69 protein-coding genes, 3 tRNA genes and 1 pseudogene (1 of these 73 running past the window's edge) are annotated in these 115,343 nt (G+C 61.9%); 33 read left to right on the forward strand and 40 right to left on the reverse strand.

Features of this window, described 5'->3' with window-relative positions; translation table 11 throughout:
* Positions 1–190 precede the first annotated feature (190 nt).
* Positions 191–266, reverse strand: a tRNA-Ala gene (locus ACODR8_RS08150).
* Between the two features lie 89 nt (positions 267–355).
* Entirely contained in the window at positions 356–691 is a 336-nt protein-coding gene (locus ACODR8_RS08155; protein WP_119748216.1) for a TIGR02300 family protein, read from the reverse strand.
* Between the two features lie 181 nt (positions 692–872).
* On the opposite strand from ACODR8_RS08155, the gene aroA reads away from it, so the two are divergent.
* The 7 genes from aroA to ACODR8_RS08190 all read left to right on the forward strand — a co-directional run bounded on the left by aroA (position 873) and on the right by ACODR8_RS08190 (position 7,509).
* A complete protein-coding gene (gene aroA / locus ACODR8_RS08160; RefSeq protein ID WP_489006788.1) occupies positions 873–2,183 on the forward strand; it encodes a 3-phosphoshikimate 1-carboxyvinyltransferase in 1,311 nt (436 codons plus the stop codon).
* Positions 2,180–2,431, forward strand: a complete 252-nt coding sequence (locus ACODR8_RS08165) for a CBU_0592 family membrane protein (RefSeq protein WP_489006789.1) — start codon at positions 2,180–2,182, stop codon at positions 2,429–2,431. The genes aroA and ACODR8_RS08165 overlap by 4 nt, the downstream gene beginning before the upstream one ends.
* On the forward strand, positions 2,428–3,063 hold the full coding sequence (gene cmk / locus ACODR8_RS08170; RefSeq protein WP_489006790.1) for a (d)CMP kinase: 636 nt from the start codon (positions 2,428–2,430) through the stop codon (positions 3,061–3,063). The genes ACODR8_RS08165 and cmk overlap by 4 nt, the downstream gene beginning before the upstream one ends.
* Before the next feature lie 169 nt (positions 3,064–3,232).
* On the forward strand, positions 3,233–4,945 hold the full coding sequence (gene rpsA / locus ACODR8_RS08175) for a 30S ribosomal protein S1 (protein ID WP_119748291.1): 1,713 nt from the start codon (positions 3,233–3,235) through the stop codon (positions 4,943–4,945).
* Positions 4,946–5,110: 165 nt separating this feature from the next.
* Positions 5,111–5,401, forward strand: coding sequence for an integration host factor subunit beta (locus ACODR8_RS08180; RefSeq protein WP_006961926.1), 291 nt, complete (start codon positions 5,111–5,113; stop codon positions 5,399–5,401).
* 47 nt (positions 5,402–5,448) lie between these two features.
* Positions 5,449–5,534, forward strand: a tRNA-Leu gene (locus tag ACODR8_RS08185).
* 190 nt (positions 5,535–5,724) lie between these two features.
* Entirely contained in the window at positions 5,725–7,509 is a 1,785-nt protein-coding gene (locus tag ACODR8_RS08190; RefSeq protein WP_489006791.1) for a cation:proton antiporter domain-containing protein, read from the forward strand.
* A 174-nt stretch (positions 7,510–7,683) separates the two neighbouring features.
* Here ACODR8_RS08190 and ACODR8_RS08195 read toward each other — a convergent pair whose 3' ends face one another.
* The 16 genes from ACODR8_RS08195 to ACODR8_RS08270 all read right to left on the reverse strand — a co-directional run bounded on the left by ACODR8_RS08195 (position 7,684) and on the right by ACODR8_RS08270 (position 22,575).
* Positions 7,684–8,475 (reverse strand): LysR family transcriptional regulator, encoded by a 792-nt coding sequence (locus tag ACODR8_RS08195; RefSeq protein WP_489006792.1) that lies wholly within the window; start codon positions 8,473–8,475, stop codon positions 7,684–7,686.
* The gene (apaG, locus tag ACODR8_RS08200; RefSeq protein WP_119748228.1) at positions 8,472–8,870 is read right to left on the reverse strand and encodes a Co2+/Mg2+ efflux protein ApaG; all 399 of its coding nucleotides are present in this window, start codon (positions 8,868–8,870) and stop codon (positions 8,472–8,474) included. The genes ACODR8_RS08195 and apaG overlap by 4 nt, the downstream gene beginning before the upstream one ends.
* Before the next feature lie 32 nt (positions 8,871–8,902).
* The gene (metZ, locus tag ACODR8_RS08205) at positions 8,903–10,111 is read right to left on the reverse strand and encodes an O-succinylhomoserine sulfhydrylase (protein ID WP_489006793.1); all 1,209 of its coding nucleotides are present in this window, start codon (positions 10,109–10,111) and stop codon (positions 8,903–8,905) included.
* Positions 10,108–11,106 carry a threonine dehydratase gene (locus tag ACODR8_RS08210; RefSeq protein WP_489006794.1) on the reverse strand — a complete coding sequence of 333 codons (999 nt, stop codon included), beginning with the start codon at positions 11,104–11,106 and terminating at the stop codon, positions 10,108–10,110. Before ACODR8_RS08210 ends, metZ begins: the two co-directional genes overlap by 4 nt.
* 63 nt (positions 11,107–11,169) lie before the next feature.
* Positions 11,170–11,589, reverse strand: a complete 420-nt coding sequence (locus ACODR8_RS08215; RefSeq protein WP_489006795.1) for a hypothetical protein — start codon at positions 11,587–11,589, stop codon at positions 11,170–11,172.
* A 65-nt stretch (positions 11,590–11,654) separates the two neighbouring features.
* Positions 11,655–12,698 (reverse strand): 3-isopropylmalate dehydrogenase, encoded by a 1,044-nt coding sequence (gene leuB, locus ACODR8_RS08220; protein WP_489006796.1) that lies wholly within the window; start codon positions 12,696–12,698, stop codon positions 11,655–11,657.
* A 49-nt stretch (positions 12,699–12,747) separates the two neighbouring features.
* Entirely contained in the window at positions 12,748–13,482 is a 735-nt protein-coding gene (gene recO / locus ACODR8_RS08225; RefSeq protein ID WP_489006797.1) for a DNA repair protein RecO, read from the reverse strand.
* A 22-nt stretch (positions 13,483–13,504) separates the two neighbouring features.
* Positions 13,505–15,421: an excinuclease ABC subunit UvrC gene (uvrC, locus tag ACODR8_RS08230; protein WP_489006798.1), complete on the reverse strand. Its 1,917-nt coding sequence runs from the start codon at positions 15,419–15,421 to the stop codon at positions 13,505–13,507.
* Positions 15,422–15,775: 354 nt separating this feature from the next.
* On the reverse strand, positions 15,776–16,390 hold the full coding sequence (locus ACODR8_RS08235; protein WP_489006799.1) for a F0F1 ATP synthase subunit B family protein: 615 nt from the start codon (positions 16,388–16,390) through the stop codon (positions 15,776–15,778).
* Positions 16,383–16,877 carry a F0F1 ATP synthase subunit B family protein gene (locus ACODR8_RS08240; protein ID WP_119748243.1) on the reverse strand — a complete coding sequence of 165 codons (495 nt, stop codon included), beginning with the start codon at positions 16,875–16,877 and terminating at the stop codon, positions 16,383–16,385. The genes ACODR8_RS08235 and ACODR8_RS08240 overlap by 8 nt, the downstream gene beginning before the upstream one ends.
* Positions 16,878–16,962: 85 nt before the next feature.
* Positions 16,963–17,190: a F0F1 ATP synthase subunit C gene (locus ACODR8_RS08245; protein WP_006961951.1), complete on the reverse strand. Its 228-nt coding sequence runs from the start codon at positions 17,188–17,190 to the stop codon at positions 16,963–16,965.
* Positions 17,191–17,243: 53 nt separating this feature from the next.
* Complete coding sequence (locus ACODR8_RS08250) at positions 17,244–18,029, reverse strand: F0F1 ATP synthase subunit A (protein WP_119748244.1); 786 nt, start codon at positions 18,027–18,029, stop codon at positions 17,244–17,246.
* 134 nt (positions 18,030–18,163) lie between these two features.
* Positions 18,164–18,487 carry an AtpZ/AtpI family protein gene (locus ACODR8_RS08255; RefSeq protein WP_119748295.1) on the reverse strand — a complete coding sequence of 108 codons (324 nt, stop codon included), beginning with the start codon at positions 18,485–18,487 and terminating at the stop codon, positions 18,164–18,166.
* A gap of 274 nt (positions 18,488–18,761) precedes the next feature.
* On the reverse strand, positions 18,762–19,163 hold the full coding sequence (locus ACODR8_RS08260; RefSeq protein WP_489006800.1) for a YdbL family probable chaperone protein: 402 nt from the start codon (positions 19,161–19,163) through the stop codon (positions 18,762–18,764).
* The gene (locus ACODR8_RS08265; RefSeq protein ID WP_006961957.1) at positions 19,160–19,348 is read right to left on the reverse strand and encodes a YnbE family lipoprotein; all 189 of its coding nucleotides are present in this window, start codon (positions 19,346–19,348) and stop codon (positions 19,160–19,162) included. The genes ACODR8_RS08260 and ACODR8_RS08265 overlap by 4 nt, the downstream gene beginning before the upstream one ends.
* Positions 19,345–22,575 (reverse strand): intermembrane phospholipid transport protein YdbH family protein, encoded by a 3,231-nt coding sequence (locus tag ACODR8_RS08270; RefSeq protein ID WP_489006801.1) that lies wholly within the window; start codon positions 22,573–22,575, stop codon positions 19,345–19,347. Before ACODR8_RS08270 ends, ACODR8_RS08265 begins: the two co-directional genes overlap by 4 nt.
* Before the next feature lie 135 nt (positions 22,576–22,710).
* On the opposite strand from ACODR8_RS08270, the gene radC reads away from it, so the two are divergent.
* The gene (gene radC, locus ACODR8_RS08275) at positions 22,711–23,406 is read left to right on the forward strand and encodes a RadC family protein (protein ID WP_489006802.1); all 696 of its coding nucleotides are present in this window, start codon (positions 22,711–22,713) and stop codon (positions 23,404–23,406) included.
* Between the two features lie 157 nt (positions 23,407–23,563).
* Here the strand turns inward: radC and ACODR8_RS08280 are convergent, their stop codons facing one another.
* From ACODR8_RS08280 to ACODR8_RS08290, 3 genes are all read right to left on the reverse strand, one after another.
* Positions 23,564–23,824 carry a hypothetical protein gene (locus ACODR8_RS08280; RefSeq protein WP_489006803.1) on the reverse strand — a complete coding sequence of 87 codons (261 nt, stop codon included), beginning with the start codon at positions 23,822–23,824 and terminating at the stop codon, positions 23,564–23,566.
* Positions 23,825–24,050: 226 nt separating this feature from the next.
* Positions 24,051–25,502 (reverse strand): DEAD/DEAH box helicase, encoded by a 1,452-nt coding sequence (locus ACODR8_RS08285; protein WP_489006804.1) that lies wholly within the window; start codon positions 25,500–25,502, stop codon positions 24,051–24,053.
* Between the two features lie 136 nt (positions 25,503–25,638).
* Positions 25,639–26,073: a hypothetical protein gene (locus tag ACODR8_RS08290; protein ID WP_489006805.1), complete on the reverse strand. Its 435-nt coding sequence runs from the start codon at positions 26,071–26,073 to the stop codon at positions 25,639–25,641.
* Positions 26,074–26,150: 77 nt separating this feature from the next.
* Here ACODR8_RS08290 and ACODR8_RS08295 point away from each other — a divergent pair, with 77 nt between their 5' ends.
* The 4 genes from ACODR8_RS08295 (at position 26,151) to ACODR8_RS08310 (ending at position 29,813) form a co-directional block, all read left to right on the forward strand.
* On the forward strand, positions 26,151–27,590 hold the full coding sequence (locus tag ACODR8_RS08295; RefSeq protein WP_489006806.1) for an FAD-binding oxidoreductase: 1,440 nt from the start codon (positions 26,151–26,153) through the stop codon (positions 27,588–27,590).
* A 129-nt stretch (positions 27,591–27,719) separates the two neighbouring features.
* On the forward strand, positions 27,720–28,508 hold the full coding sequence (locus ACODR8_RS08300; RefSeq protein ID WP_489006807.1) for a SapC family protein: 789 nt from the start codon (positions 27,720–27,722) through the stop codon (positions 28,506–28,508).
* A gap of 311 nt (positions 28,509–28,819) precedes the next feature.
* A tRNA-Glu gene (locus tag ACODR8_RS08305) sits at positions 28,820–28,894 on the forward strand.
* 583 nt (positions 28,895–29,477) lie between these two features.
* Positions 29,478–29,813, forward strand: a complete 336-nt coding sequence (locus tag ACODR8_RS08310; RefSeq protein ID WP_489006808.1) for a UrcA family protein — start codon at positions 29,478–29,480, stop codon at positions 29,811–29,813.
* A gap of 3 nt (positions 29,814–29,816) precedes the next feature.
* Here the strand turns inward: ACODR8_RS08310 and ACODR8_RS08315 are convergent, their stop codons facing one another.
* Positions 29,817–32,327 (reverse strand): zinc-dependent metalloprotease, encoded by a 2,511-nt coding sequence (locus ACODR8_RS08315; protein WP_489006809.1) that lies wholly within the window; start codon positions 32,325–32,327, stop codon positions 29,817–29,819.
* A 73-nt stretch (positions 32,328–32,400) separates the two neighbouring features.
* A complete protein-coding gene (locus ACODR8_RS08320) occupies positions 32,401–32,904 on the reverse strand; it encodes an Lrp/AsnC family transcriptional regulator (RefSeq protein ID WP_489006810.1) in 504 nt (167 codons plus the stop codon).
* A gap of 286 nt (positions 32,905–33,190) precedes the next feature.
* On the opposite strand from ACODR8_RS08320, the gene ACODR8_RS08325 reads away from it, so the two are divergent.
* The 3 genes from ACODR8_RS08325 to ACODR8_RS08335 all read left to right on the forward strand — a co-directional run bounded on the left by ACODR8_RS08325 (position 33,191) and on the right by ACODR8_RS08335 (position 39,535).
* Complete coding sequence (locus tag ACODR8_RS08325; RefSeq protein WP_489006811.1) at positions 33,191–36,187, forward strand: TonB-dependent receptor plug domain-containing protein; 2,997 nt, start codon at positions 33,191–33,193, stop codon at positions 36,185–36,187.
* A gap of 76 nt (positions 36,188–36,263) precedes the next feature.
* Positions 36,264–37,880, forward strand: coding sequence for an amidohydrolase (locus ACODR8_RS08330; protein WP_489006954.1), 1,617 nt, complete (start codon positions 36,264–36,266; stop codon positions 37,878–37,880).
* A 47-nt stretch (positions 37,881–37,927) separates the two neighbouring features.
* Positions 37,928–39,535 (forward strand): amidohydrolase, encoded by a 1,608-nt coding sequence (locus ACODR8_RS08335; RefSeq protein WP_489006812.1) that lies wholly within the window; start codon positions 37,928–37,930, stop codon positions 39,533–39,535.
* 670 nt (positions 39,536–40,205) lie between these two features.
* Here ACODR8_RS08335 and ACODR8_RS08340 read toward each other — a convergent pair.
* From ACODR8_RS08340 to ACODR8_RS08350, 3 genes are read right to left on the reverse strand one after another with little or no spacing between them, the layout of a single operon-like run.
* Positions 40,206–40,511 carry a cytochrome C gene (locus ACODR8_RS08340; protein WP_489006813.1) on the reverse strand — a complete coding sequence of 102 codons (306 nt, stop codon included), beginning with the start codon at positions 40,509–40,511 and terminating at the stop codon, positions 40,206–40,208.
* Positions 40,511–41,710, reverse strand: coding sequence for a SorA family sulfite dehydrogenase catalytic subunit (gene sorA / locus ACODR8_RS08345; protein WP_489006814.1), 1,200 nt, complete (start codon positions 41,708–41,710; stop codon positions 40,511–40,513). Before sorA ends, ACODR8_RS08340 begins: the two co-directional genes overlap by 1 nt.
* Positions 41,711–41,757: 47 nt before the next feature.
* The gene (locus ACODR8_RS08350; protein WP_489006815.1) at positions 41,758–42,774 is read right to left on the reverse strand and encodes a LysR substrate-binding domain-containing protein; all 1,017 of its coding nucleotides are present in this window, start codon (positions 42,772–42,774) and stop codon (positions 41,758–41,760) included.
* 472 nt (positions 42,775–43,246) lie between these two features.
* On the opposite strand from ACODR8_RS08350, the gene ACODR8_RS08355 reads away from it, so the two are divergent.
* A complete protein-coding gene (locus ACODR8_RS08355) occupies positions 43,247–43,732 on the forward strand; it encodes a hypothetical protein (protein WP_489006816.1) in 486 nt (161 codons plus the stop codon).
* Here ACODR8_RS08355 and ACODR8_RS08360 read toward each other — a convergent pair.
* The 9 genes from ACODR8_RS08360 to ACODR8_RS08400 all read right to left on the reverse strand — a co-directional run bounded on the left by ACODR8_RS08360 (position 43,672) and on the right by ACODR8_RS08400 (position 55,073).
* Positions 43,672–45,192, reverse strand: a complete 1,521-nt coding sequence (locus tag ACODR8_RS08360) for a PepSY domain-containing protein (RefSeq protein ID WP_489006817.1) — start codon at positions 45,190–45,192, stop codon at positions 43,672–43,674. The two genes, ACODR8_RS08355 and ACODR8_RS08360, sit on opposite strands and share 61 nt — an antisense overlap.
* Positions 45,179–47,308 (reverse strand): TonB-dependent receptor, encoded by a 2,130-nt coding sequence (locus tag ACODR8_RS08365; protein ID WP_489006818.1) that lies wholly within the window; start codon positions 47,306–47,308, stop codon positions 45,179–45,181. Before ACODR8_RS08365 ends, ACODR8_RS08360 begins: the two co-directional genes overlap by 14 nt.
* 120 nt (positions 47,309–47,428) lie before the next feature.
* Positions 47,429–48,415, reverse strand: coding sequence for a hypothetical protein (locus ACODR8_RS08370; RefSeq protein ID WP_489006819.1), 987 nt, complete (start codon positions 48,413–48,415; stop codon positions 47,429–47,431).
* Positions 48,412–49,203 (reverse strand): hypothetical protein, encoded by a 792-nt coding sequence (locus ACODR8_RS08375; protein ID WP_489006820.1) that lies wholly within the window; start codon positions 49,201–49,203, stop codon positions 48,412–48,414. The genes ACODR8_RS08370 and ACODR8_RS08375 overlap by 4 nt, the downstream gene beginning before the upstream one ends.
* A gap of 1 nt (position 49,204) precedes the next feature.
* Positions 49,205–49,630 (reverse strand): DUF6152 family protein, encoded by a 426-nt coding sequence (locus ACODR8_RS08380; protein ID WP_489006821.1) that lies wholly within the window; start codon positions 49,628–49,630, stop codon positions 49,205–49,207.
* Positions 49,631–49,639: 9 nt separating this feature from the next.
* Positions 49,640–51,988 carry a TonB-dependent receptor gene (locus ACODR8_RS08385; protein ID WP_489006822.1) on the reverse strand — a complete coding sequence of 783 codons (2,349 nt, stop codon included), beginning with the start codon at positions 51,986–51,988 and terminating at the stop codon, positions 49,640–49,642.
* A gap of 131 nt (positions 51,989–52,119) precedes the next feature.
* Entirely contained in the window at positions 52,120–53,346 is a 1,227-nt protein-coding gene (locus ACODR8_RS08390) for an SMP-30/gluconolactonase/LRE family protein (RefSeq protein WP_489006823.1), read from the reverse strand.
* Between the two features lie 273 nt (positions 53,347–53,619).
* Positions 53,620–54,447, reverse strand: a complete 828-nt coding sequence (locus tag ACODR8_RS08395; protein ID WP_489006824.1) for a DUF6644 family protein — start codon at positions 54,445–54,447, stop codon at positions 53,620–53,622.
* A complete protein-coding gene (locus ACODR8_RS08400; protein WP_489006825.1) occupies positions 54,444–55,073 on the reverse strand; it encodes a DUF6644 family protein in 630 nt (209 codons plus the stop codon). The genes ACODR8_RS08395 and ACODR8_RS08400 overlap by 4 nt, the downstream gene beginning before the upstream one ends.
* A gap of 419 nt (positions 55,074–55,492) precedes the next feature.
* Here ACODR8_RS08400 and ACODR8_RS08405 point away from each other — a divergent pair, with 419 nt between their 5' ends.
* The 17 genes and pseudogenes from ACODR8_RS08405 to ACODR8_RS08485 all read left to right on the forward strand — a co-directional run bounded on the left by ACODR8_RS08405 (position 55,493) and on the right by ACODR8_RS08485 (position 73,365).
* Positions 55,493–56,197 (forward strand): GntR family transcriptional regulator, encoded by a 705-nt coding sequence (locus ACODR8_RS08405; RefSeq protein ID WP_489006826.1) that lies wholly within the window; start codon positions 55,493–55,495, stop codon positions 56,195–56,197.
* 82 nt (positions 56,198–56,279) lie between these two features.
* Positions 56,280–57,137, forward strand: coding sequence for a fumarylacetoacetate hydrolase family protein (locus ACODR8_RS08410; protein WP_489006827.1), 858 nt, complete (start codon positions 56,280–56,282; stop codon positions 57,135–57,137).
* Between the two features lie 11 nt (positions 57,138–57,148).
* Positions 57,149–57,730 carry an amino acid synthesis family protein gene (locus ACODR8_RS08415; protein WP_489006828.1) on the forward strand — a complete coding sequence of 194 codons (582 nt, stop codon included), beginning with the start codon at positions 57,149–57,151 and terminating at the stop codon, positions 57,728–57,730.
* A 183-nt stretch (positions 57,731–57,913) separates the two neighbouring features.
* Positions 57,914–58,009, forward strand: a pseudogene (locus ACODR8_RS08420) (hypothetical protein); the annotation flags it as partial.
* 68 nt (positions 58,010–58,077) lie between these two features.
* Positions 58,078–58,215, forward strand: a complete 138-nt coding sequence (locus ACODR8_RS08425) for an aldehyde dehydrogenase family protein (protein ID WP_489006829.1) — start codon at positions 58,078–58,080, stop codon at positions 58,213–58,215.
* A gap of 33 nt (positions 58,216–58,248) precedes the next feature.
* Complete coding sequence (locus tag ACODR8_RS08430) at positions 58,249–59,211, forward strand: LysR family transcriptional regulator (protein ID WP_489006830.1); 963 nt, start codon at positions 58,249–58,251, stop codon at positions 59,209–59,211.
* A 98-nt stretch (positions 59,212–59,309) separates the two neighbouring features.
* Positions 59,310–60,236 carry a hydroxymethylglutaryl-CoA lyase gene (locus ACODR8_RS08435; protein ID WP_489006831.1) on the forward strand — a complete coding sequence of 309 codons (927 nt, stop codon included), beginning with the start codon at positions 59,310–59,312 and terminating at the stop codon, positions 60,234–60,236.
* Positions 60,233–61,459, forward strand: a complete 1,227-nt coding sequence (locus tag ACODR8_RS08440; RefSeq protein WP_489006832.1) for a CaiB/BaiF CoA transferase family protein — start codon at positions 60,233–60,235, stop codon at positions 61,457–61,459. The genes ACODR8_RS08435 and ACODR8_RS08440 overlap by 4 nt, the downstream gene beginning before the upstream one ends.
* Positions 61,456–62,862, forward strand: coding sequence for an MFS transporter (locus ACODR8_RS08445; protein ID WP_489006833.1), 1,407 nt, complete (start codon positions 61,456–61,458; stop codon positions 62,860–62,862). The genes ACODR8_RS08440 and ACODR8_RS08445 overlap by 4 nt, the downstream gene beginning before the upstream one ends.
* Positions 62,862–63,854, forward strand: a complete 993-nt coding sequence (locus ACODR8_RS08450) for a 2-dehydropantoate 2-reductase (protein WP_489006834.1) — start codon at positions 62,862–62,864, stop codon at positions 63,852–63,854. Before ACODR8_RS08445 ends, ACODR8_RS08450 begins: the two co-directional genes overlap by 1 nt.
* A gap of 119 nt (positions 63,855–63,973) precedes the next feature.
* Positions 63,974–65,263, forward strand: a complete 1,290-nt coding sequence (locus ACODR8_RS08455) for an FAD-binding oxidoreductase (protein WP_489006835.1) — start codon at positions 63,974–63,976, stop codon at positions 65,261–65,263.
* Positions 65,264–65,274: 11 nt separating this feature from the next.
* A complete protein-coding gene (locus ACODR8_RS08460; RefSeq protein WP_489006836.1) occupies positions 65,275–65,814 on the forward strand; it encodes a VOC family protein in 540 nt (179 codons plus the stop codon).
* 199 nt (positions 65,815–66,013) lie between these two features.
* Entirely contained in the window at positions 66,014–68,335 is a 2,322-nt protein-coding gene (locus tag ACODR8_RS08465) for a TonB-dependent receptor (protein ID WP_489006837.1), read from the forward strand.
* 25 nt (positions 68,336–68,360) lie between these two features.
* Positions 68,361–69,887, forward strand: a complete 1,527-nt coding sequence (locus tag ACODR8_RS08470; RefSeq protein WP_489006838.1) for an amidohydrolase family protein — start codon at positions 68,361–68,363, stop codon at positions 69,885–69,887.
* Positions 69,884–70,567 carry a cytochrome b gene (locus ACODR8_RS08475; protein ID WP_489006839.1) on the forward strand — a complete coding sequence of 228 codons (684 nt, stop codon included), beginning with the start codon at positions 69,884–69,886 and terminating at the stop codon, positions 70,565–70,567. The genes ACODR8_RS08470 and ACODR8_RS08475 overlap by 4 nt, the downstream gene beginning before the upstream one ends.
* A gap of 436 nt (positions 70,568–71,003) precedes the next feature.
* A complete protein-coding gene (locus tag ACODR8_RS08480; RefSeq protein ID WP_489006840.1) occupies positions 71,004–71,975 on the forward strand; it encodes an efflux RND transporter periplasmic adaptor subunit in 972 nt (323 codons plus the stop codon).
* Positions 71,976–72,015: 40 nt separating this feature from the next.
* Positions 72,016–73,365, forward strand: coding sequence for a TolC family outer membrane protein (locus ACODR8_RS08485; protein WP_489006841.1), 1,350 nt, complete (start codon positions 72,016–72,018; stop codon positions 73,363–73,365).
* A gap of 43 nt (positions 73,366–73,408) precedes the next feature.
* On the opposite strand, the gene ACODR8_RS08490 is transcribed toward ACODR8_RS08485, so the two are convergent.
* The 5 genes from ACODR8_RS08490 to ACODR8_RS08510 form a co-directional block, all read right to left on the reverse strand.
* The gene (locus ACODR8_RS08490) at positions 73,409–75,460 is read right to left on the reverse strand and encodes a preprotein translocase subunit SecA (RefSeq protein ID WP_489006842.1); all 2,052 of its coding nucleotides are present in this window, start codon (positions 75,458–75,460) and stop codon (positions 73,409–73,411) included.
* Positions 75,453–77,606, reverse strand: coding sequence for a peptidase M50 (locus tag ACODR8_RS08495; protein WP_489006843.1), 2,154 nt, complete (start codon positions 77,604–77,606; stop codon positions 75,453–75,455). The genes ACODR8_RS08490 and ACODR8_RS08495 overlap by 8 nt, the downstream gene beginning before the upstream one ends.
* Positions 77,607–77,613: 7 nt before the next feature.
* Positions 77,614–79,443 carry a GAF domain-containing protein gene (locus ACODR8_RS08500; protein ID WP_489006844.1) on the reverse strand — a complete coding sequence of 610 codons (1,830 nt, stop codon included), beginning with the start codon at positions 79,441–79,443 and terminating at the stop codon, positions 77,614–77,616.
* Positions 79,444–79,551: 108 nt separating this feature from the next.
* Positions 79,552–79,854 (reverse strand): DUF3467 domain-containing protein, encoded by a 303-nt coding sequence (locus tag ACODR8_RS08505; protein ID WP_489006845.1) that lies wholly within the window; start codon positions 79,852–79,854, stop codon positions 79,552–79,554.
* On the reverse strand, positions 79,851–115,343 hold the 3' portion of the coding sequence (locus ACODR8_RS08510) for a putative Ig domain-containing protein (protein ID WP_489006846.1). 1,167 nt of this gene lie beyond the right edge of the window; only the last 35,493 of its 36,660 coding nucleotides appear in the window; its start codon lies off the right edge, out of view; it ends in the stop codon at positions 79,851–79,853. The genes ACODR8_RS08505 and ACODR8_RS08510 overlap by 4 nt, the downstream gene beginning before the upstream one ends.

A 115,343-nucleotide genomic window follows, 5' to 3' on the forward strand; every position in this document is an offset into this window, starting at 1 on the left:
CCGCTGACCTCCTGCATGCCATGCAGGCGCTCTCCCAGCTGAGCTAAGGCCCCATCCGGTGCGGCGATGCCGCATCCCAATGGATCATGCCATGTCCGGCAAAACCGGCGGCCGATGTCGATGCCCTCCGCTTACGCTTCGGGAGTTTCGCCGGAAGCCGTCCCCCGGACGGCTTCTGTACCGGCGAAACTGGTGGAGCCTAGCGGGATCGAACCGCTGACCTCCTGCATGCCATGCAGGCGCTCTCCCAGCTGAGCTAAGGCCCCATTTCCATCGCTAAAGCGCCGTTTGGGTCCGGCGCTTCGGAGGCGCTGCCATTAGGTCGCAGCGCCATCCTTGGCAAGAACAAAATGACTTAATTGTCGTCCGCGTCGTCGTCGCTGGCGGCTTCGACGCCCAGGTCGTCATCGCCGCCCAGATCGACGTCATTGTCGGGCGAATCGCCGTCATCATCCACGTCGATGTCGAGGTCCAGATCGTCATCAGCCGTTTCCAGCTCGCCGTCGGCGGTCTCGATCACCTTCTTGGGCGCTTCCTCATAGGGGAGCGGTTGCTTCGACTTCAGCACCGGCTCCGGTTCCCAGGCGGCGTTGCAGTTGATGCAGACGACCGGGTTGTCATTGCCCAGGTCATAGAAGCGCGTGGCGCATTTCGGGCAGGTCCGCTTCGTGCCCCATTCAGCCTTCACCATGTCCGGCCTAATCCTTTTTTGATGCTCAAATAACAACTACGCGGCGCAACGGTGAAGTTGCCCGCGAAACGTCGCGCGCCTTGCCATAGCGGGACGGCGCTGTCAAAAGCCGGGCGCATTTTTTCGCCCCCGACATGATCGGAACGCTTTAGTGACTGCCTCTTCCCCATCACCGACCCCCATGACCTTCGCCGCCGCCCCTGCCCTGTCGGGCAGCGTGACCGTGCCGGGGGACAAGAGCATTTCCCACCGGTCGCTGATGCTGTCGGCGCTGGCGGTGGGGGAAAGCCGGGTCGAAGGGCTGCTGGAGGGCGAGGATGTGCTGGCCACAGCGGCAGCGATGCGTGCGATGGGCGCTGACATAGAGCGCGACGCGGACGGCATCTGGCATATTCACGGCGTGGGTGTGGGCGGACTGCTCCAGCCGGAGCAGGCGCTGGACATGGGCAATAGCGGCACGTCGACGCGGCTTTTGATGGGATTGCTGGCGAGTCATGACCTGACCGCGACCTTCATTGGCGACGCGTCCTTGAGCAAGCGACCGATGGCGCGGGTGACCGAGCCGCTGGCGCGGATGGGGGCGAGCTTCACGACCAGTCCGGGCGATCGCCTGCCGCTGACGATGCGCGGCGCCTGCCCCGCTGTGCCGCTGGACTATCGGCTGCCGGTGGCATCGGCCCAGGTGAAATCGGCAATATTGCTGGCGGGGCTGAACACGCCGGGCATCACCCGCGTGGTCGAGCCGATCCCGACACGCGACCATAGCGAGCGGATGCTGCGTGGATTCGGCGCAGAGCTGAATGTCGAAGTAGAAGCGGACGGGACGCGGATCATCACACTGGTGGGAGAAGCGGAACTGAAGCCGCAGCAGATCGTCGTGCCGGGCGACCCCTCCTCGGCGGCATTCCCGATGGTCGCGGCGCTGCTGGTGCCGGGATCGCAGGTGACGATCGCCAATGTCGGGCTGAACGCGACGCGGGCCGGGTTGATCGACCTGCTCCGCGAGATGGGCGGCTCCATTGAGGTCATCAATGCGCGGGAAGTTGGCGGCGAGCCGGTCGGTGATCTGGTGGTGACCGCGTCGGCGCTGAACGGAGTTGAGCCGGACCCGGCGCGCGCGCCCAGCATGATCGACGAATATCCGGTCGCCTTCATTGCCGCCGCGCTGGCGCAGGGGCGCAGCGTGTTTCGCGGGCTGGAGGAGTTGCGGGTCAAGGAATCGGACCGGATCGCGACCATGGCGGCGGGGCTGCGCGCGATCGGCGTTACCGTCGAGGAACTGGAGGATGGCATCATCATCGAAGGTAGCGGTGGCGCATTGCTGGCAGGCGGCGGGCCGATCGCGACCAAGCTGGACCATCGGATCGCGATGAGCTTTGCGGTAGCCGGGCTGGTGTCGCGCGATGGCGTAACCATAGACGATATGGCGCCGGTGGCGACGAGCTTTCCGACCTTCGTGCCGCTGCTGCGGACGCTGGGAGCGGTGGCGTGACGCTGGACTGGGCCAATATCGTCGGATTGCTGGGCAGCGGGCTGATGGTGGTCGCTTATGCTTACAGTAATATCGCGAAGGAAATGAACTTCCTCTGGTTCAACCTGCTCAATCTGGTGGGGTCGCTGTTGCTGATCGCGTCGCTCACCATTCATTTCAATCTGGCGTCGATGGCGCTGGAGATTGTCTGGGCGGCGATCGCCGTGATCGGCCTCGCCAACACGATCCGCAAAGGCAAGGCCCGATGATCATAGCTGTCGATGGTCCCGCAGCGTCGGGCAAGGGGACGATCGCCAAGGCATTGGCGCGCCATTATGGCCTGCCCTGCCTTGATACCGGGCTGCTTTATCGCGCGGTTGGCCTGTCAGTGCTGAAACGCGGCGGCGACCCGGATATCAAGGCCGATGCACTGGCCGCGTGCGATTTTGGCGACGAGATACTAGCCGATCCGGCGCTACGCAGCGAAGCGGTGGGCAGCCTCGCCTCCCGCGTGTCGGTGCATCAGGCTGTGCGCGATGCGCTGATCGCACGGCAGCGGGATTTTGCAACCCAGCCGGGTGGCGCGATACTGGACGGGCGCGACATCGGCACGGTGATCGCGCCGGACGCCGACGCCAAGATTTTCGTCACCGCCAGCGTCCATGTGCGGGCCGAGCGTCGCTACAAGGATGGCATCGCGCAGGGCGGGCATCCCGATATGGACAGCCTGATCGCCGACATTCAGGCGCGCGATACGCGCGACATGAGCCGCGACCATGCGCCGCTGAAAATCGCCGATGGTGCGGACTTGCTAGATACGAGCGATTTGACTATAGACGCGGCCGTCCAGCGGGCGATTGCGCTTGTGGACGCCCAGCTTGAAGGTCGCTCAAAAGGCTGACCCGTCAAGGCGCGCGGTTTTACCACGCGCCCTTTTCGCTTTTCACGGCCGCGCGTTCCCAAGCCCCTAACCGGCTGGATACGCGCCGGATATTCGGTCCTGCGCGTGTTTTGGCCAAAGACCATCGGATACAACCGGTTGGCCAGCAATGATGTATGAAGGACTAACCATGGCCTCTACGGCATTCCCCACGCGCGACGATTTCGCCGCGCTTCTCAATGATTCCCTCGGTGGCGAGGACGGCGGCTTTGAAGGCCGCGTCGTCAAGGGCACCGTTACCGCCATCGAAAACGACCTGGCCGTCATCGACGTAGGTCTGAAGTCCGAAGGCCGCGTGCCGCTGCGCGAATTCGCGATGCCGGGCCAGAAGGCCGACATCAAGGTCGGCGACGAAGTCGAAGTCTATGTCGACCGCGTCGAAAACGCCCATGGCGAAGCGATGCTGTCGCGTGACCGCGCCCGCCGCGAAGCCGCCTGGGACAAGCTGGAAGCCGAGTTCACCGAGAGCGCGCGCGTTGAAGGCGTCATCTTCGGTCGCGTCAAGGGCGGCTTCACCGTCGACCTGGACGGCGCCGTGGCCTTCCTGCCCGGTTCGCAGGTGGATATCCGCCCCGTGCGCGACGTCACCCCGCTGATGGACATTCCGCAGCCCTTCCAGATCCTGAAAATGGATCGCCGCCGCGGCAACATCGTCGTGTCGCGTCGCGCCATTCTGGAAGAAACCCGCGCCGAACAGCGCAGCGGCCTCATCCAGACGCTGGCCGAAGGTCAGATCATCGAAGGCGTGGTCAAGAACATCACCGACTATGGTGCGTTCGTTGATCTGGGCGGCATCGATGGCCTGCTGCACGTCACCGACCTCAGCTACAAGCGCATCAACCACCCCAACGAAATGATCAACATCGGCGATACCGTCCGCGTGCAGATCATCCGCATCAACCGCGACACGCAGCGCATCAGCCTTGGCATGAAGCAGCTGGAAAGCGATCCTTGGGAAGGCGCAAGCGCCAAGTACCCGATCGGCGCCAAGCTGTCGGGCCGCGTCACGAACATCACCGAATATGGTGCGTTCGTCGAGCTGGAAGCGGGCATCGAAGGCCTGGTTCACGTTTCGGAAATGTCCTGGACCAAGAAGAACGTTCACCCCGGCAAGATCGTTTCGACCAGCCAGGAAGTCGAAGTTCTGGTTCTGGAAGTCGATCCCGAAAAGCGCCGCATCTCGCTGGGCCTCAAGCAGGCACAGTCGAACCCGTGGGACAGCTTTGCCGAGCGTCACCCGATCGGTTCGACCGTCGAGGGCGAAGTCAAGAATGCGACCGAATTCGGCCTGTTCATCGGCCTGGACGGCGACGTCGACGGCATGGTCCACATGTCCGACATCGCATGGGGCATTTCGGGCGAGGACGCGCTGGCGTTGCATCGCAAGGGCGAGGCCGTGCAGGCAGTCGTTCTGGACATCGACGTCGAGAAGGAGCGCATCAGCCTTGGCATGAAGCAGCTTGAGCGTGGCGGTCCGGCTGCGGGCGGCACCACTGCTGCTGCCGCTGGCCTGAACAAGAACGCGATCGTAACCGTGACCGTTCTGGAAGTCCGCGACGGCGGCCTGGAAGTCCAGGCTGGCGAAGATGGCGCCACCGGCTTTATCAAGCGCAGCGACCTGGGCCGTGACCGTGACGAACAGCGTTCGGAACGCTTCCAGATCGGCCAGAAGTTCGACGCGATGATCACCGGTTTCGACCGTGCGAAGAAGCCGACCTTCTCGATCAAGGCGATGCAGATCGCCGAAGAGAAGCAGGCCGTGGCGCAGTACGGCTCGTCCGACAGCGGCGCGTCGCTGGGCGACATTCTGGGCGAAGCGCTGAAAGCCAAGACCGAAGGCTAAGCCCTTCGCGCCTTGCAGCGAACAAAAAGCCCGCCGGAACCCAGGTTCCGGCGGGCTTTTGCATATGTTTCTGGAAACGAAACGAACTTCTTGTTCCATCATTGTCAACGCCTTGCCGAATCTCTATGCATGACGGGGGCACAGCAGAGGGGCGCTGGAGAACCAATGATCCGTTCGGAATTGATCCAGAAATTGGCCGACGAAAATCCGGGGTTGAACCTTGCGGAGGTGGAGAAGATCGTTGATCTTTTTTTCCGCGAGATTGTCGACCGGCTGGCATCGGGCGGCCGTGTCGAACTGCGCGGCTTTGGCGCATTCACCACCCGCGCGCGCGACGCACGGACCGGGCGCAATCCGCGCACCGGAGAGCAGGTGCCGGTATCGGCCAAGCGCGTCCCCTATTTCAAGCCGGGCAAGGAAATGCGCGAACGGTTGAACGTCAAGGGCGAAAGCTGATTACAGCCGCTTGACCTGATCCGCGCCAGCCGTCAGGGAAGCGGCACGCGGACGTGGCGAAATCGGTAGACGCAGCGGACTTAAAATCCGCCTTCCCCTGGAAATGCGGGTTCAAGTCCCGCCGTCCGCACCAATTTTTGAGCCTCAAGCGCCGGCGCGGGCATCCGCCCGCTTGGCTATCGTCCCCCGGACCTGATCCGGGGTCGGACGGCCGTTCGGCCTTGCGAACCCTACGGGTTCGATGCGCTCTACGACGGATTGCGATAAGACGCTTTTCTACCAAAAGACTGGATATTCCGCCCGCTTGCCGCGATGATGCGGGTATGGCCGGTGCGATTGATCCCAATAGTTTTAGTGACTCCCTCGTCATACTGGGCGCGGCGGGGCTGGTTATTCCCGGTTTTGCGCGCTTTCGGATCAGTCCGGTGATCGGGTTCATCCTGGTGGGCCTGGCGGTTGGCCCGGCGGGGCTGGGTTCGCTGGTCGGGCAATATCCCTGGCTCTATCATGTCACCATTTCCAACCGCGCGGCGATCGAGCCATTTGCCGAGCTGGGCGTCATATTATTGCTGTTTTCCATCGGGCTGGAGCTGAGCTTCAAGCGGCTGTGGACGATGCGCAATCAGGTGTTCGGGGTTGGTGCGGCGGAGTTGCTGGGCAGCGGGGCGCTGATCGCGCTGGGACTGTATGTGCTGGGGCAGCCGACGGCGGGAGCGGTCGGTCTGGGGCTGGCGCTGGCTTTATCCTCGACCGCTGTGGTGCTGCCGATGGTCGGGACGCAGAGCGCGGTCGGCAAGGCGGCTTTTTCCATGCTGCTGTTTGAGGATCTGGCGCTGGTGCCGATCATCTTCATGCTGGGTGCGCTGGCGCCATCCGTCGCGGCCAGTCCCGACGGGGCGTGGGGCGAGATGATGAACACGCTGATGCGCGGGGGCATCACCATCGCCATCATGCTGGTGTTAGGCCGCGTGTTCCTGCCCCATATTTTCAGTCAGGCGGCGCGGACCAAAAGCCCGGAGGTGTTTCTGGCCGCGAGTCTGCTGGTCGTCATCGTCTCCAGCCTGGCGACGTCGATTGCGGGCCTGTCCCCGATCGTCGGCGCGCTGCTGGCGGGGCTGATGATCGCCGAGACCGACTATCATGGCGAGGTCGAGGTGATGACCGCGCCGTTCAAGGGGCTGGCGCTGGGCGTGTTCCTGATCACGGTCGGCATGAGCCTGGACATTCGCGTCATCCTGGCCAATTGGCCCAGCCTGCTGCTGGCGGTGATGGGCGTGGTGCTGGCCAAGACGCTGGTGACCGCGGCGCTGCTCTATTTTTCCGGGGCGCGCAAGGGTGTGGCGCTGGAAGTGGGCGTGCTGATGTCCAGCCCGTCGGAGACGACGCTCATCGTGCTGTCGACGGCGGCGGCGGCGCAACTGATCCTGCCATCGACCGCTGCCTTCTGGCAGATCGTCACTGCCATCGGCCTGACCATCACGCCGCTGCTGGCGCGGATCGGCCATGATATTGCGCGGCGGCTGGAGATGGCGCTGGGCGAGGAATTGCCCGAAGCGAGCGAAGAGCATGTCGAGGCGGCGGCGGTCGTGATCGGCTTTGGCCGGGTCGGACGGATGGTGTGCGACCTACTCAAGACCCACAAGCAGCGCTTCATCGTTGTCGAATCCGACCCGGATGTCGTCGCCGAGGCGCGACGGGCGGGTTACCCGATCCTGTTCGGCGACGTAGCGCGGGTGGAGATGCTCGACAAGCTGCGGCTGGGCCATGCCCGCGCGCTGATCCTGACGATGGACGACCCGGTGCTGTCGGTACGGCTGACGAAGCGGGTGCGCGGATGGGTGCCCGACCTGCCGATCATCGCCCGTGCGCGCGATACCGATCATGCGGCGCAACTCTACAAGGCGGGCGCAAGCGACGCGGTGCCGGAGACGCTGGAAAGCTCGCTGCAACTGGCCGAGACGGCGCTGGTCGATCTGGGCGTGGCGATGGGTCCGGTGATCGCGTCGATCCACCAGATGCGCGAGGATTTGCGGGTGGACATCAAGGATGCGGCGCAGATGGCGACTGCGCCGAAATTGCGGCGGTTGCGGCCGGATGAGTTGGGGTAGAGCGCGATGACTTTGGCTTGCATAACCTCCGTTCGTCCTGAGTAGCTGCTGAGCGAAGTCGAAGCGGCGTATCGAAGGATGCGTATCAGCGCGATGCTTCGATATGGGCCTTCGACTTCGCTCAGTCCCTACTCAGCACGAACGGGTTAGGGTAAAGTCATCCCGCTCCAGGCGTTACGCCAGCAGCGCCTCGACCAGCGCCTTGACCTTTTTCTGGCGCCATTGCGGCAGCGGGGCGATGAGCCAGTAGGAGAGCGGCGACGTGACCGGATCGCCCACTTGGCGGATGCGCCCGGCGGTCAGGTCTGCCTGCGCCAGCAGCAGCGGCACGCTGGCGCGGCCGAAGCCGGTGGCGGCGGCTTCGATGGCGAGGCCTCCGTCGGCGACGCGGATTGCGGCGGGCTGATCGTCCGAGGGGCAGCCGGGCCAGGCGATGCGCTGGTCCGGGCCGCCATTGGCCGCTTCCACTGTGACGAACAGCGATTCGCCAAGCTTCACGCCCTCATGCTCGCCGACCCGGTCCGACAGGCGCAGGGCGAGATCGAGATTGGCTTCGGTGAAATCGAGTATATCGTCGGCTGCGACGAGCGAGAAGGTCAGGCCGGGCTGGCTGGCCGCATAGGCGGCGAGGCGCGGCTGGAGCCATTTGGCGGTGATGTCGCGTGGCGCGGCGATGGTGAGCGCGCTGCTGGACTGGCCCGCCTGCATGGCGCGGACGGCTTCTTCAAATTCCAGGAAGCCGGCGCGCAGGGCGTCCAGGCCGCCTTCGGTTTCCGGGGTCAGTTCCAGCCCCTTGGGCGTGCGGCGGAACAGGACGACGCCCAGCAGATCCTCCAGCGCGCGAATCTGCTGGCCGACGGCGGCGGGGGTGACCGCCAGTTCGTCGGCTGCGCGGGTGAAGGACAGGTGCCGGGCCGCCGCGTCCAGCACGCGCAGGCCGTTGAGCGGCAAATGGGTGCGCTTCATTCGGCGACCGCCGGGGCAATGAGGGCGAAATGGGGAATCGCGACTTCGAAGGTTTCGCCGCCGACGCCGATCATCTGATAGCTGCCGGTCATGGAGCCGGTCGGGGTGTTGAGCGGGCAGCCCGACACATAGTCATAGCTTTTGCCCGGCTGCACCACCGGCTGTTCGCCGACGACGCCATCGCCATCAACCCGGTGCTGGACGCCGCGGCCGTCGGTGATGATCCAGTGGCGGGTCAGCAGTTGCACCGGCAGGTCGCCCTGATTTTCGATGCGGATATGATAGGCCCAGAACCAGCGGCCCCGGTCCGGCTCCGACTGTTCGGGCAGGAAGGAGACGGCGACATGGACAATCACGTCGCGCGTCGTCGCGTGGAAGGGAAAGAGCGCGTTCATGGTGCTGAGATGCGCTTGGCCGAGGCCTCCCGTCAACGCCCTATTGATGTAAGCGCGCGATCGAGATCGGCGATCACATCGTCAGCATCCTCCAGTCCCACGTTCAGGCGGAGCATATCCTCGGTAATGCCGACCTCCAGCCGCGCCGCTTCGGCCATGCCGAAATGGGTGGTGGAGGCAGGATGGGTCATGAGCGAACGCGAGTCGCCGATATTATTGCTGATATCGACCAGTTCGAGACCATTGAGCAGGCCATGCGCTTCGGCCCGGCCACCGCCGACATAGAGCGAGAAGATCGGCCCGGCCATGTCCATCTGCGACATGGCAAGCGCGTGCTGAGGATGGCTTGGAAGGCCCGGATACAACACCTTGGCCACGCGGCCTTCGAGGAAGGCGGCGACCTTGAGCGCATTCTCGCTCTGGCGGCGGATGCGCAGGTCGAGCGTTTCCAGACCTTTCAACACCACCCAGGCGTTGAACGGGCTGAGCGTCGGGCCGGTATTGCGGTGGAAGGGCAGCAGGACATTGTCGATCCAGTCGCGCGTGCCGCAAATCGCGCCCGCCAGCACCCGGCCCTGCCCGTCCATCATCTTGGTCGCGCTATAGGCGACGACGTCCGCGCCAAATTCCATCGGCCGCTGGAGCGCGGGCGAGGCGAAGGCATTGTCGACGACGCTGGTGATGCCATGCGCCCTGGCAATGGCACAGACGGCGCGCAGGTCCACCACATCCATGGTCGGATTGGCGGGGGTTTCGAAGAAAAACACCTTGGTATTGGGCTGGATCGCGGCTTCCCACGCAGCGGTGTCGCGCGCGTCGATCGTGGTGGTTTCGATCCCGAATTTGGGCAGCAGCGTGTCGGTCAGCCAGCGGCAGGAGCCGAACGCTGCCTTGGCCGCGACGACATGATCGCCGGCCGATAGCTGGCACAGCAGGGCAGCGGTCATCGCCGCCATGCCGGTGGCGGTGGCGCGGCAGGCCTCTGCCCCTTCAAGCAGGGCGATACGCTGTTCCAGCATCTCCACGGTCGGGTTCTGGAGGCGCGAATAGGTCATGCCCTGCTGGTCACCGGCGAAGCGCGCGGCGGCGTCCTCCGCCCGGTCATAGCTGTAGCCGCTGGTCAGGAAGAGCGCTTCGGAGGTTTCGCCCCATTCGCTGCGCGCGGTGCCGCCCCGGATCGCCAGCGTGGCTGGCTTCCAGTTCTTGGTGATATCCGGGTTCTGACCGCTTTTCCGCTTCATATCGCTTTCCGCATGTCTTGCCGCACTACCGGGGTAGCGCCGCCCAAAATTTCCGCCATCTGGCTCATGTCGCCATTACCGCCCGACAGGATAACTGCAACCTTCTTGCCCCGCATCACCTCCTTTTCCTGTAGCGCGGCGGCCAGTGCGACGGCCCCTGCCCCTTCGGCCAGATTATGGGTGTCCTGCCAATAATGGCGGATCGCGGCGGCGACTTCATCGTCGGTGACGGCAACGAAGCGATCGGCGCGGGGACCGAAATAGTCGAGCGCTGCCTGCACCGGGGTGCAGACGGCGACGCCATCGGCAAAAGTGTAGGCCGTGGGGCTGGCAAGCAATCGGCCCGCCTCGAACGAGCGTTTGGCGGCATCGACATGGGCGGAGACGACGCCGACAATCTTGGTGGTGATGCCCAGCGCGTCGCGCGCGGCGATGGTGCCGCACAGGCCTGAGCCGCAGCCGACGGGGACATAGACGGTGTCGAGGTCCGGCACGGCATCGAACAGTTCCAGGCCATAGCTGGCGACGCCCCGGACCAGCTCGTCATGATAGGCCGGGACCATGAACAATCCTTGTTCGGCGGACAGGCGGAGCGCTTCTGCCTTCGCGCTGTCGAAGTCATGGCCATGTTCGATCAGGGTTGCGCCGAACGCACGCATCGCGGCGTTCTTTTCCATCGCATTGCCATGGGGGACGACGATCGTGGCTTTGAGGCCCGCTGCGGTGGCGGCACGCACCTGCGCCTGGCCGTGATTGCCGCGCGTCGCGGTGATGATGCCGGTGACGTGCGGGTGAGTGCGGCGGAGCCAGTCGATATAGGTGATCGCCCCGCGCACCTTGAACGCGCCCGTGGGGGTGTGATTCTCATGCTTCACCCACAGGTCACACCCGGCGCGCGCAGCCAGCAGCGGCCAGGCATATTGCGGGGTCGGCGGCACCTGCGCATGGACCATCGCGGCGGCAGAGCGGAGCGAAGCGAGGGAGAAGTCAGTCATCCCGGCGCTCTAACTGCCGCTCCGGGACGAGGACAGAACCGTTACCAACGAATTGGCCTTCAATCAGGCCGCCCGACGTGGCTGCGCATCCATCAGCGGATGCAGATTTCGCTCTTCCCACGCCATCCGTTCGGCCAATTCGCCTTGCAGCGCGAGGACGGCCTTAAGATAGCCACTCCAATCCTGCGCGATCATGGTGGGAGTCCAATATTTGATATGATCGCTATAGCGCAGAAACAGGGCGCGGATCGCCCGGCCATGTTCGCGCAAGAGCGGATCGGCCTGCGCCGCCAAATGGCCGTCCCGCAGGGCCAGGGCAAGGGCATCCTCCCGCCCCATATGTTCACGGAACAATTGGGAGAAGGCGATGCGCTTGCGCGCGATGTCCGGCAGGGCTTCGATACCGCTGGTACGCATGATGTGCGCGAATTCGCGCATCATCACCCGCAAGGCTTCATGATCCTGCTTCAATGTTATCGACATAGGTGCGTCCCCGTTTTCTACTTAGAACGACGGGGCAGCAAAATCTTAAGGGATGCGGCGGGCGGTCAGAGGACCGCCAATACCGCATCGCCCATGTCCACCGTGGTCATGGTGCCGCCCAGATCGGGCGAGCGAGCGCCATTGGCCAGAGCCTTTGCTACCGCCTTCTCGATCCGGTCAGCCTGTTCGGGCATCCCCAGCGAATAGCGCAGCAGCATCGCGGCGGACAGGATCGTCGCCAGCGGATTGGCCTTGCCAGTACCGGCAATGTCGGGGGCGGAGCCGTGGATCGGTTCGTACAGCCCCTGCCCGCTGCCGTTGAGGGTAGCAGACGCCAGCATCCCGATGGAGCCGACGCACATGCTGGCCTGATCCGACAATATGTCGCCGAACAGGTTGCCGGTGACGATGACGTCGAACTGACCGGGGTTGCGGACCAGCTGCATCGCGGCATTGTCCACATACATATGGCTGAGCGCCACGTCGGGATAGTCCGCCGATACCTCGATCACCACGTCGCGCCACAGCTGGCTGGTTTCCAGCACATTGGCCTTGTCCACCGAACAGAGCTTGCCGCGACGGGCGCGGGCAGCCTGAAAGCCGCTATGGGCAATGCGGCGCACTTCGGCTTCGTTATAGGACATGACGTCATAGCCTTCGCGCAGGCCGTCAGCGGTGGTGCGGAAGCCCTTTTCGCCGAAATAGACATCGCCATTGGTTTCGCGCACGATCAGCAGGTCGATGGCACCGGCGACTTCGGGCTTGAGCGCGGATTCACCGGCCAGTTCGGGAAACACCTTGGCCGGGCGCAGGTTGGAGAAGAGGCCCAGCTCCTTGCGCAGGCCAAGGATTGCCTGTTCGGGGCGCAGATGACGTTCGAGCGCGTCGCAATCGGGGTCGCCCACCGCGCCGAACAGGATGGCGTCGGCGCGTTTCGCAAGTTCCAGCGTTTCGGGCGGGAGCGGATGGCCGACCGCCTTATAGGCCGCGCCGCCGACCAGACCCTGTTCATAGGTCAGGCCATCGATCGCCAGCGCATCCAGCACACGCTTGGCCTGATCGACGATTTCGGGACCGATGCCGTCTCCGGGAAACAGGGCGATCAACATGGCGAGACTCCTTATATTGCGTGGCTGCCCCTTATGGAGACAGGAGGTTTCACGCAACCGCCCTTTTGAGTCGATCGACCAGCCTTTCGCGGGCGGCCAGCACGTCGGCGCGCCAATCGGTGAGGATGGAGCGTTCGAGGAAGAAGCCGGTGAGGCGCAATCCTTCCAATATCTGGCTCCATTCGCCCGTGCCGCCCTCCAGCAGGAAGGGGGGCAGCGGCAGGAGCAGGCTTTCATAGCCCACCGCCCCTGCCCGGCTGACGGCGGCCGCGCTGCGCGGACTGACATAGGCGAGGTCATCGGCATCGCCCAGAGCGGCGCAGCGGGAGAGATCGAGGCCAAAGCCCAGTTCGGCGAGCAGCAGCAGTTCGTAGCGGACCAGCGCCACCGCCCAGCCACGTGCGGCGGGAGCGGCCTCCACCGCACCCAGCACGCCGTCGAGCGCGCTGTGGAGCGCGGGATAGGGCGTCCCTTCGGGCAAGGCGATGGCGGTGAGCGCGCAGGCCCAGTCGATCGCGGCGGCGGGCAAGGGTTCGGCATGAAGCGGCGCGCGGCTGTGCGCGAGTTCGACGGTCAGGCCGGCAAGCTGATCCTCCGTCCGGGCGCGGAAGGTCGCGGCGACGGTGTTGCCGGGCAGCAGCACCGGACGCATCGCGCGGGATCGCCCGCCCCGCACATAGCCCGCGATCAGGCCATGATCGGGCGTCAGCAGCCGCGCAATCGCGCCATGTTCGCCATGGGGGCGCAATGAGCAGACGATAGCGGGGGTGGCGAGGATGGACATGGCCTATCCTAGCCCGCCGGGATCACCCATGAAAATAGTCATAGACCTGCTGCGCCACCGCCGTCGAAACGCCGGGTGCGCGGGCTAGGTCCTCCAGCGCGGCGTCGCGGACGGCGCGGGCGGTGCCGAAGTGCATGAGCAGGGCTTTCTTGCGGGCGGGGCCGATGCCGGGGACTTCGTCGAGCGACGAGACGGTGATCGCCTTGCTGCGCTTGGCGCGGTGGGCGCCGATGGCGAAGCGGTGGGCTTCGTCGCGCAGGCGCTGGAGGTAGAAGAGGACCGGGTGGTTGACCGGCAGCATGAGTTCGCGGCCGTCCATCAGGTGAAACACTTCCCGCCCGTCGCGGCCATGATGCGGGCCTTTGGCGACGCCGATCATCGTGACATCCTCGATGCCCATTTCCTCCAGCATGGCGCGGGCGGCCGATAGCTGGCCCTTGCCGCCGTCGATCAGGACCAGATCGGGCCATTCGCCGCTGTCGCGGTCGGGATCTTCGCGCTGGGCGCGGCCGAAGCGGCGTTCGAACATGTCGCGCATCATCGCGAAATCATCGTTGGAGATTTCGGGATTTTTCATGTTGAACTTGCGATAGGCGTTTTTGCGGAAGCCTTCGGGTCCGGCAACGACCATGGCGCCAAGCGCGTGAGCGCCCTGAATATGGCTGTTGTCGTAGATTTCGATGCGATCGGGGACGCCATCCAGCCCGAAGGTTTCGACCAGTTCGTCGAGTATCTTGCCCTGGCTGGTGGTTTCGGCGAGGCGGCGGTCGAGCGCCTCTACTGCATTGCGCTGCGCCTGCTTGATCAGCCGGGTGCGGTCGCCGCGCTGGGGGACTTCGATGCGGACCTTGCTGCCGATCCGTTCGGTCAGCGCCTGCGCCATTAATTCGCATTCGGCGGGGGCGCGGTCGGTCAGGACCAGCTTGGGCGGCGGCACTTCTTCGTAAAATTGCGCCATGAAGCTGGCCAGCACTTCATCCTCGGCCACCTCCGCGGTGTGGACCGGGAAGAAGCTGCGATGGCCCCAGTTCTGGCCGCCGCGAATGAAGAAGGCCTGGATGCACATCGCCCCGCCCTTTTGCGCCAGCGCGAAAATGTCGGCGTCGCCAAGGCCTTCTGCGTTGATCGCCTGCGACCCTTGAATGAAGGTCAGGGCTTTGAGGCGATCGCGGATGACCGCGGCTTGCTCGAAATCCATCGCGTCGGACGCAGCCTGCATCGCGGTGCCGAGCTTCTTCTGGACGGCGGTAGATTTGCCGCCCAGGAAATCCTGCGCGTCGCGGACCAGTTCGGCATAACCGTCCGGGTCGATGCGATCGACGCAGGGGGCCGAGCAGCGCTTGATTTGATAGAGGAGGCAGGGGCGCGATCGGTTGGCAAAGAAACTGTCGGTGCAGGAGCGGAGCAGAAAGAGTTTTTGCAGCGCATTGATGGTGCGGGTGACCGAGCCTGCGCTGGCGAAGGGGCCGTAATAGCGCCCCTTCGCCTTGCGCGCGCCGCGATGCTTTTGGACGCGGGGGAAGGCATGATCCTCACGCAGCAGGATGAAGGGGAAGCTTTTGTCGTCGCGCAGCAGGACGTTGTAGGGCGGGCGGTAGCGCTTGATGAGTTGCGCCTCCAGCAGCAGGGCTTCCGCCTCGCTGTTGGTGGTCACGATAGTCATGCTGCGGGTCTGGGCGACCATGCGTTGCAGGCGGCGCGGCAGCCGGTCGACCTGGGTATAATTGGCGACGCGATTCTTGAGCGCGCGCGCCTTCCCCACATAGAGGACATCGCCGCGCGCGTCGTGCATCCGGTACACGCCGGGGCGGGTCGGCAGCGTGCGCAGCGTGGTGCGGATCGCCTCTACCCCAACGTCAAGGTCGGGCGCGCCGGACCCGCGGACCGTGTAGCTGGCCTTGTCCTCATTGAAACGGTCGGGGGATTGGGGTTGCGACATGGGGATGAGATAGCGTGCCGGGCGGGGATCGCAATGGGGGCGGTGGGGGTAAGGGCTACAGAGAAGCCTCCCCCCTTCCGGCAGTGTTATTGTGCATATGAAACGCCCCCCCGCCCTTCATCGTCATGCTGAACTTGTTTAGCTGCGCTGGCCTTCGGCTCAGCATCCATTTTTCGTCACGCGCGCCGGCGGCGTTTGGGGCACGATGGATCCTGAAACAAGTTCAGGATGACGTTGTAGAAATAACGAAAAGTCATATGCAATTCCCCTCCCCTTGCAGGGAGGATTTCCGTGCCAATGAAAAAGGGCCGGGATTGCGCCCGGCCCTTTTGCGTTTTGTCTAGCGTGGTTCGGTCAGACGACTGGGCCAAGTCCCTTGATGGCGCTATCGACCAGAGCTTTGTCGGCGCTGGCGTTATGGCCTTCTGCGATCAAGCTGGCGGCAGCGCTGGTCGCAGCGTTGACGGCGCGGGCGCGGATGGCGGTGATGGCGGCGCGTTCGGCAGCGCCGATCTTGTCCTCGGCCATTTTCTGGCGGCGGACGACCAGATCGGCAGCGTTGGTGCGGGCATCCTCCAGCAGGGTTTCGGCCTCATGCTCGGCGGACTTGCGCATCGCTTCAGCTTCGCCCGTGGCGGCGGCGAGTTTCGCCTCATATTCCGCCTTGAGCGCGTCAGCTTCGGCGCGAAGCTTGGAGGCTTCGGCGAGCTGGGCCTTGATCTGCGCAATCCGGCCGTCGAGAACGCCGCCGATCAGAGCCGGAACCTTCTTGAACAGGAGGATGGCGATGAACGCGGCCATGGCCAGGCTGACCCAGGCGGTCGCGTCCATGCCGACCGCTTTGGGATCGGTGTGGGGCGCGACGCCTTCATGCGCGACGGTGCCGACCGGCTCCATCCCTTCGGCATGGATCGCCTGGTCGAGGGTCGGGGGCGTTTCCGCCGAATGCTGTGCTGCTGCCTCAGCCATGGGCCAGTGCCGCCTTTACTGCGTTGCGGGCTGCATCGTCCGACGCTTGCACGCCAGCGATACGGGCCACCATGTCGCGTGCCGCATCGGCAGCGACGGTTTCAATTTCTGCCAGAGCGGCGTCGCTTGCGGCCTTGATCCGGGCTTCGGCGGCCGCGATTTTGGCGGCGACTTCGGCATCGGCGGCTGCGAGTTTGGTTTCGGATGCCTTGGCGGCCTGCGCCTTGGCCTGAACCAGCGTCGCCTGGGCGGCGGCACGGCTTTGCGCGTCACGGACGCGATAGTCGGCTTCCGCTTCGTCGGCGCGGGCGAAGGCGGCCTTGGCCGCGTCCAGATCACCACTGATCTTCGCGTCGCGCGCGTCCGCCGTACCCTGAACCTTGGGCACCATGCCGAGGCCGATGACGAAGAACACGAAGCCGAAGGTCAACAGCAACCAGAAAATCTGGCTGGAGTAGGTTTCGGCAATTTGCGCGATTTGAGGCATATCTATCCGTCCGATCAGGGCGCGGTCAATTTAAGGGGATGCGGGCGGGACGGCACGATACCGCCCTGCCCGCGTCCGATACGTGTCAGGCCACGAACACCAGGATCATGGCGATAACGAACGCCAGCAGACCCAGAAGTTCCGCCGCGGCGAAACCGATGAACAGACGGCCCTGCTGGCCATCAGCGGCACCCGGATTGCGCAGCGCGCCTTCGAGGAATGCGCTGAACACGTTGCCCACACCGAGGGCGGCGATGCCCGCACCGATGGCGGCCAGGCCAGCACCGAGCAGCTTTGCGGCTTCTGCGTCCATGTCGTAAACTCCTTCGTTAGAATATGATACTTGTTGACGAAATCAGATGAAACTCAGTGCAGGTTCTCGGCATCGTTGAGATAGACCGAGGTCAGCAGCGCGAACACATAGGCCTGGATCACGGCGACCAGCATTTCCAGCGCGCTGATGCCGATCATCAGGATGAAGCTGGCGGTGCCGACGGTGAGGCCCAGGGCAGGCGACGCATTGGCGCTGTTGATGACGAAGCCCGCAAGCACCTTCAGCAATACGTGGCCAGCGGTCATCGCGACGAACAGTCGCAGGCCCAGGCTGAACGGACGCACCATGAAGGAGACGAGTTCGATAAGGAAGAGCGGCGGGATCATCAGCGCGGGCGTGCCGTGCGGAATGAACAGCGAGAAGAAGTGGAAGCCATGTTTGGCAAAGCCGACGATCAGGACGATCGAAAAGCTCATGATCGCCAGCACGCCAGTAGCGGTGAAATGGCTGGTGAAGGTGAAGGGGTGAAGCCCGACCAGGCCCAGCGGCAACATGCCAAGCAGATTGGCCAGCAGGATGAACATGAAGAGCGAAAAGACGTAAGGGATATATTTGCGCCCCTTGTCACCGATATTCGCGATCAGCAGGTTCTTGATGAAGCCGGTCATATATTCGACCGCCATCTGCCAGCGACCGGGGACCAGTTCGCGCTTCATGCCGCCGATCACGAAGATCCACAGCACCACAGCGGCCAGCACCATATAGAGGGCGCTGTTGGTGAAGGCGATGTTGAAGCCGCCGAGCGACAGATGATCCGTACCGAACAGGGGTTCGATCGCAAATTGATGCATCGGATCGATTTTGCCGGATTCTGCCACGCTGGACCCCTGTTACGTCTAAACCGTCGGATTAGAGCGGTTTACGAACCGCTCTAAATCTATGCTTTTGCGCGGTTTCCGAGTCATCAGATGATTCCATCTGATTAGAAACCGCTCCCAGACAAAAGCGTCCCTTATTCCGGGGGACGCTTCGTCGTCGTCAATCTGATGATGTTCCTGAACGCCGCCACGATGCCAAGACCGAGGAAGACGAGCAGGAGCCATGGGGATGTGCCAAACAGCCGGTCGAGAACCCAGCCGATCAACGCACCGCCGACAAGACCGCCGATCAGTTCTGCAAGAACCCGGTTGCCCAAGCGAGACCCATCGTCCGCCTGCTGCTCCACAGCCCCCTGCCTGACCTTTTCGACGGATTCAGCACGCGCAATCCGCTCTTCCAGAGACGTGATGCGCGCGTCCTCCCCCGCCGGGTCCTGTCCGGGTCCATCCGCAACCATGTTCATCCTCCATCCGGGTTTGACCCCATATGGCAGGCGGCATGGCGCTTGCGGCTGCACCCGTCAAGGCGCGGCCCGTTTAGAAAGGCGATTGCGGATAGTCAACCATGGTTGGGCAGAGATTGCCCCACCCGGACGAAGGAATGAGAAAAGTCCGCCAGAGCGGGATTTGCTGGCCGTCGTGAACCGGGTTGGGCTGGCTTGTTGACGAAAGGGTGACACCCCTCCGTCTGGCTGCGCCAGCCACCTCCCCTTAAAGGGGAGGATGGAGAAATTAGCCCGCGGTTGCGCAGTAAGAGGGCAGCGCGATCGCGCCTGCGCCCTTGGTCTGCCACGCGCCAGCGCCGATGCGATAGGCCTGGCCAGTCTTGACCCGGCTGCTGAGCGTCTGGCAGCCGGTGGCGGCGGCGACGTCCTGCACCGTGACGCCGCGCTGGCTGGCCAGTTGGGTGTAGGCGGCGCGGCGCTTGATATTGATCGATTCGACTTCGGCGCGGACATCGGCCCCAACCGACCCGGCGATGCCGAGATAGCCGTCGGCCTGTTCACCCACCGTGCCGGCCGCCATCGCGCTGGCCACGGCACCGGTCTGGGCGCGGGCGGGCGCGGTGATCGCAAATCCGATCGCCAGCGCGACAGCGGCACCGGCGGCGATCAGGAGAATCTTGCGTGTCATTGCGGGAACAACTCCGGGTTATTCTGGATGAGGTCCTGTGCGTCACGTTGCAGGCGCACGACGACCTCCTGCTGTACCTTCACATTCAGGTTGATTTCGATCGGCCGATCAGGCGCCTTGACCTGAATACAGCCCCCAAGGGCCAGACCGGCGAAACCCGCCATCATGATTGCTTGCTTCTTCATTTGCGCTCCCCGTTTGGCATGTTGTCGCTTTCCGCAGGCTGAACCGCAAGGCTTTCGTTCAATTTGCTCTTCATGTTCGCCTGCATCTGGTCGCCGATACTGTTCTGGATCAGTTGCGACGGGTCGATGAAGGACTGGGCGGTGCCGAGCAGTCCCCGGAACGGCGCGGAAATGCGGACGTTGAACAGGAAAGGCAGGCCGGTGAAGTTGCGCGCCAGCCCCGCCGGTGCGCCGCCCAGCTGGCCGCGATTGACGCCGTTGAACACGACGTTGGTGACCATCTCGCCGTCCAGCGCGCCATCCATCAGGATTGTCAGACATTTATATTGCAGATTTTTGAGCGCGTCGAAGGCCAGCCGTCCCATAGTGCCAAGCTGTTCGTTCGACACCGGGCCGACATAGGAGAGGACGCCGGACTGGAGCGCGGGATCGCAGGGGATGGTCGGCAGCACGCCTTCGGGCATCAGCAGCGGCGGCATACCCTGTTGCCGGGCGACCAGCACCCCGCCCGCGATCCGTCCGCCCTGCGCGTTGAAGATCAGCGGCATCAGCCCGTCAAACGTGCCGGTGGCCGAGATATTGTCCAGCTCCATCGCCTGGATGAACGCGCCCGCATCCAGGCCGATGACGCGGAAGGTCAGATAGCGATCGACATCGGCGCTGAAATCCATGGTCGTGGGGAGCAGGACCAGTTGCCCCCCGGAGAAGGGCCAGCCGCCGCCTTCGATTCGCACCTTCTGCCCGGCTTCCAGCCGGTAGCGGACCGTGCCGTCGCGCACTTCGACGCCGGGATTGACGGAGGCCATCTTCACCGTTTGGCCTGGCGCGGTGACCATGTTGATGAGGTCCGTGAAGCGGATTTCGCCCGACAGGCCCTGCACCGGGCCGAAGGCGGCGGCGAGATTGGCATTGTCGGTGCGGAAGGTGCCAGTGGAGGTGACGGCCGATCCGGTCCAGTCGATCCGACCCTCCCCGGTTACGGTCGCCGCGACATTGGCGACGACGCCGAGCGCCAGCGGGGTGACTTCATCGGGCTGGAGCGTGGGACCGAAGGCGAGGGCGGGAACGGTCAGGTCGGCATGACCTTTGCCGCTGCCAAGCTCATGCGCGATCACGGTGCGGGCGACGGTTGCGCCGTTGCGCGGCGCGGTGAGCGTGCCGGTGGCGGCGATGCGGCCATTTTTGAGGGTCAGCGCGAAATCGGGAACGGCGAGCGGGTTGAAGCGGACGGGCGACTGCGAATCGCGCACGGTCATGGCGGCGCGGACATCGAGCGCGCTATTGGCAAAGCTCCAGGTGCCATTACCCTGCTCCGCGATCAGCGGGACGGTGCCGATCTGGCCCCCTGCCCCGCCGACTTTGCCATTCATGCCGCGCGCGGTCATCGCGCCGTCGAGGCTGGCGGCGGTCAGGCGCACCGGGGCGTCGTTCGGGCCGAGCGTCAGCGCGGGATTGGCGAGCGCGAAACCGGACTGGCCCAGCGCGATCCGGGCATGATCGGCGGTCAGGCGCAGCGGGCTTTCACCGCTGGTGCCGCTGAGCGCGAGATTACGGATGTCCGCGCCGCCGCTCATGCCCTTTGGTCCCATGGCGAAAAGCGCTCCTCCGCCTAGCGGGCAGAGCGTCTGGCGGGTCTGGCCGATGGCGAAGGCGCCATAGCGGGCTTCGAGCAGCGACAGGGGAACGCAGCGGCGGTTGATCGCCAGCGCGCCATTGGCGGCAAGCTGGCCCTCGATCGGCAGGCTGAGGCCCCGCAGGCGTCCGTCGGGCAGCGGACCGTCGAGGCGGAGCGCGGTCGAGAAGCGGGTGGTGCCGTCGGGCTGGGCGAGGAAGCGGACGCGGTCGATCGCAAGCCGTGCATCGCCAGCGGCATAGGGATTGACGAACAATTCGCCGCCAAAGCCGCCACCGGGGCGACGCGCAAGGCGGAGCGCGGCATCGGGCAGGCCGCCGCCCTCTGTACGCAGAGCGCCTTCGAGCGCCCAGTCGAGCGCAGACCCGGCACGGCCGGGCCAACCGAGCGTGATGCGGCCATCTTGGGCGAGGCCCGCCTGCGCGCCGCTGCGGGCGGTCAGGCGGCTGTCGGTGAGGACGAGGCTGCCTGTTGCGCCGCGCTGGACCAGGGCGAAGCGGGTGCGGATCTGGTTGCTGTCGCCTGCGCGGCGCACGGCATCCGCGAGGCGCGCGGCGAGCGGGGCGACCGGGGTGCCGATCGTCGAGGCGCGCAGGGTGGCCAGCGGATCGCGGCCGGAGACGCGGAGCTGGCGACCGGAGAGTTCGCCTTGCAGCGCGGTTTCGCCGCTTTTGACCGACCATGTGCCGCTTAGATCGGCCTGCTCCAGCATCGCCCCCTGCCCCGCCAAAGCCTGTGCGCCGATGCGAGCGCGGCCACGGGTGGCGGCTGCCGTGCCGTCGAAATCGACGCGGCCTTTGGGTGCGGCGAGGACAATGCCGCTGGCCTTGAGCGCGTCGCCCGCCAGATCGACATGGCCACTCCAGCGATCGAAGGCGGCGCCAAGGGTCAGGTCGAGCGTGGCGACCGGGCTGGCGATGGCGGCGCTATCGCGGCAGGCCAGCGCGGCGGCGCGGACCGGGCCGGTGACGTGCGCGCGGCCCTGATTCATGGCGAGCGCGAGCGAGGCGCTGCCTTCGGTCAGGCCGCAACTGGCGAAGGCGGCGCGGGGCATGACCGCGGCGAGTTTGCCGCGAAAACCGGAGCGCAAATTGCCCTCCCCGTCTATCCGCATCCCCAATTGGCCAGCGTCGGTATCGAGACGCAGCCGCGCGTCTGCGAGCGAGAGGAGAATGTCGGGCAGGCTGAAGGGCGCGGTAGAATCGGGATCGCGGAATTTGTCAAGTTCGCCAAGGCGCAGCACGCCGGCATGATAGGAGCCGCGCATCCGCACGCCGCCCGCGCGCACGGCGGCGACCTGCGGCGTCAGACCGGCAAAGGCGATGTCGACCTCGACCCAGTCGGCGGTCAAATCAGGATTGGCCGGATCGCCCAGCAGGATATGTTCGATCCGCTGGGTGCGCAGGCCGACATCGACCAGATCATAATTGGCCTGCACCCCACGCCGGTTGAGTTCGCGGCTGACGAAATTTTCCGCGATCGGCGCGCGCTGCGTCCATAGCGCGACTAGCACCAGCGCAAGCGACCCCGTGCCGACACCCAGCCAGCGCAGCCAACCCCGGCGAACCTGCTCTTCGCCGTCCTGTTCTTCCATGCCTATGGCCAACCCCGGCTTTCAAGTAACGCTGATGGTCCGTAACGGGACCATAACGTCTGTGCCCGCTTAAATATCCTTGCCCCGCGATTCCGCAACTTATAGCGTCCATGGCCGGTAGCGAGGGATGCGGGTTTGGCGGAGCAGGACGCAAAAGTCACGCATGATGGCGCAGGGCATCGCGCGCGGTTGCGGCAGAAACTGGCGGAAAGCGGCGGGGATGCGCTGCATGATCATGAACTGATCGAATATCTCCTCGCGCTGGCCATTCCCCGGCGCGACACCAAGCCGCTGGCCAAGGCGCTGCTGCGCGAATTTGGCGGGATTGGCGGGCTGATGAGCGCGGACTGGCAGGCCATCGCACGGGTGCCGGGCATGGGCGACACCAGCATCGCGGCAATCAAGATCGTGCAGGCGACCATGCTGCGGACCCTGCGCAACGAGGTGGCGGCGCGGCCGGTGCTGGCCAGCTGGCAGGCGCTGCTCGACTATCTGCGCGCGGACATGGCGTTTCTGGGCGTGGAGCGGGTGCGGGTGCTGCATCTGAACGCGCGCAACATGCTGATCCGCGACGAAAATATGGGCGACGGGTCGATCGACCAGGCGGCCATCTATGTGCGCGAGGTTATTCGCCGGGCAATCGACCTGGGATCAGCGGCGATCATATTGGTCCACAATCACCCCAGCGGATCGCCCGAACCCAGCCGCCAGGACATAGAGGTGACGCGGCAGATCATCGAAGCGGGCAAGCGGCTGAACATCGCGGTGCATGACCATATCATCGTCGGCGCAAACGGGCATAGCAGTATGCGGGCTATGGGGTTGTTGTGAGGGGGGGGTACTCCCCGCCCGCTTGCGGGAGGGGCAGCGAGACTTAATGAGCGGAGCGAATTTAGTCGCAGCGGGGTGGGCCATCGCTACGTTGCGCAGGCCCACCCCCTAGCCCCCTCCCGCCTGCGGGAGGGGGAACAAGGTCAGCCTTTGGTCATTAGACGAGGGTCGGCGGCCCAATAACAATTTCCCACATGATGCCCTCCCGTGCATGAGCCTCAACGAATTGCAAAGCGGCGCTTTCGGCAGCGTGAGGCGACATAGGATGCACAGCCAAGTCGAGAATTAGGTCGAGTAATCCAATATAGCCCTCAGATACGATTTTGAAACCGTCCACGCCAAGCACCCGCCGCCCGCTTTGTGTGCTGGCTTTAATGCGCTCTAACGCATCCTCTGAACTTAACTTCTCAATCGGCACGACTGCCCCGCATCACGTTCGTCTGCTTTCAAGACAAATGCTCGTCGGTCACTATGTCAACAAGTAGTCGTTATTCCCATTCCCAACGTCATGCCGGGCTTGACCCGGCATCCCGCTTTTCTTCGCGCAGAAAGCGGGACCCCGGATCAAGTCCGGGGTGACGTAGGTGGGCCTTGCTGGCCTTGCTCCTTGGCGGACAGACTCAAAGCCCATCCGACCCCAACAGTCAGGCGTCGAAGCCGAAGTTCAGGAATTCCGGCACCGGGCCGTTCCAGCCTTCATCGGGGCCGTCGTCCTGATGGTCGTTGCGGCGCTGGCGGGCGGGGGCTTCGGCGGCGCGGGGAGCGACGGCTGGACGAGCCGGGGCTTCCTCTCGCGGTGTCTGCGCGCGGGGGGCTTCTTCGCGTGGTTTTTCGGCGCGGGGTTGGCGGGCGGCGCGGGGCTTTTCGGCGACTGGCTCGTCTGCCATTGGCGTTTCGACGACCGGCTTGGCAGCGCGGGGCTTGCGGCCCCTTGGTGCGCGGGGGGCGGCTTCTTCGCTCGGTTCGATCGCAGCGATAGCTTGCGCCGCGCCGACGACCTCGATCTTGGTGCCGATCAGCTTCTGGATATTGTCGATCGCCTCGGCGTCGGCTTCGGTGACGAAGGTGTAGGCGACGCCGCTGGCGCCCGCGCGGCCGGTACGACCGATGCGGTGGACATAATCGTCCGGGTGCCAGGGCGCGTCATAGTTGAACACATGGCTGACGCCCTTGATGTCCAGCCCGCGCGCCGCGACGTCCGACGCGACGAGGATGTTGACGGTGCCGGCGCGGAAGCGCTCCAGTTCGGCGATGCGCGATCCCTGGTCGATATCGCCATGGATCTCGCCCGACTTGAAGCCGTCTCGTTGCAGGCTCTTGTTCAAGTCCCGCACCGTCGTCTTGCGGTTGCAGAAGATGACCGCGCTGGTGACGTCGGCTTCGCGCAGCATTTTGGACAGGACATCGCGCTTCTTGCGCGACTCCACTTTCACCAGGCGCTGGGTGATGTTGATCGAGGCGCTGGCGGGGCGCGCGACTTCGATCGATTTGGGGTTGGACAGGAATTTGTCCGCCAGCTTCTTGATGACCGGCGGCATCGTTGCCGAAAACAGCAACGTCTGGCGCTGCGCGGGCAGCTTGGTGCAGATTTCCTCGATATCAGGGATGAAGCCCATGTCGAGCATCCGGTCGGCTTCGTCGATGACCAGCAGCGAACAGCCGTTCAGCATGATCTTGCCGCGACCAAACAGGTCCATCAGCCGGCCCGGCGTCGCGATCAACACGTCCACGCCCTTTTCGAGCGCGGCAAGCTGGTCGCCCATCGACACGCCACCGATCAGCAGCGCCATCGAGAGTTTGTGATATTTGCCGTACTTCTCGAAATTTTCCGCGACCTGCGCCGCGAGTTCGCGCGTCGGCTCCAAAATCAACGAGCGCGGCATCCGCGCGCGGCTGCGGCCATGGGCGAGGATGTCGATCATCGGCAACACGAAGCTGGCGGTCTTGCCCGTCCCCGTCTGGGCGATGCCAATAATGTCGCGCATCATCAGGACGGACGGAATCGCCTGCGCCTGAATCGGCGTGGGCGTATCATAACCGGACTCGGTTACGGCCCTGAGCAATTCGTCGGAAAGGCCGAGATCGGCAAAAGTCATTCAATGGTCCGGGAACAGGAGGCTTGTCCGTCCTGCACGATAGCGAGACGGAAATCGGCCGCGCATTGCGGAAATATCGGCCGCTTGTCAAGGAAATCGCGCGGTTTGGCGGGCGGTCGTTGCCCGATAGGGGCGCTCAGTCGTCGGGTTCCGCAGCGATCAGCCGTTTGAAGCTGTCGATGGCGCAACTGGTGCCGCCGCGCGCCTGTAACTCGTCGCGGCCCGAACAGAGCGATCCGTCCTCGTCCGGCTCGACATAGAAGCCGGAATAGAAAGCGGCGGCATCGCAGCCTTTTTCCAGACGGGCGCGGTAACGATGCTGGTCGGCCAGGATAAGATCGACGCCGTTGCGCACGACGATGGCAGCGGCGCGAATCGAGCGCAGGGCGACGCAGCGCGGCCCTTTTTTCTCGTCCCAGGCATCGGCGGCTTTTTCGGTGATGCGCGGGGGCGCCTTGCCTTTTTTCGCCATAGGCACACGAATGATGACGCGCTGCTCGATCGTCAGTTGCGCCCATTGAACCGGGTCAGCCGTCGTGGCGGCAATCAACAGCATGATGGAATGAACCAAATCGGACCCCTTTTGGGAATCGGACGCTATCGACCCGTGGTTGAACAGTCGATGAATTCCGGGGATAGGTGCGTCCCATGATCGGACAGCATATCATCGCGCGCTTTGCCGCGCTGCTTGACCCCAAGGGCGTCACCACCGACCCGGACGATATCGCGCCCTGGGTCAGCGACTGGCGCGGGCGCTATCATGGCGCGGCGGCGGCGATCCTGTCGCCTGCCTGCGTCGAGGAGGTGGCCGCCGTGGTGGCGTTGTCGGCGGAACTGGGGGTGGCGCTGGTGCCGCAGGGGGGCAATACGTCGATGGTGGGGGGCGCGACGCCGCCCGCCGACGGATCGGCGCTGATCCTGTCGCTGCGGCGGATGAACCGGATTCGCAGCCTGAGCGCGGACGATAATCTGGCGATTTGCGAGGCGGGCGTGATCCTGAGCAACTTGCATGATGCCGCCGAAGCCGCCGGGCGACGCTTTCCGCTGAGCCTGGGGGCGAAGGGATCCGCGACGATCGGCGGGCTGGTGTCGACCAATGCGGGCGGCACGCAGGTGCTGCGCCACGGGACGATGCGCGCGCTGGTCGAGGGGGTGGAGGCGGTGCTGCCCGATGGCAGCATCTTCCACGGGCTGGACGCGCTGAAAAAGGATAATCGCGGGTACGACATCAAGCAGTTGCTGATCGGCGCGGAAGGCACGCTGGGCGTGATTACTGCGGCGGCGCTACGGCTGGTCCCGGCCATTGCGGCGCGGGCGGTCGGCTGGGTCGGGGTCGCCTCCCCCTCCGATGCGCTGGCGCTGCTGCGGCTGGTCGAGGCGGAGTTGGGCGACAGTGTCGAGGGGTTTGAGGTGATCGCCGACGAGACTTTGGGCTTTGTGCTGGGGCATATTCCCGGCACGCGCAGCCCGATCGAGACGCGGACGCCCTGGCATGTGCTGATCGAGGTGGATCATGCGGATCTGCGCGATCCGGGTCCGGGCGAGCGGCTGGAGGGCGCGCTGGCGATGGCGTTCGAGCGGGGCATCGCGATCGACGCCGTGGTCGCGGCCAATGAGGCGCAGACCGAGGCCTTCTGGCGAATCCGCGAATCGCTGTCGGAATCGGAAAAGGCGCAAGGGCCAGCGCTGCAATATGACATCAGCGTGCCGGTGGCCCGGATGCCTGCTTTCATGATCGAGGCGGCTGATGCGGCGATGGCGAAGTTTCCCGGCACTACGGCCTCGTCCTTCGGTCATCTGGGCGACGGCAATGTCCATTTCCATGTGCGCGCGCCCAAAGGGACAAGCGACGGGCCGGGCTGGATCGCGTCGCAGGGGCAAGCGATCAATGCTTTCGTTCATGACGCGGTGGTCGCAGCGGGCGGATCGATCTCGGCCGAACATGGCATTGGCCAGATGAAGCGCGCGGAGCTGGCGCGGCTGGCGGGTCCAGCGCGGATCGGCGCGCTGCGGGCGATCAAGGCCGCGTTCGACCCCAAGGGACTGTTCAATCCGGGGAAACTCATCCCCCTGCCCGATGAAGCCTGAGGATCAGGCCTCAACCAATATGTGAAAGCAATTGCCACCCGCTGCGCAGGGCTTTATCGCCCTCTCCCAGTTTTATGCCCGGCGGCGCGTCTGCACAGCGTCGCTTTTTGACAGAATGGATACCGGATCATGGCCAGCGCGCCCGCGAATAACCTGCCGATCTTCTACAATGACCTCATTCCGCTAAGCAGCCTGGATCATGCCGATTTCCGCAGCAAGGCGGTCGATTCGGCCCCGTTCCTGACCAGCCAGCACGCCATTCCGCTGACGATCGACGAATTTGTGTCGGCCCAGCGTTTCGTACCGATCATCTTTTCGGCTGGCGCAGATTCGGTGCCGCTGGCGCTGATGGGCCTCAATGAAGGCGTCAACATCTTCGTCGATGACGAAGGCAAGCTGCGCGGCCCGTCCTATGTCCCCGCCTATGTCCGCCGCTATCCCTGGATGCTGGCCAAGCTGCGCCCGGACACGGACGAGCTGTCGCTCTGCTTTGACCCGACCAACCCGGCGATCGGCGCGTTCGAGGATGGCCAGCCCCTGTTCGAGGATGGCAAGCCCAGCGAGCTGACCCAGGGCGTGCTGAAATTCTGCGAGGATTTCGAGCAGGCCGCGGCCCGCACCGGCCAGTTCGTGCGCGAGTTGCAGGAGATGGATCTGTTGATGGACGGCGAAGTCGCGATCCAGACGCCGGGCAATGAACAGCCTTTCGTCTATCGCGGTTTCCGCATGATCAACGAGGAAAAGCTGCGCGACCTGCGCGGCGACCAGCTGCGCAAGATCAACCAGAGCGGGATGCTGCCGCTGATCCACGCCCACCTCTTCTCGCTGCAACTGATGCGCGACATTTTCGAGGCGCAGGTCAATCTGGGCAAGGGGCCGATCCCCCAGCCAGCCGCGCCGCAGCCCGCCGAAGCCTGAACCGGGAATTAACCCGAAACGGCGGAAATATTTGATATAAAAGCGATTGCATCTCCTCTTGAAACGGAATGTGACCTGGCCTATCTACTGAACATGCGATGCACCTGCCCCCCTTTCGGGTGTATCGTATGGGCGCCTCCCCCCTTTGGAGGCGTCTCCTCCCTGAACCTAGGCCGCTCCATGCTCTGCATGGGGCGGTTTTTTTTGGAGTGTTGCTTTTCCAAGCGGATTGGGTGCGACGCGGTTTTCCTTGACGCGCGCGGTGCGCCTTCCTAAAGGCCAGCCCCTGCCAGCCGCCCGACGCGGCCCATGGCCCCTTCGTCTAGCGGTTAGGACGCGGCCCTCTCACGGCTGAAACACGGGTTCGATTCCCGTAGGGGTCACCAAAATACTCTCCCAGAGAGTATCAGAAACGGCTTCCGGGCGATGGGCAACATGTCGTAACCGGCACGTTCGGAAAGGCGAAAATCCAAGTCGCCTTATGACAGACCATCGAAGCTGCCTTTCCCCCGCCCCCGCGCTGGCAGACAATGAAATACGGGCGATCCGCGAACGCGAGCATGTCTCGCAGCCGGTGTTCGCCGCCTATCTCAACATCTCGCGCAATCTCGTGTCGGATTGGAACGCGGCGTTAAGCGGCCCGGCGGCCCGGCCTTGCGCCTTCTGTCGATCATCCAACGCCAGGGATTGCAGCAACCTCGGGCTGGTGGCCTTTCGGGGAGTAATCGACCACCCATGTTTCATCGCAGTTTTTGCGAAGGTCGGCACGCATCCTTTGAAAGCCATCGCCGCTAAGGAAGCCGGATATCCAGGATGGGTACGGCCAAGTCTGATCGATTGGCCTCTTCACGGTCAGTCGGCTCGAACGCTGGGCAGAATCCGCTACTTTCGGGGTTTACTCCTTCCCTTTGTTCACCGGAAAGCCTATCTAAATGAGGCCCGAAGAGGCGATCGCAAAAGGATGAGAGGATGTTGAAGAAATCCCTGATGGGCGCGGCTCTGGTCGCGCTCCTGTTACCAATGGCCGCAACTGCGCGGTCAGGCGGCAACGACATGCTGGTGACGGGCGAATATCGCGGCGAAAAGCGCAGCATCACCGTAGCACTAGCTGATCTGAACCTGCGTCACGATCGCGCTGTGGACCGCGCTGAGAGCCGCATACGCTATGCTCTCAAGCAGGTTTGCGACATCAACAGCGCGCGCGAACTCTACGAAAAGCGCGACTATAAGGCGTGCTATGATCCAGCGATGGACAGCGCCCGAAGCGATCTGGACAAACGCATCGCAACTGCCCGCGCGACCTGATCCTCAGCCGCCGAGCGGGGGGCCTGGCGGCATCGGGAAGCGCGAGCGCGGCCCCTTGCCCCAGGGTGAGGAGGAGGATTTGGGCGTATGCGCGACCGGGTCTTCCAGATAAAGCCCGATGTCGCGAGCGGCCTGCCGGTAATGGGCCGTCGTGATCGGGTCGGTATCCTTGCGCGTCTTAAGGTCGTCCGCAAGCTGGACGAGTCGTTCGGTGATATAGGCGCGTGCCTCGGCTGAAGCGGTCGTGTCCCCACTCAGGATCATCATCGATTCCAGCGCTACCCGTTGCGTCACCCGGCGAAGCGCCCGTCCTTGCGCATCGGCGTCGCGCGGCGCGCGCCAGCTATGCGCCATCACCGCATCCACCATTTCGGGCAGCGTCAGTGTGTCGGGCCTGCGCGCGGCCAAGGCAATCATCCGTGTCGCCCGCTTGCCCTCGAACAATGGCTCCAGCACCAGCGCAGACAGGATGCGCGCTGCTTTAAGCTGGTCGAACGCATCGTCGCTCGACAGATCTTCGAGATTATCGCCCGGATCGGGCGTCAACTGGGCCAGCAGCGTTTCGGGCAGAGTCAGGTTGGCTGGTTCGATCGCATCCATCAGCAGGCCCAGCACATCGCGTTGCAGGGTCGCGGGGACGAACTCAGTAGGCGGGATCGTCTCGCCCTTCACCACGATATTCTCATACAGGCCACCGACATATTTGAGGCCGGATTCGATCGCGTAGCGGTGGTGCAGATACGCCATCCACAGCCGTCCATTGCGCAGCGATCCGATCGGTTCGCCGGGCAACAGCATGTCGGGACCGTAATGGGCGATCATGATCTTGCGGGCTGCCATCGCTTCGGCCAGATTTTCGGTAGGCGTCGCCCGGTCGTCATACCAGGTCCAGCGCGGATCGGTGTCTGGCACATAGAGCAGTTCCTGCCCGCGCATGTCCGCGATCACCCCGTTCAGGCCCGCCTTTTCCTGCGCAGCGGGAAAGACGCTATAGGCATAGCGCGCCATCGCCATATCATAGGCGCCGATCTGCTTCTGGAAGGATTCGCTGATGTCCAGCTTGCCATCGACCACCTTCACGCGGGGCGTGGGATATTCCATCACCGAAGCCCGGTCGTTCAGACTGGAGGCAAAATTATGCCCGAAACCGACAGCATGGCCCAATTCATGCGCCGTCAGCAGCGCCTGACGCAGCAGCACCATGTCGCGCTGGCCCGCAGGCATGTCAGTCATGGTGCCGGGCATCAACAGGCTGGAGTCGGCCACCGTCACGCCGCTGCCGTCAGCAGGTAACCCGCCCATATAGGCGTCCCAATAATTGCCGATCGTGCGGATCCGGTGGGTGTCCATCCGTGTCTTTGACCCGATGATCTCGCCTGTACGCGGATCGCGATAGGTGCCACCGCTCGAAAAACCGCGCTCGTCGCGGTTGATCCACAGGACATAGGCATAGCGTATATCCATCGGGTCCATGTCGATCGGCGCATCCTCCGCTCGGATCGCATTGACGAACCCCGCCGCCTCGAACGCCTTGTTCCACCATAGCAGGCCAGCCTTCATCGCATGGCGGATCGGACCTGGAATGGCGGGATCGAAATAGAAAGTGATGGGCTTGACCGGCTCGCTCATTGCGGCGGATGGATCCTTCTTTTCCAATCGCCAGCGGGTGACCCACTCGGTTTCCGGGCCTTCACTGAACGGTCTGGAATAATCGTGGAACTTCATGGTGCTGACGCCGATACGCGGATCGCCCGTGCGCGGGGTATAGCCGACGGGCGCGCGCAGAAAGCTGTGATGTATCCGCATAGTCACCGCGCGCGGGTCGGGCGTCGTGTTGCGGACCAGCGCGCCGGGGGCGTCTGTAGTGAAGGTGGCTACCGTCTCGATCTCGCTATTGTCCGGGAAAGCCTTGATCCGGGCGGGGTAGAAACTGCTGCGCGATGCGTCGAACTTATATGTCCCCTGATTGGCACGCTTCAAAGTCGCTTCAATATTGGCGGCGTCGCGCATGAACAGCGCAGTGGCGTCCACCACCACGTTGCCCCCTGCGTCGGATTCGATCGGCAACGCCGCCAGAACCGAGGTCGGGAAGGATTCCGCGACACCTTGCGCGTGCGCGGTGTCGCCGCCCAGCGAGCGGTAGTCCTGATTGATTTCCGACACCAGCACCTTGGCCCCGCTACGCTGGAAACGGATGACCGCGCTGTACATGACGCCCCGGTCCAGCGGCAGTTCGACGGAGCCGCCGCCCGTCGCCGCCGAGACATAATAGAGGATATCCTGATCGAAGGCCGGAATTTCCAGCAGCACCCGCCCCTTCGCCGCATCCCAACGCAGCGGAATGAAGCCGTCCATCAGGGTGGTTGCGGCGGCGCTGCTGACCAGCGGCGGTCGAGTTGGAGCCGCGCTCGCCGTGCCGCCGGGCGCGATCAGGGCCAGCGCCATCGCCCCGGTGGCGGCGTGGACCGCCCGGCGGTGTGCGCGTGAAACTGAACGTGGACCCCTTGCAGCCATGTGCGACTCCCCCGGCCATTGGCGACCAGAATGATCCCCCGCATCTGTCAAACGCGCGACGCACCGCAATCCGCTATCGCGATCCGACTGTCGACCGCTCGAACAGGATCGGTACATTCGCGCGGCGCGCGACTTCACGCAGTATGATGCTGCTCCTGATCTTTGCGACATGAGGCAGGATCGACAATTCCTTCCGATAAATGGAGTCATATTCGTCGAGCGAACTGACATGGATCATCAGCATGAAGTCGGTGTCTCCCGACACGAAACCGCAAAAGGAGACAGAGGGACATTTGACCACCTCCTTTTCAAATTCGTTCAGGACATTTTCCGCTTGCGACACCAGTTCGATCATTACCATCACCACCCCGCTGAAACCCAGCGCGCGCAGGTTGAGGCGGGCGGTATAGCCGTCGATCACGCCTGATTCCTCCATCATCCGCCGCCGCCGTGCGACCGCCGTGCTGGACAGGTTGATCTGTTCCCCGACCGACACGTCGGACGCCCGCCCATCCTCCGACAGCGCCTTGAGGATTCGATAATCAACGGAATCGAGGGAAGGATTGTTGGAATACATCAAAAATCCTTTAGTTTTTGACGGATATTAAAAATCTCTTCGTGAAAATTGCGGCAAATTAGCAGAAATCGCAACAGAATTTCTGTTAGTCTCGTTGGTGCGCAAGAGATGGGCGAAGGGGCGATAGTGGATTGACGAAACCCGCTTCGTTTCTGTCCGCGAGGGATTATGAACAAAAGCCTCTGGGTCGCAAATAAGGCAATGAATACGAATAAAATGTAATAAATACAATAGTATATGGAGAGGTGCGTGGAGGCCTGGGGGCAGTAGCAACAGGGGGCCACACATGAACATCACGCAATCCGACCATATCGGTCACGCATCCAGCCGACGCGCGCACCGACTGCTGGGAAGGGTCTGCGCTGCAGCCCTGTGCGCAGCGTCGACAATCGCTGCGGCGCAGACCGCCGCGTCCCTGCCCGACGAGCAGGCGACCGCGACCGACAATTCGAGCGACATCACAGTCACCGGATCGCGCATCGTCCGCGACGGATATGACGCGCCGACGCCCGTCAGCATCATCAGCACCAAGGAGTTGAAGGCGGAAGCGCCAGCCAATATCTCCGACTTCGTCAATACCCTGCCTGCGGTGCGCGGCAGCGGCACGGCGGCCTCCTCCAACGGTTCGCTCAGCAACGGCGCGGCGGGCATCAACAGCGTCAACCTGCGCAATCTGGGCGCGAACCGCACGCTTGTGTTGTTCGACGGCCAGCGTTCCGTCACCTCCACCACGACCGGCCAAGTCGACGTCAACACATTCCCACAGGCGTTGATCGAGCGGGTCGAGGTGGTGACCGGCGGTGCATCGTCCGCTTATGGTTCGGACGCCGTGTCGGGCGTGGTCAACTTCATCCTCAACCGCGACTTCACCGGCTTCAAGACCGAATATGAATATGGCGTCACCACCCGCGACGACGGCAAAAACTACAAGTTCAACGCGACCGGCGGAAAATCCTTTGCCGATGGCAAGGGGCATATCCTGGTATCGGGCGAATATTTCGAGCAGGCGGGGATCCAGTCGATCGATCGCGACTGGAACGACAGCGGCTATTTCCTGGCCAACAACCCGGCCTATAGCGGCGCGCGCTGCACCGATGCGGCATCGCTCAATACGCCCTGCGTCCCCGAATATATCATCCAGGCGGGCATCGGCACCGGCCAGTTCACACCGGGCGGCCTCATCAGCACAGGCCCGCTGCGCGGCACCTATTTCGGGTCGATCAACCCGACCACCGGCAAGGCGTCGGTCAACCAGCTCAATTTCGGTGCGACCAACGGGCAGTGGATGATCGGCGGCGACACCGACATCACCACCAAGGGACATCGCGGCAGCGCGACCCTGTTGCCGTCGGAAAAGCGGCAAAGCGCCTTTGGTCGCCTGAGCTATGAATTTTCGCCGTTGATCGAAGTGTTCGGCCAGTTTTCCTACAGTCGCTATAACGGCCAGAGCTTCTATCAGCAGACCCCGACCGTGGGCGTCACCATCCAGCGCGACAACGCCTTCCTGCCCGACAGCGTACGGGCGGCGATGGTCGCCAACAACCTGACGTCGGTCCAGATCGGCACCAGCAACATCTTCCTGCCGCCGCAAGGTAGCGACAATACGCGGCAGGTGTTCCGTTATGTCGCGGGCGGACGCGGCGAATTTTCGGTCGCGTCGAGCGACTGGACCTGGGACGCCTATTATCAGCTTGGCAAGACCAAGACGAGCGAACTGCTGACGAACGCATGGAATATCGCGCGCATGGCAAGCGCCACCGACGCGGTCGTCGCGGCGGCCGGCAATGTCGGCGGCTATGCCCCCGGAACGATCGTCTGCCGCATCAATGTGGATGCCAACCCGAACAATAACGACCAAAGCTGCGTCCCGCTCAACCGCATCGGCACCAATGGCGCATCGGCGGCGGCGATCGACTATGTGCTGTATAACGGTCTCCAGCCGCTGCGTAAGCAGGAACTCAAGCAGGAAGTGGCGGCGATCAATTTTTCGACCAACAATCTGCTCGACCTGTGGGCCGGACCGATCTCGATCGCGTTCGGCGGCGAATATCGCAAGGAATCGGTGACCGGATCGGTCGATAGCCTGTTCCAGCCGATCGTCTCGAACGGGGTCACGACCGGCACCTGGATCTATGGCAATTATCTGCCCACGATCGGCCGCTATAATGTGAAGGAAGCCTATCTCGAAACCATCGTCCCGATCTTCCGGGGCATGGATTTCAACGGCGCGTTCCGCATGACCGACTATTCGACGTCGGGCAGCGTCAACACCTGGAAGGCGGGCCTTACCTGGCAGGCGATGGACGACATCAAGTTCCGTGGCACCGTGTCCCGCGACATTCGCGCGCCAAATCTGAGCGAATTGTTCGCGCCCGGCACCGGGCGCACCAACACCGTCAACGTCCCCAGTGGCGCGACGGTGCGCGCGGACCAGTTCAACGAATCCACCGTCGGCAACCCGACCCTGCAACCTGAAATCGCCAAGACCTATGGCGCGGGCGTCGTGTTGACGCCCACCTTCCTGCCGGGCTTCGCCATGTCGGTGGATTATTATAATATCAAGATCGACGGGTCGATCTCCTCTCTGGTCGCGCAGACGCTGGTGGATCAATGCTATCTGCAAAATATCGCGCTGGCCTGTACCGCCATATCGACCAGCGGTGGGCGTGGCATCGTCACCCCAGGGCTGCCCATCACCAGCATCGAAATCAAGCCGACCAACTTTGTGACCGAGAAGACAAGCGGCATCGACATTGAAGCCAGCTATCGCAGGCAGGTCGGTCCCGGCAACATGACTCTGCGCGCGCTGGTCAGCAAGGCGTTTGAACTGAAACTGGACAATGGCGTCACCGCAACGACAGATGCGGCCGGTCAGAATACAGGCGGCCTGCCCGACTGGACCTATCGCTTCACTGCCGGATACGACATGGACGCAGGCTTTAGCATCCAGGGCGTTGCGCGCGGCGTGTCCAGCGGCGTGTACAACAATAATTATGTCGTCTGCGACACCGCCTGCCCGCTTTCGACCGCCGACAATCGCACGATCAACATGAACAAGATCAAGGGCGCTTTCTACTTCGACCTCAACGCGAGCTATAATTTCGACATGGGCGGATCGAAGACGCAATTGTTCCTGTCTGTCCGCAACATATTCGACAAGGATCCCGTGCTGGTCGGCATCGGCCCGACGGGCAACAACACGCCCGCTTATCCGCAGACCAACCGCGCCCTCTACGACGTTCTGGGCCGCGTGTTCCGCATGGGCGTACGCCTGTCCATCTGACCTGCCTCTTGCGGTCGGCGGCCCGCGCCGTCGACCGCACCATACTCATAATCCATCCGTTCGGGAGATATTCGTGATGCTGAAATCCGTCGCCCCATCGCTGTACGGCAAGTCGCTTGCTGCCCTGCTGGTTTCGACCATGCTCGCCACTACCCCGCTTCCCGCCGCTGCCAAGGCACCTGCCGCGCTGAAGAAAGAAGTCGCGACGGCGATCGACGGGGAAGCCAAGCTGGTGCAGGAAATGGTCGATAGCGTCTTCAGCTTCGCCGAACCGGGCTTTCAGGAATTCAAGACAGCCGATTATCTGACTGCCATTCTGGAAAAAAATGGCTTCACCATCACCAGGGGCGTGGCGGGCATCCCGACGGCCTGGACTGCGACCTGGGGTACAGGTGGCCCACTCGTCGCGCTCGGCTCGGACGTAGACGGGTTGCTCGGTCTTTCCCAATATCCCGGATCGCCCACGCTCAAGCCGATGGTCGCAGGCGCTCCAGGCCATGGCGAAGGGCATAATTCGGGTATGCCGCTCATCGTGGCCGCCGCCATCGCGACCAAGAATGTGATGGAAAAGCGCGGGATCAAGGGTCGCCTGATGCTGTGGCCGGGCGTTGCGGAGGAATTGCTGGCGACCAAGGCCTTTTACGTCCGCGCTGGCCTGTTCAAGGATGTCGACGCCTCCATCTTCACGCATGTCGGTTCGGGCTTCAGCACCGGCTACGGCGAGATGGGCAATAACGGGATGGTGTCGGTCGAATATAATTTCCACGGCAAGACATCGCACGCCGCTGGCGCACCTTGGGCCGGGCGGAGCGCACTTGACGGCGTCGAACTGATGGACTTCGCCTGGAACATGCGCCGCGAGCATCTGCCTATCACCCAACGTTCGCATTATGTCATCACCAATGGCGGGGGCCAGCCCAACATTGTGCCGGGCGAGGCCAGCGTCTGGTATTATTTCCGCGAACAGACCTTCGATTCGATCCGCAAGCTCTACGAAACCGGCAGCGAGATCGCGGACGCGGCGGCCAAAGCGACCGGCACCACCGTCACCCGCCGTATCCTCGGCTATGCCGCGCCCAATTTCGGCAACAAGCCGTTGGCCGAGGCGGCCTATGCCAACATCCAGATGGTCGGGATGCCCAAATGGACCGCAGAGGACCAGGCCTTCGCCAAGGCGGCACAGCAGGCCAACAAGTTGGAGATAAAGCCGCTGGAGGACAAGGTCGGCGCACTTTCCACACCCGAAACGCGCGGCAAGTCGAACGGCGGCGGATCCGATGACATCGGCGACATCATGTGGACCGTGCCGACCATCACCATCCGTTTCCCGTCCAACATTCCCAGCATGATCGGCCATAATGTCACGTCGGCGATCGCGATGGCGACGCCGATCGCGCACAAGGGCGCGGTCGCGGGGGCCAAGGCGGTAGCCATGACCGTCCTCGACATCATGACAACCCCCGCACTGGTCAGCGAGGCCAAGGCCTATTTCACCAATGTCCAGACCAAGGACCAGAAATATGATCCGGTGCTGACCGCAGACGACAAGCCGGCTATCCATCTGAACAAGGAGATCATGGACCGGATGCGACCGGAGCTGGAGAAATTCTATTATGATCCCGCAAAGTATAGCAGCTATCTGGAACAGCTGGGCATCGCCTATCCCAATACGGATATTGGTGTCGCGAAATAGCAGCCCCTGCCTGAAACCCTGCGTCCATCCTCATCTTCGGAGCGCCCATGCCCGCCCCATCCCGTCATGATGTCCTGTCCACGATCGGCCTGTTGCTTGCCGCCTCCAGCCTGTCTTTCAGCGCCACGGCCACGGCCAAAGCTCCCCCAGCGCTCAAGGCGGAAGTCGCGACCTTGATCGACGGGGAGGCCAAGCTGGTGCAGGAAATGGTCGATAGCATCTTCAGCTTCGCCGAACCGGGCTTTCAGGAGGTAAAGACTTCGGCATATTTGACCGCCATCCTCGAACGAAACGGTTTCACCGTTACGCGCGGCGTTGCGGGCATCCCGACGGCGTGGACCGCGACCTGGGGTGCGGGCGGCCCGCTGGTGGCACTGGGATCCGACATTGATGGACTGCTTGGCTTGTCCCAGACACCTGGCTCGCCGACTATCAAGCCGATGGTTGCAGGCGCACCGGGGCATGGCGAAGGGCATAATTCGGGTATGCCGCTCATCATCGCCGCCGCCATCGCCACCAAGAATGTGATGGAAAAGCACGGGCTAAAGGGACGGCTGATGCTGTGGCCCGGCGTTGCGGAGGAATTGCTGGCAACCAAGGCCTTCTATGTGCGCGAAGGGCTGTTCAAGGATGTCGACGCCTCCATCTTCACGCATGTCAATTCGGGTTTCGGCACCGGTTGGGGCGATCTGGGCCTGACCGGCATGGTTTCGGTTCAATATGATTTCCATGGCAAGACGGCCCATGGTGCCGCGCCATGGAATGGCCGCAGCGCGCTCGATGGGGTCGAATGGATGAACGCCGCATGGAATTTCCGGCGCGAACATCTGCCGCTAACCCAGCGGTCGCATTATGTCATCACCAACGGCGGGGGCCAGCCCAACATCGTGCCGGGCGAAGCGAGCGTCTGGTATTATTTCCGTGACAAGGATTTCGCTTCGGTCCGCAAACTGTACGAAACCGGCAACGAGATTTCGGAGGCTGCGGCCAAGGCAACCGGCACCACCGTCACCCGCCGCCTGCTGGGCTATGCCGCGCCCAATTTCGGGAACAAGCCGCTGGCCGAAGCCGCCTATGCCAATATCGAAATGGTGGGGATGCCCCGGTGGAGCGAGGCTGATCAGGCCTTCGCAAAAGCGGTACAACAGGCTAACGGCTTCACGCTCAAGCCCCTGGACAGCAAGGTCACCCCCCTGTCGACCCCTGAAACACGCAGCGGCGCGAGCTTTGGTGGGTCCGACGATATCGGTGACATCATGTGGACCGTGCCCACCATCACCATTGGCTATCCATCCAACATTCCCAATACGATCGGACATCATGTGACCGCCGCCATAGCGATGGCGACCCCGATCGCACATAAGGGCGCTGTAGCCGGCGCAAAAGCGGTAGCCATGACCGTCCTCGACATCATGACCACGCCCACACTGGTCAGCGCGGCCAAGGCCTATTTCACCAATGTGCAGACCAAGGACGTGAAATATGATCCTGTCGTCACCGCGCAGGACAAACCCGCCATCCATTTGAACAAGGACCTGATGGAGCAGTTGCGCCCGAAGATGGCGCAATATTATTACGACCCCGCAAAATATGGCAGCTACCTTGAGCAGTTGGGTATCACCTATCCCGATACGAGTACCAGTGGCGCGAAGTAACGAAGCAGGTGCGCGAAGGAATCCGTAGCCGAGGATTCGTAAAGGAAGCAGGAACGCTATAGCGATTGCACAGTGGTCAAATGCCTATCACAGGCCATGGTGAGGCTGGAAACCCTGATCATCAACGCACCGGCAGCGCTGGGCGACACGCTCGATCAGATAAGCGGAAAACTGCGCTGATCCGATATATTGCTGCATTCAGGCCCGGCGCAATGACCTCGACCATGGCATCTGCCAAAACCGCCTTACGAGCCTTGGCGACCCTTGCACGAAGAAATCCAATCGCACGACAAGGCGCTCGTGCGAGGGAACGACACGGCTTCGGCCTGCTTGACAGCGCGTAGGCTACGCCTTGTCGTCGACGAGCCCATCAGGACCTCGATCATTGAACCGCACGACCCAGTCGCGCCCGATCTGCAACGCTACTCCGCCGATACGCGCCGCATCGCCGTGCCTCGTCTTCGGCGTAACGATCGCTGACGCAAAGGATAGGGTCATTTCGATCCATATAATCCCAATGGACAGATGGCATAATAATCATACGCAATATAATTTTCCATGGAATATCAATACGTTGCTATGACATAGGGGTCGCCAGAAAAATCAAAGCCGGGTGATGCACGAGATCAGCTGACAGCAACATTTGTGTCTACCGTCAGACCTGAATCGGCTAGTTTGACTCGGCATTTTGCAGTGCGACGGTAAGAGCATCGACATCAGTCGGATCAACCGGCGCACCATAGACGGTGACCATTTTGTTGATTGCATCGCGCCAGAATGGCGGCCCTTTGCCCGGTGGCTGGGTCGTGATGTAGTCGAGCGCGTGACACGCCGCGCAATTGGTGACGATGATTTCTGCTGCCGTTCCGTTCAGGCGCGCCGGGATCTCGTCGCTCGGCAACGCATAGGTTCGCGGCCGCGCGATCGCGCCGCCACCCAGCAGAACCAGCGCGCTGATGAACAGGCCCCAGCGCATCAGATGGCCTCCAGTTGGACGGTTTCGACGACATTGCGCATATAGCCGGCGGGTTGCCATAGCGCGTTGGGCGGCTGGATTTCTCCATCATTCCCGACGGCGCGGACTTTGACGCCATGCTGTCCCTTGGGAAATGTCGCGACGAACCGCCACTCGCGAAAGGCGTAACGTCCATGATCCTGACCGAGACTGGCGTCCTGCCAGTCGCGCCCGCCATTGATCGACAATTGGACGCGGGCAATCCCTGCGCCGCCGTTGAAGGCGATACCCCGCAGAGGAACTGCTCGCCCGGCGACTACAGGTTCACCCGCCTGGTGACTGGTGATGAATGAGCGGATATTGAAACTTGCTATCGGAACGGTCTTGTCCGGCTTCTGCCCCGGTGCGACGCAATGGCAGTCATTGTCGGGAATGCGATAGGCGGTTTTCATCCAATAGCCGTCATATTGGCGATCGACCACGGTGATTTCGTGCAAATGCTTGACCCAATAGGTGCCATAATAGCCCGGCACGATCAGTCGCAAGGGATAGCCGTTGAGAAATGGCAAATCAGCATCGTTCATGGACCAGGCGACCATGACTTCACCGTTCCGGGCATGATCGATATCCAGCGCCTTGACGAAATCCGGTATCGTTTCAACCGGTGGGGCGTCGAGGCCATTGAACGTCACTTGCCGCGCCCCCGCCCTCACCCCGGCGCGATCAAGCAACACCCTGAGCGAGACACCGCGCCAGCGTGCATTGCCCATCGCGCCATTGCCCAACTGGCCGCCCCCCACGCGCGGGTCGGAGAAGGCGCGGCTATTGCCAGAGCATTGATTGACAGCGACGATCTCCTGAACGGGGAAATCCCGTTTCAGCTGTGCGAGCGACAGGGACAACGGCGCGCCGACATGGCCGCCGATGCTGAGCCGATATGTCGCCGGGTCGATCGTCGTCGGGAGGTCGGACAGATGATAGCGCACGAAAAAGGCATCATTCGGCGTCAATATGCCGTCGTTAAATATCGGAAACGGTGTCTCCAGCTGCGGGGGACGCATGGTCAGACCGATCAAGGGCCGTTTTTGCGGCAGACGCACCAAGGGCCGGTCGCCGTTTGCGAACGGCATGCGAATGGCCTCGCTTCGAGCGATTGCGGGAGCCGCGACAAGGGCTACGGATGCCTGGGCCATGAAGCGGCGGCGATTGACAGGATTCATACTGAGCTTCTCGATTTGATCGAAACGACCCGCTGTCTGTGGGACATTCACGCCACCGCCTGGAGGCCCGCCATTGCAAAGCCGGGCTTGAAATCGGCCCGATCCTCAAAGCGCAGGATGTGCTGGGTCCGGTCGGCTGCGGGATGGCGGCGTGCGCCTGACAGGACGGCGGCATCCAGGTGCGGCGCCAGCATCTCGATCAGCCGATAGGTGTAATTTCGCAGCAATGAGCCTTTCAACGTCGCGATCTTCGTAGTGCTGGGATGGAAGAAGCGATTGGACCCTGCAATGACGTGCAAACCATCGCCAGCACCATTGGCAATCGCCATTTGCGCGACGATCCCGATGCCCATGCCTAGGCGGACATAGGTTTTGATGACGTCGGCATCCATCGCGGTGAGCCGGATATCGGGTTCAATCCCGGCCTCCTCAAACGCGCTGTTGATCTGCGACCGGCCGGTAAATTCAGGATTATAAGTGATGATGGGATAACGCCCGATATCGGCGAGCGTTACCTTTTCGCGCCATGTCAGCGGGTGGCCGGGCGGGATGATGGCAACATGTTCCCAGGTGAAGCAGGGGTAGGTCTGAAGCTCAGCATGGTCATCGACCGCCTCTGTCGCAAGGCCCAGATCGGCTTCGCCCCGCAAGACCAGATCTACCACATATTTTGGGGTGCCCTGACGCAATTCGATTTCGACATCCGGGAACAACGGACTGAACCGCGCCAGCACCGGCGGCAGGATGTAATTGGCCTGATTGTGGGTCGCGGCAATGACCAGCCGCCCCTTGTCCTCCTGCGCAAACTGCGCCGACAGCCGCTTGAGATTGTCGGCCTGATGCAGCAGCTTTTCTATAACCTGCGCCGCATTTTCGCCCGCCTTGGTCAGGCCGACGAGCCGTTTGCCCCGGCGAACAAAAATGTCGACCTTCAACTCGGCCTCAAGCTCCTTGATCTGCTTGCTGACACCCGACTGCGACGTGCAAAGCTGATTTGCGACTTCGGTCAGGTTCAGATTGTGCTGAATCGCGGTTCGCACATATTTCAGCTGCTGGAAGTTCATAGCGACACCTTGACGGAATGGACCGCCACGCCCGTGGCCCGTGCGCGATGCACGATGTTGCTGCTGGAAATGGCCATGCTTCCCCCTCTTAAGAATGTGGCGTCAGCATCCGTGGCAGGGTAGCTTCATTACTCAACTGAAGTGATAGAGAATTGACGAAATGGCAAGAGGTGTGAAAATCCCCCAGACGGTCAGCATCAGCCGGTCGCGCGGCATGACTGTCCCACGATTCCTAACTATAAACCTTTATATATCATATATTTGTGTCAGTCATGCTGGCTCAAGGCACGCCATATATCCGCCACTGCGACAGAAGGGCTTTACACCTCCACAGAATATCTAATCGCCATTTCATTGGTTTGATGGGGCCGTGCGGCCTTTAGAAGCGATGAAAGGATCTGCCCGATCAGGGGCGGCAATCGCGCCGCGGCCTATCCGGCTGGTACGCCCATAGCGGGGACAAGGATATAGAATGACGAAATCCGGTGCAGCAGCCATTGTCGTGGCGGGGTGCATTGCAGCGGCAGGCGCTATCGCCCAGCCGCCGTTGCGCGATGCAGCGCCGCTTCCGATCAAGGAATTCATGGGTCATGTCATGCAGCGCAATGCGCAGCAATTGTGGCACTGGACGTCGTTCGAAAGCGACGATCAGGGGGAGCGTTCGGGCAAGCCGACATCTGCGGAGGAATGGGAGGACGCGGAAAGCGACGCGCTGACCTTGCAACAACTAAGCTATGCGCTCGAACATGCAGCCTATCGTATCGACGACAAGAATTGGGATCGCCATCTGGCCAGTTTCCGGGCGGCGGCCAGCGCAAGCGCCGACGCGGCCGAGCATCAGGACTTTGACCGGTTACAGAAAGCGGGCGATGACATAAATGCCCAATGTGTCGCCTGTCACATTAGCTTCGCGCCGGAGATCGAGGCGCCTGCGCCGCCGCTACCGGAAGGTTTCTGAGCCACCGCTTTTCCATTCGGTCGCGCCAGCCGCCTCCAGCCCAGGACAAGCCCGCTGACAGAAACCGCCAGGCCGAATAGCGACCCGATCCAGAGCAACATTTCGCGCGCGGGCGCATGGCGCAACAATATGTTGAGATCCCATCGGTGCAGCATGTCGAACAGCCAGCGATAGATGCGTCGTCTCACATCCATCCGCCCTAGAATCTCTCCGGTCCGCGGATCGAGATAGAGCCAGGTCTGCCCGACATCGTCGAAACGCAGCTGAAGCACTGGCAATATCGGTGACCTGCCAACCGCATACCAGTAGGAATCCGGCTCGCTGACCAATTGCGCTTCAACCCGCCTTCCGCCCGGCACCAGCGCCTCGCTTGCCTGCATGATGGTCCGCGTCGCGAGCGGTGCAGGTGCCATCGTCGCGCTCGCGAGGATTTTGCTTGAGCCATCCGGGACTTCGATGGCCGCGGTCCTGATGCCCGCATCAGACCGGAACCGCACCAGAACGGCGCGGGGCGAGCGTGCGCGGAGCCGGGCGAGCGTTGCCGCGTCGGGGATTGGATCACCCGCATATTGTCGAAGCGCCGCCGCCTCACCCTGCCCTTGCGCGAATATGTGGCCCGGATCGACGGACAACCAGCCGCTGAAAATCCAGGCGATCAGAAACAGGCCGCCTGAAAGACCCGCTACATGGTGCCAGAGCATCCAGCCATGATAGGGAGTCATGCGGCCACCGGCATAGCGTCTGGCCCCCGCCCGCATGCGCAGCAAGCCAATCCAGAATCCCGTCACGGCCGCGGCGATGCACGGCCCGGACACCCACATCACGACCTGCCGCCACAGCCCATTATCCTGCCGCAAGATGGTGGGATAAATCCAGTGCGGCAGGGAGCCGAGCCAGTTCGAGAAGCGGGCAGACCGGGTTGTCCGCTGCACGACGCTGCCCGTCGTCGAAGAGATGTACAGAATGGTGCCGGCCTGATCGTCCAGCATCACCTTCCACAAGGGACGATGGGCGTCGAAACCAGACCCGACCGTCCACTGGTCCCTGTCAATTGTCGCTATGTCGATTGCGTTAAAACCGGAAAAACGCGCCGCCTCCCGACGGGCATAGCGACTATCGACCGGCGACACCGCCCTGCCCGTCCGTGCCGCCAGGACCGTCCACTTGCCATCCGCGTCAGCGATACGCCACACCGGTTCGCTATCGCGCATAGCGAGTTCAAGCGACCCGATCGAGCTGACCATTGCGGACGGCAGCGCGCGAACATGCGGCCAGTCGATCGGCTGGCTGCCCGCCAGCCTGTCGCGTTGAGATAGTGATGGATAGGGAACATAGTGCATGACCAGCCCGGACGCGAACCAGATGCAGAAGAGCAGGCAACTGGCAATACCGATCCAGCGATGAACCAGGAAGAGCCAGCGGCGCAGATGCTTGCCGTTCCGTTTCCTAAAAGGCGGCACGTATCGTCACGTCGATCGACCGGGGCCGTCCGATGATCCACTGCTGGTCGTTATAGCTGGTCACCGCATAGGCTTTGTCGGTCAGGTTGAAGATATGCAGATCCAGCGCGACGGACGGCGCAAGGCCATAGGAAGCGCTCGCGTCGATCGTGGTATAGCCGGGGATGCGGAAATCATTGCCATTGTCGGACCAGCTAGCCCCGACATGGCGCAGACCAGCCCGCAGCTGAAAACGGTCCGTTGCATCCCAGCGCAGCCACAGATTGGCGGCGGTCTCTGGAATATTGGGGGGCGTATTGCCGTCATATACCGCGTCCGCCGATGCGAAGTCGTCGAACCGTGCGTCCAGGACCGTGGCATTGGCATCGATCCCGAAGCCCGCAGGCAAATCGAGCGAGAAAGCCGCTTCAATCCCCTTTGCCGACCGCTGCCCGACCTGTTCGATCGGGCTGGCCAAGGTGCGCTGGACGAGCAGCCCCTTCTTTACGATGCGGTAGGCGGCCAGCGTGGCTGACCCGCGTCCGTCGAGAAACTGCGCCTTGGCGCCAATCTCCACCTGATCGCCGGTCGCGTGGCTGAACTGGACCTGCCCGCCGCTATAGGTTGTCAATGTCCCCAGCGGATCCACGCCGGTTGAATATTGGGCATAAAATGACAGGTCTGGTCGGGGACGATAGACTGCGCCGATCCGCCAGGTCGTGTTGGCGAGCCTCTTGGTCAGCGCCAGCGTCTCGCCACCCCCAGCCTCGATCGTCCAGCGCCTGACCCGGTTATGCTCGTAGCGGATACCAGCCACCAGCGAGACAGTCTCGTCCAGTTTCAGCCGATCTTCGGCGAAGAAGGCATATTCGTTCGTCCTTGTGCGGTATCGCGGCGCTATTCCCTGCGTGTCGAAAAAGAGGCCGGGATCGAACGTGAAAGGATCGACCGGGCTGATCTGCGGGTCCGACCCGAAATCATGTGAATAGGTCAGGCGCACCGAATTGACGTCAAACCCGGCGACCATGTCATTGCTGATGCCGTCAGCCACGGGGAAATGGAGCGTCACGCTGCCCTGATCACCCCATTGCACCTGATCGTGAATGATGCCGATATTGTCGGTGCGGTAGATGCTACCTGGCGTACCGGTCGTGCCATTATAGCCGTTGGGACAATTGCCATCCGACGCGACCCAGCAATAGCTTTCCAGATTGCGCCAGAAACGCTTGCTCGTCAGACGGTAGGACTGGTTGCTGACGGTGATCGCTTCGCTGGGCTGCCAGTCGATCTGGAGCGTGGTACGATTGTCGCGGAAATGCACTTTCCCATCGGCAACATTATAGTTGCGACGCAGGACACGCGGATCGAGCTTACCGTCGATCAGCGGCGTCCCGAAATATGCCATGGGACGCTGGTCGCCATAATCGTGTCGCGCCGCGATCGTCAGCGTATCGACCGGTTTCCAGCGTAGCGTGCCTGACAGGGCCAGACTGCGCGATTGCCCGCGATCGACATATCCGTCCGATCGGCGGTAGCTGCCGTCGACCCGGTAGGAAAGCCGGTCGCTCGCGGGTCCGCCAACGCCCAGGGCGGCATGAAAGCTGTCCTGCGAGCCATAGCCCGCTTCGCCTTCTACCACTGTGCGGCTCTCATTGGGCTTGCGGTTGATGACGTTCACCGCTCCGCCCAATGCACCTTGTCCATACAGGACCGACGCAGGCCCGGATAATATGTCGATCCGTTCGACCATCCATGGGTCTGTGGGAAAGGTGATCGTGCCCGCCGCTGGGAACAGGCGCACGCCATCGACCAGTTGCAGCACCGACCCCTGCCCGCTGAAGCCTCGTGCCGTCAGGGCCGTATTGCCGTTGCCCAGATTGGCTGCATTGCTGATCCCCGGAGCGCGGCTCACGGCTTCGGCAATCGACTGATCACCCCGCGCGCGAACGAGGTCGCCCTCCAGCGTTGTGATGCTGGCCGGCGTTTCCAGCGGCGTCAGGCCAAGGCGACTGCCCGTTGCATTGGGCTGCGTCAGCGTGGCGCGTTCGAGATGGCCGGTGACGAGGATCGAAGGGGTTTCGGCCCCATCCTCGGCAGCGGCTCCAGAGGGGCAGAGGATGAAGGCCAATCCCGCCATTGCCCTCATCCGGTATGAATGTCGGTTACATGTCATGATGGTCTTTCGCGCGACATAGATGGCGGCGTCCCTCCATTGGGGAGACGCCGCCATCAGGCCGCTTGCAATGATGGAATCAGATCACCGGGCGATGACGGGCTTGTCCGAAGGGATGCCGACAGCACCGCCGCCAAACGGGCCGTTATTTTCGACGCAGACCCGTTCGACACGTTCGTGCAGCAACGGCTGGCCGGGACGGTTGGCCGGTTTCACGTCATAGTGCCAACCATCGGGCGCATCCGCTTCGGTATAGCGCCTGACCGGGATCGTCGCGGTCCAGGGCCGCGAATAGACCGTGGGATCGGTGAAGGTCGCAACATAGTTGAAGCCCTTGCCGCCGGGATCGAAAATGAAGCGTTCGACGACAGTGGCATTCTCGCTCATGAAATCGCCATAACGGCCGAACAAGGGCTTGCCATTATTGTTGGTCACATTGACGACCAGCGTGTTGCCTTCCCAATGCCCCTGCGAATTGCCGTTCCACAGCTTGATGGATGGGTGGAGCGGCGTTCGTGGGCGCAGCGGGATGATGCGTGTGCCGGAATCGAACAGCAGGACGACATAGCCGGGAAACTGCCGTAGCTCGAACCCATGCCACATGAAGGATTTTGGCACCCCGGCCGGCGCGCATCGGGCGAGAGGCTCGATATATCGCGGCTTGTCGGGGTTGGGGAAGTTTTTGGCAAAATCCTCCTGCAAGGCTCTTGCAGCCGGGAGATAGGGGATCTGGCCGTCGGCCGGATCGGTCACGCGACTGGGCGCGCGCTGGTCCCGCGGCAGGCTGGCCGTACTTGACGGTTCGCCGGGCGGCCCAGCTTGGGGGTCGGTGAAGTTGCTGTGGTTGGAGATGGTGTTGGAAAAGAAGCCCTGCACGTCGGGCTGGCCATCGGGCAAGGTCTTGCCCGTCCAGCCGCCCGCCGGGATCACGGGAACGTCCTTTTTCCAGCGGATGCCGCCATTGCCGGGGGCCTGGGCCTGCGCGGGCGCCGGTGTCTGGGCATGGGCGGCGGGCAGCATGGCCGAGCCTGCGGCCAGCAGCGCGCAAAGTGCGATCCTGCGATAGGTCATGGGACGTCCTTGTGGGGATAGGCCTGCTCATAAGGCAGGGTGAAACAATAATCCTCGATCAGCTGGAAATTCTTGTCGCGGCGGCGGTTGAGCAGCACCTCGATCGTCCAGGGACGGGAAAATATCTTGGGGTCCTCAATGGTCGCGCGATAGGCGATCGTGTCCTTGTCCACGAAATTCCAGCGCTCTGTGACATGCAGCGCATCGCTATGATAATTGCCCGCCCGGTCGAGCCAGGTTTCCTCGTTGAAACTGGTCACATCGACGACGAGCGTGTCGCCTTCCCATCGCGCGCGGGAGTCGCCCAGATAATAGCCATCTTCAGTGTCGGCCTGATGCCCTGTGCCATTGGTGAAGATCGTACGCACCTGATGGCCGAACTGATGAACCAGGGTCAGGTCGCCGTCGCGCTGGAATATCTGGAACGGGGCAGGATAATAGACGGCCCGCGGCGTGCCATGGACCCAGCATTTGAGGCGTGGATCGTCTTTCTCACGCGCGGCGAAATTGCGGCGCTTCTGCTCCAGCGCTTCGGGTCGATACGGGATCGTGCCACCTTCCACAACGCCCGGTCCAGGCGGTGCATCGCGACGGCCGGCATGGGGTTCCAGATCATAATCCGCTTCGCTCAGCGTTTGCCAGATACCCGAAAAATCGGGATGCCCGTCGGCGCGGCGCGGTATTTCGGCCGATGTCTGTCCGGTTGCGACCGCGCCGCCCAGTGCCAGGGCGATGAGCCCGGTCGCCACCACCATATGGCGTGCCGCTTTGATGATTGCCAATGCCATGTCAGCGCCTCGCCGGAGTAGTGGGGGCGTCGGGTGCGCTGCCGGTCTGTACCTTGCGGCCATCTGCCAGGGTGATGATCGCTGCATAGCCAAACGGGCCGCCATTTTTGGCGCGATAGCCCGCCACGCGGATGGGGGTGCCGGGACGGACATCATCCTTGCTCAGACCATTGGTGCGCAGCGAACTGGGCGTGCCAAATTCAAAGCCCCAACTGGTCACCGAGCCGTCCTTGTTCTTGACGTCCAGATAGATCCAGCTGTGTGGATTGACGAAGCGCGCCTTGGTGACGACGCCCTGGATCGCCACGGGCTTGGCCGAGTCAAACTCCGCCGCAAAGGCATGGTGCGCCACGCTTTGCGTCGCGGAACCGGCAGCGCCCAGCAGCATAGCCGCGATCAGGATTTTGCGGGAATGAAGATATGTCATGACGCCTCCTCAAAACTGGGTGCGCAGCAGCGCACCGACATATCGGCGCGAACCGATGCCGTCATAGCCAACCGGCGCAGTGTTGCTGAAATCGTTGATGCTGGTCGTATAGCGCGTGTCGAAAACATTTTTCGCGACGACGCTCAGCTCGGTCTTTGCCCCGCCAATATCGCGAATGACGCCGAAGCCGACATCCGTGATGTGATAGGCCTTCTGCCAGCCATATTCGGACAATAGCTGTTCCAGATTATGCCGGGTTCGGTAGGAATTATTGGCGAAGGCGTGAACCGCCACGCCAAGACCGGGTACGTCGCCGACATAGTTGAAGCCGGTAATGATGGTCCAGCGCGGTGCGCCCACGACCTGTTTGCCGCTATTGTCGCACACCGCCACCGTGGTCGGGAAGGAGCGCGGGCAAGTGGCGGTCGACCAGTCGGAATAGGTTGCGTCGTTATAGGCTCCGCCCAGAGTTAGCGTCAGCCCCTGGATCAGCTGAATCGTCGTGTCGAACTCGACGCCGCGCGCCTTGACGCCGGGGATATTGCCCAACCGCGAGCTGAAACCGGTCGATGAGCTGGGATCGGGTTCGCTCGTGACGTTCTGATAGTCGCGCACCTTGGTATAATAGGCATTGATGTTCAGCGAGACGCGATTGTCGAACAGCTGGCCCTTGAAGCCCAGCTCGAAATCGGTCGTTTTTTCCGCCTTCACGTTGCGGCGGGTCCCATTATTCTCGAACGCGACCGCACCCGACTTACCGCCCCCGCTCGCCGAGGCGTAGAGCAATATGTCGTCGGTGACCTTGTAGCTGGGGTTGATCAGCCAGGCGATCGCATCATCCTTGATCGGATCGCCAATCACCGTGGCAAATGGCGCGCCCAGCTGCGCGCTTCGGATGGCATCTGCCGTCGCATTGCCGGTCGACACCGGCGCGGAACCAGCGACCGTGGCGAATTTCCGGTCGATGCTGTTTTTCTTCTGTTCGCGCGTATAGCGTGCGCCGAACGTCAGCGAGAGCTTATCGGTCAGCGCCCAGTCGAACTGGGCGAAGATCGCCTGGCTCGTCGAAACCGGATTCTGAGTGCTGGTGGACAGGATGTTGGCGAGCGACGCCCGCAGCAGCTCCCGGCCTGCTGGCGTGTTGAGCGCGCTATATTGGGCATTTGTTGCATAGAAAGCGCCAGCGTCCGCGCCGTAAAGATTTCGGCTGGTCGATTCCGTTTCGATGCGGAAGAAATACAGCCCGGCCTGATATTCCAGCGACGGCAGCAACGTTCCCGAAGCGCGGAACTCCTGCGACAATTGCTCTGTATCCACCAGCGTGCCGCTACGTGCGATGGCGAAGCGGGTCTGCTCGCTGTCATTCTTGGCGTCGAAATGGAAGGTGCGGTAAGCCGAGATCGACTTCAGCTCGACTGGGCCGACGTCCCAGGTCGCAACCAGCGAGGCACCACGGTTGCGCGTCACCAGTGGTTCCGCCATGTCCATGTCGATCGTGGTGAATGACCCGATGATTGGCGTATATCCGCCGAAATAGTCGCGCGCCAACCGCGTGCTATAGGTCGTGCCGCGGACCGAACCGTCGTTCAGGGTGGCCGGATCGATGATGAACGGCTTGGTGTTGCTATTCTCGTTGGTTTCCGCCGAATCCAGGTTCAGCTTGACCGACAGGCTTTCGCTGGGCGTGAACAGCAATTGCGCCCGGCCGCCCCAGCGGTTGCGTTCATGCCAATACCCACCGCTGGTGTTGACGTTGCGAATGTCACCGCGCTGCTTGTCGACAAAGAAGGATACTCGATAGGCCAGGACATCGTCGACCAGGGCATTGGTGTAGGAACCGCGCGCCTTGAACGAATTGGTCGAGAGGCCACCTTCAACCTCGAACACGCCTTCGGGCGTGAAGGATGGCGGCGTGCTGGTATATTTCAACACGCCCAGCGACGTGTTCTTGCCCAGCAGCGTCCCCTGCGGTCCGCGCAGGATTTCCACCTGTGCCAGATCGGTAAAGTCCTGATAGGTCATGCCGACATGGCCCAGGAATACGTCGTCAACGATCGCGCCGACGGCCGCTTCCATATTGTCGTTGCCGCTTGTGCGACCAATACCGCGTAGCGACACGCCGGTCCGGCGCGCATTGGGGGTTGTGGCGGTCAGGCCAGGCGCGCGCTGTGTCAGATCCGCGATGGTAAAGACACGTTGCTGGGCAATCGTCTCCCCATTGATCACGGAAATCGGAATCGGCACGTCGTTAATATCCTCGGCGCGGTTGCGCGCCGTGACGATGATCGCCCCGCCCGCCGCATCATCGACCGCGACTTCGGCATCGGGAGCCGGGGTTTCGGTCTGGGCGTAGGCCATGGGCGCCGTCGAAAGGAGCAGGCCGATGAAGGCCAGCGACGGCGCACGTACCCCGCCAAAAAGGGGCGCCGCCGGAACGGCAGGGATGGTCAACATGAATGATCTCGCATGTGAATAAGAATGTCGGGCGATTATTTGCCCGGACGATCGACCCCACGGGTCAGGGTGGCGATGCGGTAAACGGAACCGCGACCCACGACATAGAGGTGCGAGCGATCCACGCCGCCAAAGGCCAGGTTCTGCGGCGCTTTTGCCAGCGCGATCGTCCCCAGCGCCGCGCCATCCGGCGCAAAGATCTGCACGCCCACGCTGGTTGCGACATAGACGCGCCCCTCTGCATCGACCGTGATGCCATCCGCGCCGCTGCTCGGACCGTTGGGCGTTTCCTTGAAGCCAGCGAGCTTGGCGAAATCACGCCGATCCGTGACGCTGCCATCGGGGCGCACCGTAAAGGCGATCAAATATTCGCCGGCGGTATTGGCCAGATAGAGCGTCTTTTCGTCGGGGCTGAGCGCTACGCCATTGGGGCGACGGACATCATCGGCAATCGGCGTCACGCGACCACGGGGATCGAGCCGATATACCGCCGTTTTCGCAGGTGGACTGCCCGCTTGTGCCGGGCCGCCCGGATCAGTGAAATAGATGTTGCCACTGCGCGCGGCGGCCAGATCATTGGGCCGGTTGAACGGCTTGCCTGCGTAGCTGCTCGCCAGAACACGGCTTTTGGGCTGGAGGACCGCAATGCCCGATGGCGCGGTCTGGACGGCGAGCAAATCGCCCGCCGCATTGATGGCCAGCGCATTGGCCGATCCGGTTTTCTCCAGATAGGTCGATGCACTGCCGTCCGGCGCGATCCGCACGATCCGGTCGGCACGATTTTCCGTGAACAGGATCGATCCATCCTTCAATACGACCGGACCTTCGGTGCCTTCAAAGCCTTCGCGAACGACATCGACCCGCGTATCGGCAGCCACCACCCCGGCAATGGCTGGCGTCACGATCTTCTGGCCGTAGAGGAAACCGCCCTGCGTCGCGTAATCCTGTACCCCGACGGCGCCTGCGACCTGAAATCCGCTTTGCGCCAGCAGGGCAGCAGCACGCTTGGCGCGCCCGGCATGGTTGGAAATCGTGACGATCTGGCGATCGCGGGGAATGGCAGAACGAAAACGATCCAGCTCAGACGCCTGGATGTTCAGGAATACCGGCAGGCTACCGATTGCGCTGATTTCGTCGGCGCGGCGGACATCGATGAACAAAACCTTGTCGGGCTGGGCCAGCAGAGCATCGACCTGCGCACGGTCCAGCACGGTCACTGGCTTGGCCGCATCTGCCGCTTGCTGCGCAACCGGCTGGGCCAAGGCAATATCGCCGCTGGATGTCAAAACAAAAATAGCGGCCGTCAAAGACAATAGTATCCGTCGTGAATATGTACGACGTACCCGACTTCCATCGATCATTACAAACCCCTATCGAACAAGACATTATGGATGATTTTTGTCTTGTCGTGTTTAGGAGCCGCTAAATAATCAGGGAACAAACCATTCTATCTAAGTTTATCATAAAATGTCATATGACATTCGCGCCGGACTTCACCGGAATCATAAATTCACATCAAAAATCCATGCGGCAATTTAACTAAAGCCGATCCAGCGACCCGCGGCCGCGACAGTTACCCATGTTAGCGTGGATGCAAAGGCCGATAGTTTGAGGGCCAGCTGCGTGTTGGACGTGTCAGCCTGAAGCCCGCGTATCCCCGCGCCCAACGCAGGCACGACCACTACAGCCAGAGCAGCATGATCGAACCAGCCGGCAAGCTGAGTGGGAACCGGCCATATCGGCCCGTCCAGCGCCACGAACCATAGCGTAAGTGCTGCCGTCGAAAATCCCATGACAAGCGGGCGCAGCCGACGCTGAACTGCGGCGGCAAGGAGTCCTGCACCAGCAAGGCCAACCAGCAAGGCGCCGGAATCCAGTCCTTCGGTGGTGGCAAAAAGGAACAGGGACCCCAGCCACAGCAATATTGCGAACGCCAGCAGGCCTTGCTCGGATATTCTGGTTCGACCATTGCGCACCTGCTGCGCGAGGACGTGGCTCAACGCGATCGCAGCAAGCAACGCGAGAATCTTGATGAAGAACGCCCCGCTTGGCAGCAAGGTTCGCGCGACAGTCACGCCCATTGCCAGTCCGGTCAACAGGCTTCCGGCGACGCCGACGCGATAATAAGGGCGGACCACACGTTCGACTTCCCTGACCGACATGTCAGGCAAGATGAGGCCAAGAACGCGCAGATTGAGGCCGAACACCGCGCCACCCAGAATGGCGAGGAACAGCAGATGCCCTGTCTCGACAACGGCAAAAATCCACGCCGTCTCATTGACATGCTGGATGAAGGGCGTCCTGGCCAGAGCATCTATAGAGGGCTCCAGCGAAGGCAGGATCTGGTTGAAATTGATGCTCATGGCACAAGCTCCGGTTCGATTGCGGCCAGCGTGACGGCACGATCGGAACATTGCGCCGCCGCCGCGACGAAGCCCTTGGCCGTGTCGCAGGAGAGCCAGTCATAGGCGGCGAAGCGACCCGCGACGATGACGCCGATCCACAATGTCAGCGACAGAGCCGCTGCCCGCCGTGCCGCTGCGGGCGGCGTCCCCTGATGGTCCCACGCATCCCGGTCGGACTGTACCCGATAGTGAAATATGAAGATATTGATCGCCGCCGCGACCAGAAACACAAGCTTCAGGCGGAAAACGACATTATGATAATATTCCAGTGGGTTGGCAAAGAAGAGCGCACTGCCGGTTATGATCATGACAATGAAGCCGACCACGGTATAGGGCAGGATCGTATCGGTCATCTTCGACACTGGCGTGCTTCGGAACGCCACCCCCAGCAGACGAAGATCGACGAGCAATATCGACCCCGCGAACAGCATCAACGTCAGAACATGCGTGCCTTCCAGCAGCATCCACAGGCGTTCAGAGCCCTGCAACTGGGCGCTCCAGGACGTGTCGGCCACGACATGGCCAGCGGCATCATAGGCCGCGCCCAGCTTGTATTGCAGATAGGCCAGCCAGTCCGAGACCATGTCATTACCTACTTCAATGAACCGATATGAAGGCGACGCGGAGATATTGTCCTGCGAGCCGGAAAAACGATCATCGATGGCTATGACTTGCTCCCCAGAAACAAAACCAAGTTTTGCGCATATCGATATGAGGCCTATTGCTAACGGGTCCTCGCAAGGACCGGTGTCACCTCGCGGAGTACGCCGCACGCATCGAATCCCAGAAATGAGTCAGCATCAATCCTCATGACTAGATGTCCCAGCCCTGCCCGCGCACGCCACCTGTCATCCCGCGCAGCGCCCGAACCATTCTGGCGTCGATCGGCTTCGACAAGGGAGATGGCGGCGCTGCTCCTGCTCCCGACAAATATCGCATGTCGAAGCCTTCGATTGATTTTTCGTAACTCATGATACATTTCGAAGGTAGGAGGGCTTTGAAAATGGACATTATTTCCGCCGACCAGATCACGGTCGTTGGAGAGGTTACCCAGCGATTGCGGCAGAAGATCATCGACTGCTCCCTCGCGCCCGGGCAGAAACTGCGCTTCGAGCAGTTGCGTGCCGAATATGGTGTTTCCTACGGCACATTGCGCGAGGCGTTCAGCATTTTGGCATCGGAAAGCCTGGTAACCTCCGAATCCCAACGCGGGTTTCGGGTCGCCCCGGTATCCGCATCGAACCTGATAGATATCACCAATGTTCGCGTTTTGGTCGAATGTGAAGCGCTGCGCCTATCGGTCGAACGGGGCGATGACGAATGGGAAGATCGCTTGCTGATCGCGCATCGCCGTATGGAAAGGGTCGAACACCGGCATGGGGAAAGCTATACCGGAAGCGTGGAGTGGATAGCCGCGCACGGCGCCTTTCACGAGGCTCTGCTTCAGGCTTGCGCTTCGCCCACATTGCTGGCGATCCAGGCCAATCTCTTTGGTCTTTCACACCGCTATCGGCGGCTGTCGGCCCTGGCTCGCCAATCCCCTTCCAAAGGAACGCCCGTCAGGCGCAACAATGAACATATGGAGATATTGGAAGCCGCAAGCCGACGCGATGCCGATGCCGCCTGCACGATACTGGCCCGTCACATCCGGCGCACATCCGACGACGTTCTCAGTGGTATGCGGGACGAATGGCCAGAAGGCATGTAGTTTCGGCGTTTTATAATAATTTCGTTGACCGATAATAATTTCGAAATTAATGAGCTTTCCGAACCAATCTTCGGAGAGAAGCATGAAATTCGTCTCATTCATCCGCGAAAATAACGCCGGTTTCGGAATCGTGGCGGACAGCGCCGTGATAGATTTGACCAGCCGGATGCCGGGCGTGCCCAGCCTCAAGGCTTTGCTCGAGCAGGATGGACTGGCCGACGCCGCAGCATTTGCCAGCGAGGTTCCCGACTTCCCGTTGAAAGACGTCAAGCTTGCTCCGCCGATCGTTGATCCCGCCCACATCTGGTGCCTTGCGATCAATTATCAGGACCATATCGATGAGGTTAAGACGATCGGCATCCATCGTGATCGTCCTGAAAAGCCGGCGCTTTTCATGCGATACGCCGATACGTTGATCGGTGCTGGCGAGCCGATCATCAAGCCGGCCGTTTCGGATGCCCTGGACTATGAAGGCGAACTCGCCGTCGTGATCGGTCGCGGCGGACACAATATCGATGTCGATCAGGCTTTGGATCATGTGGCCGGCTACACTTGCTTCAACGATGTCAGCGTTCGCGACTGGCAGTTCCACACGCGCCAGATTGCCCCTGGCAAGAATTTCCTTGCGACTGGGGCGCTTGGCCCATGGATGGTAACCGTAGATGAAATTGCCGATCCGCACGCCCTGTCGGTTCGTACTTCGGTGAACGGCGATTTCCTTCAGGACGGCAATACGCGAGACATGATCTTTTCCATTCCGGAATTCATCGCCTATGTCTCTGCCATCTTACCGCTCAAGGCGGGTGACATCCTTGCGACCGGAACGCCTGCCGGCGTAGGTTTCTCGCGCAAGCCACCGGTCTACCTCAAGGCAGGCGACAATTGCGACGTGGTGGTGGAAGGGATCGGCACCCTGTCAAATCCCGTCATCGCGGCCTGAGGAGGACGTACATGTCTCTGGTAGATGTACGAAAGACGCGTATCTCGGTCGATGAGATTTGGCGCGAGCGCGGCGACCGGCACGAAAAGCCGCTTCTCGTTGGCGCAGCACTCGCCGTCGTCGCCAATCCCTATGCTGGTCGTTACGAGCCCGACGTCATGCCTTTCATGGCTGAATTGAGGTTTCTTGGCAGCGACCTTTCAGGACGGCTGATCGCCGCGCTGGGTGGCGCCGACGCGGTCGAAGCCTATGGCAAGGCGGCTATCGTGGGCGAAGATGGTGAACTTGAGCATGGCGCACTCTGGCACGAGGCGGGAGGTTGGGCCCTGCGTGCGGCGCTCGGCGATCGAAAAGCTATTGTGCCGGCGGCAAAGACGATCGCCGGGATCGGAACGCGGCTGATGGTTCCGCTTGGTCATAGCCGGGCCGCCTATGTTCGGAGCCATTTCAATACGGCAGAAATCGCCATTTGGGATGGCCCACGGCGCGACGAGATCGTTTTCGGCCTCGTCGCTGCCACCGGTGGCCGTATCGATGCACGTTGTGGCGGTCTCGCATCGGATGCGATCTTGGGCGAGGATGGACAGCGCTAGAACGCGCTGCGCTGAATCTGACGCAAGCCGCGCGCTCCAAGCTTTTGTTGTCGCATAGTTTCAAAACCCGAGTTGGAGGCACGTGATTCCGGCTCGCCCATTTGTGCGCAAGATGCCCTGACGGCTCGCGGCACAGGCGCGTGGATCGCCGGATGAGCGCGGCAACACAGCCTCAATCCAGACATGCGGACAAGTTGCGAGGAAATTTTCGGCCCGTCGGCCAGCATATTGCGGGTCCCCGACTATGAGTCGGCGCTTGCGCTTGCCAATGCGGCTCCTCTCGGCCTTTCCGCAGGAGTCGTGACCCGGTCCCTTGCCCATGTGCGTGACGCACGAGCCAGCATGTTATGGCAAATCTGCCCATGGCGGGCGTGGATTATCATCTTCCATTCGGCGGGACGAAAGCATCAAGTTACGGACCGCGCGAACAGGGCTTCGCGGCGGTCGAATTCTACACTACGCAGAAAACGCTCTACGTCGCATAAATCCAGCGGAGCGTGAAAGGCAAGGGATGCGCCATGGCCACAATGCTCGACATGCGGAAACTGCGCTATTTCGTCGCAATCTGTGAACAGGGTGGATTTTCACGAGCGGCATCCGTCCTTAACGTCGCGCAATCGGCGCTCAGCCGACATGTGACAATGTTGGAGGACGATCTGGGCGTCGTCCTTCTGGTGCGAGGCGCGCGAGGAGTCGCACCGACCGAAGCGGGTGAACGCCTGTTAGCATCGGCGCAAGGCGTGCTCCAGTCGCTCGAACAGGCTGAATATGACGTCCGGGCCCTTGCCCGATCGCCCGCCGGGCCAGCCATGGTGGGCCTGCCCTATAGCGTCATCGAAGCGATCGGCGTGCCGTTCATTACCGCGGTCCGGCAGAAACTGGATTCGGTCAAGCTGCGCGTGATGGAGGCTCATAGCGAATATCTCAATCGCCTGGTTAGGCTCGGCGAACTGGATATGGTCCTGTCTTTCGTCCCGATCGAGGATGAATCGGTCGAGACGATCGAGCTTTTGGAAGAAGAACTGGTCTGCCTCGGTTCACCCTCGCTTCTTGGCACCGAAGCTGTCCCGATCAGCATGGCCGAATTTTTCGCGCTTCCGGTCATCGCGCCGGGGCGACAGGTCGTCATGAAGGCGATGGTCGGCTCCCCCGAAGCACGCGCAGCCATCGGAGCGCATGTCGATGTCGAAATAGAGGCGTCGGCAACATTGAAGCGGATGATGATTGCCGGAATGGGCTGCTGCATTCATTCGACCGCCTTCGCATGGGAAGAAATCGCCGATGGCCGCCTGGTTGCGCGCCCGATCGCCGATGCACAAATTCGGCGATCCCTTCACATGAATGCGGGCCGTATTCGCTTGGGTTCGCGCGCCGTGGTCGAAACGCGCCGCCTGCTTCTTCAGGAGTTGCGCCATGCTCGCAATAGCGGGCGCTGGGCCTATGTCGAAACGCCATCTCTTTTTGAGATGCTTAGCCCCTAAACTCTGAATTTCTCTGATGACCCGGCCTGTGCTGAATGCCCCTTCAACAGGGTGACGGCGTGGCGCATGTCTTGCGGCGCGCTGCGATAGGCAGGGCGATGGCACGGGAAAAGATCAATATCACGGAAGTCGGTCTGCGCGACGGGTTGCAGATGCTGGACTATGTCGTACCGACCGAAGCGAAACTCGCCTGGCTTGATGCCGAACGGAGAGCGGGTGTAATCCGGTTCGAGGTAGGATCCTTCGTGCCGGCAAAGATCCTGCCCCAAATGGCCGACACACCTGCGCTTCTGGCAAAGGCGCGCATCCTTGGCGTTCACAGCGCAGCCCTGGTTCCCAATCTGAAGGGCGCCGAGGCCGCCTTTGCTGCTGGCGCCGATGCCGTCCTCATTCCTGCATCGGCAAGCGCCGCGCATAGTGCCGCCAATGTTCGGCGCACCCGCGAACAGATGATCGATACGGTCGCGGATATTCGCGCGCTACGCGACCGGCTTGGCGTATCGACCCGGCTGGAAGTCGGCATTTCGACGGCTTTTGGTTGCACGCTCCAGGGGGAGGTGACCGAGGAGGATGTGGTGTGGCTGGCGGCGGCGGCAGTAGCGGCCGGTGCTGATGCGGTCGCGTTGGCCGATACGGTGGGCTACGCAAATCCGGCGCTGGTCCGTCGCCGCCTGGGCGCAGTTCGCGACGCCATAGGGACCAGGCTGGAGGGCGCGCATTTCCATGACACGCGCGGGCTTGGCCTCGCCAATGTCGTGGCCGCTCTCGATGTCGGCATCCGGTCCTTCGATGCATCGCTGGGCGGCCTTGGCGGCTGTCCCTTTGCGCCCGGCGCCAGCGGAAATATCGCAACAGAGGATCTTGTCTTTATGCTCGAATCTATGGGATTTGACACGGGTATCAACGTCGAAGGCCTGTTCGAGGCGCAACGTCTCCTGGCTTCGCTGCTGCCCACGGAAACGCTCCACGGCAAGATCGTGTCGGCAGGCCTTCCGCGCACATTCGTTCGCCAGGTGGTTGCATGACGAACAGCGCTGGGCCAGAGGCAGGCAAGCTTCCTCTCGCCGGAATTCGCGTCGTCGAATTCTCTCACATGATCATGGGGCCGGCTTGCGGCATGATGCTCGCCGATCTGGGCGCCGATGTCGTGAAGGTCGAGCCGGTATCGGGAGACAATACCCGGTCCCTGCCTGGACTGGCAGCCGGTTTTTTTCGGACATTCAACCGCAACAAACGGAGCCTCGCCGTCGATCTCGACCGACCAGAGGGCCTCGCGCTGGTCAAGACACTTGTTGCCGACGCCGATATCGTAATCGAAAATTTCCGGCCCGGTCGGATGCAGCGCTACGGACTCGATTATGCGTCGCTGAGCATCGAGAATGCACGGTTAATCTATTTGTCGATGAAGGGGTTTCTTCCCGGCCCGTATGAGGCGCGGGTCGCGCTTGACGAGGTCGTGCAGATGATGGGCGGCCTTGCCTATATGACGGGGCCTGCCGGACGCCCGCTGCGCGCGGGGAGTTCAGTCAATGACATCATGGGCGGCATATTCGGCGCCCTGGGCATCCTTGCCGCGTTGCGGACACGCGATGCGACGGGCCACGGGCAAGAAATCCAGTCGGGACTATTTGAGAATTGCGCGCTGCTTTCGGCGCAACATATGCAGCAATTCGACATCACTGGCGAAATCCCCCCTCCCATGCCCGATCGCACCGGAGGTTGGGCCGTGTATGACATCTTCGACGTTGCCGATGGGGAGCAACTGTTCCTGGCGGTCGTCAGCGATAGCCAGTGGCGGATATTCTGTCGAGAATTTGGGCTCGACGACCTTGCCAACGACGAGCGGCTTACCACCAACACGCTCCGCACCGAGGCGCGATCCTGGCTCATTCCCTACCTGCGCGACATCTTCATTCACTATGACAAGGCGGACTTGGCCGCCAAATTCGCCGAGTACGGGCTGCCGTTCGCGCCGATCAACAGGCCTGACCAACTCCTTGACGATCCGCACCTTATCGAAAGCGGCGGCCTTGTCGAAATGCGGACCGAAACCGGCGGGACGACCCGCATCCCGTTGCTGCCCCTGACCTTTGACGGCGCGCATCTTGGCGTGCGCACCGGCATTCCGGCAATAGGAGAACATGGACCAGAGATTCTTGCCGGAATAGGTTATTCCAAAGATGCTCAGCTCAGTCTCGCCGACGCAGGGATCGTGGCGTTCGGACAGGTGGGAAGGAATGAGGAATGAGCAGCGAGACAACGGGCGCGACGTCGATTGACGCCCGGATTGACAGATTGCCAGCAGCCCGCGCGCTGTGGGTAAAGGTCATACTCGTCTCGCTGGGCGGATGGTTCGAAATATATGATCTCTTCTTCACCGCCTATATTTCCCCCGGCCTCATACGCAGCGGTATTCTGAGCGCCAATCCCATTGGCTTTTTTGCTGCGGACGGAATGGGAGCGTTCGTCGCCGCGACATTCGGTGGCGTCTTTGTCGGCACCTTCTTTTTAGGCTTTCTGTCCGATCGCTACGGACGCAAAAAAATCTTCGTCTATTCGCTTCTCTGGTATTCACTGGCGACGGCCGCCATGGTTTTCCAATTTGATGCGACGGGATTGATCCTGTGGCGCTTCATCGCGGGCATAGGCGTCGGCGTCCAGGTCGTATCGATGGACAGCTATATCGCAGAAATCGTCCCCGCCCATATGCGCGGAAGGGCGTTCGCACTCAACCATGTAGTCATGTTCACAGCGGTTCCTGTTGTGGCGCTGGCGGCTTGGCTTCTTGTCCCCATTGCGCCCTTCGGCATCGACGGCTGGCGATGGGTGGTGCTTTGCGGCGCGTCCGGCGCTTCGCTCATACTCGTGTTTCAGAAATTTCTACCCGAATCGCCCAGATGGCTGGCAACGCAACAGCGCACCGTCGAAGCAGATCGCATCGTTTCCCGCATTGAGCAGGCCATTGCCAAGGCAATGGGGACATCCCTCCCCGCCCCCACGCGCGCCAACATCTCGAACGCAGTAAAACCGGTCGATCGGGCCGGACTTCATGAACTGCTGCGCCCGCCTGTCCGAAGAATATTCATCACGCTGGTGCTTTTCAGCATGTTGCAGAATTTCGGCTATTACGGCTTTGCACACTGGGTTCCCATGCTGCTTGTCGCCAAAGGCATCCTGGTCACCAAAAGCTTGCTCTATTCGTTCGTGATCGCCTTTGCCTACCCCATCGGCCCGCTGGTCGCGATGACCTTCGCCGACCATATCGAACGGAAATGGGTCATCATCGCCTGTGCCTTTTGCATATGCGTGGTCGGCATCGGATTCTATCATTTCACGGCGCCCGCGCTGCTGATTGCTTGCGGCGTCGCGATGACGACCGTGAACACGATCCTCGCTTACTCCTATCATGCTTATCAGGTGGAAGTGTTCCCAACCCGAATACGCGCGCGTGCCGCGGGCCTCTCTTATTCTGCAAGCCGGCTGTCGGGCATGTTTTCCGGCTTCATCATCGCATGGATGCTAGGCGCACATGGCGTCGGTGGCGTATTTCTGTTGATCTCAATCGCAATGTTCATCGTCATGATCATCATCGCACTGTTCGGCCCGCGCACGAGAGCAGCGCCGATCAAGCCTGTAGAGGAGCATTTATAATGCACGTGATCGTCGTAGGAGCCGGCGCGATCGGCGGCTGGATGGCAGTCCGCCTCGCCCGCGCAGGTGTGGATGTTTCCGTCCTGGCAAGAGGCGCCACGTTGGCAGCGATCCGGGGTCGCGGATTGTTGCTGACGGAAGGCGGGGAAACCGTATCGGCCCGCATCGCGGCGAGCGACAATATGGGGGATCTTCGCCCGGCCGACCTTGTGATCGTCGCTGTAAAGGGACCCGCCATTTTGTCAGTGGCGCAGGCGGTACAGGCGGCGATCGGGAAAGAAACCGCTATTCTGTCGGCAATGAACGGTATTCCCTGGTGGTTCGGGCGCGGTCTTACCGGTCCGCTCGAAGGCATGCGGCTGGCGTCGGTGGACCCGACAGGCGAGTTGGCCGCAGCCATCCCCGCAGACCGCGTGATCGGAAGCGTGGTTCATGCCTCATGCGGCCTGGCCGAACCTGGCCATGTCGAACACCGCAACGGCAATGGGATCATCCTAGGTGAGCCGGGCGGCGGCTCATCCCCTCGTCTCGACGCATGCTTCAATGCCTTTACCGTCGGCGGGTTCGATGTGAAACGCGCGGCGCTGATCCAGCAGGATATGTGGTACAAATTATGGGGCAACCAGACCATCAATCCGATTTCGGCGCTGACCGGAGCGACCAGCGATCTCATTCTCGATGATCATCTGGTCGCCGGTTATGCACTGCGTATCATGGCGGAAGCGGCCTCGATCGGCGCGGAGATCGGCTGCCAGATCCACGAGACTGGCGAGGATCGCAATGCGGTCACGCGCAAACTGGGCGCATTCAGAACCTCGATGCTTCAGGATGTGACTGCCGGGCGGCCGCTCGAAATCGACGCCTTGCTTTCCGCTCCTCGCGAAATCGCATCCCTTGTGGGTGTTGCAACGCCTTATATGGATTCATTGCATGGCCTGACCCGATTGTTCGCTGCGGTGCGCGGATTGAACCCGGGATTGGGTGATCGATGACGGCAATCGCTAAGTCGCTGGAGTCGATCCTGGGGAGCCGTGTGATTAGCGATCCTGCGGAGATGGCGCCGTTTTTGAATGACTGGCGTGGACTGTGGACAGGAAAAGCGGAGGCCGTAGTGCAGCCCAGTTGCGTGGGTGAAGTCGCGCAAATCGTGTCCTTCTGCCGCGACCATGCGCTCGCGATCGTGCCGCAGGGTGGCAACACCAGCCTTTCGGGCGGATCGGTGCCGGGCGACCGATCGGACTGCATATTATTGTCACTTACGCGGATGAACCGAATTCGCGCGGTCGATGCCGTCAACGACACCATCACGCTTGAGGCAGGGTGCATCCTTGCCCATGCCCAGGACGCGGCAGCAGAAGCAGGACGGCTTTTGCCGCTGAGCCTTGCTGCCGAAGGGTCCTGCACCATCGGTGGCAATCTGGCGACCAATGCGGGCGGCACCGCAGTTCTGCGGTACGGGAACGCCCGCGATCTCTGCCTCGGTCTGGAAGTCGTAACGGCGGACGGATCGATATGGAACGGACTACGCGGACTGCGCAAAGACAATACGGGCTATGATCTTCGCGATCTGTTTATCGGCTCGGAAGGGACGTTGGGCATCATCACCGCCGCGGTACTCAAGATGTACCCTCAGCCGCAAGCAACCGCCACCGCATTTTGCGCGGTGTCCGCACCGGAGGCAGCACTCGACCTGCTCAGGACGGCCCAGGATATTCTGGGCGCGGCCCTCACCGCCTTCGAACTGGTGCCGCATGCCGGGATCGAGCTTGTGGCGGCGCATATGGGCCTGCGCAATCCTCTGGCCGCTTCCTCCCCCTGGTATGTGCTGGTCGAAGCGACTGGACCGGGGTCGGCCGAAGCGATGACGGAACAGCTTGAAACCATACTTTCCGATGCTCTCGAACTGGGCCGCGTGACGGACGCAGTCACGGCTTCGTCCGTATCCCAGGCGCGCGCGCTCTGGGCGCTGCGCGAAAATATTTCCGAAGCCCAGTCAGCTGCGGGAGCGACGATCAAGCACGACATCGCGCTACCGATCTCGCGGATCGCTGAATTCATCGACGCTGCGTCCACTATCGTTGCTGGCTTCCCCAATATGCAAGAGGTTGTTTTCGGCCATCTGGGCGATGGCAACCTGCATTATAATCTCTCACCCTCTCCCGGCGTCACCAGGGAGGATTTCCTGGCGCTTCAGCCAGCAGTCAACCGCGCCATCCACGACCTTGTCGACCTGTTCAGCGGATCGATCTCCGCCGAACACGGACTGGGTGTCCTGCGACGCGACGAAATCGCCCGATACAAGCCGCCCGTCGAACTTGCGATGATGCGCGCGATCAAGGATGCGCTCGATCCGCTCGACATCTTCAACCCCGGCAAATTGCTGCCAGCACGGCATTTTTGAAGGATTTGGTCATGTTCGTCCGCCCCAACCTATCGCACTTTGGCATTTATGTACGCGATATTCCGTCCATGGAGGCATTCTACTGCGATCTATTCGGGCTGATCCCCACCGATCGCGGAAACGGGATGCTGATCCATAACGAATTTGTGTTCCTCAGCAGTGATCCGACCAAACACCATCAGCTCGTTCTTGCGTCGGGCCGCCCGCCAGAGGCTATATTCAGTACGATCATGCAACTGTCCTTCATGGTCTATGACCTCGCTGACCTGCGTACCATCCATGACAAGGCCATCGCGCGAGGGGTACAGAAGTTGCGCCGGATGAACCATGGCAATAGCTGGTCGATCTATTTCGAAGATCCCGAAGGCAACACGATCGAAGTCTATATGGATACACCATTTTATCTTCCACAGCCTTATGCCGTCGAACTCGATCTGTCGCTCGATTACGATCACCTTCTTGCATTGACCGAAGCCGATTGCCGTAGGATGTCCGGTTTCCTGCCAAGGGCCGAATGGGAAGCGCAAACGCGCGTCCGCCTAGGTGTCTGACCGTTATTGCGGTGATGAATATGATCGCGACGGACTGAACGGATCGACCTTTCGTCACGCATAAACGGACGGTTGCGAATAGCGTAAAGTGCATCTCAAAATAAGATAGCTATCGCAACACAACGATATTTTACAGATGGATGCAGCCTCTTCACAAAGAAATCCTGTCAACGAACAGGGCTCAAATGAGGGGGGTAAAATGTCCAATATCACATACCGGAAGAACGACAATTACACTCATACCCGATTACTGCGCAGCGTAAGTATTGCAGCGTTAGTCTTGGCGTCGACGACGATCGCCCAGGCTCAAGATCAAGTGGCAGGTGACAATGTCGCTGATCAGACCGTCGAACGACCACAGGGCGACATCATCGTTACAGCCAGCCGTCGCGAAACAAGACTTCAGGATACGCCGATGACCATTTCGGCGGTCGGCGGCGATCAACTGGACAAGCTTCGCGTCACCCAGATCCAGGACATCATCCGCTTCATACCGGGACTTCAGGCCAATGAAATCCAGGTCGGCCAACGTCGTGTGACAATAAGAGGCGTTCAGAGCGCGGGCGAATCTACCGTTGGTGTCTATTATGGTGAAACCCCGGTGACCGGCCCGACGTCCGCCAGCAATGATCCTTCGGGGTCCACGCCCGACATCAACTTCTACGACGTCGACCGGGTCGAAGTGCTGCGCGGTCCGCAGGGTACGCTGTTCGGTTCCGGTTCGATGAGCGGAACGATGCGCATCCTCTTTCGTCAACCCCAGCTCGACCGGTTCGCCGGAGGATTCGACGTCGAGAGATCGTCGACCAGAGGCGGCGATGGCAGCTATTATGCAAAGGGGTTCGTCAACGCGCCGATTATTGAAGACAAGCTCGCGGTTCGAGCGGTTCTCTATACTGAAAAACGGGGCGGCTGGGTCGATAATGTCCGTCTTAACCAAAGCGATATCAACCGTTCGACGGTTTCAGGCGGACGCCTGGCTGTCAAGTTCCAGCCCACCGACAATTTCGATCTGCTGCTGACGGCCATTCACCAAAATACCGACGTCGATGACACATCGTCCTACAATCGCGCGCTCGGGCCATTCCGCAGCGATTTTGAGCAGAAGGTCGGCTTCTGGAACAAGCTTGATCTTTTCACGCTTCAGGCAAATTGGAAGCTGCCATTTGCTACGGTAACACTGGCTGCGTCGCGTTTCGAATATGATGGCCAGAGGGATGTTGAATCGACGCGCGCCGGTCGCAACGCTGTAGCGCGCGGCACCTATTGCCGTCTTTATCACGGCATCTCGACCGCCTGCACTGCGACGCAACTGGCGGAATATCAATCATATGGCAATTCGCGGCTGCCGCTCTATGCAACGCAGCCGATGGAATTGTGGAGCAATGTCGCAGAACTGCGGATGACGTCGAATGGTTCTGGTCCGTTCAAGTGGACCGCGGGCATTTTCTACGAAAAACGTTCAGACGACAGCCGGAGCTTCCAGGCATCGGCTGACGCCGCCACTGGCCTTCCAGAATTTCCGATCGTCACCGTCGGCGATCGGGTCATATCGGTCGATCTTACGCAGAAAGCGGCCTTTGGCGAACTGAGCTATGACGTCACCAATTGGCTTGAGCTGACGGTGGGCGCACGTCGATACGATTATGATAAGGACACGCGTTCCCAGATCCTTCAGACATCCTTCTTTAATGGTGCGATCGCCGGACCGCCATTAAACTATGATTCCAGCGAAAACGGATGGGTGACGAAAGGTACGATCAACATCAAGCCGATCGAGAATATCCTGACCTATTTTACCTATTCGGAAGGGTTCCGGCCAGGCGGCGCCAATAATGTTCCCGGCCTTCCTGATAGCCTCATCACCTATAGTTCGGACTCGCTCAAAAACTATGAATTGGGCGTCAAGTCGACATTGTTCGACCGCCGCATCACGCTCAATAGCGCATTGTACCGGATCGACTGGCGCAACATGCAAACGCAGGCGACGACGCTCAATAACAGCTTTAGCTATCTCACCAATATAGGCGCCTCGCGCATTGTCGGCTTGGAAATGGAGGCTAGTCTCCAGATCGTTCCGGGGCTTCGTCTCGGCGGGAATTTCAACAGACTGTTCAAGTCCGACCTGACTGTCGATCAGGTCAATCCGATCGCGCAGGCGCCCGGGCGCAAAGGTGACCGCATTCCCTATGAGCCACAATTTACCGCAGCGGTCAGCCTCGACTATGATGTAGGGCTTGCAGATGGTGTCGATGGTCTGTTCCACATCGACTATAGCTATACCGGAAAGTCCTACAGCGCGCTCCGCCCGACAGACGTCAACTATGCGGAAATGGGCGACTTCTCCGTTGTCAATGCACGTGCCGGTATCGAAACCGGAGGATGGGGCATCTTCGTGTTCGTCCGTAACATTGGTGATGTGGCGGGCGAGACTCGGGTGGTTCCGAGCGTGAACAGCTATCGCGCTGTTATTGCGACCCAGCCACGTAGTTTTGGAGTCAATATTCGCAAGACATTTTGATCGATTGAATAGGAAGGCGCCACAGATGACAAATATCTCGCGTAAGAAATTTCTTGGACTGATGACGGGCGCCGGGGTCAGCCTGGCTGTCGGGCCTGCCCTTGCAGCCGGTCGCAAGATCCCGGCCTCGGCCAAGCAACAGCGCAATCTCCTCATCCGTGGCGCCGACCTTCTCACCATGGATCGCAAGGTTGGCGATCTGCCAGCCACCGATGTGCTGATCGGCGGCGGACGGATCCTGGCGATCGGCAAGAACCTGTCCGCAGGCAGCGCCGAAATCGTCAACGGGCAAGATCATATCCTGATGCCGGGCATGGTCGATGGGCATCGACATGTATGGGAAGCGCTTGAAGTCGGCGAAGTGACGTCGATACGCCAAGCGGGGCCAACAAAGACCGGCTATGAAAGCTGGAAGTTCAAGACGATGGTCTGCTACACGCCCGAGGATGCCTATTTCGCAGAGTATCTGGGCGGGCTACAGGCGATAGAGACGGGCGTCACGGGCGTGGTTGACTATTGCCACATCTTCCACACGCCACAACTTGCCGAAGGCGCTGCGCGCGGCTTGATCGATTCCGGCATTTCCGGGACATTTTGCTACCAGGTTTCACACACGCCCAGCTACAAAAAGGGCAACACTGTTCCCATCGAACAGGCCCGCGCCGATCGCCTTGCACCACCTGACGACCAGCATTGGCTGGCGGCAGAACATCTGCGCCGCAACGTGTTCAGCGATAGCGGATTGGTCCGGTTCGGCCTGGCGACGAGCAACGCCCATTATGGCAATCGACGCTTCGTCGATTTCGTTCAGGAATTCCGTCGGCTTCGCACCTATGAGCCGCATATCATTACCCAGCATTATTCGCGCAAAAAGCCGTTCCCCGGCCCGGACTTTGTTCGAGACATGCATCAATATGCCGACGCCGGACTGCTCGGGCCAGACTATCTCATTTCGCACGGCAATGGCATTCCAGAGGACGAGCTGATGTTGCTGGCTCAGGCGAAGTCGATGATTTCCGCGTCGCCGATGGGCGAAATCCGATACCCCGAACCTGCGGTCCACGCTCGCGCGCGCCGGGCGGGCGTGGCGGTCGGCATTTCGACCGATGCGCCGCTTAACATGACGCAGGACTATTTTGACTTTGTCAGGTCGGCCTATTTCCATCTGTTCCGCACGGCAGAAGATGGCAAGCTGGCAAGCAAATATGGATCGGACGATGTCCTCCATTTCGCAACCGGCGATGGCACGGCATCGATCCGACTGGGCGATGTGATGGGACGGGTGGCCGTGGGGCAACGCGCCGACCTTCTCCTGCTACGTACCGATCGCTTCGGTTTCACCAAAGCGGGGACGCTGTCCGATCGGGTCGTGAACTTCGCCAGAACCGAGGACATAGACAGCGTCTGGATCGCCGGGGTAGCGCGCAAACGCGGCGGCAAGATGCTGGGCGTCGATTGGACGAAGCTGCGGACCGAGCGCGAAGAACGCTCCGCTCGCCTTGCGCATGAGGCCGCGACGGTTACGCTCGTCGGGGACACCGGCTCAGAATGACGATAGATGGCGATGTAGAGGGCGTCAGTCGTTCGTCTGCCCGGTACAGCCGGGTGGCGATGTGGCTACATTGGTTGACCGCTGGACTGATCGCTTTCAATTTCGCCGTTGGTTTCTACATGGAAGGTCTGCCGCAGCCCTGGCGCGGGATTATCATCCCCATGCACATGTCCTGCGGCATCAGCGTTTTGGCCCTTACGATAGTCCGCATCCTTTGGCGCATCGGCCACCCGCCGCCGCCGCACGAAAAGACGCTGAAGCCATTGGAGGCATATCTAGCCAATCTCACGCATGTCGCGCTCTACGGTTTGATGATCGCTGTTCCGCTGAGCGGATGGGTCATCATTTCGAGTAATCCTCCGCCCGCTTCGGATGGAGCAAGGCTAGTCACGGCCCATTCGATCGCTAGAGGCGAAAAGCCGCGCCGATTGGGACCACGAGAAATCTGGTGGACCATACCCCTGCCCCTGATGTCATATTTCGAGGAGATGGGCGAAACTCGGGAGGGTGTGGAGCCACAACATGTTTTTCATGGTCGTGCGGTCGACATGCACGAGGCGCTCGCGCTGCTGATGGCGTTCCTTCTCCTGCTCCATATCTCTGGAGCGCTGAAGCACCAATATATCGATCGCGTGGACGAGCTTGGCCGGATCGGTCTGGGTAGAGGAGGCGGAACATGAAATGCAGTCGCCCTGCTCAGCTCATATCACACCTATTTATCAGACCGCGATATTATTGACCCGGATTGATATCGGAAAGGCAGCCTCTTGCACGCGCGATCAGGTCGGCAGATGAGCGAAGGCATCGGGTCTGATGATGGTCGCGCCCCATTGTCCCAGCCGATGACTTCGCTCAATATCGGGCGATCCGGTAAACGCTTACGTCCGGTCCCATTCGCCAGTCGGGCAAGCAATCCCAAATCGCTACGCTTGCCTGACCAAATCCAAGACAATTCCACCATCACAAATAGTTGCAACATATTGCCAGGTTGGCTAGGTTGCCGATGCGGAATGAAAATGCGGATTTCCGCCCTTTCGCCAAAGATACAAGTCGCATGATTACTGCAACGGATAGCGGGAGCTGTCTGATGCCGTGCTTTGGGGGGGGACTTGATCGATGGACCGCAAACAGGCTGTTATTTTCGGTGGCGGCGCATTGGCGCTGATTGTCGGGATAACGCTTGTCGCGCGCAGCGGCGAAACACCCGCTACGCCCTCAAAAGCGCCAGCCCCTTCCGGCACTGTTGCCACCGCCAAAGCCGCCGGAACAGCCCCGCCGTCCAGCAGCAGCAATGCGGTGGCCCCGCCCGGACTGGATGCTGCCCGTCCGACTGATTGCCTGATCGAGCCGAGTCAGGTCGTTCGGGTGAACAGCGGTGTCGAGGGCGTGGTTCAGAATATCTATGTCGACAGGGGCGATGATGTTCGGCGTGGGCAGGTAGTTGCTCAATTATACACCGATGTCGAGCGCGCCGCCGCCGCCGCTGCGCAGGCCCGCGCCTCCAACCCCCACGCCGAACGCGCCGCGGCAAGTCGCGCGGCCTATCTTGCCACGGTCAGCCAGCGATCGGACCAGGTCAGCCAATATCTCGCCCGCGATGTGGTGGACGAAGCGCGCGCCAACGCGCAATCCGCCGCAGAGGAGCGCAAGGCCGCCGCCGAAGAGCAACGGGTTGCCCGACTGGAATATGTCCAGGCGCAGCGCGTGATCGGACAAAAGACCGTGCGCAGCCCCGTCAATGGCATCGTGACGGAACGCCGCATGGCCCCTGGCGAATATCGGGGCGCAGATGCGACTCATATTCTGACGATCGCGCAGGTCGATCCGCTGAATGTCGAAGTGTTCGCCCCCATTGCGCAGCTGGATGCTGTGCAGGTCGGTGACGAGGTTTCGATTTTCCCCGAAGCGCCGGTCGGCGGAAAATATCGGGCGCGGATCAAGGTGATCGACCGCGTTTTCGACGCAGCCAGCGGGACGTTCGGGATGCGCCTGGCGCTGCCCAATCCCGGCAACAAACTGCCTGCCGGGCTGCGCTGCCGGCTCGAAATCGATCGCAAACCCGCAAGCATCGCCACGCGGCCGGAGTAATCGGTCCCGCTCACCCCAATCAGACAGGAGCTTTACGGACATGACCAGGAAGCAAGCCTATTTCGCCGGTATCGCCATATGCGCCATCCTGCCGTCGTCCGTCAGCGCCGAAACCCTGCAACAGGCGCTGGAAGGCGCCTACCGCAACAACCCGACCATATCGGCCCAGCGCGCCAGCATCCGCGTTGCCGAGGAGGATGTGCCACTGGCGCGCGTCGCGGGAATGCCCACTATCGATGGCAGTGCGACCTATCAGGAAAATGTCCTTACCGGCAAACCAGCGCCGGGCGGATTTTTCTCCAACCCGGATCGCCAATTTGTTGGCCAGCTCAACGCCAATGTTCCGTTGCTGGATTTCGGCGCTGTCCGCGGCAGTATGAGCGCGGCGAAAGCACGGGTGGAGGCGAGCCATTTTGGCCTGAACCAGACCGAAGCGGACCTGTTCTCTGCCGTCGTGGGAGCCTATATGGATGTGCTGCGTGATGAGGCAGTCGTCGGCCTTAACCGCAACAATGTCGAGGTGATGCGCTATACCGTCAAGGAAGCGGTCGATCGCCGCCGTGCTGGCAGTCGCGGGCCGACCGATGTGGCGCAGGCCGAAGCGCGGCTGGCGCTGGCCGAAAGCCAGATGGAAACGGCCGGCGCACGGCTCATTTCGAGCAAGGAGCAATATATCAGGCTGGTTGGTCATGCGGCCGAAAATCTGGAGCTGCCGCCGCCATTGCCGCAAATGCCGGCATCACCCACGGAAGCTGTGGAAACGGCGCTGGCCAACAATCCTGAAATTGCCTCTGCCCGCGTGCAGCGGACCGCTGCGGGTTATGATATCGATGTCGCCAGATCGCAGGCCTATCCCAAATTCAGCGCGATTGGCGGGATCAGCCAATATGATTATCTCGGCTCGCTGGACCAAGGCACGGGGCCGCGCAATGGTGATCGCGGCACCACCGCCTTTGTCGGCCTAACCCTGAAAATGCCGATCCTGGACGGTGGCCGCACCGGGGCACAGACGCGCCAGGCGCTCGCCAAGCAGGATGTTGCCGACAAGCAGGCACTGGATGCCGAAGGCAAGGTCATTGCCGAAGCGCGCTCCGCCTTTGCCACATGGCAGGCGGCGACCCATGTGACCGACACCGCCCAGCGCGGCGTTACCGCCAATCAGCAGGTGCTGGCGGGAATGCGGGCGGAAGTCAGCGCCGGGCTGCGCCCGCTGCTCGATCAGCTCAATGCCGAACAGGAGTTGCTGAACGCCCAGGTCACGATGCTCACCGCGCGGCGCGATGCCTATGTCGCGGGTTTTGCGCTACTCGCCGTGATGGGCAAGGCGGACTCGGCGGACCTCAATTTCGACAAGACTATGCTCTATCAACCGACCGTGAAGCCGGATTGACCGGGCGGCATCCACCTGTTGCAGGCGCCGCCCTGCCACCATCTCATTCGCCGCCGCCAAAGGCCATGGTCTTGCGAAGGCGCTCCTCGGCGAGTTCCGTCTGCCGCCGGTCGGCGGCGTGGCGCTTCTCGGCATTGCGCTGTGCCAGCCGCCGCAGCATGTTCGCCTTACCGTCGAACAGGGGCCATCTGTTGGCGGACGAACCGACGATCCGGGCGGCGCGCGGCGCAAAATCCGTATAAAGCTGGTCGTCCAGCGCCGTGATCGCAATGGTGCTGCCGGGGTCACCCTGCCGTCCGGCACGACCGAACAGCTGGCGATCGATCCGCGCGGTATCGTGAAAGCCGGTGAGGATGACATGCAATCCGCCCTGCGCTTTGGCAGTTGGGTTCAGCAGAATGTCGGTGCCGCGCCCGGCCATATTGGTCGCGACCGTGACGGCCCCCGGTTCGCCCGCTTGCGCGATGATCTCCGCCTCCTCCTCGTCCTGCCGCGCATTCAGCACCCGGTGCGCTATGCCCGCGTGGGTCAGCGCTTGCGAGACGGCGTCGGAATCCGCGACGGAGCGCGTACCGATCAGCACTGGGCGCGCGCCTTCCTGCGCGTGTATCCGGGCGACTTCGGCGGCAACCATTGCCCATTTTTCCTGCGCCGACTGCACCATCACATGACCGCGATCGCTGCGCAGATTGGGGCGGTTGCGCGGGATCACCACGACCTTCAGCCCGTAATCGGCCCATAGTTCATCCGCCACTTCACCAGCCGTGCCGGTCATGCCGCTCAACCGGCGATAGCGGCGGAAAAAGCGTTGATAGGTGATCCGGGCCATGGTGTTGCGGACGCCGGAAATGTCCACCGCCTCCTTGGTCTCCACCAGCTGATGCAGCCCGCCTTCCCATGACCGGTCCGCCATGACACGGCCCGTGGATTCATCGACGATCTGCACCTTGCCATCGGTCACGATATAGTCCCGATCACGCAGGAACAGGCGTGTGGCGGAAATCGCCCGCATCGCCAGTTCCTCGCGCGCCAGCCGGATACGCCATTGGGTGTGCGGCAGACCCTGGGACAGTTCAGCAACACTGTCCTTGCCATGCGCGGTCAGATGGACCGAGCGCGTGCCTTCGGTCAAAACATAATCGCGCCCCTCCTCCAGCATGGCGGCCAGTTCGAGTGCCGCGAGATAGACGCCATCGGTGTCGCCCGGCAATTCGGCAGACAGGATCAGCGGCGTGCGCGCTTCATCGATGAAGATCGAATCCGCCTCGTCCACGATTGCGAAATGCAGCCCGCGCATCAAAAGAGGCTGCGTACCTTGCCCGAACAGCTCTGCAATCAGGCGACGGCCCTGCCCTCGCCTCTTTCCCAACGCCGTCTGATCGCGCAGATAGTCGAAGGTCATTTCCTTGTTCGTCCCATAGACGATATGACATCCATAAGCGGCACGGCGCTCAGGATTTTCCTGCCCGTTGACGATCAGGCCGCAGCGCAGACCAAAACGCTCGATCACCGGGCGCAGGCTGTTGCAATCCCGTTCGGCCAAATAATCGTTCACGGTGAAAACATGGACCGGCATACCCGCCATCGCCGCGGTGATCGCAGGCAGCAAAGCAGTGATCGTCTTGCCCTCCCCCGTCGCCATTTCGGCTAGCCCGCCATCCAGCATCACCAGTCCGGCCATCAATTGCACAGGGAAATGACGCAGGCCCAGCTCCCGCCCGCTGACTTCGCGAATGAGGGCAAAAGCTTCGTCAACCACCGCTTCGCCCAGCCGTTCGCGCATCAGCCGCTCACGTATCTCGATACAGGCGGCGTTGAGCGCCTCGTCGGACAGATCGGCACATTCGGCGGACCGCAGGACAATGCGCTGCGCCCGATCGAGCAAACTCGGCTTGTCCCGCTGCACGGCGAGCATGAAGCGCCCCAGCAGGAGGTCGAGCGGCCGGTCCCACTTCCATGATGGCGCTGGTCCGCGCTCGGCATAGGGCGCGATGACGGGGCGGGCATCGCTGCGCGCCTCATGCCAAAAATGGCGTGCCTTTTCGCGCAGCCTGTCACTAAGCGCGCCCCAGCGCGAAAACGTCGCCTCAACCATTGAATTGCGTCAGGAACAGCTGGCGCAGTCGGCGCACGAACTGCCAGCCAACCGGCTCCCAGCCCAGTTGCAGGCGAACATGAACGCGGGTGCCAAAGCGCGCATCGCGCAATTGCTGCGGCAGCGAGACATCGAACAGGAATACGCGGCTGAGCGCGGTCAGCCCCTTCTCGTCGCCCGGATCGGTGGGGATGCTCCCGCCATAGGTGGTGGAGAGTGCCTCGCTCGGCAATTCGAAGGTGCCGCCCGGTATCGCGCGGGCAATGCTCCCGTCCCAGCTGCGCCCCGGTTCGGACGCCAGCCAGAATCGCACGGCACGCAGCCGCGCCCGCACAAGCTCTATGTCGTCCTGCGGCACGACGACGCGCGCCACCGCTGCATAGCCGGGCGTCACATAGCCCAGCAGCGTCCCCTTTTGCACGTAACGGCCGGGCAAATCCTGCGCCGGTGCCTGGGTGAGCATGAAAGTACCATCGGTCCCGGCTGTCAGGCCCAGATCCCCCAGCCGCTGTTCCTGCACCACCAGCCTGCGGGAATATTCGCGCCATGCATCCTGGCTGATCTGCCGCTTGACCAGATCCCCCGCCAGTTCGGCATCGGCCTCCACTTCAAGCTCCCGCAAGCGCCAGCGTATCTGTTCGACTTCGGCCTCCAGCACCGGGTTTTCCGCCTGCATCAGCAGCGTCCCCTTTTTTACCCGCGCGCCGTCCGGTGCGGCCAGCCGGGTGATGACGCCGTCCGCGCCAGCGCGCACATGCGCCTCCTCCGGCAGCCAGACGATCCCCTGCGCATTGACGTGCAGCGGTAGCGGGACGGCAAACAGCGCCAGCATGAGCGCGCCAACCAGGCCAAGCGTGATCCTGACCGCCCGTTTCCGGTTGCCATGCAGTTGCGGGCTGGACACCACATGGGCAAACATCTTCCACACCGGAAGGCCCAGCCCGCTCCACAAGGACCAGAGCGCAATCAGCACTCCGACCACAAAATATTTCTGCGCCACGAACAGCGCGATGGCGATCAGCATCGTCATGCGGGCGATCAGCGCGGCGGGGGCAAAGAAGAGGAACCATCTTTTTTCCCCCGGCGTCGCGTCGAACGGCAGTCCGCCGGGTGTGCGGAATATATATTTGTCGACCAGATGCGCCCAGAACCTGTTTGCGCGACTGCCAAGATTGGGAATCTCTATGAGGTCGGCCAAGATATAATAGCCGTCGAACCGCAGAAACGGATTGCCGTTGACCAGCACTGTCGACACCCCGGCAATCAGCATGATGTTGAAGGCGATGGCCCGTGCCAGCCCCGGCTCCATCAGCACCCAAGCAAAGGTTGCAAGCGCGGCGACAAACACTTCGGCAATCATGCCCGCCGCGCCGACCAGCGCGCGCTGCCACTTGCTGGCAAGGATGCTGACATGCGAGGCATCGACATAGGGAACAGGCACGAGGATGAGCAGCATCACGCCCATTTCCCGCACTTCCCGGCCGAAATTCTTGGCCGCAAAGCCGTGGCCCAGTTCATGGATGCATTTGACCAGCGGATAAATGAGGGCGATGAGCAGCAGATTGTCCGCCGCCAGCACCCGGTCGGCCAGATTGCCGGTCATCTCGTTCCAGTGGGTGCCAACCAGCAGCAGCGCGGGGACGACCACGCACAGCCACAGAAACAGGCCCGCCACACTGAACAGAGGCGCGACCAGATTCATGTGGCGGGTAAGGAAGCGATCCGGGTCGACAAGGTTGAGCCGCACCGACATCGGGCTTTTGAGATTTTGCAGCCAGCGCTGGCGGCGTTCCTTCTTGAGCCGCTGATAGGCTTCGCTGGTATCGGGCAATGTATCGCTGGCGAGCAGGTCTGCTGCATGTAGCTGGCCCAGCGCGGCGATGACATCGTCTTGACTGGGCGCATCTTCACCCAGACGGTCCACCAGCAATTCCCACAGCGCCTCGACCGTCGTCGTTCCGTCCAGTCGGCCCGCCAGTTCATAGGCGCCCTTGGGGAAACGATGCGCCTTGCCGGAAGCGCCATCGTCAATCACATACCAGACCTGCCCGCGATAGTGGTGCCTGCGCACCCGCACATGCCCCTTGAGCCGGGGGCGGAGCCGCGCGACCTGAAACCATGACGAGCTGTGGAACGGATTGGCCATGATGCGCTCAGGGTATCCACTTCCAGAAGAAGAGCTGGAGCCAGTTGCGCAGTCCGCGTGTCCATATCCAGAGGTTCGATCGACGGTCGATCGTCACCTTGGCAATGCCCTCCATGCCCGGACGCAGCGTCTTTGGCGCGTCACTGTCCAGCTCGGCCTCGACCCGAAAGGTGTTCTTACCCTCCTGCGTCCCGGTCACGGAGGAGATACGGGTGACGACGAACGGCACGGTCTCCCCGGCAAGCCCGGTCGGGGCAAAGCGCCCCTTCTGTCCCGGCCGCACATAGGTGATATCCGCTTCCTCGACATGAAGGACGACGCGGAAATCGTCGAGCGGCGCCACTTCGAAGAGGATTTCCCCTTCCTTGACCGGCGTGCCGACCAGCTGGCTGACATCGCCGGAAACCAGCACGCCTGAGAGCGGGGCGAGAATATTTGTCCGCGCAAGCTTATATTCGATGAGGCGGAGTTGGGCTTGCGCCTGACGCAGCTTGGCCCCGTCGAGGTTCATGTTCGATCGCTCATGCTTGGCGAGCGATTCCCGATATTCCCGGTCAAGCTGCTGCACTTCGCTCACCGAACGGGCGTGATCTATCTGCAAATCGCGATCGTCCAGCGTGGCAAGCAATTGGCCCTGTTTGACGACATCGCCCGCGCGCGCATGGGATTGCGCAATGAAGCCGGAGAATGGCACTGCCGCCGCGCGTTGCACCCGCCCCTCCAGCGCGGCATCGGCGCTGACCCGGAATTGGGCGAGCGGCACGAGCAAGATCAGCAGCAACAGGAGAGCGGCAACGCCCAGCGCCTTGGCAAGCGGACGGCGTGGGCCGAACAAGGCACGCGCGCTGTCCATCATATGCCGACGCGCGCGGCCGCCGAACCAGCGCTCCTCCCGCAGTTTGAACGCCAGCAATTGCGCTGTCAGGCTCGCCACGCTTTGCGCAAACAGCAGGTCGCGTGGGGCAAAGGCAACGCCTTCGGCATCGCGTTCCAGCGTGATGACCCCCACCGGCAGCCCGCGATCCAGCACCGGCACGGACGCGACCGCCGTCAATCCTCCGCCCGCGGCAAGCCGGGCCTGTTGAAGCGTGATCAGACGATTGCCGTCGGACGGCGGGACGCTCAGTGTAACGCCCTGATCCAGCGCTTCGTCCATCGCCGCCTCAATCGCTTCGGCGGTATCGGATTTTTTGCGAAACCATGCGCCATGCGACATCGCGGCAAGCGACACTTTGTCCTTGTAGACCTTGCCAAAGCTGACCCGCGTACAGTCCAGCGCGACCGCCAGAGCATTGCACAGGCTGACCGCCGATTCATCGAAGCTTTCATGCTCCTCGATCGCCGCCAGCACATCCAGCGCCGCAATGGATGCGGCATTTCTATCGGCCTGTTCGGTGGCCTGATGCTGCCATACGATCGACAATATCCAGCCGACACCCCAATGGAGTTCGCGCAATATCGGCTGCAATCGCTCCGCCGTTGCGCCTGTAATGACGAGGACGACCGCGCCATAGGTCCGCCCGGCAGCCGCGATGGGATAGGCGATGCCGGTCTGGGCGGGATGATCCGGGTCGTTTTCAACGACGGCCTGGCCACTCGCCAGCGTCTGTTCAGCCACTTTGCGCAGATGTGGAATATCCTGCGGGCCGGTGGGCCAGGAGGCTGCCGGCGCGAAACTGTTTTCCTCCCCTTCCAGCACGACAAGGCCGGCGACCGCCCCAGGCGTGCGCGCGCATTGCAAATCCAGCCAGGCGCGGCAAAAGGCCCCGGCATCGCGTGCGCTGGCCATCGATGCCCACAGCCGGGCATCGTCGGACGGTTCGGATGTGGAGGGCATGGCTCTCAAATTATTATGGCCCCTGAAACTGTCGCCCGCCTGATCATCCGGCGCTTCCCCAACGATTGGCCAGCCATATCGCCATCACCCTGTCGGCCGACGTCACCCTCAGGCAAGCTTACCGTATCGCGTTTCATAGTCACGCACGAGTTGCGTCAGCGCCTCGCTCAGCCGTTTCGCGGCAAAGGGGCTGAGGATGATCCGGTGCTGCAAATCCACTTCCAGTTCAGCGGGCGTCGTGCTGGGCTGGTCCCAATTCTGGTTCACACCGAAATTCAGGACCACCTCCTCGCGGGTGCTGGTGGCGTTGCACATGTTGCAATAGCTGCTCTTGAGATTGGCACTGTTGAACCGAAGCTTCTGCTGGCGCGGCGCGGCCTGTCCCTTGGGCGTCGCGGTCTTTTCATTCATGTGCTTGTCTCCAGTTCGCCCGAAGGCCCTTCACCAGCGGGCGTGGCAGCCTTGCGGCGCTTGTCGCCCGTCTTTTCCCTCGGCCGATTGAGGCCGGGAATGAGAATGGGGAGGAAATCACCACCAGTCGTGCATTCACCAGCATCGCCATTGTCGAGCAGGAAGCGCGACAGCCATGTCGAGCATTGATCATCGGCCTCCGTCATCGCCGCCATCATGCCTTGAACGGCAGGTCGCGCAGCCATGTCGATTTTCGGCGACACGGCGGCGGCGGTCGCGACACCTGCTGGCGTGACAAGTCCATCGCCGGGTGCTGACGCAGTGGGCGCGGGCGTGACGGGGGCAGGCGTCGCTGGTGGAGTGGCTGTCGGCGATGGCGGCGTCCCGGACTCGGTCGTCGGGGCTGTAGTGCCGTCGTCAGGCTGGTCCTGCTTCTTGCCGTCCATACCCTCTTCATACCAGGCCGAATTCGTCGCGTGGATATCCTGCGCCCAGCGATCCACCGCATCGTAAAAGCCATAAGTGAGCGGACCGAAATCCGCTGGAGGCACGACCTGCGATCGCCACAGCGGCGCGGGCTTTACCGGGGTAAATTCGATGTCCGGCAGGTGCGGGTTGGCGAACGGGCGATAGTCGCGGATATCGGCGATCAGCGAAGGTGGCGCATCGCCCCACGCCGCAAACCCCTTGTCGATGTCCAGCGCCACGCGCGTCGCCAGCCACAGGTCGGCCATGGTTTGCTGACGATCGGCATTGGTATCGCCAAAATAGCCAACCAGTTGCAGCGCCTGATCATCCTGGGTGGCGGAAGGTGCAGCCGCGTTGATCGCCACGACCTTGACCTCCAGCACCTCGCTCGACCCGTAAGGGGCCGTTTCCGGCACGGTCGCATCCAGGCTGAGTATCCAGCGCTCGCCCGCCGCGATCGGTGTATCGCTGCTGACGCTGATCCGGGCGAGGCGCTTGCCGCCAGCGGCAGCCTCCGTCACAAAGCCAAGGCTCGCGCCCGCAGGCAGATCGGCCCCCGGCAACACGCCGTCGACACGCAACAGTGCGGGATCATACATGACCGTAAATGTCATGGTCTTGACGCCGCCCTGGCTGGCGAAGCTCACTTTCAGCCCGGCATCATCGGCGAGCGGCACATCGACATGCTCGCCCGGCCCGCGCATGAAGTCGGGCAGGCTTGCGCTGCCCGCCATGGACTGGCTGAAGGTCAGGCTGGTTTGATAGGCACCGCCGATCAGGCCGTCATTATTTCCGTCCAGCACCGATCCATCGGCGCTGATGAAGGCGCCATCGGCGATGACCAAGCCGTAGCTGCCATATTGCAGCGGCGTGCCATCGGCGCGGGTGAGCGTGAAGCCCAACCCGTCGGCCGCAAAGCCGAGGGTAAGGGCAACCGCATTGCCGCTGCTGTCGGTGAGTTGCACCGCCTTGCTGCCCGCCAGACCATCAAGCGGTTCGGAAACGCGCACGACCAGTCCGCCATCGGCAAAGCCCGCCTGCGTCAGCCGCAGCAGGGGCGGATCATTGACGACCAGGCTGATCGGCGAAGCCAGGAAGCTGCCATCGTCATTGCGCAGGCGCGCGCTGACCAGGAAATTGCCATCGTCCGCATATATATGGCTGGCCGCGCTGGCGCTGCCTGCCACCGAAGCGGGTGCCGTGCCATCACCCCAGTCAATGACCCATTCGATCGGGCTATCGTCGCCCGGATCGCTCGAACCCAATGCGATGGTATAGGTCTTGCCGGTCAGCGTGGTGGTCAGGCCCGATACGCTGAGGATCGGCGCGACATCGGCCACCGCGACATTGAAGCGCTGCTCGGCCAGCGCGCCATGGGGATCGGTTACGCGGACGGTAAAGACCGCATCCGCGCCGCCATCGGCAGGCCGCCAGTTCAGCACTCCGCCGTTCGTCAGCGTTGCCCCCGCTGGTCCTGACACCAGCGAGAATATCAGATCGCCAACCGCATCGTCGCCATCGCTTGCGACAAGCTGCAACGACAGCGCGCTGCCTTCATTCACACTGACCGGGCCAACCACCGCCAGCACCGGCGCGATGTTCGTCACCTCGATATTGAAGCCGGTCTCTGCAAATGCTCCCAGCGGATCGGTTACGCGAACGATCACCGGCTGACTGCCAAGCCCGGCGGCCGTCCAACTAAACTGGCCATCGCTCGTCACATTTGCCCCAGCCGGGCCGCTGACCAGCGAATAGACCAGCTGCGTCGCGGCATGATTGCTGTCGGTCGCCGAAAGCGTGATCGCAACATCGCCGCCCGTCTGTACCGAGCGATCGGCGATCGGCGCGAATATAGGCGCCGGGTTGGAGACTAGGACCGCAAAGCTGCGCTCGGCAATCAGCCCGCCGGTATCAGTGACGCGCACTGTCACTGTCTGGGGGCCGGGATCGCCCGCCTGCCAGCTGAACAGGCCGCTGGCCGAAATGGCCGCGCCGTCGGGACCGCTCACCAGCGAATAGGTCAGCGCTTCGGCGACATCTTCATTGTCGCTGGCCGTGATCGGCAGGATAAGCAGCTTGCCGCTTTCAATCGCAACATCGCCAAGAACCGGCAGCGTCGGCGCGGTGTTGCCGATGACCGGCACGACGTTCAGGGCGAAACTCCGCTGGTCGAACGCACCATCGGGATCGGTGACGCGCACCGTCACCTGGCTGGGGCCGTTTCCTGTCGCTATCCAGCGCAGCTCGCCGGTCGGCGAGAGCGACGCGCCACTGGGTCCAGCGATCAATGTATAGGTCAGGTCCGTCGAAGCATCATCCTCATCGCTTGCAGCCAGTTGTAGCGTGAAAAGCGATCCTGCATTGACGTCACGATCCGGCAGCGCGGCAAAGACAGGTGCTGCATTGCCCGGCACCACGACGGTGATCGCAAAGCTGCGCTCGGCGGTTCCGCCGTCACGGTCGGTGACGCGGACCGTGAAATTCTCAACGCCCAGCAAGCCGGCTGTCCAGCTGAACAGGCCCGAAGAACTGACGCTGGCACCGGCGGGGCCGGAAACGAGTTCATAGGTCAGATTCGATGCGATATCCTCTACGTCGCTGCCCAGCAGATTGAGCGTCACGAAGCTGCCCTGCACCGCGCTGCGATCCTGCACGACGGCGAGTCCCGGCAGATCGTTGACGGCATTCACGGTGATGGCGACACTGGCCGACACTGGCGCGCTCAGGCCGTCGGTGATGCTGTAGGTAAAGCTGTCCGCGCCTGCAAAATTCGCATCCGGGCGGTAGGTCCATGCGCCACCCGTCACGGTCGGCGGGATGAGCGTCCCATTTGCCGGGCCGCTCAGGATCGCGACACTCAGCAGATCGCCATCGGCGTCATTGTCATTGGCAAGCAGATCAATGACGATGTCCTGATCTTCGTTCCCGCTGCCGCTGTCATTGGTCGCCACCGGCGGATTGTTCGCTACCGCCACGAACATGACATTGTCGATGGTCACGCGGCTGTCGAGATCGCCCATCGCAATGAGATCGAAGGAGAGCAACGCGCCGTTGCTGCGGTTGATACCCGCAAGCGAAACAGTCACCGTCGCGATGCCCGTCAACGGATCGCCGCTCACGGTCACGCCGGGAGCAAGGTAGAGCGATCCGTCGGCTTGCAGGTTGAGCAGGGCGTCGGACAGGTCCAGCCCTTCCAGATCGCCCAGCAGCGACTGGCCGGTAACCGGATCGAGCAGTGCCACTTCAAACGCATCGGGCGGCAGCGCGCTGTTCGCACCCAGAACCGCCGAACGGATCTGGAAGCTGATTTCCGTCGCGCCATTGGGCAGGACGAATTTTTGGTTGAGCGAGGACAGGAAACGGCTGTCCTCGGCCAGCACACCCATGCCGCCGGAAACCACGCCCCCACCGACTGGCGACCAGCCCGAAGCCGCACCGAAATCGCCATTCTGGAACGGCGCGGTCGCCGGGGTTCGCGGTGCCAGCAAGGCGAGCGGCGCGATGGCGGCGGCCGCCGCATTGCCAGTCCCGGTGAGCGTGACAGTGCGCACCGCCCCCGCCACCGGCGCTACGACCGGCACAACCGGCAGATCGGCCAGGCCGGGCAAGCGCCGCTCGCCCAGGCCCAGCGATTCATTCATCACCCGGCCGACCGTCGTGGTCGGCAGTCCCGACAGGCCAAGTTCATGGCCCATTTCGTGGATCAGCACGGTGAGCAGGTCGTATCGCCCCGCCGCCGCGCTACCGTCGATGGCAATCAGCCGGCCGCCCGACGTCAGGAACTCGCTCGCTCCATTTGGCGTGATATCGACAAACCAGCCGCGCCCGGCACCATCCGCATCGATCGTGATAACATTGCCCGAATGGACGGCCAGAGCCGCATCCTGATGGTCGGTCAGGGCGAATTCCAGATCCGCCAATTTCTGTGCGTCAGCATCGCTGATCCCCGCAGCCATCCAGGCGAGCCGCGCATCGTCGACCAGGCTGGCAAGCTGTTCCAGCGTAACGGCCGGAGCGGCAGGGGTGATTGCGACACCTTCGGCCGCGACCTGCGGCGAACCTGGCATGACACCATTCATCGCCGCAACCGTCGTGAAGCGAAGGTCGTCGAGCAGATATATCTGGCTGACCGCCGTCCCCAGATCCTTGGCAGCGTTGGTGATCGCGTCGATGAATGCCGCGTCCTCCAGATCCTGCTTGTCCTCCGCAGTCGGCGCCATATTTTCATGGGTGATCGTGATCGTCGCCGAACGGCCCTTATATTCGTCGGGAACGATGACCGAAAATTCACTGGACGTGAACATCCCGGTACCCAGATCGACCTGCCGCGCGCCCGCTTCCTGATTGGCAACCAGCGCATCGATGGTCGGCAGTCCGGCCCCTTCGAAACGGACGCGAATTTTCGCGCCGGGCTGCAACATATAGGGCTTGTACACCTTGAAGGTCAGATAGGGCTGATCCTTCGGTACATAGACGAAATTGTGGGTGATCGAATCCAGCCCCGGCAGGATCCGTCGCGTCTCCATCTTGATCGCTTCCCAGATGTCGCCATCGGGCAGGAAGGAATCGATGATCTTGGTGAGGGCGGCGCTGGCCCCCATGATCAGCGAATAATTGTCCTGATTGGGGAACAGCTTGTCGAAGCCGTTTTCGATCGCATTGGAGACATAGGCCTTCAGGCGGTTCAGCCCCGCCTCATCCTTCGTATCGGCACCCAGAGACATGGTGACGCCAGTGCTTTCGACCAGCGTGTTCAGGCCGTCATTGAGCGCCTCTGTCGCCATGCCAGCGGCCTTGAATACCTTGTTGGTCGCTTTGAAATATTTGTTGACCATGTCGATCTTTTTGCCGGCATCAAAGCCCGCCCAGCCGATCACCTTTGCGGCCAGCTTCGCCTCAACAAAGTTCAGCGTCGGCAGCTTGAAATTGCCGATGGTGATCTGGTTGGCCAGGCTGACCTGGCTGTCGAAAAAGTCTTCCCAAATCTTGACCAACACCTTCTTGACCAGCGCCTGGGGATTGGTGTTGACCATGAACAGCGCGGCGACATCGATTTTGCCGATGGCATCGGCATCGGGCAGGCCAAGCAGGTCGAGCTTGAACCCCTGCCCGCCATGAAATGCGAAGCCGGGAATTTCGTAGGAAATCGGGAAGCGACCGGCATCGTCGGCCAGTTCGCCGGTCGCAATGCGCTCCAGATGGACATTGAGCGATTCGCGCGTGCCCTGTTCGAAATCGCCGTTGAAGATGCTCTGGACCGCTGAACCCCCAGGATTGGGTGCCTCGCTATTATCCTTGGTGACATCAACCTCGCCGCCGCTGATGATCGGCCGGAAATCCGCCCCGCCCCCTGCGGCCGAATAGAACCAGCCGGTGCCCACGCCATCGGTGATACTGAAATGCGTCGTGGAGGTCGTGTTGCCGGTGACCATCTGGCTCGCCGCACCGATACGCACCGACATGCTGGAGCTTGTCACCTTGCCCGGATCGACAAAATACCATGGCTCCATATTCCATTGGTCGAGCGACGGCAGGCCGAATACTTTGGGCCGGATGCCATCGTCGGTGATGCGCCGATAGATATCCAGTCCCTGGAATTTGGTCATGTTGGTGTCGATCGTGCCGGCATACCATTGCCACACGCGGCTATGCGGGCCACCTGCCCCCAGTCCGGCAAAATCGTCCAGATTGAACCCGGATACGCCCGGAACCACGCCGCCCAGATATCGCGAAATATCCGTCGGGCCGATATCGCGCCCGTTGGGCGTGGCCGTCGTGAAAGTCTGCGAGGCGGCATCCTGATAATAATTGTCGCTGAAGCTGATATTCGACCACAATTTGACGTCGGGATCGAGGAAATCGCCGAACTTCACCGGATCAAGTTGCACACCCAACGTCTGGGCCAGGTCCTGGAATTTCTGAATACGGAACGCCATCTTGGCGGCACCCGCCGCCTCGACCATGCCCTTGCCGACACCGCCCAGGATCGCCCCTGTCGCCACCAGCGAAAGGCCGCCGGAGCCGACCGCCGTGCTGACCGCGCCGACAGCCGTGGCGACCGAACGCACGGCCAGCGCCAGCGATTTGAAACTGCTATAGGCCTTTGCGATGTTCAGCAGCGTATTGACCGGAATATCCAGCGAATCCTGCACGAAATCATGCGGGTCCAGCGTCGTCATGTGGATGCCGCTGGTGACCCGGCCATAATAGCCAAGGCGCTGGATAATCTCGCTATTGACCACCGTTCCGCGTGAATGGCCGATGAAATGCAGAGGCGAGCTGAGCAGCGTATTGCTCGATTCCGCGTCCAGATCCATGAGCGCGGCAAATAGGGCATCGGCGGCGGCTTCGGAGAAGCCTGCTTCGGCATGGGCGGATTCGCGGACCCAGTCCGAAATCAGCACGACAGGCTTGCCGGCATAGGCTGCCAGCATATCGCCAGTGACAACCCTGGTCGGGTTGCTCATGTCCACCCAGGTGCCCTTGTTCTTGTCATAAAGCAGGACGATGCCGCCCCCGCCCAGACGCGAGATCATCTCTCCCATTTCCTGGAAAGCCGCAGGCTGGTGGAAGGAATCATTGTCGGTCCAGATGCCGTCCAGCTGGAAACCATGGGTCAGTACGGTCACGCCGTTGAACGTGCCGGCCGGCACCTTGTCGGGCAGAACGGTAAATTGCCGGAAATCGCGAATGCCAAATTCGGTTGAACGGACGCCCCAGAAATAGGTCTGCCCACCGGTCAGAACGCGTGCAAATTCAGGATCGAAGGTCAGTTCAAATTTGCCCGGAGGCAGCGCCCCATCCGACACCACTTCGCCGCTCGCCAGAACCCGCCATTTGCCCGCTTCCAGATTCACCTTGGTGAAGATGCGGCTGGGATGCTTGTCGGAACCCTGCCAATCGGGCTGTTGCAGCAACCCTCTTTCGCGGATCGGATCGTCCGGCCACAACCCGTCGCCGGGCGCGAGGGTGCTGAGATAGAAGCTGGTTTTCATCACCGATCCGGCGGGTATCAGCGTCGGATCGAATTCCCACTTGAAGGTCAGCGGCGGCGGGTTGTCGCCGTGAAGGTCCAGTTCGGTCGTCGGGGTGAGCAGATTGAGCGCCTGGATGGCATTGAGCGCCAGTCCGCGCCCATGCCGGGTGACGTCAACGGCACCCTGACCGGTGGATTCATTATAGATGTCAAACGGATAGTTCGGGTTATCGATCGCCTTGTCTTGAAACTCGACGAGCAGCTTGTCGAAATCGCTGCGCTTGGCGATGTCGCGGACCTTGTTGATGTCCATGATGACGATGTTACCGGCACCCCGGTAATTCGCGTAAAGCTTGGTGCCGGAGCTATCGACACGCAATTCCTCCAGGAACGCGAACGGAACCGGCGTCGTCGCCCCGACGAGCCGACGGTTCGGCCCGAAGGGATCCTGGATGACCAGAATTTTGGAACCGACCCGGTAAAATTCATCGACCAGCTGCGAGTAATCCAGGTCGCGATACCAATAGAGGGTCGGCAAACCCCAATCGGCGACAAACATATATTCGAGGTCCGGCGTGACTGCGATGCCCGACGCATTATGGACGTTGAGGTCCGGCACCCGACCGATCGAAAAGCGGCCTTCATCAGTGCTGCGCTTCTTGTCGACGCTGATGACCAGCCCGGCGATGGTGAACGGCTGTTCGAACACGCCGATTTCCTGACCCATGGTCAGGGTCGCGACCTGGGTAACGATGTGCGTTCCGGCAGGCGTGCGCTCCAGCAACTTGGCACCGCGATTGCGGTCCCCGCGCGCCACGAACACCATCTTGTTGGGATCGACCGTCGGCTGGATATCGAACACCTCGATACCTGCGGCCACCTTGTCGACAACCGTGCGCCATCCGTGGATATTGGCCTGATCCTCGGCCGGGCGTTGCTCCTCGTCGACGTTGACGACCATGATCAGGCCGGCATCGCTGTTCTGATTGTTGATCCAGGGGCGCTGACCGAACATTTCGGATACCGGCAGGCCCACATAGAGGCGGGTGCCATCGGCATTCAGTGCCATGCTGGTGATATGGCCGAACTGTTCACCCTTGCTGGTGATTTCCATGTTCAGCGTATGCTGGGGATCGGCGACGACCTTCAGATAATTGTCCCGGCCCGGATCAATGTTGATGACATAGACCTTGCCCAGCCCGGCAGCGTAAAGATAGCCATTCTCCGTATCGACCGCGAGCGCCGTGACCACCCCGCCCTCGACCTTGATGAAATCATTGTCGCTGTTGGGATTGAGATCATATTGTCGCAGCGTCAGCGTATCGATGACGGCAATACCCTTTTCGGTCGCCACAAAGGCTGCGCCCAGGTCGCCGGTCACGACGATTTCCCTGACTGGCGCGCCCAGATCGATACGGGCGATCAGCTGGTCTGTAGGCTGTGTCGTTTCGAACGAGAGCTTGCGATCAATGATCTGCACGCCCTTCGCATCGCCGACAAAGGCATATCCCGCCTTGTTGTCGATCTTGACGACCGCGCTTTCGACCAGTTCGGTGAAATCATTGGGTTCGCCACTCGCCGATCCGAACGATCCGACAGCCGGGCGGACGATCGTGATATCGCTGGCCCCCAGCAGGACGGTGGGCGGCGCCGTGAAGCTGAGTTGCTGCGTTCCACCAATGCTGCCGGTTATGACCGCATTGGATATCACAACCCGCTTCGAACCGTGGGTCAGGACGACCCGGACGTTGCTGGTCTTTGCGCTGATCGATCCGGCTTCACCGTCGATGAAGTCAAGCCCTGTGATCGTGACGGACGTGCTGCCGTCATTGGCGACCAGCGATGCGACGCTGGAGACGATCGGTCCCTTGTCGGACTGGAAGGCCTGCGGCGGGAAACTGGCAAGGATCGTCTTGCCGTCATTCAGTTCCGCCTGCGTGAATTCAGGCGACAGGTCGATCCTGCGGACGGCGTCCTGATCTTTTGCCAGGTCAGCGTAAATCTGGATTTCCTTGAGCTGCGCAAACAGCGGCAGCGCGATCGACCCGATGGCAGCGCCAGCCAGACCCAGCGCAACCGTCGCGCCAGCCAGGCCGCCAACGGCCGCAATGCCGATGGCAGGCGCGAACACCAGCGCATTGAGCGCCGTGAAGCCGACGTTCAGCCGCAGGATCGGCAACGGCTTGGCCGCACCCGCAACCAGGACGGCGCCACGCCTGCTCAGGCCCGGAAATGGCGGCGACTTGGCCCGTGCCATGCCGTCGGCATCGATCACCCCGGAATCGATGACCGTCCAGACCGGAATAGTCTCGCCATTCGGCCCAAGCGGCAAATCAACGCTGGCAAAGAACCAGACCTGATCCCCCGGATTGCCCGCTACCGGGACCGCGATCTGGACCGTGTCGTTGAATTCCGCGCCATCGACCTGAAGGTCGAATGCGCTCAGGAAGTGGAACGCATCGGTCGCGGGCATAACGATGGGCAGTTCTGCTTCCGTCAGCGTATCGATCGTGACCGTGGCATTGCCGCTCAGCGCCCCCGGCCCAAAGGCGATCTGGACGCCGTCGGCATTCTGCACGATGGCACCCGCAGCGCCATTGACCGCGACATCATCCCCAATGACCGGCGGCGTGACGGACACCATCACCCGGTCCTCGCTGAAGCCATTGATCACGGTGACAAAGGTCGAACCGGCACCAACGCCGCGCATCAGGCCATTTTCATCGACGGTCACGATCGCGCTGTCGGCGGATACATAGACGGTCCCTGCCGCCGCGCCGTTGGCGAAGGTTTCCTCCGTCGGATCAAGGCTGGTGATAATGGCGCGGGAGCCGCCGTTGGGCAGCAGGGTCACGCTGTCGGGATAGGCGTTGATCCCGTAAATCTGAGTCATCAACTCACGCACGCTGTCGGGTTCGCCCACCGTCAGCGACGTGGCGGCCGCGATATTGCCGCGTGAGACCTTCAGATAGGTCGACCCCTGAGCCAGAGCCAATAATGTCCCGTCCATACCCAAACGGACGATATCGGGATGGCCGACGCTCGCCGTCACATAGGAATAGGGCAGCGCAACATCGGCCTGATCGGCAAACTGACCGATAAGCCCCACGCCGCCACTTTCGCCCGGTGCCGCAAAGGCGGGCTGGCGCAGCGCGAAATTCAAGGACAATAGGGCCGCATCGGAAACGTTGATGTCGATGACGCCTTCGGCCGAACTGCCAAAGCCGTCATCGGCCGAAAAGCGGATCGACGCCGCGCCCGAATAGCCGGCGGTCGGCGTGAACAGGACGCCACGCCCATCGGCAGCCAAAGCAGCCGCTCCGCCAGTCGCCCCCACGATACGGAAATAGAGACGGTCGCCATCCGGGTCGGTCGCCAGCTTGGTCAGATCGACATAACGCTGCAAGTCGACATGGGTTTTTTCCAGCGGAATCGTGGCGGCGATCACCGGCGACTGGTTCGCCCGGAAACCATAGTTGGCAGCCACGATCTGATTGTCGATCGCGTCCGTCACGCCATCGCCACTGACATCCGATCCGGCGAGAGCGGCCACCACGGCGGCGCTATCCAGCCCATCGACCTTCGCATCGCCGTTGATATCGCCCGCGGCGCGCATCTCGAAAGAATAGGCACCACTGCCAGACATCCGCAACTCGTGCAGACCCGATGTGGACAGCGCGAACAGCGTCACTAGCTTGCCGCCAGCCTGGGCGCTTGCCAGACGCGTCAGCCCTGCGATCTGGGGCGTTACCGTTCCTCTGGTCTCTACCCTCAGAATAACGAATGTGTTGGGAAGCCCCTCCAATTCGCTTTCGCGCAGCGTGAACGCGAAACTTTCTGCGCCGCCTGCGCCAAGATCGCCCGACACCGTCTGCCCAGTGAACGTCGCCGGGGTCGCCAGATCAGCGACAATCGCTTCCGTCGCCACGGTGCCGTCGCCATTATAGACGATCCGTTTTCCTGCACCCGATGAAGGCACTTCAAGCGCCAGCCGACCATCGACATAGCCATAGCGGACGCCCGCCCCGGTCACGAGATCGCGCAGTGCGGTCAGCTGGTTGTCATCATCCCAGCTATAGATGCTTGCCTTGCCTGTTGCATCGGTGACCTGGGTAACATTGCCGCGCGCATCATGCAGGAAGCGCAGCGCATCACCGCCCAGCGCGGTGACGCCGCTGTCGCCGATCAGCAGCTTGCCCTCGGCCTTTTGAATTTCGACCGTGCCGCGCTGGCTGTCGAGAATGTAGATCGTGCCGTCAGGCGCACGCAGGGCATAGTCACGGTCGCCGAACACCGGCGAACCGGGATTATAGGCCGCGCCGCTATCCACATCGTAGAATTTGCCTCCAATCTTGCGAAGCTGGACATCGATCGAGCTGAACTGCCAGCCATGTGTGCCATCAGCCGTCCAGGCGGGGCGGTAGAAGGTCTGACCGCCGATGACCTCCTCGACGGGGTTGAAGGTGAAGCCCGCCCGTTCGCCGGTGGGCAAGGTCAGGAACAATCGCGTGCCAATCTCGAACGCGGGCAGCGCGCCGCCTGCATTGGGCTGGCTGCCGACGCTGGTGACGATATCAGCGTCAAGGCCAAGGAACGTCCATTTGCCCGTAATGCTGTCATAAGCCCGGACCAGATCGAACGGCACCCCGCCCAGCACGGTCGAGATATCGACATGCTGCGTGGTATAGCGGGACGTCTTGTCCGCGCCCGTGCGCAGTTCGATCGTGGCGCTGTCCACGCTGGTCCGGCCGGAAATGTCGGTGGCGGTCAGCCGCAGGCGGTAGAATCCGTCAGCCAGGCTGCGCCCGTCCAGCGTCGCGAGCGTACCAGCAAGGTTGGCACCGCCTTCACCCAGCAGGGTGACATCACCCTGCCCGTCGATCAATTGCAGCGTCCAGCCGTCGAGATTGCTGTCGTCGATGGTCCCGGTGATCGCCAGGGTCGAAGTGACGATAGCGTCGTCAATGGCCCCGTCGAACAGCACGCTCGGCGCATTCTTGTCCAGCGGGTCGCGCACTTTCAGGATTTGCGTAATCGTCTTTTCGCCACCGTCTGCATCCCGCGCAGTGACGGTGAAGCTATATTTGCCTGGCAAACCGGCCACCACCGTTGCCCGCCCGTTCGCATCAAGCAGCACCTCCTGGCCGTCGAGCAGAACGCGCAGGGATGTGATGTCCGCCAGGCTGTCAGCCACGGCGTGGATCAGCACATTTTGCCCCGGTGCCGCCGGGAAGCTGGGCGTCAGCTCCAGGCGAACGACTGGCGGCACAGGATCGATCGTCGCGCGCAGCAATATCGTCTGGCGCACTTTTGCCCGTCCGTCATCGGCAATCAGGGTGACGGCATAATCGCCCGCCTGACCGGGACCAGGGGTCCAGACAAATTCGCCGGTAACAGCGTCGAAGTTCGCCCCTTCGGGCAAATCCTCGGCAGAAAATGTCAGGACGTCCTCGCTGTCGGGGTCGCTTGCCCGGACGGTGAAACGCTTTTCCTCGCCAATCAGGAAGGCGTGATAGCCCTCGTCCAGCACCGGCAGACGATTGACGTTAGCGACCCGGACCATGACGTCGATGCTATCGACCGCGCCCAGCGGGTCGGTCGCGGTAAAGCGCAGGATATGATCCCCGGCCTGCGCATAGCCTGGCGTCCATTGGATCTCGCCCCGCGCAGGGATGAACAACATCCCTTCGGGCAAGCCGTTGGGGGCCTGATAGATGACGGGGTCGGCATCGGGATCGCCCGCGATGATGCGGAACACCATCGGCGCGCCCTCCCGCGCCAGTTGCAGCCCCATCGGCACGAACACCGGTGCCTGATTGGCATTGGCGACGGTCAATATGATCGTTTCGCTGCTGCTGGAATGGCCGTCGCTGACGGAGAAGGTGACGCTATATTCGCCGCTGGAATTGAGCGGCGGATTCCAGACGAATGCGCCGGTTACCGGATCGAGCGAAGCCGTCTCCGGCGCGCCGCTCATCGTGAAGGTCAGCCGGTCATTGTCCGCGTCAGCCCCGGCCAGTGTGAACGCAAGGGCTTCGCCTTCCGTAATACTATGATTGCCCACCGGGGCCAGTTGCGGGGCGGCATTTGTGGCGCGCACGACCACCTTGAACGATGCGGTGTCGCTCACGGGCGTGACGACGCCGCTACCGGAATCCGTTACCGTCACCAGGGCGTCATGGCTGCCGGCCTGCGCCAGTGTCGGCGTCCATTCGATCAGCGCCTTGCCGTAGATGCTGGTGGGCGTGATCGTGGCTCCGGGCAGCCCGGCAACCGCATAGGTCAGCGCGTCCTGGTCCATGTCGGCGACATTAACGATAACCTTCATGGTCTCGCCGATCACCGCCACGACATCGCCGATATAGCCGATTTCCGGTGCCTCGTTCGGGCTGGTCACCTTGATGGTGAAGGCATAGCCGCCGCCCAGCGGCTCGCCCGATCCGTCCCCGTCATCGGTAGCGGTCACGATGACGACATGGTCCCCGCGCGCATTGGCGCCGGGCGCGACGCGGATCTTGCCGGTCCCGTCGCCATTATCCACGAAGGTGATAAAATTGGGCAGTGGGCGGAACGGGCTTTCGTTGCGCAGGGCCAGGACCAGCACATTGCCGTCCGCGTCGCTCGCGCTGACGGGAATTTCCAGGACTGCATCCTTGGCAACCGTCGCATTTTCGATCGGACTGACCACCGGACGGCGGTTCTGGTTGAACACGCTGATCGGAACGATGATGTCCGTCGTCAGCGGAACGCCCGTCCCATCACCGTTATCGGTCGCACGGAAACGCACGACATGATCGCCAGCCTGCGCATTGGTCGGCGTCCAGGTGAAATCATAGGTGTCCGGGTCGAATGTCGCGCCGGGCGGGATGTTGCCGATCAACTGGACGGTTACGGTCCGCGACGTCTCGCTGGTTTCAACCGCTTCCCCGTTTTCGCCGTTGCGCAGAGCGGGCGTGTAATAGGGGTTGTCGGGATCGAAGGCGAATACGTTGAAGGCAAGCTGCTGGCCTTCGAGTATCTGCCATCCTTCAAGCTGGTCGAACACCGGGGCGGCATTGGCGTTGCCGACGGTGATCTTGGTGACGAACCGCACCAGCGTTTCGCCATCGGTGACGAAGAAGGCGATGTCATAGACACCGTTCTGGATATAGTTGGGCGTCCAGGTAAATTCGCCGGTCGTCGGGTTCAGCGTCGCGCCAAAGGGCAGGATTTCCACGCCATAGGACAGTTCACGATCGCTGCGCGAGCTGGCATTGATCCGAAAATTGACGAGATCGCCTTCGCGCGCAATCCTGTCGGCAACAGGCACCACCTGTGGCGGCTCGTTTCGTTCGGCAACGAACAGGGTGACCACCACCTCATCACGGGACAGGCCATCGGTGACGAAGAAGCGGACATCATAGGTCCCCGCCGCTTCATAGCCCGGCAACCAGGAGAATGCCCGCGTCGCCGGATCGAATGTCGCCCCGGCGGGCAGCCCGTCCGCCCAATAGGTCAGCGGCTGCGATTCAGGATCGACCGCGACCAGCTCGAACTCAAACAACTGCCCTTCCCCGCTCGACACGGCGGAGAGCGACGATGTGAATTCCGGCGCACGATTGCCCCCGGCGATCGCCAGCACGAAACGCTGGAGCGAGACGGCGCCCCGTGCATCGAACGCCTCTATCACCACCGGGGTGATTGATGCCGTCCCCGCGGGCGGCGTCCATTGCAGCAGGCCGGTCGTGGCGTCGATCGTCATGCCCACAGGCGCGGTGAGCAATCCGAAGGACACCGCCTGCCCTTCGGCATCGTTCGCCACCACTTGATAGCTGAGCGGCGTCCCGACTGTCGCCGATTGCGGCGGCACACTGACGAACGACGGCGCGGTGTTGGGGACGGCATTCGCAACGATGCCGGTCACGAAATCAAGCCGGCGATTGGCCGATGTCGTGATCGAAACCGTGCGGCCGGACGTGCTTTCGCCTGCCTCCAATATGCCATCGGGCGGAAGCGCGCCGGACAGGTCGATCAGGAAGCGTCCGTCGTCGGTCTGGCCGGTCGCGCCCAGCGGAACGCCGGGGAAGCCGCCCAGCGGATCGATCGTCAACAAGGCAGGCAGGGTGATCGGCCCGTCAGTCTTGTTGGTAATCGTCACCTTGTAGGAGATGGTGCCCGTCTCGCGGTCCAGCCGGGTATCTTCGAACAATATATCGACAAGGGTCGAGATATCCTCGAACGCCGCAAATCCGGTCTGGTAATTGACACCCATGCGCTGGCCGTTCGCCGATGTCAGCGGTGCGCCGATCGTCAGCGTATAATCGCCAGCCGGTATATTACCGACATTGAGATAGGCGGTTCGGCTGGCCGCATCATAGGTGACGGCGCGGATCTGCTGCGCGCCCAGCGTGGCGTGGTTGAGCGTATAATATTCGGCGTTGGTCACCGACCCCGCCTGACTGGCCGATCCGGCGAACATGTCCTGATCGAACGTGACCGACAGGAAGGCCTGCGGCAGCGCGATCTGCGCACCGGGAGACGGATTTGTGGCGACAACGACCGGCGCGGTGGCGGGCGCGATGATGTCGACCTGGTTGCTCTGGCTGACCAGCACACGGCCATCGCTGGTCGTGATGACGACATCGCCGCGCGACCCGCCCTTGGCCACGTCGATCCGCCGCAAAGTCGCGGTATCCACCATGGTCAGTGCGCCGCCCGGTTCCGCAAGACCCGCATCGTCGACCGTTCCCGCGGTGTGCGTGACGAACAGCAATCCGTCGAGGCGCGTCCCTGCCTGGCCAAAAGCCAGCGAATCCGCGGGCGCGTCGAAGGTGAGCATGGTTTCCGCACGCGCGCGATCCGTGAAACGCACCACCTGCTTGCGGTCCGGCCATGTCACCGCCCACAATGCACCATCATTGTCGAAAGCCAGACTGCCGACGCGCAGATTTTCGTCCCTGCTCCACTGGGTGAAGCTGCCATCGTCTGGGTTGAAGATCGAAACGCCGCTGTTCGTCGACACATAGATTTTGCCGGTGGTGGGATGCACCGCCAGCGCAATGGTGACGCCATCGCCGAACCGGTCTAGAATCGCCCCGGTCTGGGGATCGAGCCTCAGCAGCGGCCCGCCGCCCGTGGTCGCCCACAGCCCGCCGTCCGCATCGAAGGCCATGTTGAAAATGGCCGTGTCCAGCTCGGCAAATGGTGTTGCCGCCGCGCCGCCCTGCCCGCTGAATTTCCATATCGTGCCGCGATTGGTGCCGCCGGAGACCAGGAAGTCGCCCTCCGGCGTCTCCACAATCGCCATCGGGCCGATTTCGCTGGTGCTGCGCGTGATGCCGGTGGCGAAGGCGCGCGCGACGAAGGGACTGAGGACGGAATCAAATTCGCTCGGCGCACTCAGCGGAGCCGCAGCGGGGACCAGTGCTTCGGCCTGCGTGAAAAGAGCGTTGGTCGAAGGCTCCGGCGTGGGTGCGGGCGGCTGCCCGAAATTGGGTGCCGTCGTGTCGGGTACAGTGGGTACACCGCCCAGATTGACGCTGGACCCGTCGGAAATGGCGTTGACGCCGGGCTTTGGCACTTCGCGATTACCCGCCACATCGGTCGCTAGGGCCAGGAATTCATAACTTTTCCCTGCCTCGCCCTCAAAGACAAGCACACCGCTGACATCGGGCAACATCCGCTGCCAGATTTTGAAATCGCCACCATTTTCAGCGGCATAAAGCGTCACATGCTTGACGCCGGAACCTCCGACATCATCCAGAACGCGCCAGTTGACCTCGAAATTGGCTGTCGTCCCCACTCTTTTGGCGGTGAGCGTGCTGGTCGGCGCGGCGGCATCGACCATTTGGCTCAGGACAATGGTGTCTTCGGGTGCGAAGCCATCCATCAGCACCCGCGCGGATGCGGAAATGCGCTCACCGGTGGCCACATCGTCCGCAGGGACGATGGTGTAGCTGACAAAGCCCGCGCCCTTGCCGCTGGCATCATTGGGGGCGAGCAGACCGCGGGTCGCGTCCTGCAGGACTTCGCCCGTCAGCGGGTCGATCGCCTGGATGAGCCAGCTGGCGCTCGCCGGTTGCTGGAACAGGTCCAGCACGGCGCTCACCCGCAGGATGAACCCGCGGGTCGCGGTAAAGTCGATTTCGGCGTCGAAACTGGTGCGGCCGTCCGGCACGTCGATATTGATATCGCCGATCTTGATATCGCCAAGGCGGAAGCTGCGCGGATCAAGATCGGGGTCGAGCGTGGTGACGACCTGGATTTCATTCGTATAGCGCGCCGAACCCGCCGCATTTTCGAAGCTGACGGTATAGGGCAGCTCCGCCGCGCCCGGCAGCCAGCCCTGCGTGTCGAGCGTCTGCGGACCCGTGATCGATGCCAGCCGGTTGACCTGACCCTCGCTGGCAAAGAAGCGCGAGAAATCCAGCTGGGCAAATTCCTGCCCGTCCACCGGCTCCGGCCCGTTAATCTGGAAATCGGCGGGCAACCCCGCGCCGCGCTGGTCGAACGGCACCCATGGCACGAAAATACGGAACGCTTCGAAATGGGTGGGCGTGGACAGGCCCAGATCATAGTCCGCCCGCACCGGGAGCGCCGGAACCGGTATCTCGCCATCATATTTGTCGCTATGGCGCGGGTCCATATATTCGATGGCGGCCATCAGCCCGTCCTGATGCCCGTAATAGGCGCGGACCTGATCGAAGAAGGCGAGCAGATCGCCCGTGGAGCGGACCGCAGAGCCGCCGGGGCCGAACAATATGCCCGATGCCAGCGTCGTCATCATGCTGACGATATGCTGTTTCGTCCGAATGGGCGGCACGTCCTGCTCGTCGCGCAGCAGACCGGCCTGCTCCAGCGCGGCGAGATAGAGGTCGGTCCACTGCCCTTCATCGGCGGCCAGCGCCAGCAAGGGTGCTGGCGCATCATTGGCCTCAAGGATCGCGGTGCGCAGGTCGCGCGCCTGCTTCGACTGGAAATCGACAAATTCGGCCCGCGTCATCGTGGTGGCCGCCGCGACGATATGGAAGCGGAACGGGATGAACGGGATTTCATCCTTGCTCGGAACGGCGCTATTCTGCTGATAAAGGCCGACGAAATCGAGCTGATCGAGCGTGCTGCGCGCGGCAGGCATGATCTCGCTCACCTTGTCCTTGACCGCTTCCCACCAGTCGCCAAGCCCACCCTCGCCACCGTCCAGGATCGGCGCGAGATCGGGGAACAGGCTGTTCATCCTGTCTTGAAACGCGCTGAAGGCTCGATCCGCCATTTCCTTAAGGCCAGGATAGGTGCGGATGTTGACGGTGAAGCCGCCAAAGCCGTCAGCGGGCTGATCGAACAGGAAGCCCGATGTCAGCAATTGCCCGTTGGTGTTGGTGATCGATTCCAGGTTGATGAAGGGGACATTGGCATTGTCGCTACCCTCTGCGCCCTCTGGAATACCGCGCACATTGGTGAAGAATTCCAGGAATTTGAGGCCATAGACATATTGGTTGTAATTGAGTTCCGGCACGCCGACCTGGAAATAGGTGTAGGGCGCATCGAGGTTGGAAATATTCTGGAGCGCGATCGAATAGGTCGCCTGATCGCCCGCCAGTATGACACGCGGCCCACCCACGCCGATCGTGACTTCAGGTTCGATCCCACGCTCGATCAGGAAACGATAGGGTTCGACCGTTTCGGCACCATCAGGATTGGTAACCTTCAGATCGTAAAGGCCGTGCGGCGCGTCGGTAAAATCGAATGTCGCGATGATCGTGCTGCTGTCGACCACTTCCCAAGCGACCGGCTCAAACTCGGCAATGCCCGGCCGGGACAGTTTCAGGATCGCATTCTCGTGGAAGCGCGCGCCCTTGATCGTCGTGGTGACATAGCGGCTGTCGCCACCGGTATCGGTCTCTATGCTGGTGATCACCATTGGCATCAGATCGGCGATCAGCCGTACCGTACTGCCTTCGTCCGGGCCGCTATAGCCGCGCACCATCACATAATAGACGCCCGGTTCCGTATCCGGCACGATCGCGGTCAGTTCCTGCGCCAGCGGCCCGGTATAGGTCGCGTCGAACAGCGCGGAGGTCGGCACATCGTCATGCCGCAGAAACACCTCGTTGATCGCACGCTCATCATCGGATGCCACGCGCAGCCGCAGGGTCTGTTCTGCTGGCACGACGATGCGATAAAGCCGCTCCTGCCCCGGCTTGAGATTGGCCGACAGCGGGATTCCGAGCGTCAGCGTCTCGATCGAGATGCTGGTGGCATTGGCGGCGGCGGTGATGTTGTTCGCCTCGCCCACATCCTCGAACAACTGGTTGCGCGCGTCGGCGCGAACGATAATGCGATAATCGCCCGCCGCCGCGCCGGGCAGCGTGGTATCCAGGTTGAGCGTATAGCTCTGGTCCGCCAGCAGCGATCCGGCGAAATTGGCGCGCCCCAGCAGCTTGTCACCGACGTCCCAGGTCGCATCGCGCGACAGATAGACCGCATCGCTCCAGCTGCCCGAAGCGGTGACCGTGCTTTTGTTCGTCACCGTCCAGCTTATGGTGACCGGATCGCCCGCCTGCTTATTGTCCGGCGCCACGATATCCGTGACCTGAATGTCGGTTGGCGGGGGCAGTTCGATGACCATCGGCACATCGCTGCCACGGACATTGTTGCGCTCGTCCGCTTCAAAAAGACTGCCGGTGGCGTCATAGCGCGCCGGATCGGTCACCACGAAAACATAATAGGCTTCGGTGCCCAGGTCTCCCGGAACGACGAAATCCTTGACCACGGAATAGGTGCCGCCCGCGTCCAGACCACCGGTGTGGCGGATCGAACCCAGGAAACGGTCCGATGTCAGGTCAAGAAACGGATCGCGAGAGAGATAGACAAGGTCGTCCCATTGCGGTTGCAGAGTCGGGGTAGCGCCGCCCACATTGGTCACGCTATATTCGACGCGGAATGGCTGGCCACGAGTGGCGCGCAAAGGTGAGCTGAGCGCAGCGACCTGAAGGTCTGGCGGGGTATAGGGCGTCAGCGTGACCGGCTGCACGGTCAGGTTGTTGCCCTCCCCAGCATATTCCCGGACCTTGCCATTGACCGCACCGCGCACACCGGCAAGGCGCGGCGACAGTGTGCTTTTGGCATAGCCCGATTGCTCAAGGCCCGAATCCGCCGCCGCGATGACGTTGAAACCACCCTCCAGCTCGAACGGCAGGCTGACGGTGACCTTGGCAATATAGGATTCGCCCGGATTGAGTATGCCGACATGCGTATTTTCTGCGCGGACGATCACGCCGGGCGACGCTTCCCGCGACATCAGCCAGTCGCCTTCATCGAGCGAGGCGTCGAGCGACAGATAAACCCGGTCCACCCAAGAGTCTTCGCGCGTCGCCCGCGTGCCGACATTTTCGACGCGGAAGCTGATTTCAACCGTCCCGCCCGCAGGCAGCGTGTCCGGCAGGGTCAGCTCGGTAACCTTCAGATCCGCCTCGCGATAGACGACCGGGAACTGCGCCTGTTCGACCGTCCCGGCGGGCAGCTCGAATACGAATTTGCGGAAAGCACTGTCCCTCAGCGCGTCATTATTGCCCGACCGGACGATATCGCTGGGGACTACAGGCCGCGATGGCGTGTTGGTGAACACATAGACATAATATTCGCCGTCCACCCCCGGCGGCATGTCGAACTCCAGCGTGTTGGTGTAGCTCTGCCCGGTGCCCAGCCCTCCATTGGCCTGTGTGACCGATCCGACATAGGTCGCGCGGTTTGCAATGAAGGTCGGGTCCTTCGACACCCACACCTGATCGGTCCAATATTGCGTGCCGGACCATACCGCCGCGCCCTTATTCTCGACCGTATAGGTAACGCTTGTCCGTTCGCCGGAATAGGCGACGACGCCCGGCGCGGCAGGCACCACGCTGACCACCTGCAAGTCGGCAGGTGCGTTCGTCACGCTGGTGGCGACGAACTTTGCGTTGTCCAGTGTGTTGGGATCACCGCCCAGCGTCGACTTGACGATGACGTAAAGGCCTGCAGCGGCGGGATTGAGCTTGAACGTCGCGCTGTTGGTGTAGCTCGCCCCCGGATCGAGCGGCGAGAGATTCTGGAAACTGCCAAGATCGAATATGTTGCGCGCATTTTCCAGCAACGGCGCATCGGACAGATAGACCTGGTCCGTCCAGCCATTGGCCTGTGCATCCCCGGTTGACCGCACCGTCCAGCTGACGGTGAAATCATCGCCGCCCTTGGCCGACGCCGGGGCAGTCACATCCGTCACCGCAATGGCGCGCGTGCTGGAAACAGGCGGGGTGCCAACGATCTGGATCGCGCGGGCGCGATAATTGCTGCTCTGGATTTCGGCTGGATCGTCGGGATTGACGTTGATCGCCAGCGAATCCTCCAGCAGCGTCGCGTAGGGATCGACCCAGGGCATGATATAATATGTGCCGGAAACCACGCTGGCAGGCAGGGTCACGGTCAGTTCGCGGTCATAGCCCTGCCCTTCCACCAGTGGGCCGCCGGTGTAGGCAACGCTGGTAAGCAATATGTCGCCAAGGCCGGGGTGCGGCCGGTTCTTGTCCCTGGTCAGCCAGATCTGCTCGGTCCATTGGCCAAGATTGCTGGTGCCTGGGCCACGATTGGTCACGGTATAGCGCACCGGCACGCTGTTGCCCTCGAACGCCTGGGCATTGGTGACGACATTATCGACGACAAGATCGGCGAACGGCACCGGTTCGACATAGATCTGCTGCGCGCGTACGTTGCTGGCGGTCGTGTCGTTCGGCCATTCATCAATGGCGTTGCCGGTATCCGTGGCCACCAGCACGAACACATTGCCGCGGAACCGCAATGGTACGGTGAAGGTCGCGGAGCTGGACTCATAGCTTTCCAGCGAATCGAGCGCGATCGGATTGGCCAGCTGCGACACGAGAATGTCGTCGCCGCTGATCTTGTCATCCAGCGACAGCCAGACCTGATCGGTCCAGTTGCCATTGGCTTCGATCAGCCCCTGATTGATCACGGTGAAATCAACAGAGGCGGTGGCACCCGCAGTCACTCTGTCAGGCGCGATGATTTCGCTGATCTGCAAATCGGGGCGCGGCAATACCGACACGAGGATGGATTGATCATCGACCGAACGGTTGTTCGCTTCTGCCGTATGTTCATAAACAGCGTCGCCGGCATCGGTGACGACAATCACCTCGAACCGGTCGCTGGTTTTGGCCGGCAGGCGCATTTCCTCGCGCCTTGTATAGCTGGTCCCCGCCGCCAGCGGGCCGGTATAGCTATAGGTGCCGATCAGCGTACCAGCGCCGCTATCGCCGGCCTTGCGCAGATAGACCCGGTCCACCCAGTTGCCCTCGGCCGCGCTCAGCCCTTCATTCTTCACCGTCCAGCTAATGTCGACCACGCCGCCCTCGACCCCATTGGTCGGCGCGGAGATGGCCGTGACGCGGAGATCGGGTGGCGGCGCAAGCGAGATGCTGATCGGGGCGGATGCGCCGCTATTATTGCCGGTAAAGGCAAATTCATAGGGCTGGCTGGCTGGATTTTCGCCGCCCGGCGCGATCACGACGATGCGATAGTCGCCCGCTATGCCATCGGGCAAAGTGAAGTTGGCGGTGCGGTCATAACTGTCCCCCACCCCAAGGAAACCGAGATGGTTGACGGAACCAAGCAGGATCCGGCCACTGCCGTCGGTCTTTTCCAGATAGACGCTGTCGAACCATTCGCCGGTGTTGGTCAGGCCGATGCCCTGATTGCTTTCCCGCCATGTCACATCGATGGACATGCCCGATTGCGCCAATGTGGGCGCGACCACGCTTTCGATCTGCAAATCGGCCCAGGCAATGGGCGACACGTCAAAGAAGCCCGCCAATGCGGTGCGGTTCGCATCCGCGCCGTTTTCGAACACGGCCTCTGTCGCGTCGGAACGGACGAACAGCGTGTAGCGACCGTAGAATCCGGCAGGCAGGATCAGATCAAGGTTGGCGGCATAGCTGTCGCCCAGTGCCAGCCCGCCCGAATGCACCAGTTCGCCCAGCAATATGTCATCGCCATCACCGAATATATCATCACGCGACACATAGACGCGATCCGTCCAGCTATCGGTGGTCCCCAGCCCGGTGCCGATATTGGTGACCGTCCAGCCGACAGTGACGCGCGCGGGATCGTTGATCGTCCGGGCTGGTGCCGTAACATTGCTGACGTCCAGGTCGGCATAAGGCGCAAGACCCACAGTCAGCGCGACAGAGGCGCTATTGTTGGTTTCACCCACGCTGGTTTCAGGCACAGCGGCGCTGCTGTCGCTCTGCACGATGATGCGATATTCACCCGAAGCATCGATGGGCAGACGAACGGTCAGCGCACCGTCGTAAACTTCGCCCACGCCCAGGCTCGACCCGCGCACGACTTCGCCCAGTTTGATGTCCCCGGCACCCACTATGCCATCGCGGGACAGCCATAGGCTGTCGGTCCAGCCGCCAATGCTGGCCCCGCTGCCATCGTTGCGGACCTGCCACGTCACGGCAATGTCGCTGTTGGATTGCGGATTGACGCCGCCCGGCAGCGTGACGTTGATCGGCACCAGATCGGGATGGGTCAGAACAAGCGCGCCCGACGCGCCATCATTGTCCGCCTCTATGCCGCCTTCAAACACTTGCTGGCCCACATCGGCGCGGACAAGGATATTATATGTGCCATCGGCCAGGTTCACCGGCAATGTGACCGACTGACGCACCTCATAGGCTTCACCCGGCGCAAGATCGAATGTACGGACGATGCTGGCCAGCGTCGTCGCGCCCGAAACGGTCGTGTCGTCATCCACATAGATGCGGTCGGCCCAGGGCGCACTTGCGGTCACCGTGCCGCTGTTGCGGATGATATAGCTGACCTCTACCGTCTCGCCCGGTCGCGCACCCACAGGCGCAGTGACGCTTTCGACGACCAGATTGCCGGAAGGCGCGACAGCGAAGCGGACAGGGGTCGAAACCCCGGCATTGTCGCCTTCAAGGCTATTTTCGAATACCGTGCTTCCGGCGTCCGTCACCAATATCAGGCGATAATCGCCACTGCGTCCGTCCTGCACGCGGGCCTGAACCGATACGGTATAGCTGTCGCCGATTGCCAGCCCGGCGTCGCGCGATACTTCGGCCAATACCAGGTCATCCGCATCGGCGACGCCATCGGCCGACAGAACGAGCCGGTCGACATGACCGCCCGCAGCGGCAGCGTCACCGATGTTGCGCACCCGCCACGAAACCGTGAAGGGATCGCCGCCCAGCACCGTAGCAGTCGGACCGGATATGGCTTCGGTCACCAGATTGGGCGCGCGGCTGGTAATGGCAAGGTTTGCGGGGCCACCGACATTGTCTGCCCGCGTATCCGGTTCGACAATGTCCTGCGCCGCATCGGCAACGACATAGATGCGATAATTGCCCGACGTGACGTTCGGCAGCGCCAGCGAGCCCGAACCACTATAGCTGCCACCCTCGGCCAGTCCGCCGGTTCGGGCGACATTGCCGAGTATGACATCGTCAGCATTGCCGATCACGGCATCGCTGCTCAATATCACCCGGTCCGACCATGCAGCACCGTCAGCCGTCGCCACACCGGCGTTCGTGACGGTCCAGCTGACCGTAATATTACCCCCGCCCAGGCCATTGGCGGGCGCACTGACATTGCTGACGCGCAAATCTGCATATTGGCGGGCGGTAACGGCGACCGCCGCTTGCGCGCTATTATTCCCTTCCGCTGCAACACCCGCAGCCGCCTCGCGCACGCTCGTCTGCCCGTTCGCATTGCTGTCGGCGATTATGGTGACGCGGATGTCGCCAACCGCGCGTTGCCCGTCTGGCAGGGTGAAGCTGGTGGTGCGGGCGCGGCTTTCCCCCGCCGCCAAAGCGCTGGTCGTGATGATCGTGCTGTTGAGCAGCGTCTCGCCAGTGGTCAGATTCTGCACCAGAAGGCGATTGTCGAACCCTGCCAGGGTGCCGACATTGCCCAGATTGCTTTCGTCCCATGTCAGCGTGATGACGTCGCCCGAAGCGGGCGCGCTGTTGCTGATGGCCAGATTACGTATCTGGAGATCGGGCGCCGACGTGATGGTTTCCGCCGTGCTATTGTTGGTCTCGCCAGTGGCGGTTATATTCGCTTCGGCGACCTGATCGAAAATATCGGTGACCACCGAAAATTCGAAAATGCCCTGCCCCAAAATCCCGGCAGGCCAGATGATCTGCGCGGACCGTTGCGCCGCCTGCTCCGCGCCCAATGCGCCGGTGAAGCCCACCGTGGCGACCTGAACCTGTTGGCCGGTCATGAGATTGCGCACGAAAACCCGTTCGCTAAAGTCCGCCGCCGTCGCGCTGTTGCCCGCGTTGGTGGTGGTCCAGTTGACCGTGACGGTATCGCCGGGCTTCCAGCCGCCCGCCGGGTCCGCCGCAACGGCGGAAACGACGAGATCGCGGAACGGCGCCAGTTGGGACGTGAACTCCAGCGTCGCGGCATTGTTCGTTTCGGCGGTCCCCAGGATATTTTCTTCGCTGATCGTGTTGGCGACGTCGTTCGTCACCGTCACACCGATCCGGCCGACGCCGCGATTGCCCGTGGGCAGCGTCAGCGTGGTTTGCCGCTGCCGTTCACCTTCCGCAGAGATCACCGTGCCGCTGTCATCCAGCAGGATGTTGCCGATAATCTCGTTTGTATCCAGATTGCGCAGCAACACCCGGTCCTGCCACGCGCCATCGGTCGGAAGCGTCCCCTGATTGCGGGTTTTCCAGCTGATGGTGATCTCGCTGCCGGAACTGATCGTGCCGCTGCTGCTGACCGCCAGTGCGATCGGGATAAGGTCGGGCGAAGGCCGCACTTCCAGCGAGGAGATGCGGATAGGCGCGATCAACGTGTTTTCGATGACGTTGAAACTATAGGTCCCGACCGACGCGGCCTGCTGCACATAGCCTTCGATCAGCAGCGTGTAGGAACCGCTGTCGGGAAGGACCAGCGTGTCGACATCGTTCATGTCACCGGCAAAGAGCTGCCGACCATTGGGCGCGATCAGCCGCCAGTGGGTGGACACGCCCGCATAGCTGAGCTTGTCGAAGAAGAAGCGGTCGCCTGCTTCACCGTCAAACCGGTACATGTCGGTTTCGGCACCGGGGCTAAGCGTGCCATTGACCGGCACGCCCGGCGTGATCGGCAGCGCATCGGCGAGTTTTTGCAAGCGGATCGAATAGTCCCGGTCCGCCGTCGTGCCGCTTTCGATCCGCAGCACATGATCGCCTGCGGGCAGACGATAGACCACCTGGGCATTGGACCGGTCATAACTGTCGGTCTGGGTGAAGGGCAGCGCAGCAAAGTCACCGGCGGGGCCGGTCAGCCGCCAGCTGACATCGCCGAACGGCGACAGCGCATCGACATAGACCAGGGTTTCCTCGGTCAGCGTGAAAAGCAGATCTTCCCTCTGGCCGGGTTGATCGAGCTTGGAACTGATCGTGTCGCCCAGATCGATCGTGCGGCTCTTGTGGACCACCTTGTCGACCTGAAACTGGTAATCGACCGGACCGCCCTCCCCGATCTGGCCTTCATAGGCCAGCGTATAGACGCCAGCCTTTTCGAGCGTGATGAAGCCGGTATCCGAACGGTAATTCGCACTCATCGCCACCCGGCCATCGGGATCGAACAGCCGCCATTGCCCCGACCCGGGGCTGGAGATGAAATCGAAATAGATATTGTCACCGACAGCGCCGGTGAATTTGTAGAGATTGGTGCTGTTGCCAGGCTCCAGCCGACCGGTGGTCGGCACGTTCAGCACAAGATCGCTCGCCAGCGCCGTATCAAGCAGACGGAAGGCAAAATCGCCGGTCAGATCATTATTGGCGTCGACGGTGATGGCATAGTCACCCGGCTCGAAAAATATCGCGCCGGGCGATGCGCCGGAATGGGCATCGGCATTCTGGAAATGGCGCGAAAGGATGGTCCCGGAAGGTCCGGTCAGGGTCCATGCGAACTGGGTCGTGTTGATCAGGCTGTCGAAGATCAGATATTGCGGGTCGCTGACGCTGAACGTGTAGCGCACCTTCGTGCCTGGCGCGGCGATCGTACCGCTGATCATTTCGCCGATGGTCAGCGGCGTGATGCTCTCGACCATGTCGACCACACGGAAGCTGAGAGTCTGCGGCGCGGACGTGCCGACACGCCCTTCGATCAGGAGCGTATAGGTGCCATCGAGCGGCAACAGCGGCTCCTCGACGTCGCCGACCCGAGTCGTGTTGAAAACCAGATTGCCTGCCGGGTCGATCAGTCGCCAGAAGGGATCGTTCGATCCGCTGAGCAGGTCGAAAAACAGTGCTTGTCCGGCGGTGGCATCGAACCGGTATATTTCCGTCAGGTTGCCGGGGGTGAGGGTGAGATCCTGCGTTTCGTTCAGGTTGATGGCTGTCCCGTCTGCCAGCGAAGCAAGGCGGAATGAAAAGCTGCCGGTATTGGCGCCTGTGGCGGAAATGGCGACGCGATATGTGCCGGGCGCGAGCGTCATGACCGGATTGCCGGAAAATTCCGCAGAATCGGTGCCGTTGAAACTGCGCGCGGCGGGTGTCTGGGTCGGGCCGCTAATCTCCCAGCGCAGCGCGCCATTATTGGTCAGCGCATCGAAAACGACAGGGGTTTCTTCCGTCAGGGTAAATTCGTAGCGCTGCACCGCACCAGCCGCAGCAATCGAGCCGCTGACTGCATCGTTGAGCGCCAGCGCCGTCATCGGCTGCGCCGCGGCGGTCATGGCGATGGAGAAATTGTCGAAATCCTGATCGGCCGTCGCGCTGCCCTGACTGGCGCCCAGCACCAGACGCCCGGCCTCCAGTTCCATGCCGGCAACGAAGAAATCGGTGACGGCAGCAATCGTCGCGCCACCCTCCGGCGTGAGTTCGATCGTGACCAGCGATCCACCATCGGTCCGTTCCACAATTATCCGCGCGCGCGCCCAATTGCCGCTCGCCAGCGTCAGGCCGGGATTGGCGATGTCAGTCAGCTTGACGCCATTATAATGGATGGAAATGTGATTGGCGTTGACTTCGCCATTGCTCAGCGTGTCGAAACCGATGCCCAGCGCACCAGCAAGATTGGCCTCCGGCGTCACCAGCATTCCCGGCCCGCCATTGCCATATTGGCTGACCGGCAGATAGAGCAGGCCAAAGCCGTCGGCATCCCCCGCCTGCCCGGCGCGGCGGGTCAGGCGGAAATCGAAAGCGAGATCGACGACATCCTGCCGCCCGCTGCCAGTGGCGGAGAAGGCTATCGAATTTTGACTGTTCACTTGCAGGGAATCGGTCAGCCTGATGACGTTGTCCCCGCCATCAGCCAGAACTTGGGCGGCGGTCCCGCGATGATTGCCCAATATATAGGGCAGGCCCGCTACGTCGAAATTCTGGCTGGTCTGGCCACCGGCAGGCAGGATCGCCGGCTCGTTATAAATGAAGCTGTAGCTGCCATCCGTGGTCGCGGAACGCCGCCCTTCCACCAGCAAGGTGTAGGTGCCGGCCATCGCGGCCGTCATCAGATCGGTATCGCCAAGGCCCACCGGGCCAAAAATCACCTGCCCCATCGGGTCGATCAGACGCCAGCTGTTGTTGCCGGAAGAATTGCTGACCACATCGAAGCCGAAGCGCATACCGGCCGTCGCGGTAAAGCGGAACATGTCCGTTTCCCGACCATTTTGGCCAATTGTGCGATTGAACGTGCCATCCGGCACCAGTTCCTCGGCAGATGCAAGGTCGAGCAGGCGGAAACTATAATCGCCGGTATTTTCCGCCGTCGCGTCGATCGTCAGCGTATAGCTGCCCGCGCCAAGGCTCAGAACCGGATTGCCGCCGAAATCAAACCCGTCGGAATCATGCACATTGCGGCTGGCGACCTCGACACCATCGGGGCCACGCAACGTCCAGTTGAATATGGTCGCTGTCGTCAGCGCGTCGAATACCAGCTTGCTGGCCGCGCCGAGCGTGAAGCTGTAGGCGTCGCTTTCGCCGACCGAGCCGATCGATCCGTCCACACGCGACCCGATGGTCAGCGCCGCATTCTGCGTGGTGATGGGATAGACGCCAAACTGATAGTCGGCGACCGTCGCGGTATAGGCCCGTCCCTCGATCAGCAGCGAATAGACGCCGCTTATGGGGAGTTCCAGCCCGTCAATATTACCGACCGTATTGGGGCCGAACACTTCATTGCCGAACGGATCGATCAGCCGCCACCGCATGTCGTTATGAACGGTGCCGCCGTCGAAGAAGAATGTTTCCCCCGCATTGGCCGCGAAGCGATAAATGTCGGTCTCGCTCGTGGGTGTCAGGGTTCCCGAAACCGGCGAACCCAGCGTCAGTGGCGTGCCCAGGGACAGGTCACGCAGGCGGAAGTTATAATTGCCCGTCACGCTGCCGACCGCGTCGATCTTCAGCTGATAATCCCCCGCACCCAGTCGCAGGACGGGCGACGCGGTGAAATCGGCGGAATCCGTGTCGCTAAAGCGCCGGGCACTCACAATCTCCCCTTGCGGGCCGGTCAGCGTCCAGTTGATGTCGCCCGAATTTGTCAGGCTGTCGAGCATGACCAGCGTTTCGGCCGTCAGGCTGAAGCTGTAGATATCGCTTTCGCCCGGCTGTGCGATGCGACCGGAAACACCATTTGGATTGGTGGTGCGCAGCAGAGCGCCACCGCTCAATGCTATACTCTCAAAATCGAGCGCGTAGAGGAGACCGCTGGTCCCCGTCGCCGGCGGACTGGTCATCCCGGCGGCGACATCAGCCTCGCTGCGCGCAATGTCCCAGATGCGGAAGCTGTCGACCGCGCCTTCCCATTGGCCGTAGCTGGTCTCGACATCCTCATATTGGCCGATCAGCAGCGGCTCGCCCGCATCGGCATTATTGCCGATCCTGATCGTTCCCGATGCCTGCTCCACCCCGTTCACGAGGATTTTCATCGCCCCGCCGTCACGGTCGGCCACCAGCGCGATATGCGCCCATTCACCCGCGGCGATCAGGCCGCCGCCGGTCTGGATCGACTGCACCCCGGACGCATCGCGCACCGCCGCCCAGACGGACCCGTTGGCGTTCACCGCAATCCGATAGGGGGACGTGCTATGGGTCGATTTGGCAACCAGCGACGTCCAGCTGTTGGTGAACCGGTCGAGCTTGAACCAGCCTTCAACCGTCAGATTGCGGCTTGGCGATACCTCGGCGCTGCTTGGCACTTCGACATAATCGACCCCGCGCAGGCTGAGCGCATTGCCGCTCTTGCCGGGCTGTATCTGTGGCGCCTGGGGATTGGGGCCATCGAGCGTAATCGCCACCGGCGGGGTGGACGCAACCTTATAGGCAGCAAAGCGGAAATCCACCGGCCATTCACGCCAGACGCGCGGTTCGACGATCAGCGTATAAATGCCGCCGATTGCCAGCGCCCCGCTTTCCCGTGACGCAAAGTCGACAGGGCCGAAAATCTGGCGGCCATAAGGGTCGATCAGCCGATACGATACCCTGTTGCTCGAATTGGTCACCTGCTGAACGTCGAACAGCAGATTGTCGCCCGGATTGACGTTCAGCCGATAGGCGTAGCTTTCCGAGGAACCGCTCGCCGTCTGCGAAATCGCGGTATCGAACGGCACCAGCGGCGCGGCCGACAGGTTGAGCAGGCGGAAGGAGAAGGCTCCGGTGGCAGCACCCGTGCCATCGACCAATATGGTGTAGGTCCCCGGCTCGACCGTGAAGACCGGGTTGCTCCCGCCCAGTTCGTAGCTGTCACCATTGCGCAGATTGTTCGATATCGAAAAACCACCCGGCCCGGTGACGGAAACGACCATCTGGTCGTTGTCATGCAGACTGTCGAACACCATCATCGTGCGTTCCGCGACGGTGAAAGTGTAGGTCCGCTTGTCGCCCGGCGTGTTGAGGCGTCCTTCGACCACGCCCTTGACGTTTTCAAGGTCGCGCAAAACCGGGATCGCCGCGCCGGTGACGCTATTTGTCACGGCACCCGATGTCACCGCGTCCAGACCCAGTCGCAACGCCAGGCCAGTGGTGTCGGTCGGAGCGCCCGCGTTCATGTTCGCGGCGATCTGCGCCTCCGTGCGCCCGCTGCTCCAGACGCGCACCTCGTCCAGCCCGCCCTCAAACTTGCGATGGGCCTCATTATAATCGCTAGTGCCGCCAACAAACAAAGGCGTGGCAGGCGAACCATTTGACAGCGCCGTGCTGACCGATCGAGAGGCTGCCAGCACACCGTTGATATAGATTTTCATCGTGCCGGTGCTGCGCTCCAGCACCGCGGCGACATGGCTCCACTGGCCATAGGGAACCGCGCTGCTCGCCGTTTCCAGCGTGTCGTTCGACGTGCCGCGCATACTCGAAAAATGGATCAGGCCATTGGCGTTGAACCATAGCGAATAGCCGCGCCGTCCCGCATCATCGGCCTTGTAAACGATCGGCGACCATGTGTCCGCCTGCCGGTCGGGATTGATCCAGAATTCGACCGTCACATCCTGCCGCAGGTCAAGCGCGGGATCGACGATCTGGATCTGCTCATGGGCGGAAAATGAAAGGGCATTGCCGATCTTGCCCGGTCGCGTCAGCGCCGCATTGGTCGTGCCGTCGATGACGATGGTCTGGGTGGGGTTGGTCGGCTTTTGCAGAGTAAAGCCATAGCTCTGACTGGCGCTGGCATCCCATACCCGTCCTTCCAGAAGGATGAGATAGCGCCCTGTTTTGGGCAGGACGATCTCGCAATTGTCCATGTTCGTCGGGCCGACGAACTGAAGGCCATCGGGATCGATGATCCGCAAAGAGGCGTTGGGCTGGCTTTGCAGATTCTGGTAGAATATCGTCTCGCCCGCCGTTCCTTCGAAACTGTAGACATCGGTTTCGCGCAACGGCGTGAGATCGGAACGAACCGGCTGGCCAAAGTTAAGCGCGGTGGCGGATGCCGTGTCGATCAGGCGGAATTCGGCACTGCCTGTCTTTCCGGCGTTGGCGGAAATATCCAGGCTATAGTCGCCAGCGGGAAGCGTGAAGATACGGTCAGCACTGTTTTCATAGGAGTCGGTGCTGTAGAAATTGCTGCTGACAAGGTTCAGCCCGGCGCTCGATATGGTCCAGAACATCTCAGTGTCTGGCGTGAAACTGTCGAAATAGAAGGATTTGGGCGCGGTGAGCGTGAATGTATAACGCTGCTTCTGGGTCGGCTTGGCGATCGTCGCGGTGGTCCGCTCGCCAAAATTGAGCGCAATGGGGGCGGGGTCCGCCTCGATCCGCGACAGCGCAAACTGATAGTTTATTGTGGCTGTGTTGTCCCAGGGCCGCCCTTCCACCAGTAATGTATAGGTGCCGGCGCGCGGCATGGTGATGGCGGAATCGCGGAAGTCGGTGGGGCCGTAAACGACCTGACCGAAGGCATCGAGGATTTTGACCGATCCATTGCCCGCCCCCTGAATACCGTTGAAAAATATCTTCTCGCCCGCGGTCGCCGTGAAGCGATAGACATCGGTTTCCCGACCGGGATCGAGCGTGCCGGACGTGCTGGAACCATCAACCGTGAGCAATGTCCCGGCGGCGGCATCGAGCAGGCGGAACTTATAGTCGCCCAGCGTTCGCCCGCCGGTTTCCACCTGCTGTGATCCCCGGACCACCAGTTCATAATCGCCCGCCTCCAGCAGCATGGGGGTGCGGTTCTGCTGTTCGTAGCTGTCCGAATAATAGAAGCGGTTGCCCACAGAAGTCTGCGGCCCTGTCAGCGCCCATTCAAGATAGACCTCTGCGCTGTAATTGTCGAAAATCACGAGCTTCTGCGTATCAACCGTGAAGCGATAGCGCTGGACATCGCCGGTCTTGGCGATTGTGCCTTCAACTATGTCATTGAGCGTCAGATCGATCGGCGCGGGATCGGCCGGGCGATTGAGGATGAAGGCATAATTGTCGGATGCGCTGCTATCCCAGACACGCCCCTCCACGACAAAATAATAAGTGTCGGAAACGGGCATGGTAAGTTCGTGATAATCGAACCCGGCGGGACCGAACAATTGACGCCCGTTGCTCGAAAAGATGCGCCAGCTCGCGCTATTGGGATAATCGCGCACATCGAGGACGATCTTCTCGCCAGCGCTCGCGGTAAAACTGAAAATGTCAGACTCGCGCACGGGCGTGAGTGTGGAGGATGTGACGCTGCCATCCGCCGCGACGGGCGTGGCACTTGCGAAATCGAGCAGGCGGAAGCTGTAGGCGCCAGTGCTGCCCTGCACGCGGATCTGGTAGGCGCCCGGCTGGGTCAGGTCGACAAATGTGTTTGCGTAATTCTCGAAACTGTCAGTGTAATAGAAGGCGCGATCCGGCGTGATACGCCCCGATGGACCGAACAGCGCCCATGTCTTGCCCGTGTCGGGCGTCAGACTGTCGAAATAGACCCTGGTGGGTGCCGTAATGGTAAAGCTGTGGAGATCGATTTCGTCTGCGGCGCTCAGCGTATCGCTAACCGCTGCGCCCAGGGTGAACGCGGTGCCTGCGCCCCTGTCGGGCGGCGCCGTGTTGCCGGTACGGCTGACCTTGAGCGCATAGTCGACCGGCGCGCCTTCCCACACCCGCCCTTCGAGCAGCAGAACATAGGTTCCGTCATAGTCGAGCGTGAGCGGCACCGAGCCATTGAACTGGCGCGCGGATGTGACGAGACGGCCCAGCGGATCGTAGAGCCGCCAGAACGCATTGACGTTCGTACTCGAAATCCGCTCAACCGTGATCGCATCGCCTTCTTGCCCCGTGAACGCGAACATGTCGGTCTCGTTGCCCGGCTCGAGCCTGCCGGTGGTTTCTGCGTCAAGGGTCAGCGCAGTTGCGCTTGCAAGGTTGAGCAGGCGGAACTGATAATCGGCGGCCGTGTCCCCGGCACCGTCGACCGTCAGCGTATATGCGCCCGGCGCAAGGTTGAGCAGTTGGCTGCTACTGGTGTCGATCTCGGCTGAATCGGAATAGTAGAAGTTGCGATTGGTGATTTCTGCGCCAAACGGCCCCGTCAGCGACCAACTCAGCGCAGAATTTGCCGTCAGCGAGTCAAAGGCCAGCTTCGTCGCTTCGCTCAGCGTGAATGTGAAGCGATCGGCTTCTCCGGCATCGATCCGCCCGCTGGTCAGCGCGTTCAGCGTCAGCGCGGCCGCATCATCCGAAACCTTGAGCAGTTCTGCGGTAAATGCCGCGCTGCCCTGATTGTAGAGATAGCCTTCGACGGCAATCAGATATTCGCCCGTTTCGGGCAACTCCCCAAGGTCGATATCGCCCAATCCAGAACCGTTGAGCAGCAGCGTGCCATCGGGACGATAGACCCGTATATACTGGTTGTTACTGGCACTGAGCAGGTTGAAGAAATAATGATCGTCCTTCACCCCGTCGAACCGGAACAGCTTTGTCTCGGTCCCGCGCCGCAGGACACCGCTGGCGACCAGCGCGCCCGGCGCGAGATCCGCAGCGGTCTGACCGGTCGCCTCATCAAAGCGCCAATAGCCCGCCAGCCCGCTCTCGCTGCCCGTCAGCGGGCGCTGATATCCGCTGGCGATGTCGGCCGCGCTGCGCGCCATGCCCCATAGGCGGACATCGTCCACCTGCCCGTCAAATTGATAATTGCCGGTCGGTGCCGCACCGATGTTGAGCGCATTGGCGCTGTAGTTGATCGCTGCGTCATAGGCCTTTTCGGCAACCAGCGCGCCATCGACATAAAGCCGCAAGGTCGTGCCGTCATAGGCACCGGCAACATGCTTCCATTGATCCGTCGCGAGCGGTGCCTCGACAAAGCCATCGCTCCAATTGTTGACGAAGAAGCGGACATTGTCCCCGACACGCACCAGCCCATAGCCATTGCTCCATCCGGTATCGTTTATCTTGCTGACGATGCCCTGATAGAAGCCGCCGCCGCTGCGTGCGTTGACCCATGCCTCGACCGTGATCGCGGCCGGATTGAGTGCCGCATCGTTCGCGACTTCAAGCTCGCCGAGCGTGGCGACATCCCAACTGCGGTTGATCGTCCCGCCCTGTGCGGAATAGTCGAGCGGCGCGCCTGCGGGGTGCGCAATATT

This window comes from Sphingobium sp. FG58, assembly GCF_057809055.1.

Bases quoted from the DNA above. Each gene is read 5' to 3' on its own strand.
- ACODR8_RS08375 (WP_489006820.1), bottom strand. From the start codon at position 49,203: ATGGCATTGGCAATCATCAAAGCGGCACGCCATATGGTGGTGGCGACC.
- ACODR8_RS08505 (WP_489006845.1), bottom strand. From the start codon at position 79,854: ATGAATGAAAAGACCGCGACGCCCAAGGGACAGGCCGCGCCGCGCCAG.
- ACODR8_RS08240 (WP_119748243.1), bottom strand. From the start codon at position 16,877: ATGCCTCAAATCGCGCAAATTGCCGAAACCTACTCCAGCCAGATTTTC.
- ACODR8_RS08500 (WP_489006844.1), bottom strand. From the start codon at position 79,443: ATGCCCTCCACATCCGAACCGTCCGACGATGCCCGGCTGTGGGCATCG.
- recO (WP_489006797.1), bottom strand. From the start codon at position 13,482: ATGTCCATCCTCGCCACCCCCGCTATCGTCTGCTCATTGCGCCCCCAT.
- ACODR8_RS08385 (WP_489006822.1), bottom strand. From the start codon at position 51,988: ATGGCCTACGCCCAGACCGAAACCCCGGCTCCCGATGCCGAAGTCGCG.
- ACODR8_RS08320 (WP_489006810.1), bottom strand. From the start codon at position 32,904: ATGTATTCCAACAATCCTTCCCTCGATTCCGTTGATTATCGAATCCTC.
- ACODR8_RS08310 (WP_489006808.1), top strand. From the start codon at position 29,478: ATGTTGAAGAAATCCCTGATGGGCGCGGCTCTGGTCGCGCTCCTGTTA.
- ACODR8_RS08475 (WP_489006839.1), top strand. From the start codon at position 69,884: ATGACGATAGATGGCGATGTAGAGGGCGTCAGTCGTTCGTCTGCCCGG.
- ACODR8_RS08410 (WP_489006827.1), top strand. From the start codon at position 56,280: ATGAAATTCGTCTCATTCATCCGCGAAAATAACGCCGGTTTCGGAATC.
- metZ (WP_489006793.1), bottom strand. From the start codon at position 10,111: ATGAAGCGGAAAAGCGGTCAGAACCCGGATATCACCAAGAACTGGAAG.
- ACODR8_RS08470 (WP_489006838.1), top strand. From the start codon at position 68,361: ATGACAAATATCTCGCGTAAGAAATTTCTTGGACTGATGACGGGCGCC.
- ACODR8_RS08210 (WP_489006794.1), bottom strand. From the start codon at position 11,106: ATGACTGACTTCTCCCTCGCTTCGCTCCGCTCTGCCGCCGCGATGGTC.
- ACODR8_RS08355 (WP_489006816.1), top strand. From the start codon at position 43,247: ATGACGAAATCCGGTGCAGCAGCCATTGTCGTGGCGGGGTGCATTGCA.
- ACODR8_RS08440 (WP_489006832.1), top strand. From the start codon at position 60,233: ATGACGAACAGCGCTGGGCCAGAGGCAGGCAAGCTTCCTCTCGCCGGA.
- ACODR8_RS08365 (WP_489006818.1), bottom strand. From the start codon at position 47,308: ATGGCGGGATTGGCCTTCATCCTCTGCCCCTCTGGAGCCGCTGCCGAG.
- rpsA (WP_119748291.1), top strand. From the start codon at position 3,233: ATGGCCTCTACGGCATTCCCCACGCGCGACGATTTCGCCGCGCTTCTC.
- ACODR8_RS08285 (WP_489006804.1), bottom strand. From the start codon at position 25,502: ATGACTTTTGCCGATCTCGGCCTTTCCGACGAATTGCTCAGGGCCGTA.
- ACODR8_RS08400 (WP_489006825.1), bottom strand. From the start codon at position 55,073: ATGGTCTCGGACTGGCTGGCCTATCTGCAATACAAGCTGGGCGCGGCC.
- ACODR8_RS08430 (WP_489006830.1), top strand. From the start codon at position 58,249: ATGGCCACAATGCTCGACATGCGGAAACTGCGCTATTTCGTCGCAATC.
- ACODR8_RS08485 (WP_489006841.1), top strand. From the start codon at position 72,016: ATGACCAGGAAGCAAGCCTATTTCGCCGGTATCGCCATATGCGCCATC.
- ACODR8_RS08235 (WP_489006799.1), bottom strand. From the start codon at position 16,390: ATGGCTGAGGCAGCAGCACAGCATTCGGCGGAAACGCCCCCGACCCTC.
- ACODR8_RS08270 (WP_489006801.1), bottom strand. From the start codon at position 22,575: ATGGAAGAACAGGACGGCGAAGAGCAGGTTCGCCGGGGTTGGCTGCGC.
- ACODR8_RS08255 (WP_119748295.1), bottom strand. From the start codon at position 18,487: ATGGTTGCGGATGGACCCGGACAGGACCCGGCGGGGGAGGACGCGCGC.
- ACODR8_RS08395 (WP_489006824.1), bottom strand. From the start codon at position 54,447: ATGAGCATCAATTTCAACCAGATCCTGCCTTCGCTGGAGCCCTCTATA.
- cmk (WP_489006790.1), top strand. From the start codon at position 2,428: ATGATCATAGCTGTCGATGGTCCCGCAGCGTCGGGCAAGGGGACGATC.
- ACODR8_RS08300 (WP_489006807.1), top strand. From the start codon at position 27,720: ATGGCCAGCGCGCCCGCGAATAACCTGCCGATCTTCTACAATGACCTC.
- ACODR8_RS08245 (WP_006961951.1), bottom strand. From the start codon at position 17,190: ATGGACGCAGAAGCCGCAAAGCTGCTCGGTGCTGGCCTGGCCGCCATC.
- ACODR8_RS08325 (WP_489006811.1), top strand. From the start codon at position 33,191: ATGAACATCACGCAATCCGACCATATCGGTCACGCATCCAGCCGACGC.
- ACODR8_RS08370 (WP_489006819.1), bottom strand. From the start codon at position 48,415: ATGACCTATCGCAGGATCGCACTTTGCGCGCTGCTGGCCGCAGGCTCG.
- ACODR8_RS08315 (WP_489006809.1), bottom strand. From the start codon at position 32,327: ATGGCTGCAAGGGGTCCACGTTCAGTTTCACGCGCACACCGCCGGGCG.
- apaG (WP_119748228.1), bottom strand. From the start codon at position 8,870: ATGAACGCGCTCTTTCCCTTCCACGCGACGACGCGCGACGTGATTGTC.
- ACODR8_RS08465 (WP_489006837.1), top strand. From the start codon at position 66,014: ATGTCCAATATCACATACCGGAAGAACGACAATTACACTCATACCCGA.
- ACODR8_RS08335 (WP_489006812.1), top strand. From the start codon at position 37,928: ATGCCCGCCCCATCCCGTCATGATGTCCTGTCCACGATCGGCCTGTTG.
- ACODR8_RS08445 (WP_489006833.1), top strand. From the start codon at position 61,456: ATGAGCAGCGAGACAACGGGCGCGACGTCGATTGACGCCCGGATTGAC.
- ACODR8_RS08350 (WP_489006815.1), bottom strand. From the start codon at position 42,774: ATGAACTTCCAGCAGCTGAAATATGTGCGAACCGCGATTCAGCACAAT.
- ACODR8_RS08295 (WP_489006806.1), top strand. From the start codon at position 26,151: ATGATCGGACAGCATATCATCGCGCGCTTTGCCGCGCTGCTTGACCCC.
- ACODR8_RS08460 (WP_489006836.1), top strand. From the start codon at position 65,275: ATGTTCGTCCGCCCCAACCTATCGCACTTTGGCATTTATGTACGCGAT.
- ACODR8_RS08195 (WP_489006792.1), bottom strand. From the start codon at position 8,475: ATGAAGCGCACCCATTTGCCGCTCAACGGCCTGCGCGTGCTGGACGCG.
- sorA (WP_489006814.1), bottom strand. From the start codon at position 41,710: ATGAATCCTGTCAATCGCCGCCGCTTCATGGCCCAGGCATCCGTAGCC.
- ACODR8_RS08180 (WP_006961926.1), top strand. From the start codon at position 5,111: ATGATCCGTTCGGAATTGATCCAGAAATTGGCCGACGAAAATCCGGGG.
- ACODR8_RS08495 (WP_489006843.1), bottom strand. From the start codon at position 77,606: ATGGCCAATCCGTTCCACAGCTCGTCATGGTTTCAGGTCGCGCGGCTC.
- ACODR8_RS08340 (WP_489006813.1), bottom strand. From the start codon at position 40,511: ATGCGCTGGGGCCTGTTCATCAGCGCGCTGGTTCTGCTGGGTGGCGGC.
- ACODR8_RS08380 (WP_489006821.1), bottom strand. From the start codon at position 49,630: ATGACATATCTTCATTCCCGCAAAATCCTGATCGCGGCTATGCTGCTG.
- ACODR8_RS08215 (WP_489006795.1), bottom strand. From the start codon at position 11,589: ATGTCGATAACATTGAAGCAGGATCATGAAGCCTTGCGGGTGATGATG.
- ACODR8_RS08435 (WP_489006831.1), top strand. From the start codon at position 59,310: ATGGCACGGGAAAAGATCAATATCACGGAAGTCGGTCTGCGCGACGGG.
- ACODR8_RS08155 (WP_119748216.1), bottom strand. From the start codon at position 691: ATGGTGAAGGCTGAATGGGGCACGAAGCGGACCTGCCCGAAATGCGCC.
- leuB (WP_489006796.1), bottom strand. From the start codon at position 12,698: ATGTTGATCGCCCTGTTTCCCGGAGACGGCATCGGTCCCGAAATCGTC.
- ACODR8_RS08415 (WP_489006828.1), top strand. From the start codon at position 57,149: ATGTCTCTGGTAGATGTACGAAAGACGCGTATCTCGGTCGATGAGATT.
- uvrC (WP_489006798.1), bottom strand. From the start codon at position 15,421: ATGTCGCAACCCCAATCCCCCGACCGTTTCAATGAGGACAAGGCCAGC.
- ACODR8_RS08265 (WP_006961957.1), bottom strand. From the start codon at position 19,348: ATGAAGAAGCAAGCAATCATGATGGCGGGTTTCGCCGGTCTGGCCCTT.
- aroA (WP_489006788.1), top strand. From the start codon at position 873: ATGACCTTCGCCGCCGCCCCTGCCCTGTCGGGCAGCGTGACCGTGCCG.
- ACODR8_RS08425 (WP_489006829.1), top strand. From the start codon at position 58,078: ATGGCAAATCTGCCCATGGCGGGCGTGGATTATCATCTTCCATTCGGC.
- ACODR8_RS08190 (WP_489006791.1), top strand. From the start codon at position 5,725: ATGGCCGGTGCGATTGATCCCAATAGTTTTAGTGACTCCCTCGTCATA.
- ACODR8_RS08480 (WP_489006840.1), top strand. From the start codon at position 71,004: ATGGACCGCAAACAGGCTGTTATTTTCGGTGGCGGCGCATTGGCGCTG.
- ACODR8_RS08260 (WP_489006800.1), bottom strand. From the start codon at position 19,163: ATGACACGCAAGATTCTCCTGATCGCCGCCGGTGCCGCTGTCGCGCTG.
- ACODR8_RS08490 (WP_489006842.1), bottom strand. From the start codon at position 75,460: ATGGTTGAGGCGACGTTTTCGCGCTGGGGCGCGCTTAGTGACAGGCTG.
- ACODR8_RS08405 (WP_489006826.1), top strand. From the start codon at position 55,493: ATGGACATTATTTCCGCCGACCAGATCACGGTCGTTGGAGAGGTTACC.
- ACODR8_RS08330 (WP_489006954.1), top strand. From the start codon at position 36,264: ATGCTGAAATCCGTCGCCCCATCGCTGTACGGCAAGTCGCTTGCTGCC.
- ACODR8_RS08450 (WP_489006834.1), top strand. From the start codon at position 62,862: ATGCACGTGATCGTCGTAGGAGCCGGCGCGATCGGCGGCTGGATGGCA.